The following is a 115,343-nucleotide window of genomic DNA, read 5'->3' as shown; positions in this document are numbered from 1 at the left end:
TAAGACTAGAAACAAATTAATATTGTAAATTCAAATTTTAAGGGCACTACCCCAACCTTCAAATAAAGAATATATTTATGATTAAAACTAATTATATTTTTTTACCTTTAAAGGAATAGATATAAAATACAAATCTATAGCATAAATAGTAATCAAAATACCTTTACCTTCATCAGCAAACTTTGATTGATGAAACTGTTCTGAAACTTTTCTTTTTCCCCATTTTTTAGGAAACCATTGAAATCCTGAAAACATATAATTAATCTACCTTTTCACTAAAATTTTGATAGTTTATTTCTTAACTCTAACTCTTCAACTGTTTCAAAACCTTTAAAAAATAAACTAGCAATTTGATTATGATTAAAAAATACATTGTATTCTTTAGACAAATTTCCGTGAGGATATGGACAAGACACGTAATCCCACATTCTTTTAACAGAACAATAGAACCATTTGGTAAAAACTTTTCTTTAGATAATTGCGTAATTTCCCGTCCTTCCTTTATCTAAATGTAATTCTATATTCATGATGTTGTTTCTCCCTTCTCTTTTCCATAGTCTTTACTGACTAGAAGAGGACCGCAACCACAATACTTAAAATTCAATAAACCTCTTTAAAAGGTTGTATGTGTTCTACCTCCACCTTCTATATGCTTCCTTAAATAATAATACCTATGGAGTTCCATAATGAAATGAAACAACATAAACGAAAGCATGGAGTATACACACATTAATACAATTGCTACCATCTTTTGTGTTGCAAAACCAAGACTGATATTAGCAATGAGTTGACCCAATCCTACAAAAGCCACTACTCCGAAACCAGAGTTTTTTTTCGATGACTTTGATTTTTTGATTGGTTCCTGAAATTTTTTAATATGATTTTTATAATAATAATTCAAAGCAAAAATATACAAACCAACCGAAAAAATAAAATAGATGGGAGTTTGTAATCCTAACATTCCATATGCAAACTTTTGGGTTATAACTAATAATCCTACTGAACATACAATGCCAAATACCCCACGAAATAGAGTGTATTGTAATTGCCGCTTCCTAGGATTTATAACAATCCATATTGCCCATACATTTAAAAAAGCAACTGGAGGAACTATTATGTACATATATATCGGTTGAACAGGATTCGCAAAAGCAGGCAAAAGCACAAATATATCTGCTATCCCAATCACAAGAGTAATTATAGTCGATCTTATATCATTTACAGCATAAAGAGCCATATAATATTCAAAAACTTTTTTATTAAAATCTGTATTTTTTTTCATGTTAATTAAACCACCCCGCTACTGTTGACCAAGCTTTTTTCGCACCCGTTTTCACCATATCCTTAATACTATTATCTTCACCCTCACCATCTAAATCAACATCTCATTGTACACCTTCTGTGAAATATTATTCCCTACTCGAAAAGGAGATCAACCCACTAATAAGATCTAGGCTTATCAAAAATTTCAAAAAGCCGGAGATTTTGCCAATGTAGAATCTATTGGGACCCACACTATGCGAAAAACCTTCGGCTATTGGTTCTATAAACAAACAAAAAATTTCGCTATGTTGTAAGAAATACTCAATCATAGCACCTCATAAATTACACTAAAATATATTGGTATCAATAAGGAAGAAAAAGATAATATACTAGATAATTTCTATATCTAATCATATATGATCAACATAAAGAAAAATTTGATATACAATCAGATTTAAAAACATTACTTAATAATTCTTTGAATTAAATTGGAGCTGATTCTCTACTTAAAAAACATGATTACTATATATTTCACCAGAATACAGATTCAAAACTATTTAATTAAAGACTAAAAAAGCATCTATCTTTAGATGCCTTTTTCAATCAAAAAACTATTTTTCTTTTTTCCATGATATTCGAAATTCCCCACCATGTTCTTCCGTTTTAATTTTAACCTTATATGTATCATCCTTAGGCACTTTAATATTTTTTTCGCCTTCGCCACTATTAAACTCTAGTATTGTATTATCATTTGAATCCGCAACATAAGCAATTATAGTTCCTTGTTTAGTTTTATCATCAAAAGAAAAAATCCAATTCTCACCTTTTTTAACTTTCCTATCTTGAGTTGCAGATCCAGTAAATTTTCTATAATCTCCAGATATACTACCTGATACACTATCTGAAGAACCATGAACTTTACCACCAACAATAGTTCCCTCTCTTGTAAAACAACCACTAAGAATTACTAAACACAAAACAAATAAAATTGTATTTTTAAAAATTTTCACTATCATTTTCACTATCATTACCCCTTCTATTCCCAATAAAATTTTCACCATTAAACTTATAAAAATAACTATAATAAAAAATTATATCCATTAAGATATATATATTTTATTATAGTTATAAATTTCAAATTATTATTTCAAATCTTCACGCAACTTAATTTCATCCTCATTTATGTAACCAGTAAAAATAACTTCTGATATGTATTTATGGTTAAAAAACATATTATATTCAGTTGAAACATTTCCAATAGGATAATAACAAGCCACATAATCCCAAGTTTCCTTAGTTTTTGAATCTTCCTGTTTTCTACCATATATCATCAAAGGTTGCTCCCATGTTTTAAATTTCACAACCGAACCTATTGGAAGTAGTTCTAACTCTAAATTTTGTACCATCTTAGTTTCCCCTTCTTAAAATAACCTTTTTTATAAGGAAATAAGTGATAGAAAACAACAAACAAGTACCAATTGTACCAAAACTGCAACCGAAATGTTACCTGCTAATGTTTCATTTGGATCCAATGCATTAGGTAAAATTGTACCAAAAATTGCAATACAAGCTAATATAATCATAAAATATTTAAATTGTTTCACTTTTTTATTCATACTACTTATCTCCTTTATTCCTTAACATTAACTTCTAAACCAAATCCCCATAAACCTACATCAGGACCAAATGGTGCATGGAATTTGAATCCACTTTTTCCAGCTTCAAAAGATCAACCGAGTGTTCCAAGCGATGCTGATCCCCCAGTTTGTAACTTTTTATCCATAAATGGAATAGGAATTTTTATAGCACTCTCATATTTTACTAGAGTAGCTTCAGCTCCTATATGTAAATTTCCATTTTCCACATGAGCACCTAACTCTGCAGTAGCAAGAGCTACTTTAGCCTCAGCTCCTATTCCAAATCCTTTAATATTCTCTTGTTCTATTCCAGCTTGGACTACTGTAAAACCAACCATTTGGTAATAGTTTCATTGATACTTTTGCCTCCTAAATATTAAATAAATTTTGCGAATTATAAATCTACTGTTTTTTCTTATTGTCTATACGTTTATAGATATACTCTACTGTAAAGTATGCAATAACATTGCAAATTAGCAGCAAACCTATAAATAAAAGTTTATCTTCTAACCGTATAGTAGACGAAGCCCCAATTAACAACATAAACATAATACATACAGTAAAAGTCAGGATTCTATTTATTGTACGCATATCTTAATTACTCCAGTCTTATATTAATTCCGTTTTTTTGTAAATTTATCATAAAATTTCTCTTGCGCCCACCGTCCGAATTTTAAAAAACATATTAAACCTGCTCCCAAAAGAATGAGAACGATAGTTCCTAATAATTTTTCCCACCAATTGTTGAATGGAGTAATCATTAACCCTATAATAGATACGAATATTACGACATAAACTAAAATATATAATGGTTTATACGATGGTGTTTTCATATCATTTTTTCTCCTCAGGTTTTTCAAATTTAAAACTACTTCCCATAGTAAACCCCTCTAAAACAGGAACTGTTATACCAGTTTCTTTTCCAACGCTACCTTTCAAACCTATTGCACCCAATCACAAATCACCTTTAATTTTCAGGTCTGCATCTCCAATAATTGGTAACCAATCTAGAAAATGTAGCATACTTACTTCTACTTCATACTTAAGTGTAGAAGCTTCCGATGCTGCCTTTAAGGAATAATCGTCAATACCTGCTATAACTTCTAATGAGCAAAATATATATTGGTTAATTTCACCAAACGCATTGTAATATATTATTCCGAACTTTTAAACACTTTATCTTTCTATTGAATATTCTACTTTTACTTGCTTTACAAGATTTTATGCAAAAAAGACCACCAAAAGGCAGTCTCAAAACTCAATCCTATTCCCCATCCCGCACTCCACCGCTTTCTCATACAAATACTTCGCAGCGATAATATCTACTACTGCCAAACCAACTGATTTGAAAATAGTAATCTCTTCATCATTTTCGCGTCCAGCTTTTTCCCTGCTTATAACTTGTCCAAGTTCGGCATGGAGATTGCTAGTTTTATCAGAATTTGAAGGTCACCTGTTTCTAAATCACATTCAATTAAGCAATCCTACAAATGCCTCTTCTTCCTCATCTATAAAACCTACAAATATAATTTCTTCAATAGCATCATGATTAAATACAAATGTATAATCAGGATCAATATATCCTTCTGGATAAAAACAGCCTATGTAGTCATACATAACCGGTTCTTCAACCATAAGTAGTTGTTTTCTCCCGTAAATTACAACCTTTTTTGTCCCTCCTTTTAACAGAACAATAGAGCCATTTGGTAACAGCTTTTCTTTAGAAAATTGCATAATTCTCCGCCCTTTCTTATACGGCTGATATATTTTTCAAAGATTATTTAAATAGAGCAGAATCTCACTTGCACCATCCTGTCGTTTTCGATTAAGTATTATTTATCCCTATCACCCAAAATAGAAAAAAGATATCTCTGCTATCTAAATGTAATTCCACATTCATGAGATTAACTCTCCCTCCTATTTTTTCTATCCTTTAACCAACTATAAGAAGAATGCGATTATATACTTGAAATGCAACAAATCCTCTTTAAAATCCTATACGTATTTTCCCTCCATCTTCTATATGCTTCCGTAAATAATAATACTTATGGAGTTCTATAATCATATAAAACAAAACAAACGAAATCACTGTGCATGCACACATAAATACAATTGCCCCCATCTGTTGTGTTGCAATGCTAAGAATTATATTAGCAATTAACTGCCCCGATCCCGCTGCAATAGCTGCTACTTTTACACCACCAGTTCCTTTCGATGATTTTGATTTTTTTCTTGGTTCCTGAAGTTTTTCAATATGATTTTTATAAAAATGATACAAAGCAAAACCATACAAACCAAATGAAAGAATAAAATAGATGGGAGTTTGTAATTGTAACACTTCATAAGCATATTTTTGAGTTATAACCAATAATCCGACTGAACATATGATGCCATATACTCCTCGAAATAGAGTGTATTGTAATTGTCGTTTCCGAGGATTGATAGCAATCCATATCGCCCACAAATTTAAAAAAATAACTGGAGGAGTTACTATATATACATAAAGTAATCGAAAAGGATTCGCAAACGCAGGCAAAAGAACGAACACGTCTGCCCCCAAGAGGACAAGACCAATTACGTGGACTCTTATTTCATTTACAGGATAAAGAGCCATATAATGTGCAAAAGCTTTCTTATTAAAATCTAGACTTTTTTTCATATTAATTAAACCACCCCGCTACTGTTGACCAAGCTTTTTTCGAACCCGTTTTCACCATATCCTTAATACTGTCATCTTCACCATCACCATCTAAATCAACATCCCATTTCACACCTTCTGTGAAATATGTTAGTCCTACTGAAAAAGCAAATCCAGCTGCGGCAACCGCCAGAACTGGTGCTGCTGGGAGGGCCATAACTGTAAGAGCCGTTGCCCCTACGGTTACTGCTCCTCCTACAACAACATTACCAATAATATCTCCTGCGATTTTATCACTTGATTCATTATTTTTGATATTCTCACTTGTATCCGTATATGAGTCTATAGCCACACTAAACCATCCAAGCTTATCCTTTAAAGCTAATTTAGACGCACTTAGCACACTTCCATTTTTTATAAGAGCATCTATTTCTTTTATCGTCTTGCTAGCATTTCCATTTGTCATTTTTGCCGCGACATCATCTACATAATAAATCTTATAATCCCTATACTTTCCATTAATTTTTTTATTGCCCTTAAAACCGGAATATTCTCTTACAAGGACGCGTTGTGCTCTTCTGTCCAAATCGTATGTTACCTTATAACCATTAATTACTTTATTAGCCTTTTCTATTACTGCCGCTGCACCTGTAAGTGTTCCGAATATATTCCCCGGTCCATCCAATGGTGCATTCCAACTGAATCCAGTCATACCTAAAAACGACTCTTTTTTGTCTACTTCACCAGATTCAGAATCCTTATTTAACCTTTCAACTTCACGAACTTTATCTTCTGTAATTTTTTGAATAGGCCCCGTCCAATCCATATTCAATCCTTGTGTACTAAATGTACCGCTGACAACACTAAACCCTTTTCCACTTTGAACTTCTGCAAGACCTGCAGCAATGCTAGTTGCTAATTGAAGTGCTGTACTATAATTATTACTAGAGGTCTGATTGAATTGATACAAATGATCCAGCTTTTCTTGCAGTTTTTGCCTCATAACAATAAAAAGATTTACCATGGCATCCATACCCGGCATTGGCATAGCTTGATTGACAGCTTCCATACTTGTTTTCATTCGGTCAATTTCTCGAATTTGTTCTAACACTTCTTGTTCAATAACATCTGCCTGAGCTACCTGTGATTGAAATTGACTTGGAAAGGCATTGTTTTGTCGGATTAGCTCTTCACATAAGTAAATAATTCCTTGCGCTAAAGGACGAAAGGTTTGTACAAAAAATGCTTTTGCACTGCTATATGTTTGCCCTTGTAACACAGTATCAGTTGCAAAAGCGTCAATCGACTGAATGGCTTGTTCCATACCTTGAATGGTAGCAGTACATACAGCATTCATGCTTTGAGTTTGGCTTTGTACTTCTCCTAAATACATATTTAAACTCATGCATTGACCTCCCTTGCTAATTGTTGTTGTTGATAGGAAAGGTCGTTTTCTAAATTACTAAGGTCTCGTCTTTCTTTAAGCAACGTTTCTTTTTTGTTTTCCAATTCAAATGTGACTTTTCTTTCAATATGTTGTGCATCTTGATATGTATTCATAAAAAACTGAGACATTTCTCTATCACCATGCCAAGTTCCTAAAATTCGATCAAACAAACGACGATTTCGACTTCTACATTCATAAAAATCTGCTTCCGCTTGTTCTTGAGCTTGAATCGCAGATTGATTTCGGTCCTGTTCTTCAAATACACTTCGTAACTTTAGATTTAACTCTTTAATTTGATTTTCAATATCCCGATCCATCTTTTTCCTCCTACTATTTTACTTTACGTAGGTTGTCACATTAGCGAAAAGTGCTGTGAAGTTCGTTATCCATTCTCTCAAATTCATTAGATACTGAATGAATATTATCAACCGCTTGTTGAAAGGCAGCGGAAAATTGTTTCGTCAAGTCTAAAACTTGCTGATTCGCTTCTTGTGCTTTGAAGTTAACAGATAATGTTGTACGCGTCGCCTTTGTTATGGAACGACTGGTTGCACTTTGAATCCTATCAGAGGCTGATCCCATTTTCGTAGCAATTTGCGTTGCTGTTTGTAAATTACTTTGAAATTGTCCCATTCTTTCAAACCCTTTCTATAAGTTTTCCAAACGCATCAAAGAAATCTCATTAAATATATATCCCTATCAATATCACTCGCTAGGCATGCAATCAAATGAGCCATACAATATAAGCTGTATGGCTCATTTGAAATGCTTGTTATATAGAGTATGACAATTTTTATTTCAAACCGAAATTACGTGATAATTCTTCATCATGAGAAGCAACAGCCTCTGCAGTTTTATTAAGCTGCGTATTAATTTCTTGTAATAGCTGTGCGAAGTTTTGTACCTTTGGCTTTAATTGATTGAACTGTTGGTCAAAACCTTCAAAAGCACGTCCTTCCCATTCGCCTCTTAATTCATTTTGTAAGTTTTGTAGTTGACTTAAAATGTCCTCAATTTGATTTGCACCTTGTCCATATCGAGCTGCTTTCGATTTAAGCTCCTCTGGTGACATACGAATTTGTCCAGCCATTTTCATTTCCCCTTTAATACATAATGAGCAAAATATACATTGGTTAATTTTACTAAATACATTATAAAGCATTATTCTGAACTTTTAAACGTTTTATCTTTCTATTGAATATTAGAATATGAATATTCAATTCTAATCATTAAATATTCTACTTTTTCTTGCTTTACAAGATTTTATGCAAAAAAGACCACCAAAAGGTAGTCCCTCATAACGAAATTCTGTGTTAACTTATAACAAAAAAAGAGGAGCCATCTCCTCTTAATAAATAAACACTACTTAATTTGTTCCTTATACTCATGGTTAACAAGTACATACCATTTTCCTGTATCAAATTTTTCTTTATTAATCACGTAAACTTTACTTTCTCTCATTACCTCCCCTGGTTTTAATCCCTTAGTAAGAGTAGAGGTCTCGCCTTTTTCAACCGCATAACTACTAGCTGCCAACACATCACTTTGGTAAGCATTATCATTTTCATCCACTAAATCCACTGATGGTAAAACGGCTAATTTCATCGGTTCGTTTGTGATATTTTTCCCTTCTGCTTCTACAACAATAAAGACATGTCCATCTTCAGGTTTTTGGAATCCTATACTTTCTTTACCAACCTTATCTCTTTCTACAACTCTTTTTACAGTTACATCAAATTTAGGTGTATGAAAATCCTTGTTTACAGCATACTCTTTTTCTTTTATTTTTGATTTCTCTTTTGTTTGTTCTGTATTTTTCTGCTTTGTATTCTCTTTCGTTTTCGCCTCATCAGTTGTTTGCACTTTCTTTTCTTCTTGTTTAGAATTGGTTTCTTTAGATTCTGAAGAAGTTTTGTCGGATGTATTGTCGCAACCAGATAAATTGAATACTAAAGCGCCACCTAAAATACATGTAGTAAATTTTTTCAACATCTCTTTTTATCCCCCAATAACACGATATGTAAATTCCTTACTTATCATAGCAAAAAATACCATCTTAAATTGTTGCATCTTGTCGAATGATTAAGAATAATCCAGTTACTCCACGTCCTCTTTTATTATAAAGTTAAATATAAGTCTATATTGGGGTAGCATCAACATAGACTTATATGCTCTATAAAACCTGCTATAATAGGTTTTTACACCCTTAGCGTACAATTTTTCACTTTCGGTAATGTGACCATTTGAAGGATAATTGAAATATTAAGACCAACTGATAGAGGTGTTTGCGTGGAATTATTTGAGTATTATAAAAAAAGAGGGAAGTTTAAGTGTTTAATTGGAACTGGACTTTTTCTTTATGGATTAATTGGTATGTATAATACTTGGGGTAACATTAATTGGGGACCAGTAATCTTAATTATTATAGCTTCTCTTGTATTTTTTAGTATTGGATTTTGGCAATTAAGAAAAGGAAATTTACTAGAAAAAAATATAGTTAAAAATGATTTAACATTTTGGGATATTGATACTTATGTTTTGTTAGAATTACCCGGCAATAATAAACATTTAGGTTTATATACTCCTGATGGAAGATATGTAGCAGGAACAAAGATGATTTCTTCAACATTACCTATTTTAAAAAATAAAGAAGTTTTTGGATTGGAAGCAAGTGATGGAGAAATTCTCGCATATTTTCAAAGTGAAGTTGAAAATTATGATTGGGCTATTTATGATTCGAATTATAATTGTGTAGGTATGTTTAAAGAAAATATGATACAAGGATTTGGAATGGTACGTGGTTCTTTGATGAATGAAAAAGAGATAAAAATTTCTGAGATAGAAGTGGAATTTGATTTTTTCGAAACGTCTTTTCATACAATGGATGATCGTATATTAATAAACTGCAAGAGGGGATATATGCCTTTAGAATGGAATGAAAGATTTGGCTTAAATGTACCTATTATTAAATTAGGTAATAATATTTCTAATGCTGAAAAGATATTTGGTTTAGGTATTCTTATTTATATTTTAGAAACAATTAAAGTAAGAAAAAGTAGGATTTTTAATGATTAGAATTAAATATTTACATTATAAAATTTATTGAATCTTTTATTAGGGATTACATCGCTGAAAGTAAAATATTGTATACTTCGGAATTACTTTACGTTCACTTCTTGAAATTGATGAGCATTTGTTATGCCAGAACCAACTGGAAATGGAAACGGCAAGCGATTATACTCCGCTTGCCGTTTTTTCATAGCTTCGTATGTATTTGAATCCCTTTCGCTTTCTCTTCTTCACCCTTCACGCGTACAATTAAATCATATGAGCCGGGTTTTGGCGCTTCAAAAGAAAGCAAACCCTCTTTTTGAGAAGTAACTTCTTCTTCATAAATGACCTTATCATCTTTTTTGACTTGCAATAAAATCGTACCTTCTTCAACTGCTGCCTCATAAGGAATTTCCACATTTCCTTTTTCAGCTTTAAGCGTTTGTACATCGTAATACCCCTGCAAAGAACCAATTGTTAAAGTCGTTTCGCCATTTTTTTGAACCTTTGTGACTTTTGTTGCTGTATTACATGCGCTTAACAATACAACAAGAGTGAAAATGAGAAATGAGCGAAGTAATTTCATAGAGAGTCCCCTTCCTTTAAATATATTAAGGATAAAATATACAATCTAACATATCATTACAATTATAGTTAAAAAATAAGGGAAATTATATGACAAGAGATGCAAATACAAACAATCACTGACCATTAATCTACAACCAACCCCACACCCCCGCACACAAAAAAAGCACCAGGTCCCCCCAATGCTTTTCCTCAAATCTAAAATAAATGACAAGCCACCTTATGCCCTTTCGCAATCTCGACCATCTTCGGTACTTCCTGCGCGCATTTTTCAGTGGCGAATTTGCAGCGCGTTCTGAATTTGCAGCCGGATGGTGAATTGAGCGGGCTTGGAACTTCACCCTCTAGGATGATTCGTTCTTTTCCTGCGTTTGTTGGGTCTGGTTCTGGCATGGATGAGAGTAGTGCTTGTGTGTATGGATGTGCCGGTTTTGTGTATAGGTCTTCGCTGTCGGCAATTTCTACTATGTTTCCTAAGTACATGACTCCGATTCGGTCTGATATATGTCTTACCATAGATAGGTCATGTGCGATGAATAAGTATGTGACGCCTGTTTCTTCTTGGATGTCTTGCAGCATGTTTACGACTTGTGCTTGAACTGAGACGTCGAGTGCTGAGATTGGTTCGTCACATAGGATGAAGTCCGGTTTTACAGATAGTGCGCGCGCGATGCTAATTCGCTGTCTTTGGCCTCCGCTAAATTCGTGCGGGTAGCGATATAGGTGTTCTTCTTTTAGGCCAACTTTTTTGAGTAGGTCTAGAATGATTTCTTTTCTTTCTTCGGCTGTGTAAGAGCCGTGAATGTTCATCGGTTCGCTAATAATTTGGAACACGTTCATTGCCGGGTTTAATGACGCGTATGGATCTTGGAAAATGATTTGCATTCGTTTTCGATATTCTTTTAGTTCACTTTCCTTTAAGCTTGCGATATCTTTTCCATCGAATAAAACGTTGCCTGAAGTAACATCGTGTAAACGAATGATACTTCTTCCTGTCGTTGATTTTCCGCAGCCAGATTCTCCTACTAATCCGAATGTTTCACCCTTTTTAATTGTGAAGCTAAGGTCATCGACTGCTTTTAATTGCTCCGTTTTTCTGCCGAATAGTCCTTTTTTAATAGGAAAATACTTTTTTAAGTTCCGAACTTCAATTAAGTTTTCTTCACTCATGGGAATCACCTACTTTTTCATCGTTTAGCCAGCACATAGAGCGTCTTTCGTTTCCGATTTCAAAATATGGCGGACGTTCTTTTTCACAAATGTCCATCTTATGCGGACAACGCTCTGCGAATGGGCAACCTTTCGGCGGATGTAGTAAGTTTGGCGTTACACCTTGAATTGGCGCGAGTCTTTCTTTTACGCCGTTCGATATTTTCGGCAAGGAGTTTAATAGCCCTTTCGTATATGGATGATTCGGCGATTGGAATATATCAAGTACAGGTCCTTCTTCCATAATAAGCCCGCCGTACATAACGATGACACGTGTACAGTTTTGCGCGACAATTCCTAAGTCGTGCGTAATAAGAAGTAACGCCATATTCGTTTCGTTCTTTAAGTTTTTCATTAAATCTAGTATTTGTGCTTGTATCGTTACATCAAGTGCTGTCGTCGGTTCGTCCGCAATGAGAAGGTCTGGATTACAAGACATCGCCATTGCGATCATAACTCGCTGCTTCATACCGCCGCTTAGTTCATGCGGATATTGTTTTACCCTTTCTTCTGGTGAAGAAAGACCGACTTGTTTTAACAAGTTGATCGCGATCTGCTCTGCTTCTTTCTTTTTCACTTTTTGATGTCGTATAATTACTTCCGTCATTTGCTTCCCAATTTTCACGACTGGATTTAGCGCCGACATTGGATCTTGAGAGATAAGTGAAATTTGATTTCCTCGAATAGAACGCAATTCTTTTTCAGATTTAGAAAGGATGTTTTCATTATGAAAAAGAATCTCTCCTTCTTTCACTTTCCCTGGCGACGTAACGAGAGACATAACGGACTTTGCCATTACACTCTTTCCGCTTCCAGACTCCCCAACGATACCGACTACTTCTCCTTTATTTAAGCAGAATGTAACGCCGCGAACTGCTTCAACTTCGCCACTTTCTATGAAAAAAGAAGTCTTTAAATTTTTCACTTCTAGTAGTTTTTCAGACACGTTTCTCACTCCTTTCACTTAACACGTTAGTTTTCATGTCCAGCTCCTTTTGGCGCGAAAGCTTTCTTAAGCGCTTCACCAATTACGTTAAAACTAAGTACCGTTAAAAGGATAAGAAATCCTGGGAAGAGTGTTAAATACCAAGCTTCACCAATATATCCTTGCGCATTGTTTAGCATGCTGCCCCAAGAAGAATCTGGTTCTCTAATACCTAATCCTAAGAAGCTAAGTGATGATTCCATTAAAATCGATGTCGCAATAGTTAATGTCGCGGCGATTATAATGGTTGATAAAATGTTAGGAATGATATGTCTTACAATTATCATGAGTGATTTTTGTCCTGATACTTTTGCGTATAAAACGTACTCTCGCTCTTTTACAGATAACGTTTCTGCCCTTACGATACGCGCAGTGTCCATCCACGTTAGTAATCCAATAATAAGAACTAACGTCGTAATTCCTGGTTTTAAATACGCATTTAATAGTAGCATTAAAAAGAATGATGGAATTGACATAAGTACTTCAACAACTCGCATTAAAAAGTTGTCTAACTTTCCGCCAAAATATCCGCTAATTGTTCCAACTGCAGTGCCGATTGTAATAGAAACAACCATCGCAAGGAAACCGACCGCAAGTGAAACGCGTCCGCCATATAACGCCCTCGTTAAGTAATCCCTTCCATAATCATCCGTTCCGAAAGGATGACTTAAACTCGGTTCTTGTAAACGATCTGGAATCGACATTTTACTAGGATCGTATGGCGATACGAATGCAAAAATTGATGCGATCGTTAAAACCGAAAGTATAATAACTCCCATTACTACAAACTTATTTTTTGTAAAACTACTTTTTATCGTTTGAAATCTCCTATTATTCATTCCAAATCACCCCCTCATGCGAATGCGCGGATCTACTACGCCATATAAAATATCAGCAATTAAGTTACCGAGAATTAACATGAATGATGATAGTAATGTAATTGCCATGATAATCGGATAATCAAATCTAAAAATAGCATTTACCCCCAGTGAACCAAGTCCTGGCCATGAGAATACTGTTTCCGTAATAAACGCTCCGCCTACTAAACTTGGAATCGATAATCCGAAAATTGTAATGATCGGTATTAATACATTTCGAAGTACGTGATTAAATAACACTGTTTTCTTTGAAGCGCCGTACGCATATTGAATTTGTACATATTCTTCTTCTAATTGCTGAATCGTACTTGAACGAATATATCTCATATAAACAGATACGTTTTGGAACGCTAGCACCATGCAAGGTAAAATGCCGTGTTGCACAATATCCCAGACAGAATCTTTACCTACGGTGCGCATACCCATACTCGGAAGTAGGTTCAATTTTAAAGAGAATAAGTAGACTAATAGTAGTGCAAACCAGAAAACCGGCATAGAAATACCAACGTATGAAATAAAGTTTATAATGCGGTCAAAGTATGAATTCTTTTTCACACCTGTAAATAATCCAAGTGGTATTGCGATTACGAATGAGACGAGTAAAGATGATCCCATTAACCCAATTGTTGCAGGTAATCTTTCTGTGATAAGCTCCAAAACAGGACGATGATTTTGAAGCGAGTAACCAAAGTTTCCTGTTAAAATGTTTTTTAACCATAAAAAATACTGCACGTAAATGGGTTGATCTAGTCCTAAACTTTTGCGAATACGCTCCACGTCAATTGGACTCATATTCGGCGTGACAAAGTTTCGAACCGGATCCCCTGGCGCTAATTTTATTAATAGAAAAGAAATAATAGAAATAACAAATAAAAGTGGAATTGCATTTAAAAGCCTCTTTGCAATTACTTTATACACAAACTTCCCCCCTCAGGATAAAGCGAAACTTTAATCAACCTGCACCAATTAGGCTTTAATGGACAATCCGACGACTCCCGCCCTACTTCCTCGCATTCATCGAGTTTTGAGGCGGGAGTCTTACTGCCCGTTGAAGCGGGATAAAGAAGCTGATTTCCACCAGCTTCTTTACTGTTTCTTATTTCACTTCATAAATCTTAGATAGATCTTCAAACATTGTGACAGGAATTGCTTTCGCTTCTTTTAATCCATCAAACTTTTTATCTACTGCAATAACTGCTTTCGGATAAGCGATTGGTAGATAAGGTACGTCTTCTCTAGCTGTCTCTTGAATTTTATGGTATAGCTCTGCGCGTTTTGTTTTATCAGTTTCAACTGCAGCTTCTTCCCATAGCTTATCGAAGTCAGCATTTTTATAACGTGCATAATTGTATTCTGCATTACTTAAGAATAAGCTCTTATATGAATCTGGCTCAGGTCCCATAATGTAACCACCAAATGTAATGTCATATTCTTTATTCTCTTTATCTAAGCCTTTTTCGCTTGCCGCACTAGCATCTAATGCATTTAGTTCAACTTGTAAGCCAACTTCTTGTAATTTTTGTTGTGTATATAACGCTAAGCTTTCCATAATTTTATTATTCGTTACATACATAACTCGTACTTTTTCTTTATCTTTCACGCCAGCTTTTGCTAATAAATCTTTCGCTTCTTTTTTATCATACTTATAGTCTTTAATATCTTTCGCATAATACATAGCATCTGGCGTTAAGATTGAATTTGCTGGTTCTGCAAATTCACCTGAAACGAACGCTGAGTTAATCATTTCTTTCTTATCTAACGCATGCGCAATTGCTTGGCGCACTTCTTTTTTCTTCATCAAATCTGTATTCATGTTATAAGATAAGTAGAATAATCTACCTTCAGGGAATGTCACCATTGAGAAGTTCCCAGTGCTATCTAATTTCTTAAAGTCTTGCGGCTCAATCATCTTCATGTTGATTTGACCATTTTGCAGTGAAACATTTGCTGTATTACGGTCTTTTACAACGCGGTATACGATAGAGTCTAATTTAGCTTTACCACCTACATAATCATCGAATCGATCTAATGCAACGTACTCATCTGATTTATACTCTTTAAACTTAAACGGACCTGATCCAACAGGCTGTAAGTTTTTCGTACTCTTCGCTAAATCTGCTTCCCCTTCAAATACATGTTTCGGAATTGGGAAGAAATCATTCATTACACCTTCGAAAGATGCACTTACTTGCGGTAAAACAAATTGAGTCGTTAACTCATCTACTTTTTTCACCTCAAGCGGTTTTCCTTTAAAAATAAAGTTTTCACGACTTGAGCTATTTTGCTTCTCATCTAAAATAGATTGGAATGTAAATGCTATATCGTCTGATGTAATTTTCTTACCATCATGCCATTTTAAATTATCTTTTAATTTCAACGTCCACGTTAATTGATCTTCTGAAGGCGTAAAGCTCTCAGCAAGAACAAACTTTTTCTTACCGTCTTCCATGTGATATAGCGGCGCATATAAAGCTTGCTGCACAGTTAATGACACACGATCGTTCGCATAAAGCGGATTCATCGTATCTGGATTATCGCTAACACCAATCGTTAACGCCCCTCCATCTTTCGGATTCCCTGACTTACTAGTGCCCGCTTGCTTCGAAGAATCTTTTTCCCCAGAACAAGCCGCTAATGCAATAAATAGTATTAGGACAAATGGTAATGCAAATAACTTCCGTTTCATCTTTCGGTCCCCCTCGAACTGTTTATACCCATAAGAAAACTCGGAATTAATCCCGAGTTTTCTTATAAGTTTTAAATTACCACTACCAGTATGTATTGTCAAACTTTTTCGCAAAGGTAGAAAGTTTGAAATCTATTAATAGAAACAAATACCTCCCACAAAAAAAGACCACCAAAAGGCAGCCTCAAAATTCAATCCTATTCCCTATCCCACGCTCCACCGCTTTCTCATACAAATACTTCGCAACGATAATATCTACTACGGCCAAGCCAACTGATTTGAAAATAGTAATCTCTTCCTCATTCTCTCTACCAGCTTTTTCACCGCTTATAATTTGACCAAGTTCGGCGTGTATGTCGCTAGCTTTAAATAAACCTTCTTTTATTGGCACTTGAAGATCGCCCGTTTCTTCTAATGCTGCTTCTTTTGATTCGACTACTACTTTGTTTGCGTTCGCGATGGCGTGAGATGGTAGTTCTTGCATGCTCGGTCTGAATGAACCGACGGCGTTTATGTGGACACCTTTTTGTAGTTTTTCTGAGAAGACTGGTGTAGATGCATTTGTTGTTGTGACGATGATATCTGCTTCGCTTATCGCTTCATTTGGATTTCTATAAACGTAAGCAGGTTTGCCGAATGTCGTTTGTATATGTTGCACGAATGCATACGCTTTTTCTTCCGTTCGATTGTATAAAATGACCTTTTCGATATTTCTAACCGCGAATACTGCTTCTGCAATTCCTTTCGCCTGTTCACCGGTTCCAATAATACATAAAGTTTTTGCGTTATGACGAGCTAAATATTTTGTTGCTACTCCTGATAAGGCACCTGTTCGGATCATCGTTAAGTACGATCCTTCTAAAAGTGCGAGTGGTTCTCCCGTTTGAAAGTCTGATAGCATTACAATCCCGTTTATCGTTTTCTTTCCTATCTTTTTGTTCTGCGGGGCGACTGTTACTACTTTTAAGCCGAGTGCCTCAAGTCCTTCCGCTACTGAAGGCATAATTAATGCCGTATTTTGTTCGCTTGCAAATGGTAATGAAGTACGTATTGGTGTGATCGTTCTTTCTGCGGAAAATTCTTGTAAAGCAAGCGCCGCGTATGCAATGACTTCGTTCATATTTACTAAGTTTCTTTGTTCGTTTGCGCTTATGACTAGCATATCTTTCCACCTCCTCCTTCTATCCTAACAAAAATCCCCGATTCAAATCATCTCTCGGATCTAATACAAACTGATGAAATCCTGTAATAAATGCCTGCCCGGTTACTTTCGGAACGATTGCTTCATATTGAGCTACCTCTGTTACAGATAATACTTCTCCCACAAAATGACCATCTGTGATACATTCGTGGATAAAAGTTTCTCCCTTTTGTAAGGCACCTTTTTCAAAAAGAGTTGCGAGTCTCGCAGAAGTTCCTGTGCCGCAAGGAGAACGATCTACTTGCCCGTCAGCAAAGATTGTTACATTTCGTAAAGTAGCATCTTTTTCTTTCGGTTCATCTGAGAAAATAACACCGTATATTCCTTTTAAACCTTCTTCCAATGGATGTTTTACTTCCATTTGACTTTCAATATCATGTTTAATTTTTCCGCCCCACGTTTGAATAGCAGGTAAGTCTTTGAAATCGACTTTCAAACCAAATTCTTTACTATCCACTACAGCATAAAAGGCTCCACCAAACGCGATATCTACTTGAAATTCATAGTTATCTATTTTGATAGGAACGTCTTTTTTATATACAAACGAAGGAACATTTTCAAATGATACTGACTCTACTTCACTCCCGTTAAACTTTGCGTACGCAATAACTTCCCCGGCAGGGCTATCAATAATGAATTTTTGCTTTTCACCAGTCACTTCAAACATACCTGTTTCAATTCCTACTGTAATAACAGCAATAATGCCGTGGCCGCACATCGTACTCCAGCCTTCATTGTGCATAAATAAAACACCAAAATCAGCGTGAGCACTTGCAGGCGGTGTAACGATACAACCATACATCCCGTGATGCCCTCTCGGTTCATACATAAGAATTTCACGAAGGTGATCCAAATGTTCCATACAGTATGCGCGTCTTTCTAGTTGCGTTTCTCCCTTTATCTCTGGCACGCCGCCCGTAATAATTCGAAGCGGTTCCCCAGCTACGTGCGCATCAATAGTTGTGTATATTTTGCTAACCTTCATTTCTATCTCTCCCCTATATATTAATACTATTTTCATTGCAAGTATCATGCCAACGGATAGAGTATAAAGTGAAACTTTAATCAGTAGGGAGTTTGTCCATCCCCGACTGATTATTAGCCCACACCAATCGGGCTTTTACGTGCAGCCCGATCCCCACCTAATTTCTTTGCTTTCGCTGAATTTTGAGGCGAGGGTCTTACTGCCCGGCGAATAGCGGAATAAATCTGTATACATTTTTCAAAAAAACATACACTACTGTCTACTTTTTTATACAGTAAACAGTTGGTGACTATTAGCCTCCAATTTAGCCCCACACTCACCAAACCTCAAAACAAAAAAATCCCCCGAAAACCCTGGGGGATCCATCAAACCCTCACCGCCACCACATCCGGCACTTGCTTAGCAATTTCCTCACCAATCTTTATACTTGCCGTTGCAGCTGGAGATGGTGCATTACAAATATGTAGAGAATTGATGCCAGGAATAATGCAAAAGTCATCAACCATATTTCCGTTTGATAAAATAGCTTGTGCCCTTACCCCTGCATGTGTTGGCACGATATCTTTCTCTGTTAGTTCTGGTATGAGGCGCTGTAAGCTTTTTAAAAATGATTGTTTACTAAATGAGCGCACCATCTCTTTTATGCCTTCTTTCATATTTGGCATCGCCATTTTCCAAAAGCCTGTGTATGTCATTGTTTCCATGAAGTCTTTCATATTAAAGTCCGTTTTCGTATAACCTTCGCGCTTGAAGCTTACTACTGCGTTTGGTCCTGCATGTACGTCTCCGTTTATCATTCTTGTAAAATGAACACCTAAAAACGGGAATTCTGGGTTTGGAACTGGATAAATTAAATGTTTTACAAGATGGCGTTTTTCTGGGACAAGTTCGTAATATTCACCACGAAACGGAACAATTTTCATATCAGTTAATATACCTGTCTTTTTCGCAATGCGATCACTATGCAAGCCAGCGCAGTTAATGAGAAATTTCGTTTTAAATGTGCCTTTGTTTGTCTCAATTGTTACAGCATCTTTTTTCTCAGTAATACGCTCTGCGGTTGTTCCTAAGTGTACTTCACCGCCGCTTTCTTGAATTAAGCGAGCAAATGCATAACTGACTCCTTTATAATCAGCAATCCCGCAAGAAGGAACACGGATGGCCCCTAGTCCCTTTACATGAGGTTCAATTTCAGCTAATTCTTCCTTATCTATTTTTGAAATGTGTAAATCGTTTTGTAAGCCTCTCTCATATAAGTTATGTAAAAGAGGAAGTTCTTCTCTTTCTGTAGCGACAATTACTTTTCCGCACATGTCATAAGCGATGTCATTTTCTTTACAAAATTGAACCATAGCTGCATTTCCTTCTTTGGCAAACTTCGCTTTATAACTCCCTGGTTTATAATAAATGCCAGAATGAATTACTCCGCTATTATGTCCAGTTTGATGGTGTGCAAGTTCCTTTTCTTTTTCAATGATCGCGACTTTCGCACGAGGGAATTTTTTCGTTAAAGCCATTCCAGTTGATAGACCAACAATTCCTCCGCCAATAATTATAAAGTCATACACTCTAATTCCCCCTTAATCGTATAAAGTGAAACTTTAATCAGTGGGGTTTCGTCCATCCCCACTGATTATTAGTCTTCACCAATCGGGCGTTTACAGGCAGTTAATCTTCCACCTAACTTCTTTGCTTCAGCCGAATTTTAAGGTGGGAGTTTTACTGCCCGGCAAATAGCGGGATAAAAGGCAGGTCTATTCAAAAGACCTGCCGTACATATTATTTAGAAAAACAACCGCGCTGACGCATGAGTTCTCTATATAAATCTTTATTCTTCTCAAATGCAGCTCTTCCGTGCATCCAAAATAAATTGTTTAAAAGAACTAAGTCACCAACTGGTAATTTTAATGCATGTGTTGCCTGTGAGTTTTCAACTGAATAGGATAAGTCTTTCAAATAGTTTGCTTGTTCCATATTATCTGGATAAGCGAACTGATCAATAAAGCAAATACATGGTGCGTTATTTATATCAAAAAACGTTTCACGATAGACGATTTCTTGCGCATTTTTACTTGGTGGTGCTTTATACGTAATTTTAACAGATGCGAGTGAATGGTTTCTAAATTTTTGAAGATCTTCCCAATCGTCTAAATGTAGTAAACGAGATTCTCCTCCTACTGCATTTTGCTCTTCCATTTTCATCATAAGAAGCCAATCTGTCGGTTCATCAACGAATGTACCGTCCGTATGAAGTGTAAACAATCGGTACGCTTGACGAAGGTAAGAATCACTACTATCCGTATCTTTCACATTAAATCTTGCATAATACGTTCCTGTCATTGCATCGAAGTTTGGTGCCCCAATTAAATGTGTTATTGCTGTTGCAAATTTCACGTAATCTGCTGGATCTGCCGTTTCACCTTGCACCCCAATTGTAAATCCGCCCGTTTCACGGTCATGAATAATGCCGCGAATGTTATCCATAAATGATTGCCCAAAAATCTTTCTCATTCCATCAGCAACATTAAACCGTGAATACGGAATGTATTGTAATGACTGCTCTGAATGCTCTTTTACCTCTTCAAAAAACTGCTTAAGCAATTGCTGATTTAACATAATATGATATAAACGTTTATGCTCCGGATGAGGAATAATTTCATAACCCTCATATTTTTTTGCAAACTTCATCTTCGTACTTTGTTCTGTAATAATCGACATTTCAATTCCTCCCTAAATGAAATATGAAGAACGTATTGACGCTTTTTACAGACAGTTATCCTTATCTTCTTATGCCGAGATTTGGTCTTACTGCCCTAACAGCAAAAAGCCAGTCATACGCACCACGACAGAAAATCGTAGAAACGTACAACTGGCTTATCATTACGAGTGTCTTTAATCTCTTAAAGTACAATAATAATAGACAGTTCATATGAAAACATGTGTAAACAGGAAAACAAGATCGAATTTAGAGAAGGCTAATTTCTCGAATGGATCTTATTAATTAAATAATAATTCTAAATATTCTAACTGTCAATTCGTTTTTTATTATTTCCTCGACATACTTTACACATTTTATAAATCCCCTTTTTTCGCTTCTTGTTTTACAACTTGAATTTCTTTTCACGTATTCATCTTACTTACTCCCAAATAAAATAAGCCAGTCGCATCTCTTTAAAGGAAATACAACTGGCTCTCATTTATCGTCATAAACTAGACATTGATTATAAATTTGTTTCCTCGTACTCTTCCACAGGCTTTTCATCATTTAAATAACTTACATATTGGCGATGCAAATCTTTGACCGCACTGACGATAGCATTTTGCGCTTTTCCTTGATAATGATCTGTAATATCTTGCACAATTTCTTCAATACCATCTCGTAAACTATGTCCTCTTAAAATTTGGGCGACGAAGCCTCTCCCGTGCTCTGTTGCAAGCGTACATGACGCTTCAATAATGACATGATATTTATGATCTGCTTCAATTGTAATTGTTAACGTTTCGTACATACTGCGAACCGCCATCCCTTTCGGAAGTCTCGAATGTCCAGCCATGAAAAAAGTTCCTTTGCGCATATTTCACCCTCCGTTACTATGTTAAAAGCCAGAAAAGCATCGTATACAGCTGCATTGAATTTTATTTACTCCCCTTATCCTTCTAGCTCGTACTCCTGCTAAAGAAGCTCAAGTGGAAAGAAGTTACTCTCTTCATTTTCAAATATAAATCCGGGCTTACAGCGAGGCTACTCACTGCCATCCGATACTAAATTAATCATAATGTAAATAAACTGAATATTCAATATTAATTTGATAAGAAAGTTCCAAATCCCCACAACATATACTGTTCAAAAGAAAAAAGGAAGTGGTCTCATGTATTACGGAACAAAAGGCTGGTACGTAGCTGAACTTAAAAAATTAGGTGTCCGCTATCATGAAGGACGAAAACTAGAAAGTTACCGCGGACACGTATTGCGCAATTTATTAATCGCACAACAAGAGAAAACGAAAGAAGAGGAATCTAACATCGATTGATTCTCGAAATATATTAGCGGTTCAACATGGTATATTGACTTATCGACAAATCATTCCCCCATTCCACCAACCAATCACACATTCATACAAACCAAAAAGGCCACCCTAATGAAGTGCACCCCAATTGTTAGACACATAATTAACAATTGGAGGTGCATTTTTTATGGCTAAATTTTCTTCAAAAGATAAAATACAAGCAGTAAAACGATATCTAGAAGGTACGGAAGGCGGAAAAACCATTGCTAATTCTATAGGGGTTCATCCTAGAGAACTTTATCAATGGATTAAACGGTTTGAATTTTCAGGGGAAAAGGCGTTTGAAAAACGCTATACAACTTACTCTCTCGAGTATAAACTAGATGTAATTCATTATATGAATGAAAATGGGACATCTCTGAGAGAAACAGCTGCTTTTTTTAATATTCCTTCTTGCGAAACACTCCGAAAATGGAAAGTAGCATATGAAACAGAAGGATTAGATGCCCTAAAATCAAAGAAAAAGGGGCGTCTAACCATGGCCAAAGAAAAAGCTAAGCTACAACATTTAAAACAAAACGAAGTATCTCTTGAAGGTTCTATAGAAGCGCTACAAGCAGAGAATGAACGTCTGCGTATGGAAAATGACTATTTAAAAAAGTTGAATGCCTTAGTTCAAAAGAAGAAAACATCACAGACCAAGACAAAGCGCAATTGATTTATGAATTAAGGCATAAATACAAGGTCGTTGACCTTGTGAAAGTCGCTAATATCGCTCGTAGTACGTACTATTACTGGATGAAACAAGCGAAACGTCCAGATAAATATAAGAAAGTTAAAGAATTAATTAAAGAGATCTTTAGTGAGAATTTTGGGAGGTATGGTTATCGTCGTATTACATTGGAATTACGTAATCGAGGCCATGCATTAAATCATAAAACCGTTCGACGTTTAATGAATATCCTGGGATTAAAATGTCTTGTTCGATTAAAAAAATATCGTTCATATAAAGGGACTGTCGGGAAATTCGCTCCTAATATTTTAAAACGTAATTTTCACGCATCAAAACCAAATGAAAAATGGGTAACAGATGTGACGGAGTTCCACTTACATGGTAAAAAACTATATCTATCACCCATTTTAGACTTATATAACGGAGAAATTATAGCTTACAATATAGAACATAGACCTGCCTATTCCCTTGTTTCTAAAATGTTGAATAAGGCGTTTCAACGTTTGAATGATAAGGAAACTCCTATTTTACACTCGGATCAAGGTTGGCATTATCAAATGCGACAATATCATCAGTCGCTTAAAAAACATAACGTTATCCAAAGTATGTCCCGTAAGGGAAATTGCTTAGATAATGCAGTCATGGAAAATTTCTTTGGCTTATTAAAGTCTGAATTACTTTATCTTAAAGAGTTTGAAAGTATGGAACAATTTAAGCAAGAACTAGAAACTTATATTCATTACTACAATCACAAAAGAATTAAAACAAAACTAAAAGGATTGTCCCCTGTGCAATACAGAGTTCAATCCTTAGTAGCTGCTTAATATATTTGTCTAATTTTTTGGGTTCAGTTCATAACGGGTGACCTTTTTTTATTCACAAACAAGAATTTGTCTAGAAAATGATCCTTTTCTTGTGATGCAGCGGTCTGTAATTTCAAATCCCGCTTCATGAATCATGTCGTCCATTGTTTCCATCGTGACAACGACTACTTTTTTTGCGATACGGCGCGCACTTGAAAGAATCGAGAGTTGATCTTCTGGTGTTGCGTGCGTAAATAGGTCGTATGGCATATCGATAATTGCGACGTCGTAGTTCTCAGTAATTTCTTCAATTGGGCCTTTTGTTACTGTTCCTTCAAACCCGAAATGTGCGATGTTTTTTCTCGTTCCAAGAACTACAAGTGGATTTATATCTCTACCAACGATGTTAATCCCCATAGAAAGTGCTTCTACTACTACTGTTCCAATGCCACAGCACGGGTCAATTGCTCGTACTCCATCTGGGTTTGGTACAGCGATATTTGCGACAGCTCTAGCAACACGTGTGCTCAGTGATGTCGAATAGCTATGCGGTTTTTTTATGTGATGATACCAAACTGGATCACTTTCTACATAGTGCCCGAAGTACCAACGTCCTCCAAGAGGAACAATCCCGAATACGCGCTCTGGATTACGAACGTCTGCTTCTCCTTCAATATGCATACCGAGGTCTCGTTCAATAAGGCGTCTTTCCCCATATTCAATTTTATTTTCTTTACCAAGATCATTGATTTTAACGAAGATAACTTTGAATGTCGCTCCTGCTAAATCAATTTGTTCCACTTGTTCTAAAATGCTTTCTAAGTCGTCCCCTTCATACATAACCTCAACGCGCTCTTTAATAAACGGACTTCTACTCGGAGCAATCTTGACTTCACTTTTCAAAATATTAACGTGAGACTCCATCCCAAAGAACGAGCGCATTTCCAAGTAACATAAAGCACGCTCCTCTTCGCGAAACGCATACGTATATATACATGCAGGTGTTTTACTATGATTACTCAATCTATTATCATCCTTTATCGTTTAAAATTGTTATGATCACAATTACTCGAATATTTTTGTATATAAAATTAAATGATATCATATGCCGGAAATAAAGAGAAACCTTTCTAAATCCTTTCGCAAATAAAAGAGACTGCCTATTGGCAATCTCTTTATTTTTAATAACAAAAAGAAGATACATTCTGAGCTTGTTCTTCCTAGTAATCTAGCATACCATCATAAGTTGCTTCTCCTAATGTATCATTTGAAATTGTCCTGAACATATACATTCCCTTCCTCCAAAGGAAGCTTTTTCTGATTAACCCGTTTCGCTTTTCCCGTTTCAAGATCGATTTGGAAAGTCGAAAAATACCACATTCCTTCTCCATTATCATAATTCCCAATAAGAAACTTCCCTTTATCTAAAGCTTTAAAACAAGTTCCTGTAATACCAAAATCATCTTCATCGATTTTCACTTCGAGCACTTTCCCTTTATGAATGTAAAAAGCTTTCACTGTTGAAAAATTAGAAGACTCACGTTGCAGTGCTACGAAAAAATCTGGTGTACCTTTACTTACAAATCCATTTTTTCTAGACGTATTAAATACAAACTCTCCAATTTTCGCCTCTTGCAAATATAATGTCGCGCTTGTAGATTGTAAGGCAAGCTGATATTCACCTTTATATATTTGATCCCCTTCTTGTGCACCAACCCAAGGTTCTTTTTGCGTTTCATGTTGTTCATTATTCGAAAAAACATGCAAAGTATACGCTTCTCCCTCAGTAGAATTCATTAAAACAGTGTAGCGACTTTGCACTTGTGGATTTATTTGTGACCCTTGTATTTTTCTACTCTCTTTTTTATTCCCCTGGGTATCCTCTACCTTCGTCACTACTTTTTCATCTGAACCTTCTTGAGCACATCCACTTAACATTAAACTTACGACGATACTCCCCATCAATAATTTCTTCATCTTGCCCCCCTAAATGAAAAGCTGATTAAAAATAATATTTTTAATCAGCCCACTTTATTTTCTATGAAATTAGTCTTCAATTAAATTAGACATTACATACGCATATACTAATGATTCTGTATGTGCAATGGAACTCTCATGCGTACGTTCAAAAGCGTGAGAAGAATCAATACCGGCTCCAATTAATGCATGTTTTACATCAAATCCAGCGTGAATCGCAGCTGATGCGTCAGATCCGTAGTACGGGTAAATATCTACTTTATATTCAATATTGTTCGCTTTCGCAAGCTCAACTAAATGTTTACGTAATGCATAATGGTATGGGCCACTAGAATCTTTTGCGCAAATAGATACTGTATATTCATCAGATGTTTGTCCATCACCTAACGCTCCCATATCAACTGCTAAATATTCAACAGTTTCTTCTGGAATGTTAGAGTTTCCACCGTATCCAATCTCTTCATTATTAGAAATTAAGAAATGAGTTGTATATGGTAATGTTACGTTTTCGTCTTGTAATCTCTTAATTAATTTTAATAGAATTGCTACGCTTACTTTATCATCTAAATGACGTGATTTTATGTATCCACTGTCTGTAATTTGAACACGCGGATCGAATGAAACGAAGTCTCCTACTTCAATTCCTAATTCGCGTACTTCATCAGCTGAAAAGACACGCTCATCAATACGAACCTCAATATTTTTCTCATCGCGTTTCGCTTCACCTGCATCTTTATATACGTGTACAGATGTTTGATGCATTAAAATCGTTCCTGTATACGCCTTACCGCTTGACGTTTCAATTTCGCAATATTCCCCTTCTACAGAGTTCCAGCGAAATCCGCCAATCATAGATAAACGAAGACGACCGTCAGATTTAATTTCTTTTACCATCGCACCTAACGTATCAACATGAGCAGTTAATAAACGATGTTGATCATCATTTTTCCCTTTTACCGTTAAAATAAGAGCGCCTTTATTATTACGCTTCGTCTCTACGTTCCACTCACTCACATAGTTTTCAATGAAATTAATAATTTTCGCCGTATTTCCAGATGGACTCGGAATAGAGACAAGCTCCTTAATGAGTTCCATCGTTTCTTTCGTATGATGTGCCATTGTCGTTTCCTCCTCATTTTCTCTATTATTCAGTATACAAAATTTGCTATGAAACCTCTACTTATATGGTCTAATTTTCTAAATTATAGTGAAATTCTCTTTAGTATGTAAAAAGGAGCTGCAAAATATGAATATATCAAAAAAATATATACACATTGCACTCATTTGGTTTTTAGCATCATTACTTTGTTTACAAGTTTCTTATGCCGTTCATACTACTACTTCTATTACAATCGGCTGGGGATTAACGGCTATCTTCTTCATTATTAGCTTCATTGCAGCAAAAAAGCATAGCGTTAGTGAGTAACGCTATGCTTTTCCTATAAAACTATTCTTCTGAAACATCTAATAAATAAATCCCTCTTTCAAATCCACCGTGCTCTTCTTTTTTTTTCTTACGAAGGCGTTCTACGTCTTCAATTGTTGCTCCTTCTGCACGCGCTAATGACATAATCACTTCCAGTGCATCCGCAAGAGAATCTAACGCATGTTCACGCTCTTTCATAGAAGCAAATTCACGAACTTCTTCCGTTCCAATTTTCGCTAAAGCTTGTATGTATGCTTGGCCTGTTAATTTTTGTGCTGTATATGTTTTTCCAGACATTAATATTTTCTCTGGAACACGGTCTCTTACTAACTTGTTATAAGTTGACATCATTCATCCTCCTATGTTCAATAACACCCGAGCTCTGCTTTATAGAAAAACCACTCTTTTTTCACACACGCACTTAACATATCAATTCCTGATCCGTGCGCCCTTACATGCGGAAAGAAATAGTGCTCTGATTTTTCTTCTTCATTACCATATAAAGTTTGGTACTCATCTGGAATCGCTTCTTTTTTCACATCTTTTTCTTTCGTCACCCCGCCAGAAAACGCAACACTTGGATGCCCTTCAAAAAATAATGCAGTTCGTACAGCCATAGATGGTGTACTGTGCAAAGCATAATATACAAACAAAATTATACCGGTAATACCTATAATTTTTTTCATGTATGACTCCTAAAAAAAAAGTGCTAACACAATTATACTAAAATGTGTTAGCACTTTCTCCCTTTTATCCCGAATTAACGGGCTAATAATCAGTAGGAAGTGAACAAAACCCCCTCACTAATTAAAGTTTTACTTTATTCCCCTTTAAATGCTGGTAGACGTTTTTCTAAAAACGCAGCAATGCCTTCTTTATGGTCAGCTGTTTGTCTCATCGCATATTGACCGCGTTTTTCAAGCTGAAGCGTCTGTTCTAAATTAGAGCGATTGACTTCACATAAAATTTGCTTCGTTTGAATCATCGCCTTAATCGGCTTTTGTGACCATTCATTAATTTTTTGTTTCACAGCCGTTTGGAAGTTCTCGCTGATTACTTCATCAATTAAGCCGATATCTAACGCTTCTGTTGCTGATAATTTCTTGCCTTCCCAAATAATTTGCTTCGTCATATTTTCACCGACGCGCTTTTGTAGGAAGAAATGACCGCCACCATCTGGAATTAAAGCGATTCCAATAAAGTTCATCGCAATAACTGACGATATATCTGCCATCACATAATCAGCAGTTAATGCAATACTTAATCCAAGACCAGCAGTTGGTCCATGAATTGCACTAATCACAAGCTTCGGCATCGTATATAAAGTTACAACGACTTCAGAAATGGTATTCATAATACCGTCAAACTTGCTTTCATCATTACTTGAAAGCATCGATTTAATATCCCCACCCGCAGAAAAACCACGACCGTTCCCGCATAGCACAACAATATGCGCAGAACTCTCCGCTACTTCTTTCAACTTTTGTAATAGCTCTTTTAACGTTGGCTCATCTAATGCATTTAACACTTCTGGGCGATTGACCATCACCGTTGCTACGCTTCCTTCATATTTCACAACCACAGATTCTGTTTTACTCGTTACTTCCATCATATACCCCTCTTTTCTATATAAAGATTATACTTATATAATTATAGAAAACAGGTAAAAAATCCTTCTTTTTTCTTAATTTTCTGTCTAACAATCTCGCAATTTGTATATATCCTGTATAAAACATACCATTTCGTTAAAAAATATAGCAATCAAAGTCGTTTTATCCATACCTTTCATCTATCTATCATTACAATGAAATAATGTCTTCTTGCATGTACTGCTTAAAAACAAATATTGAAATTCATTCGCCTTACTATAAAGTGAAGGCTTTTACGGTCCGCAGGGCTTCCACCTAACTTCTTTGCTCCAGCTGAATTTTGAGGTGGGAGTTTTACTGCGCGGTAAATAGCCCGATAAAAAGGTATTTATCCCCTCACTCGGGTGCTGAAATAAAAGAATGAAGAAATGGAGGAACATATGGTTAATAAGTTGAAACAGACGGATAACTACTTCCCACATTTCCTACTGCTATTCATTGTATTTCAACCAATTTTAGATTTACTAACATCTTTTTCAATCTATGTATTACACATGAGCGCAACAGTCGGAATCGTAGTCCGTTTCGCCTTTATGCTTCTTGCATCAGGGTATCTACTTCTTCATCACAAACAACAAGGTGCGAAAAAATACATTCTCTACTTATGCTTACTTGGAACTGTACTCACAATCGGCCTTGTTAATAATTTAATGGTCAAATCTCTAGTTTCTTTCGGAGAAGAAGTGAAATTCATTTTAAAAAGTGTATATCCAATGGTACTACTGTTTGGGTATATTATCGCTCTTAAAGAGTTAAAAAATAACGAATATGCGTTTCATAAAATCATTATCTATTTCTTATATGCAACGTTAATTTTGAGTATCTCAATTATTGTGGCAATGTTGACTAGTACAGATTTCCCAAGTTATCCGAACTCAAAGATCGGTTCAAGGGGATGGTTCTTTGCTGGAAATGAGTTAAGTTCCATTTTCGCCATTACGTTCCCCATCGTTGTCTTGTACTCAATTCATAAAACAACTTCTTTCTCGAAAATCTATTACTGGATTCCAACTGTACTTGCGATGTATGCAAGCATTATGATTGGAACGAAAGTAGGCTATGGTGCCATTGTTATTACACTTGGTATCGCTCTTTTTTTCTTATTCATTGAATATATTATTCATCGTAAAAAAGAAGGAAAAGGATTCACATATCTTGTAAATACAATTGTTGTTGCTATCGTATTAGGAGGTATACTCATACTTACACCATATACTCCTATCGCCAAAAACATGAGCATCCATTTACAAATATATAAATATAAAAATCCAGTACAAGAAGGAGAGGTAACGAAAGAAGAACGTGAGCAGGGTGAACTAACAGACTCTGAAATGAAGAGTTTAATTTACAGTGATCGTGACAAGTTTTTAAACGTATACAAACAATACTATAAAGACGCACCACTATCTCAAAAACTATTTGGAATGGGCTACGCTGGTAACTATACAACTACACCTAAATTAGTCGAAATGGATTTCTACGACCTATTCTTTGCGTTCGGCATTGTTGGATTCCTTATGTATTTGCTGCCGCTTCTTTATTTCGGTATTAAAATATTCATTCGCATCATCACTAACTTCAAGAAACTATTAAATGTAAAACATATGCTACTAGCTAACACACTCGTCTTATCGCTCGGCATCGGCTTTATGTCTGGTCACGTATTAACAGCACCAGCCGTAAGTATTTTCTTCGTTGTTATACTTGCTTATATGATTGTTGACTTGGGAATTGAATAACAAAAAGAAGGTACTCTGAAAAGTCCGTTATACTGGATTTTCGAGCACCTTCTTTTTATTTCATTCGTGTTTTACATACTCTAAATTTTCTTTTGCGATATTTTTATTATACCGTCTAAACACCTAAAAACTTCAATTTCTCTTTCTGTTCGTCGTTCGCCATTACTACAATTGTTTTTTCAATACTTGGATGTACTTGTTCAAGCGTTACACTCGCTCCAGCTTTATTTGACTGCTCAACAAAATTTAATAATGCCATCGCTCCTGACACATCCATATAGCGCACATCTTTCATACGTAAAACAATCGGTGACTTCACATCTTGTAAAGTAGTAAAAATACGATCTACTGATAAGAAAGAGAGCGGTCCTTGAATCGTATACGTTGCTTCTCTTTCTTTTACAATCGAAGTTTTACGTTCTTTACATTTCACAATGTATAGGATGAAGGAAAGAATAATCCCGAATGCAACAGCGATCATTAAATCAAACTTCACTGTAACGATCATCGTTACGAGCATAACAATAACATCACCTTTTGGCGCTACATGCATTTTCTTCATGCTTTCCCAATCGAACATTCCAATACCCGTTAAAATTAAAATACCTGATAATACAGCAAGTGGAATGTATTGTACGACTGAACCGAGTCCCATAATGAAAATAAACAATATAACACTATGCATACTTGCCGAAAGCGCCGTTTTACCGCCACTTCTTATATTAACGATAGATCGTACAGTCGCCCCTGCACCTGCTAATCCGCCGAACAATCCGCTCATCATATTACCGATACCTTGTCCGACAAGTTCTTTATTACTTTTATGACGTGTACCTGTCACATTATCCATTACGACTGACGTTAATAAAGAGTCAATCGAACCTAATAAAGCAATACTAAGCGCTGGTAAAATAAGTTCTGCTAATCCTGTTCCACTTAAAGATGGAATATGAAGCGTAGGCATCGCTTCTGGAATCGTTCCAATCTTTTCAATTACTTTATTTAGTGAAAGATTTCCGATAATCGGTACCTTCACTGTAAGCCCTTCTAACAATGAAGAAAATAAAGGCAACAACGCAGTCACACCGACTAACGCAACTAAACTAGATGGAATGGCCTTAATCCATTTTCCAGAAACAATCATTACAATGATCGTTAATACTACGAGCAGAAAACTATTTTGCACGTGTTTTATTTCACCTAAAATAATAATCAGTGCAATACCGTTCATAAATCCTGAAACGACAGGATACGGAATATATCGAACGTAAGAGCCTAGCTTACATACCCCGAATAAAATTTGAAAAAGTCCCGCCATCATAAATGCTATAAAACTCGCCTCTAACCCGTGCGTCGCAATAACTCCTGTCGCGATAACCGTAATCGGTCCAGTTGGCCCAGTAACCTGACCAGGTGTACCACCAAATAACGCTGCGAATAAACCTGCAAAAATGGCACCATACAATCCGACCAGTGCTCCTTCAGACGTTCCCGTTGCCGCAATACCAAACGCAATGGCAAGTGGCAACGCAACAATCGCAACCGTAAATCCTGCTAAACATTCCTTTGCAATTTTTTGAAACATAAAATAACCACCTTCATATAAAGTCCACGTTCCATTGTACACCTAAAAAGATTTATTCGTTAGCGTACTTTTTACAGTCTCGTGAAGTAAACGTATTCAATGAAAAGTTTCCCCCTTACCTTTGGAAACAATTGCAACTATGCTATAATGAACAAATTAAATCTTTTACTATATACTTGGAGGCACTATGCTAACTTTTGAAGAAAAATTATCGATCATTGAATCTTTCCCTGAATTAGAAAGAAAGAACGTATCATTAAAACGCGTAAACTTTCACTTTGAAGAAAGTCGTTTAGATAAAAAGAACGTTGTATATCATTTACACCCAAATGGAAACGGATTTGTATATGCAAGCGGTATTAAAGGTTACAAAACGGACGATAAAGGTATGATTAACATCCGTGAATTTTCAGCGGAAGAATTACGTTCAGTAATTGAGCAATCAATTGAACTATTATCACAAGAAGAAGTAGTAATCCCTGCAGAACCTGCGAAAGAAGAAGAATGGCATAACGAAGATGGTCATATTCTTACTCTTATATCAGAGGATGACATGTGGAACGTTTATGCTGGCGTAAACTTAGACGGTACATTCAACTCTTATCCAGAAGCAGCGGAATACCTTGATGAAGAAGGTTTTTCACGTAAATAATACACTTCTTGCTACTCATGATAATCCCGTAAATTACGGGATTATCATTTATCAAAATGTCAAATTTTCACTATCCTCTATAAAGATTTGAATTTGACAGCTATAAGACTCCGTATTAAAAATATCATTAACTAGCTCCACTTCAATAAAACTTTCCACTTCTATATGATTTTCTTTTATATATTTAATCATAGTATTTCTACGTTCCTCTTCATTTTCTTTACTATACGATAAAGTTGCATACTTCCCACTTGGTAACATTTTTATATTCTTATCATCTTCCATATGTACATAATCTTTTACCTTATGAAAAACATACTTCGGTTCTACATCCCACTTTTCATTTACGTTGTATAAAATCCCCATTTCCATTGACATTTTCCCTTCATAATCGTCAATGACTTTCTCTAAATCAGAATAATACAGTAACTCCTGCAAACTCCCCACTTCTTTACAAGGCGCTACAATTACATGACGCTGTTCAAAAAACGTAATAGATATTCCATCATCCTTTAATATATCCTGTGAACTCCCTACTTTCTCATTTAAACAATCAATCGTTTCGATTACTTCTCTCATTTTTTTTATATTTTCTTCTGCCTCATCCCTCTTCAATTGTAAAAACTGTAATAATTTATCTGTATTACAATCCTTAAAAATCTCTTGAAGCTCTACTATACTAGTGTTCAACTCTCTACAGCTTTTTATAATATCTATGTGAATAAATTGATCTATAGAATAATATCTATATCCCGTTGATTCATCAATATGTTTCGGGATAAGAATCCCCATCTTATGATAGTACCTTAATGCTTTTATCGTTATATCCTTTATTTTTGCAACTTCTCCAATAGAAAATAATTTTTTCATTTAAATCTCTTCCCTTATGTTTTTTCTCTAACAACCATTGACTCTCTCCTTAGAGGAGACCTTACCATTTATAATAAGATATTTACATTAATAAAGGGAGTATACAATTATGAATACAGTAAAATATAGAAACCTTGTTAAAGAAGACTATGAGCCTATTAAACATTTAATCGGTGAGGCATTTGGATTTAATGAATTTATTACTGATAAAAAATTTTTAAATTCAATATTAAACTTCTATCTACACAGTTGCATTTTAGGAAGTTCCTTTAGCAAGGTAGCTGAAAAAGATAATAAAATTATCGGTGTCATTTTAGGCGATTCCGAAAAAGATAAAAATCGTTTAAAGAGATTTCATAATAGTTTTAGCCTTTCCTATAACACGCTAAAACTATTCATGACGAATAAAGAGAATAGAGAGTTTTTAAAATCATTTATACAAGTTAAAAAAACATATAAGGAACTAATTCAAGGAAAAGAAGATCAGTTTCAAGGTTGTATACAATTATTCATCGTATCTGAAGAATCTAGAGGACTTGGTGTTGGGAAATCATTAATGAACTACTTATTCCAATATATGACAGACGAAGATGTTACATCTTTATATTTATATACAGACAATAACTGTAACTATGGATTTTATGACAAACAAAACTTTAAGCGTATTAAGGAACAAACTGTTCATTTCGAACCAAAAGAAGAAGAATTTAATGTATTTTTATACCGCTATGATTTTAGCTCATAGTAACATTTACACTTCGATGCTCTTTGCTAATTAGCAAAGAGCTATATTCAGTATGATTATTCACTTCAACATCTCACCTCTTCTGTATGAAGCGAGTCGTTATGAAAGAATCATACGATCCTCCAACCAAACTCTTCTACTACTATTGTTTCCATTCGATTAGTGCGAAAAAGAGGAAATTATGTAACAACATCAATTTAAAAAGGAGAGTACAACATGGAATGGATTTATGAATTGTTCCAACAATACGGGTATTATGTCGTACTCGTCGGATTGCTTTTAGAATATATCGCTCTTCCGTTTCCAGGAGAGCCGACATTAGCCTATGCAGGGTTTTTATCACATCAAGGCGATTTAAGTTTACCCATTTTAATTTTTTTATCTTTTATTGGGACAAGTGTAGGTATGACATTTCAATACTTCTTAGGAAATAAACTTGGCATGCCATTTATTCAGAAATACGGCAAATATGTATTCTTAACAGAACGAAAAATTAAGTTAACGCAAACGTGGTTCGATAAATACGGGTATTTTCTAATCTTCATTGCTTTTTTCATTCCAGGTGTACGCCACTTTACAGGGTACTTTGCAGGAATTATCAACTTACCATTTCGCCGCTTTGCGCTGACAATTTATTCAGGCGCCCTATTTTGGGTATCATTCTTCTTAATCGGTGGTTACTGGTTAGGGGAAAACTTAGAAGATATATTCATGGTACTTGGTCAAAACATTTGGAAAATCCTCTTCGGTATTATTGTCATTACGCTAATCATACGATTTCGCAAAAAAATAAAACATGTGTTTATAAAAATCTGAATTAGAACGAACCGCATGTTATTAAAATCTTTCAACCATAAGTATTATCCAGCTTAACTGCGTACACAAATAAAAAAACGGAGACCTATTCGCCTCCGTTTTTTTATTACATAAATCTTGCTCTCAAACTAAACCTTAGGTCAAGCACATTAATTTTTTTGACGTCTAAACATCATCGCTCCCAAAATATACTAAATGACCACTCTATTCATACGGTCATCTGATGACCTAATCTATTTTCTTTTTAAACATTTATTATCCAACATTACCTTCTTACAACTTTATTCCTCGCACACTAAAATTATTATTTTTATATATGAAAAATACATCTCCATATCCCAACAAACCTTTATTTAAAACCGAATTTCATACATTTAAAATTAAAAATACCACCCGAAAAAGATTTTTATATAATAATAAAATGGATTACAAATAGAAGATACATACTATCTTTCTAATCATTTTCAAGAAAAATGAGGCTATCTTTTCTTGTTAAAAAGATAGCCTCATTTGTATAGACGACCGTTCTATCGCCTACTTTTTCGCACCTTTCAGTGACTCTCTCAGCACAAATTTCTGTAGTTTCCCACTCGCATTACGAGGAAGTTCATCCACAAATAAATAATGACGTGGGCGTTTATAATCTGCTAATTCATCACTTTCTTTACAATACTTTTCTAAATCAGCTTCTGTGATCGCTTCATCTTTCTTTACAATAACGGCTACAACACGTTCTCCCCATAATTCATCAGGTTCACCAAGCACTGCAACATCTAATATACCAGGGTGACTATGGAGGTAATCTTCAATTTCACGAGGATAAATATTTACACCACCGCTAATTACCATATCATCCACGCGATCTGCAACGAATAAATAGCCATCTTTATCAAAGTAACCTAAGTCACCTGAATGATACCATCCTTTATACAGCGATTTTGTGTTTGCTTCTTCACGGTTATGATAGCCAGCCATCATAGTCGGACCGCGCAAAATAATTTCTCCCACTTCATAAGGAGGTAATACATCATCTGGCTCTGCAGGTGCATCTTCGTTCGGCTTTACAATACGAATTTCATGGCTAAAACATGGCGTCCCTGCTGAACCAGCTTTCGTAATTTGATCCTCTTCCACGAGAAACGCAACAACTGGCCCCATTTCTGTCATTCCGTATATTTGGACGAGATCAATATAAAGACGTTCTTTACATTCCTTCACTAAAGCCGGTGCCATTGCTGCTCCGCCATATATACCAATTTTCATCGAAGTTAAATCATATTGGGATAAATCTTTTTGCAGCAACATATTCCACATCGTCGGTGCTGCAAAGAACGTTGTAATCTTCTCTTCTTGAATCGTATGTAATACTGTTTCAGTATCAAAGTGATGCAAAATAACATTCTTTCCGCCAACTTGAATGCGCGGTATAATCCCAGCATTCAACTCACCACAATGATATAAAGGTGCTACTACAAGCCCGACACTATCCCTGTTATATTTTAAGAAATACGTACAAATCATACTATGCTCAGTCATTTCACGATGACGATGCAATACGCCTTTCGGATGCCCTGTCGTACCGCTCGTATAAAGCATAGAGCAATAATCCATTTCATCAATTTCGATATCTACTTTCTCAGAAGATGCTGCATTTACTTTTTCATGGTAGGAGCTTGCATAGGAAGGTTTATCGTCTTCTACATACCAAAAGGATGTATTTGGAAAATCTCTTTCAATCATAGCAACAGTTGACTCAACTGCTTTTTCAAAGACAACTACTTTCGAGGATGCGTCCTGAAGAATATAAGATACTTCTTTCGCTTTTAAGCGGAAATTAATTGGATTAAAGATTGCACCAATTTTTGCACAAGCTAAGTAAACGTTTACAAATTCACGACAGTTATATAAGTAAACAGATACACAATCTCCCTTTCTTACTCCCTCTTCTAATAGAGCGTGCGCCGTTTTATTTATTTGTTCATCCCACTGTTTATACGTCCAGCGAATATTTTTTTCTGGTTCCACTAACGCCTCTTTATTCGGATACTTACCAACAGATAAATCAAAAATTCTCCCTATCGTCATGTACATGCCAACAATTTCCCCCTTTTCTCTTTCATAAATCTATCATTTCGTCTATAAGTAGACATTGTCCTCTATAAAATTGACTAATTTTTCTGATTATTATCGACATAGTTTTACAAATGAAGGTATGTTTTGATTCACTTCTCAGTAAATAAAATTATATCGGCGGTTTTTTGAATATATCGACCGCAACTTGAAATATATCAGCGATTTTTAAAATATATCGACCGCAACTCAATATATATCAGCGATTTTTCGCATATATCGACTTACCGACAAAAACTGACAAAATAAAACGAAACTTTAATCGGGTTTTTACAGGCAGCCTTCCCCCCGCAAATAGCCGGATAAAAAAGAGACTGTTCCAAATCGGAACAGTCCTCTTATGCTTACACAAACAGCTCTTCTAAAATTTTCAGTTTATCTTCTGTATATTTTACAAAGCCATCGTTATATGATTTTGGATCTTTCGGATTCGCGAAATGCGTAATTGCGCCCGTCTTCGGATGAACAAACTTACTTGAAGCACCACAGCCAAGCCCGATAATCGATTGTACTTCTTCCATTATGACAATGTTGTAAATACTTTCTTGCGTAGGCATTGCATAACCAACGTTCTCTAAGTTACCTAAAATATTCTTTTGACGATATAGGTAATATGGTACGTAATTATGCTTTTGCGTCCACTCTTCTGCTTCGTGCATCATCGCTGTAATTTCTTCACGACCTGCTACTTTATATTTACGTTTGTTTTGTGTCATTTCAGAAGCACGTTTAAATGATAACGTATGAACTGTTAATGATTCTGGCATTAACTTTTCTGTTTCATCTAACGTATGCTTGAAGATATCTAACCCTTCACCAGGAAGACCAATAATTAAGTCCATATTAATATTGTTCATTCCCATTTCACGAGCTAAATGATACTTCTCAATTGTTTCTTCTACAGTATGATGACGTCCAATTGCTTTTAGTGTCTCTTGATGGTATGACTGCGGATTAATACTAATACGGTCAATGTTCCATTTATTTAACACTTCTAGTTTTGCTGGCGTAATTGTATCTGGGCGACCTGCCTCAACTGTTACTTCACGCACATTTTTCACATCTGGGAATGCTTCATACATTTCTTCATACAGCATATCCATCTCTTCTGCTGTAATACTTGTTGGTGTACCGCCGCCGTAATAAATTGTCGTAACTGTCACACCTTTTTCTTTTAAAAACTTACCAATTTCACGAACTTCATAATGTAGACCACCTAAGAACGAATCAACAGATCCTTGGCGTCCGTTAATTGCGTAAGCTGGGAATGTACAGTATGCACATTTCGTCGGACAGAATGGAATACCGATATAAATACTTACTTCCTCTTTCAAACGGTATAAATCCGGAACAACTGCTAATTGACAATCAACAATACGCTGAAGAAGTTCAATTTTCTCTTCATGAATTAAATAGCTTTCACGAAGTTCTTGATGTGCTTCTTCTTTTGACATACCACTTTGAAGCATTTTATGAAGAAGTTTCGTCGGACGTACTCCCGTTAAAATACCCCAGCTTTGTTCAAGACCTGTTAACTGCTGAAGAACAGAAAGATATACATAAGAAACAACATGTTTCACTTGCTTCATACGCTCTTTTTCATCTGTAAAAGCAGATAAATCTTTCGCGAATGTTTCTTCATACACATTTCCAGTAGCAACATCTGTTAAGCGAGCTGATGCTTTCACATTCTCTTCAATGTGTATATCAACGATAAGATTTGCTTCCTCTTGTTCAAATCCAATCGTACTATCTTCAAAAAATAAGCCGCCAATATTTTGTAGCGGACGTAAAAAACGATCATCTTGTAACGTTTTAATTGAAATTAACAACATTATCACCTTTTCATTTGCAAACTCTCTTTAGTTTACTTGAAGGGCGTTTGCAGGTCAATACAGAAGGTTTTACCTTATTCCTTCTATTAATAACTTAAAGGCATAAGAGATAACATTTCTCTTATGCCTTTTATACATCTATTAACTATTTTTAGTCATAAATCTTAAACGTATTCCTAATAACACAAGAACAAAACCAACGAATGGGAGATAGTTCATATCATGTCCTGTGGCTGGAAGTTGTTGATTATTAGAAGAACCTTCCCCTTTTTCGGGTAAGTTAGGCTTCTCTGTTCCTTCACCTGGTGTTTCTGTTCCTCCACCTGGTGTCTCTGTTCCTCCACCTGGTGTTTCTGTTCCTCCACCTGGTGTTTCCGTTCCTTCACCTGGTGTTTCTGTTCCTCCACCTGGTGTCTCTGTTCCTCCACCTGGTGTTTCTGTTCCTCCACCTGGTGTTTCTGTTCCTCCACCTGGTGTTTCTGTTCCTCCACCTGGTGTTTCTGTTCCTCCACCTGGCTCTTTTTGATTTGTAATTTGAAGTTTTATAACTTCAATTTTTTGATTAGAAATCGTAAACTTAATTTCCTTATTAGATAAAGTGTATCCTTCTGGAGCCTGTACTTCTTTTAAAATGTAATCTCCTGCTTCAAGTTTCTTGGAAGTTGCTTTACCATTTTTATCTGTTGTTAATGTGTCTATTTTCGTTCCGTCTTTCAAAATTTCAAAAACTGCGCCTGCTAATGTTTTATTTGTATCATTCGCATCTACCTTTGTAATTTCTACTTGACCTGTTACTTTTTCTTTCACTTTTTCATTCAATACTTCTTGTTTTACTACTTCATTTGCTACAATGTTTACTTCTACTGTCATTTCCAGCGCTTTATAACCTTCTGGCGCTTTCGTTTCCTCTAACGTGTATTTTCCTGGCACTACGTTTTCGAATTTCACAACACCATCTTTATCTGTTGTTTTCGCCTCTCCAACTACTTGACCAGATTCATTCTTTAATTTAAATTCTGCGCCCGCTAGAACTTTTCCACTCTCTGCATCCTTTTTGATTACTTGTAAGCTTCCTAGTTCTTTCGCATTTTCTACTTGTACTTGTACTACTTTATTTGCTTCTACAACGACTTCGATTTCTTCTTTTAGCAATTTATATCCTTGTGGTGCTTTCGTTTCTTTCAATGTGTATTTTCCTGGTTCTAATTTTTGAGAGATTACTTTACCTGTTGTATCTGTTCGTAATGTCTCTACTTTTTTACCGTCTTTATACACTTCGAATTCTGCGTCTGATAATAGTTTCTCTTTATCATTTGCATCCACTTTTACAATTTCAAATTGACCAAGGCTCTTACTATTCGTTACTTTTACATCAATAACTTTTTCACCGTCAACTGTTACATGAATTACTTGTTTTGTTAACTCATAACCTTCTGGCGCTTTTGTTTCTTCTAACGTATATTCCCCCGGCACTAGTCCGTCTACTTTTACAGTTCCAGACTCATCTGTTGTAATTCCTTCTTTTACAACATTTCCTTTCACATCTTTCAATGTAAATTGTGCGCCTGCTAAACGTTTCGTTTGATCTTTATCATCCATTTTAATAATTTGTAGAGAACCTAAGATTTTTTCGTTTTCTGCCTCTACTTTTACTACTTCTTTCTCGTTTTGAATTGTTACTTTCCATTCTTTATTAGAAAGTTTATAGCCCGTTGGTGCTTTCGTCTCTTTCACTGTGTATTCACCTAATGGTAATTTCGGTGACATCACTTTTCCACTCTCATCTGTTTTCAGTTCCGCTACCTTTTTACCATCTTTATACACTTCGAATTCTGCACCTGATAATACTTTCGTTTTATCATTCGCATCTACTTTCACAATTTCGAATTGACCTGTTACTTTTTCATTCGTAACTTCTTGTTTTACTACTTCATTTGCTACGATGTTGACTTCTACTGTCACTTCCAGCGCTTTATAACTTTCTGGCGCTTTCGTTTCTTCTAACGTGTATTTTCCTGGCACTACGTTTTCGAACTTCACTACGCCATCTTTATCTGTTGTTTTCGTTTCTCCAACTACTTGACCACTTTCGTTTTTCAGTATAAATTCTGCGCCTGCTAGAACTTTTCCACTCTCTGCATCCTTTTTGATTATTTGTAAGCTTCCTAGTTCTTTCGCGTTTTCCACTTGTACTTGTACTACTTTATTTACTTCCACAACGACTTCAATTTCTTCTTTTAACAACTTATATCCTTGTGGTGCTTTCGTTTCTTTTAATGTGTACTTCCCTGGTTCTAATTTCTGAGAAATCACTTTACCTGTTTTATCTGTTCGTAACGTATCTACTTTCTTACCGTCTTTATACACTTCAAATTCTGCGTCTGATAATAGTTTCTCTTTATCATTTGCATCTACTTTCACGATTTCGAATTGACCTGTTACTTTTTCAGGGATTTTTTTATTCAACACATCTACAGTAATTACTTTATTAGCCTCTACATTTACAGGAACTGAACTAGATGATAGTTCATATCCTTTCGGGGCTTCTACCTCTTTTAATATATATGTTCCAACTGGAAGTTGTTTTGATAAAGCTTCACCTTTACTGTCTGTAATAATTGTTTCGACAACTTTCCCATCTTTATCGATAACATCAAATTTTGCGTCTTTTAAAACAATGTTTTCATCGTTTTCATCAACTTTTTTAATTTGTAAATTTCCTTTTTCAGCTGCTGGCTTATTCCACTTTGGCCAGTTAAATTTAAAGTTATGAACCTCAAATCCATCTCTTTGGTGTAATCCTCCAACATAGGCTTGTCCATTAATAGAACCACCTTTTGTCTCTACAACTGCATTAGGTGCAAACACACTACCTACTACACCATAACCTTTAGTTGTTATCTTTGTAGCATTAGGAAACACCCAAATTACCTTACTAGCTAACTCAGTAAAAGATGAATTAGGGTCGTATGCTTGAGATGTATTAATTAAGTCTGTTGCCATCCCAGTATTTCTTGTATCATACAAAATTGCACCGCCACCAAAACTCACTTCTTCTGCATCTGAATAAATAACAATGAAGTCTTTATTCTCTACATTTGGAAGATAAACGTCTTTTACATCAAATGTTTTCTTTCCCGTTTGGCCTGAAGAGACATAAATATTAGGGTTGTTTACATCTTCACCGATTCCAAAGCTCATATTAAGTGTTGGCTTATCAGTGTGTAATTGGCCCGCATCCCCGATTACACCATCAACGTCTTTTCTAAATTCTTTAAACTTAGCATCAATCTCCGCTTGCTCTTTATAAGAGATACGGTCATATGACGTTTTCATTGCGCCATCTGGGTCACCGTCTTTTGTCATGGCCACTGTTCCATCTTGAATAATTACTTGTCCTGCTCCCGCTTTCGTAAATTGACCGCCTAGTAATAATGATGGATATCCTTCATCTACCCAAGTTGCTCCAGCTAAGTTATTTGCTCCAGTTGCAGCCGCTACGACTGTATAACTTGATGCGTTCATATTTTTCTGAACAGCCATCGCACCTTCAATATCCGCACTCGTTGCACTATGATCTCCAAAAATGATGGCGTTGTAATAAGATACATCACCTAAACCTTTTAATTCTGTTGTAGCTGCCTCTGCTTTAAATGGTAAATGGATTAAAAAATTCATACATATTAGTAATACAACTATTAAACTACTACTTAACTTTTTAATTTTTTGATTAAATGATTTCCTCAAGAAATTCATTCCCCCTTTTAAACTTCCTAAAATCATAAAAAGAAACACATTTCATATGTGCCAGATCTTACTCACATTAACTTAAAATAATCCATTTAAATAAAACAAAGAAACGCTACAACTAATTAATAAAATTACTACAATTCATTTTTGAAATAATACGTGAACTACACTATCATGCGGAAATGTTTTACATACGGGAGCCCAATAAAATTTATCTGAAGAATATTTCATGTGGTGTAACTATTTTGGGAACATCATCCACTTTACATTAGTTTTCTAAAGGATTCAAGTGAATTGTATAGATTTCATACACAATTCACAACCTAAAACGCTTTCATTCCTTTTAGTAAGTTCAACAAAAAAACGTAGCCACAAAGCTACGTTTTTCTTTCATCGTTTCGGTGTATTTTTATGGTTTTTCAAAAACGGAAGTGGGAATTGCTTACGGAAATGCTCTTTAATCATATACTCTACACCGTTCTCACTATTTGAACGTGTAATCCAATCTGCCGCTTGCTTTAACTCTACAGGCGCATTCCCCATCGCTACCCCGAGTCCAACGTTTTCAATGACCTCTAAATCTTCCATGCTATCCCCAATCGCAACCATTTCATTTAGCGAAATATTTAAATGCTCTCCAAGCAACTGTAATCCGCGTAACTTTGATACATTTTGCGGCAAAATTTCTATTCGTTTTGCGTCACATTCAACATACTCTATATCTTGGAATGCTTTTCTTAGCGTAATTAGCCCTCTTTCCTTTTCACCTTTACTATGGAAAACAACATCAATTTTTGGTGCCGCTACCGGATGATCACGAAGCGCATCGCCTAACGAATCTACAAATTGAACTGGATAAAATAACGGATCTGCGCTTGATAATACAGTACGCGCAATTAAGTTTGGTGTATTTCTCTCCCGGTTTCCGATTGAAAACCGCTCATGAGAAATGCGTACATTACAATCAAAGTGCTCTAACACTTGCACAATGTTAAAAGTCTTCTCTTCAGATAATCTTCTTTGAACGTAAGGCTTATCTAACGTTGCTGAAACGAAAGCACCACCGTGTGTCACTAATATAGAATCTAATTTTAACGCCTTTGCTACTTTATGAGCGGATTGAAAATTACGGCTCGTAAATAATGTAACGTATACATCTTTTCTTTTCACAAATTCAATTGTTTCTCGTAATCCTTTTGCGATTTTTCCGTTATTGTATAGTAGTGTCCCATCTATATTAAGAGCTAGTAAGCGATAAATCATGTCGCACTCCCCCTCTTCGCTGTTGTACTCTATCCATAATTTATGAAATAAATGTAGCAAATAGAACGAGTTAGAATTACTACTGAAAATTTGGTTTACTATATACATATACACTCAGTAAAGGAGATAGTACAATGCAGGCACCACCTTCTTTTTACGAAGGCGACACGTTAGAAGTCGCAAAGAAATTACTCGGCCAAAAACTCGTTCATATTGTAGACGGAATAAAACGAAGCGGCATCATTGTAGAAGTAGAAGCATATAAAGGCCCAGATGATAAGGCCGCACATAGTTATGGCGGCAGACGAACGGATCGTACAGAAGTCATGTTTGGCGCACCGGGGCATGCTTACGTATATTTAATTTACGGTATGTATCATTGTTTTAACGTCATTACAGCGCCAGTTGGCACCCCGCAAGGCGTTCTCATTCGAGCGCTTGAGCCTGTAGATGGGATTGAGGAAATAAAACTAGCGCGCTACAACAAAACCGACATTACGAAAGCACAGTACAAAAATTTAACAAACGGTCCTGGCAAACTATGCCGTGCACTTGGAATCACTTTAGAAGAACGCGGCGTATCATTACAAAGTGATACGTTATATATTGAACTCGTTCCAGAAGAAGAACATATGTCATCACAATATAAAATAACAGCAGGACCTCGTATTAATATCGACTATGCAGAAGAAGCTGTGCATTATCCGTGGCGGTTTTATTATGAGGGGCATCGGTTTGTTTCAAAGAAATAAGCGATATCAACGATTTTTCAAATATATCTATCGTAACTTACAATATATCAACGATTTTTCGAATATATCTATCGTAACTTACAATATATCAACGGTTCGACAAGAAATATCGATTTATCGACAAATAATAACATTACGAATAAAAGAAGACTGTTCCAAAATGGAACAGTCTTTCCCTCTTACTCTGCACCTTCCGCAGTCGCAATATCATTTTCTAAGTTTTCTCTTGATAATTCAGCCGCCATAAAGTCAGCTGTTTCTGGAAGTGCTAAATGCATATGAGCTTTTTGACAAATTTGGATCGTACAGTTTTCAACAACATAGTCGAAAACATGTCCGCCCCCGCGAATTTCATCATCAATATAATGTAAGTGGAACCCAGCTACACCAATGCCTTGCGCGTAATCTGGTGTCCAAAATCCAGCTAGCGTACCTTCTGTATGTTTAAATGAAAAGATCGGCTGTGATTTCGTCACTTCAACGAGCGGTGTATACGGTTTTTCTTGTCTCGGAACGGTTCTCGTTCTTACTTCACGGAATGTACCGTCCATTCGAATAGCGTAGAATAAGTTTTTACTCGGCATTAATTCATGTAATAACGCTTCAACTTCTTCACGATTCATCGGACGCTCTACCGTATAACTCATTTCTTTTTCAAAAAACGTTACAGTCGCAAATGGCGTTGTTTCTTCTGGCTCTACTTTTTCTGCTGAACCGTCTGAACGTAAATGATAAAATCCATTATCAAATGCAATCATTTCACCATCTAATTGATCAAATGTGCCGATGCCAAAATCACCATGTTCTTTTAGTTCCTCAAAGCTAATCACACCATCATATATACCATCTAATAGCGCAAGCATTGTAGATGTTTGATATACTTCATTACTCGTTTTCGTTTTTTTTGCATCAATATCAATTAATTGCGCAACAGTCATCTCAACCATGCCTCCATTAGTTTAATTGGTTTGGTAATAGTTTTTCACTTAGTTTAATGTTGTCACGGTAGTCAATTGGAATATCAATAATGACAGGACCTTCTGCTTCTAATGCTTCTCTCAATACACCTTCTAATTCGTCTGGTGTATTGACACGAAGACCTATGGCTCCGAAACTTTCTGCATATTTCACAAGATCAACATCGCCAAACTCTGTAGCTGATGTTCTACCGTATTTCATCATTTGTTGGAACGCAACCATATCATATGTACCGTCTCTCCAAACGAGATGTACAACCGGTGCATTTAAACGTACCGCTGTTTCTAACTCCATCGAAGAGAATAAGAAACCACCATCACCTGACACGGAAACAACTTTTTTTCCCGGTTCAACTAAAGTAGCGGCAATTGCCCAAGGTAGTGCAACACCTAACGTTTGCATACCGTTACTAAATAATAGTCTACGTGGTTCATAAGAACGGAAACATCTCGCCATCCAAATAGAATGGGAACCGATGTCACACGTAACAGTTGTATCGTCACTAATTAAAGAACGAAGTGTGCGAATGACTTGAAGCGGATGCGTAACACCTTCAGAAGCGCGGTTTGGAACTTCTGCTTGCTCTGATAACTTCGCGCGTAATCGTTCTAACACTGCTTCTGATTCCGTGCTTAATACAAGTTTCGGTAATTTTTCTGCAATGCTATTTACAGTTAAAGCGATATCGCCAATTAATTCACGCTCTGGTTGGTAATCATGATCGATATCTGCTTGATGGTCATCAAGATGAATGATCGTTCTGTCCCCAAGTTTATTCCAAAATTTCGGATCGTACTCAATTGGATCATAACCGATAGAAATAACGAGATCCGCTTCTTCTAGTAAAATATCACCTGGTTGATTACGGAATAATCCAACGCGGCCGAAGAAATGATCTTCTAACTCACGTGAAATTGCACCAGCTGCTTGATACGTTTCAACGACAGGAAGTTCTGTATCAGCAATTAATTCACGAACAGCTTTCGTCACTTCATTTGTGCTCGCTCTCATACCGAGTAAAATAACTGGTAATTTCGCTGATTTTATTTTTTCTACTACATATGTAATATCATGTGTGGGAGCGATTCCAAGCTGTGGCTTAGAAAGCGCACCGATAGACTCTACAATCGTTTCCGCAGTCATAACATCTTGCGGAAGACTTACTAAAGTTGCTCCCGGATTTGTGGAGGTAGCACTTCGAAATGCATTTGATAGTGCTTCTGGTACGTTATCCGGATGCTCTACTTCTACGCTATATTTTGTGATTGGTTCGAATAGTGCAGCATTATCCATAGATTGATGGGTACGTTTTAATCGATCCGTACGTGGAACTGCACCAGCTAAAGCAACAACGGGATCACTCTCCGCATTCGCAGTAACAAGACCTGTCGCTAAATTTGATGTCCCTGGTCCTGAAGTCACAAGACACACACCCGGTTTCCCTGTTAATCTACCAATAGCAGCTGCCATAAATGCTGCGTTTTGTTCATGACGACAAACGATTAACTCTGGTCCTCTTTCTTGCAATACATCAAATACAGAGTCAATCTTCGCTCCTGGAATACCGAAAACATGTGTAACACCTTGTTTAATTAAACAATCAACAACAAGATCTGCTCCTTTTGTTTTTGTCTTCACGTCGTTTGCTTTTACACCTGTACTCATCAAACTAATCATCCCTTTATTTCATAATGTGTGTAATAAAGATTTTAATTTCACCTAGTTAATTAACGTGGTGAAGTATCATGTATCATTATATTACAAATGCATTATTTTTCCAACAATATGAATTTGACAGTATTTTGACAACCCTTAAAGAATACGCTTACAATTAATTTGTTTTTTAAAATAACATTTACTTTTAAACTTAATTCCCTAAACAAAAAAGACGCCCCATAAAGGAGCGTCTTCCACTATTACGCTTGTTGCGCGCTATATAATTCTTCAAGTGGCTTCATGATAATTTTGTTAACGTCACCGATTACAACGTTTAGGCGTTGCTCAGTTTCCATTAATTTTGTAATTTTAGCATCTTGTTGAATGCGAGCTACAACTTCTTGTGCTTGTTGGTTGTCTTCTTCAGTGATTTCTTGGCCTTGCATCATTTTTTGTTGTAGGCTAAGTTGCATCGTACGGAACTCTTCAAATAAGTTCTTTGAAGCTGCATCTCCTTGTACTGCCGCATAGCTCTCTTTTAAAGTTTTGAAGTCTTCGTTTTCAGCGATTGCTTTTTGTAATTCATATGCTACATCATGAATGTTTTTTGTCATTTTATTTTTCCTCCTTTAGAAGGCTAGCGCTTTTCGCTCACACTGCCTTTTAAGTGCATTTACATACGCACCTCTTCTTACCATATCAAACTATGCAAGAGATGTGAAGAAATTTCACTCTTATTTCTATGTACTTATCTTTACTACCTAAGGAACAACAGTAACAACCCTTGCACGAGTCCAATCATTCCGCCTAATAAGGCACCTAAATACGTAATCATTTTCAGCTCATTTTTTGTAATGGACAGAACTAAATCTTCTAGTCTCTCTGTTGAAAACGTAGACACTTCTTGCTGGACAATTTCCGCAAGATGTAGATTATTTAGTATGGTCTCTACATTTTCTGTCCCCCACTTCAAGCCTTTCGTTACTGCACTTGGAACCACTTTTTCAATGATTGTTTCTCGAACTGGCGCACACACTTGCTGTACAGATTGGTTTAAAAACTTACTCACTGTTTCCTCAACTTTAACTGCAGACAATATGGAGCTTACAATCATTTCTTTTTCTACAAACGTTTCTAATTCTTTTACATCTCTTCCCTTTAACTTTTCCCACTCTTTTTGCAGTACATTAGTTAAAAGCTTTTCCGTACCATCTTGACCTAAAAATTTAATTACTTCTGGCTGCACACGATCCACTACACTTACATTCCCTAGAAACATCCCGACTAAGTTAAGTAATGTTCCACGAGAAGCAAAGAAATCATCAATCATTTTTGAAAGGCGCGCTTTCCCTTCTTCACTTTCAAAAAATTCAATTCCTCGCTCTAAAATAAAAGCCGAGACATTTGGAATGGCATTCTCTATTTTTTCATGTACAGAATGAGGTAAAGCTTGTTCCCATGTATATGTATAGTACTCCGCTAAAAATTCCTGAACTTTTTTTGTAATCACATGCTCGATTTTCCCGGTCGCCTCTTCTTCTACATGTGCTACATTCCATTTTTCTAACATATGTCGCAGTGATTGTTCATTCGTAATGACTTTATCCACTTCCACTTGCACCCAGTGAATTAAACTTTTTTGAAACTCTTCATTTGTTAGCTTTTTTCCGATTCCTTCTGGCGTTAACAAATGCTCGACTACCATTTTCCCTAATTGAACAGCAAGCTCATCACGTCGCTTCGGAATTAATCCAGGTGTAAATGGCAATTGAAACTTTCCAATATAAATAGGACGATGGGGACGAAATAACATTTTTATCGCTAAGTGGTTCGTATATCCTCCAATAATCGCTCCGAGCCCTGTCGTCGTTAACATATTCAACCATATATTCATTACAATCAACCTTTCGCTTCTCCAAAACTATAGCATATCATCATACGGACAAAAGTATAATGGTATAAAAAAGTATTTGCAATATATAGCTTCGCCTATTATGCCAACACTTTGTTAGTAAAGGAGTGATTTCGTTGGTTCTCGGTATTTTAACTTCCCGGCCTCATTATGAGCAAACTTATTACACCGAAATCGCCAAACGCGCTCGGCTTTATCATAATGTCGTTGCCCAGTTTACACCATTTTGTATTGATCCTAAAACAGACCTTGTTTCTGGTCTTATTTATGATACAGATACAGGAAAATGGAAAGAGCAAACATTCCCTATGCCTTCTTATATATACGATCGTTCTTCTTTTAACGAGGATACAGACTTTGAAAAAGCTAAATCAATTATTCATTCATTACACAACCGTCCTTCCACTACCTTTTTAAATAACACACTTATTGACTTAAGCGAACTACATGATTTATTTCTTACTAATAAAAAATTATCTCCTTATATACCAAAATTTGAAATAGCAACGATACAAAACATTTTCAAACTTTTATTAAAAACAAAAGATATTATTATACGTCCTACTCATACACATTCCAATGAAAGTCTGTACCGGATCGCTTATAAAAATAAAACGTTTCATATCGATACAATACATGACGCATATCATAATTCTACTCCAATCAAACGGACAGATGAGTTTATATCTTGGTACACATCTAACATACAATCAACACGTTATATCACCCATACGATGCTACAACCACCGAATCAACTAACGTATCCACTCCACATTCGAACCATTTTGCAAAAAAATAAAGAACAAAAATGGAACGTTATCGGTCAATTTATACAAAAAAGCTCATTTCCGAACCAATTTTTACTTTCCGTAACGGATGATTCCTCGCTGCATTCATTATCAAAAATTAAATATGTACTATCTAATACCGGTGTGCAACTATTACAAGACGCTTTACACGACATTATAAATGAAGTGTTTCAAACATTAGATCAATCTTATTCTTCTTTATTCGAACTAGAACTTTCCACAATTATGGATCAAAAAGGGGCGATTTGGCTTATGTATGTCAACACGATTCCCCCTTACGAACGTTACATTCATCATAATGATTCGTTAGCTGAAAAGATCTTTCACGGACCACTAAAATTTAGCCGCTTTACACCATAACGAAAGGAGGGAATCCCATTTTGAAAGAGCACATATATACATTAAACATTTCAGATGAGCATCCAAATAGTATTACTTTACCTTACATTTTTTCTATTACACCACCTATTACATCCCTTTCCTTCGGCAGACGCCATGTTGCAAGTGAAGAGGTAAAAATTCATTATTCCTTTACTCGTGAAATTATGATTGGAAAACGAATTGCAGAAAAACTTTTACTCCCTCATTCCACTACCATTCATGCCTTTACACAAAATGAAACAATTATTTTCGGACCATTAGTCGGTATTTTCACAACTGGTTTTAACGATGACTCACCTATTCCTTTAGGAAACCGTTCCACATCTCTCAGTGAGTTACTAACACCACCATTTACATTACGACCGTTCGTATTCGTTTTTGGCGTTCAACATATAAACTGGGAAGAAGAAACGATTGATGGGTATTTCTTTCAAGAAGGAAAATGGCTAAAGAAAAAAGTTCCTTTGCCAAATGTCATTTACGATCGACTACCAAATCGTAAAGCAGAAAATTATAAACCAATCGTTAGAGCAAAAAGGAAATTAGAACATGACTATAACATTCCATGGTTTAACCCAGGATTTTTTAATAAATGGGACGTTCATCAACTTCTCATGAAGGACGATTCAATTGTGCCTTTATTACCAAACACAGAGACATTTCAGCACTTCGAACAAGTAGAACGGTTTCTTGGCACATATAAATCAATTTACATGAAACCGATACACGGTAGCTTCGGAAGAAATATTCATCAACTATTTTATTCTCAAACAGAGAATTGCTACTACTGTCGTTATCGCGAAAATGAAGAGAATAAACTAAGAAAGTATCAATCATTAGAAACACTTCTGAACCACGTATTAAAAGGACATGATTTAAAGAAGTTTATCGTACAGCAAGGTATTTCTTTACTTCGCTTCGACGGGCAACCTGTTGATTTTCGCATTCATACAAATAAAAACCATTTCGGTAATTGGGTCGTCAGTGCCATCGTCGCCAAAATTGCTGGCAAAGGTAGCTTAACTACACATGTAAATAGCGGTGGTGATACAAAATTACTACAAGAACTTTTTCCAGATTCAACGAAACAAGTTCAAATTGAAAATAAATTAAAACAAACAGCCTTGCAAATAAGTTACGCGCTCGATGGGCAAGTAACTGGGAACATTGGAGAAATCGGTTTTGATATTGGTTTAGACATGCAGGAAAATCCGTGGCTATTTGAAGCAAACTCAAAACCTGGGCGAACTGTATTCCAAGATGAAAAGTTAAAAGAACAAAGTGAACTGACGCGCCAATTATTTTACGAATATGCTATCTACTTAACTGAACATTCTTTGCGCGATGCAAAAGAAAAAATGTCCCAAATGAAATTAGGGACTTCATCAAACACCGAAAATATCCCTTCTCCCATGATTCACTCACAAATACGAAAACAAAAACTTCCACCTCATTCATAAGGTGGAAGTTTTCTATTTACACAAGTTTTACTACAACCTCCGTTTCCACGTTACATACTCCGCAATAAAAAATATGATTGCAATATTCTTGTGAATGATTATGTGTTAATCCATCTACCTCACTTAATAATTCCTGATCCATATACGCACTATAATCGTCTATGTAATCAACAGTTTTCCCATAATCTTGGAGTATACCTTGGCAATTTTGACAAGAATATGTTTGTGATTCTAATGCGTTACAAAGCGGGCAAATCCCCATCATGATTCCTCCATACATTATCGTTTAACATCATTTAAAGACTTTCTTTTTAGGTTGAAGAAAGCATCTAGCCATGAGTAGATACGGTCAGTTCCTTCCCTTTCCATGCCCCATCCTTAGTTAAACTAGAAATGAGAAGTTAATGCCTTTTTAGTTTTTATATTACTAAGCTGCAATTGTAATGTATCTCACTTTCATAAACGATTAATAAAAAGCTAATTATTAGCCCTAACATAGCCGGATTCAAAGAGAACACCATATTTAATATCGTTCTTAGTTTAGCCTTCTTTCTTAAAAATACAACGATTACTCTTATTTCATAATTTACGAAATCACTACATTTTTTTTACAAAATTTACAAATTATTATTTTGTATATCTTTCTAGGTAACATCCATACTATGAGTACAAACTTAATTACCGATGGATTAGCGCCAAACGGGGCGATAATATCTGGTTCAAATCCAGCTAGTCCAACCAAAAAAATTTTTATAACTCTAAGGAGGATATATTCCTATGGCAAACCAAAATTCTTCAAATCAATTAGTAGTACCAGGAGCAACAGCTGCAATCGATCAAATGAAGTACGAAATCGCTCAAGAATTTGGTGTACAATTAGGAGCAGATTCTACGGCTCGTGCTAACGGTTCTGTTGGTGGAGAAATCACAAAACGCCTAGTTGCAATGGCTGAGCAAAGCCTTGGCGGATTCCAAAAATAAATATATATGGCAAAAAGGTCTCAAGGCATATGCCTTGAGACCTTTCTTAATTATTGAAGCATTTGTAAAAACTTCTTCGTGCGTTCTTCTTTTGGATTTGTAAATACATCTTCTGGTGTACCTTGTTCGACAACGACACCGCCATCCATAAAAATAACGCGATTCGCAATTTGATGAGCAAAACGCATCTCATGCGTTACAATAACCATCGTCATGCCTTCTTTAGCAAGTTCTTTCATTACCTTTAGAACTTCTTGAACGAGTTCAGGATCAAGTGCTGACGTCGGTTCATCAAATAGTAACACTTCCGGCTCCATCGCAAGCGCGCGAGCAATTCCAACGCGCTGTTGTTGTCCGCCTGATAATTGGAACGGATATAAATCCACTTTATCTGCTAAACCAACTTTTTCAAGGAAGTAGTTTGCTTTTTTCTTCGCTTCTTCTTTCCCCATCTTTTTCACTGTAACGAGCCCTTCCATTACATTTTGAATGGCTGTTAAATGCGGGAATAAGTTATGATGTTGGAACACCATTCCTGTTTGTGTACGAAGATTTACAATATCTTTCTTCGATACTTTTCGAGCGAAATCAAGCTCTTTATTGCCGATACGAATGCTACCAGCGTTCGGTGTTTCTAGAACGTTTAGGCAACGTAGAAACGTCGTTTTACCAGATCCAGAAGGTCCGATAATAACAACAACTTCACCCTTCTCAACTGATAGATCTATATGCTTTAGTACGGTATTATCTCCGAAACTTTTTTGTAAGTGCTGAATTGAAATCATAAAAACAAAAACTCCTTTTGTAAAAGGATTATTTTAATGTGTAGCGTTCTGAACGCTTTTCTAACATCTGTTGTACGATTGATAATAAGAAACAAATAACCCAATAAATAAGACCTGCTTCAAAATAAACAATTAAAAACTCATAGTTCATTGCCGCAATTTCCTGCGCTTTTCGGAACATTTCTGTTACTAAAATTAACGATGCTAATGAAGTATCCTTCACTAAGCTAATAAATGTATTCGAAAGCGGCGGAATTGATACGCGCGTTGCTTGCGGTAAAATAACACGTTTTAATGCTTGTGGATATGTCATCCCAATTGTATAAGCTGCTTCCCACTGTCCTTTCGGAATTGAAAGGATAGAAGCACGAATAATTTCAGATGCATACGCACCAACATTTAATGAAAATCCAATAACTGCTGCTGTATACGGCTCAACTTCAATATTAAGAGTTGGAAGACCATAGAAAATAATAAATAACTGTACAAGAAGTGGCGTTCCGCGAATGATAGATACATAGATACGAGCAATCCATTGTAAAATACGACTACCTGAAATACGCGCGAGCGCTGTTAACGTCGCCAGTATAATTCCGATAATGAATGTAATAAGCGTTAATGGAATTGTCGTAAAGACAGCTTCCTTCAGCATAGGCATGAAGGAAGACTGCATAATATCTATCCAAGTAGACAATCGATCTGAAACCAATGCACTACTTAGATACATTTTCACCGAACCATTTTTTCGCTATTTTGTCGTACGTACCATCTTTTTTCATATCTTCTAACGCTTTATCAACTTCTTGTACAAGCTTATCGCTACCTTTACGGAATAAGAATCCACTTTGTGAAGCTTCTTTTTCTGTATCTACAATTTTAATTTTTGCATCTTTTTTCGTTTCTAAGTAGTTTAATACTGATAACTTATCATTAATTGTGAAATCAACACGGCCAGTGTTTAACAATTCTGCCGCTTGGCTAAAGCCTTCTACGTTAGTAATTTCCGCACCATTTTTCTTAGCAATATCTGCATAGTTACTTGTTAAAGATTGCGCTGCTTTTAACCCTTTTACATCAGCAAATGTAGCAGGTTTATCTTTATCTTTTGCAATAACTAATACTGCTGAAGATGAAACGTATGGTTTAGAGAAATCATATTTCTTTTGACGATCTTCACGAATACCAACTTCGTTCGCAACCATATCGAAACGCTTCGCATCTAAACCAGCAAGTAAGCTATCCCATTGTGTTTCTTTAAATACAGGTTTTACACCTAAACGTTTTGCAACTTCTTCTGCTAATTCAACGTCAAATCCAGTTAATTTATTGCTTGAATCGTGGAACGTAAATGGTGGGTATGTACCTTCTGTACCAATTACAAGTTCACCGCTTTGTTTAATCTTTTGTAATGCGTCTTGACTAGCTGTATCTTTTTTCTCTTCTTTACCGCAGCCGGCTACAATCCCGATCGCTAATGTAGTTACTGCAAGCACTGAAAATAATTTTTTCATGATGGTAATCCTCCAAGTATTCTGATAGGAATTTAAAAACTATATTGATTGTATGCAATCTTGAACAATTTTTCAATGAAAATGTTCTTATTTAGTTTATCCTTTTTCTTCATAATCAAACAAAATGGAAAAATAACGCTACATACAAAAAATAAGTAACATTTTTTAATATAGCATTAATTGTAGGAAAGGTAAAATAATACTTCTTATTATGTACCTTTATCGCCGACATTTTGCCAACAAAAAAGAACTTGCGACAATCGCAAGTTCTTCCCCGCATTAAGCGCTCTGGTTTCCTTCCATTTGCGTTTTGTACATATCGTAATAACGCCCACGCTTTTTCATCAATTCATCATGAGAGCCTTTTTCTAAGATTGTTCCTCTATCGAGTACAATAATTTGATCCGCACTTTTAATTGTTGAAAGACGGTGAGCAATAATAAACGTCGTTCTCCCTTTTTTCACAACTTCTAGCGCTTGTTGAATCATTGCCTCTGTCTCTGTATCAATACTAGATGTTGCTTCATCTAAAATTAAAATGGCTGGATCAAAAGCGAGTGCCCTAGCAAACGATATAAGCTGGCGTTCTCCGGTTGAAAGTGTACTTCCTTTCTCCGTAATTTCTTCGTTTATATTGTTCGCAAACCTTTCCGCACCCACATCACGTAATGCTTTTACGATGCGATCTTTTGAAATTTTTTCGTTCTCTAAGCTTACATTGGAAGCGACCGTCCCGCTAAATAAAAACGGATCTTGTAATACGATTCCCATATGCTCACGAGTTGCTTGTTTCGGCATTTCTTTTACATCGTGACCGTCAATCGTAAGCTTCCCTTTTTCAAACTCATAAAATTGAAAGAGTACATTCATAATGGAACTTTTTCCTGATCCAGTATGACCGACAAGTGCTACTGTCTCGCCTTGTTTCGCTTCAAAAGAAATATTTTTTAGCACTTCATCTTTTCCATTATAAGAAAACGAAACATTATCAAACTTCACATTTCCTTGTAAGCGAGGCATGCGCTCTTCTTCCACTGCCTCTCCCTTTTCCTCTAGCAATTCGAAGACACGCTCTGATGCAACGCGCGATTGTTCTAAGTTAGCAAGCTGATTTACCATATTTGTAATTGGTGAGAACAATCTCGTTAAATAATCGACGAACGCATACAGTATCCCTAGAGAAATGATGCCTGAAGCACTTAATGAAGCTCCCCCGAAATACCAAATCACACCTGTGAAAGCGATATTTCGTAATACAGACACTAAGTTATGCGAAGTTGCTGCATTTAAATTTAAAATTTTATTTTGATACTTAAAATAATCGCCATTTAATTCTTCAAACTCTTTTTTCGTTTCACGCTCTTGACGGAACGTTTGAATAATTGGCATCCCTTGAATCGATTCATTCACTGTACCGTTAATATCGGATAAACGTGAACGCATTTTATGATTGTATACAGATGCATACTTTCTATATAAAATCGCCCAAACAATTAAAATCGGGATAATTAATAAACAGAACGACGCAAGTTTCACATCGAGTAAAAATAGCGCTGCAAATATCCCGATAATATAAATGAAACTAGAGACGAATGTCGCAAGCACTGTTACGTATAAATCTCGAATCGCCTCTGTATCATTCGTTACACGCGAAACGATTTTCCCTGCTGGTAAATGATCAAAATATCTAATCGGTAACGTTTGAATATGAGAGAAGACGTCTTCCCTCATAATTTGAATAATTTTGTTTGCTGCCTTCTGTAAGAAAAACTGCTTTCCATATGCAAATAATGACACAATTACTAATAGAGCAAAATAGCCTCCACCAAGTAACAGTAGGGGGTTTATTTCTGGCTTATAAAACGCAAACACTTCTTCCTTCGTTAATGCTTTCGCTTTATACACTTGCACCGCCTTACCATTTTGAATGGTAATCATATCCCCTTTCACAGAACGTGTTCCTTCAATATTCACTTTATTTGGTACAAAGTAATATTGAAAACCGACTTGCATCACGCGTACTTCTTTTCCTTTTTTCTCACCTTGTTCAAAGCGATCACTTCGCTTATAATAGGCGCCATTATATGCAACAGCATCTTCACTCTTTTCTATCTCATACCAAGATTTTTCTATCGCGACGATATGATCGTCAATCATCGTTTTAGCGACGAACGGACCGGCAAGCTCAGCGATAACAAAAATAAATAACATCGCCATCGCTGCAAAAATCGTCCCTTTTACTTTCATCGCATATTGAAACAATCGTTTTGAAACACTCATATTTTCACCCCACTATCCGCACTCTCATTTTCACCTTGTTGTCTTTCAAACTGCTCAGCATACCAGCCTCCGTTTCGAAGTAACTGGTCATGCGTGCCTTCTTCCATTACTTCGCCGTCATCCATAACGAGAATCCAATCTGCATGTTGTACGGCAGATAAACGGTGCGTCGTAATAATCGTCGTCTTTCCGCTTCTTTCCGTTCTTATATTTTCAATGATCGCCGCTTCCGTACGAGCATCGACAGCTGATAACGAATCGTCCAAAATTAATATTTCTGGATTTTGAATAACCGCTCTCGCAATCGAAATCCTTTGCTTTTGCCCTCCTGATAACGAAACACCTTTCTCTCCAACGAGCGTTTCTAATCCTTCTGGTAAAAACTCTAAGTCTTTTGTAAACGCAGCAATTTCAATGGCTTTCTCGAGCTCTTCTTCAGTCGCTTCCCTGTTTCCGAATAAAATATTTTCCCTCGCTGTTTTTGAGAATAAAATGTGCTCCTGAGGTACATATCCAATCCACCCGAGTACATTATCACTCGTCATTTTATCTAATGTCACATCAGAAACTGCAATATCCCCTTCTCCAAGCGGATATTGACGAAGAAGCTGACGTACAAGCGTCGTTTTTCCGCTTCCTGTTTTTCCGACAACCCCTAGCGTTTCTCCTTGTTTTAATGTAAAAGAAACCTTTTTTAAATTTTCTTCAGATGATGAAGGATAGGAAAAAGAAACTTCATCAAACTGAATATAATCAGGCTCGTGTACAAGCTTTGGATTTTTCGGATTCTTTACATCTGGTTCATATGCTAACGTTTCATTCACACGATCTAACGAAGCATTTCCTCTTTGCATAACATTAATTAATTCGCCAATTGCAAACATCGGCCAAATCATCATCCCTAAATACACGTTAAAGGAAACGAGTTCGCCAAGTGTCACCTTTGATTGAAATACAAGGTATGCACCGTACACTAAACCAATTAAATAACTAAGACCGACAAGCATTTTCACAGTTGGTTGGAATAACGCATCGATTCTTGCTACCTTCATATTCTTTTCGTAGACGTCATCTCCTAAATGATGAAATCTTTCCTGATCTGCGTTCTCTTGTACGTATGCACGAATCACGCGCACGCCAGCAATTGATTCAAGTACTTTATCATTCATATCACCGAACGCATCTTGCGCAACTGTAAACCTTTCATGCAATTTCTTTCCATATATATTCATCGCATATGCCATAATTGGCAGCGGTATAAGGGCCGCTAATGTAAGCTCCCAACTTATTGTAAATCCCATCATAAAAACGATTGTAAGCATATATAAACTAGAATCTACAAGCGTTAATATACCAAAACCAGCTGTCATAGCGATTGCTTTTAAATCGTTTGTTGCTCTCGCCATTAAATCGCCAGTACGATTTTTTTGATAAAACGTCGGTGTCATCTTGAGTAAATGCCCCATAAATTTCGAGCGCATCGTCTTCTCAAGTACGAACGCACCTCCAAACAATTGATGCTGCCAAACAAAAGTAAGGCCATATCCAACTATCGTAACTCCTATTAAAATAAGAATAGACTCCATAATTGCTGCATTCGTTAACGTTCCTGTTTTTATATTATCAATCGTAACCCCTAGTACTTTTGGGGGAATGACTTCAACTATATTTACAATTAAAAGCGCACCAATTGCGATACTATATCTCTTCCAATGCTCTTTAAAAAACCATCTTAACTTTAGTAATACTGAAAACAATGTAACCTCTCCCTTCTCGTTTTCGTTCCACTCTCATTTCTTTATCCGCTATCCAAACCAATCACATTTACATTTCGTAACCCATACAATCTCATCACATTTTTCCACCTTCCAAATTTCAGTTTTATAGTAACCATACAAAGTATGGAAACAAGCAAATTGGACAAAAAAAAGCATACCGTCGCTTGACGATATGCACAAAAATGCATAAAAGCGTACGTTACGATATACGCAACGTACGCTTTTTATAAGACAAAAATGCCCTATATATCCGTACGGGTTGCGTAATGATATGAATGTTTTCCGTTATTTAACAGAGCTAAGCCCATTACATTTACGATTACAATCATTACGCACACCCCTTTCATTTATTTTTCATTTATTTTCCATTTATAATCTTATAACTTCTTTGAGTATTCTGTCAATTATTTTTTTTGCAAATTGAAGAAAATAGATACCAATCACGATAAAATGAAGAGGATTTATGACGAGATAAAACAGTTTGAAATAAGGGAATCTTCTGTAAGAAAGGGCATACAAAATAAAAAAAGAATAAGAAATCGTTTTCACAAACATTTCATTTGAAAAATATTATCAAACCCCCTACAATCACCTTATACTCACTCTTACAAGTTGCTATTTTAGGAGGACTAATCATGACAACTAGCAATACGTACAAATTTTATTTAAACGGAGAATGGAGAGAAAGCTCTTCAGGACAAACAATCGACATTCCATCTCCATACTTACACGAAGTAATTGGTCAAGTACAAGCAATTACTCGCGGAGAAGTAGATGAAGCAATTGCATCTGCAAAAGAAGCTCAAAAATCATGGGCTGAAGCTTCTCTACAAGATCGCGCAAAATATTTATATAAATGGGCTGATGAGCTCGTAAATATGCAAGATGAAATTGCCGATATTATTATGAAAGAAGTCGGTAAAGGATATAAAGATGCGAAGAAAGAAGTTGTTCGTACAGCTGATTTCATTCGTTACACAATTGAAGAAGCTCTACATATGCACGGAGAAAGCATGATGGGCGATAGCTTCCCTGGCGGAACAAAATCAAAACTTGCGATTATCCAACGTGCACCACTTGGTGTTGTATTAGCAATCGCACCGTTTAACTACCCAGTAAACTTATCTGCTGCAAAACTTGCACCAGCATTAATTATGGGTAACGCTGTTATTTTCAAACCAGCAACTCAAGGTGCAATTAGTGGTATTAAAATGGTTGAAGCACTTCATAAAGCTGGCCTTCCAAAAGGTCTTGTAAACGTAGCGACAGGACGCGGTTCTGTAATTGGTGACTACTTAGTAGAACACGAAGGCATCAATATGGTATCGTTCACAGGTGGTACAAACACAGGTAAACATTTAGCGAAAAAAGCTGCAATGATTCCACTTGTATTAGAACTTGGTGGTAAAGACCCTGGTATCGTTCGTGAAGATGCTGACTTACAAGATGCTGCAAACCATATCGTAAGCGGTGCATTCTCTTACTCTGGTCAACGTTGTACAGCTATTAAACGTGTACTTGTACACGAAAACGTAGCGGACGAGCTTGTTGGCTTATTAAAAGCGCAAGTAGCTGAGCTATCAGTTGGATCTCCAGAACAAGACAGCACAATCGTTCCATTAATTGACGATAAATCTGCTGACTTCGTTCAAGGCTTAGTTGACGACGCTGTAGAAAAAGGTGCTACGATCGTTATCGGTAACAAACGTGAGCGTAACTTAATTTACCCAACATTAATCGACCACGTAACTGAAGAAATGAAAGTTGCTTGGGAAGAGCCATTCGGCCCAATCCTTCCAATCATCCGCGTTTCTTCAGATGAGCAAGCAATTGAAATTGCTAACAAATCAGAGTTCGGCTTACAAGCAAGTGTCTTCACAAAAGACATTAACAAAGCATTTGCAATTGCTAACAAAATCGAAACTGGTTCTGTTCAAATTAACGGACGCACAGAGCGCGGCCCTGACCACTTCCCATTCATCGGTGTAAAAGGTTCAGGTATGGGCGCACAAGGTATTCGTAAGAGCCTTGAGTCTATGACACGTGAAAAAGTAACTGTATTGAACTTAGTTTAATCTTATATAGAAGCTGATCTAGTTTTAGATCAGCTTCTTTTTATATGGATACTTCCAAAAAACGGGCATTTAGTTTTGCTTTCGATTTGGTTTTCCAAATCGAACTAAAACATGCCATAATAATTTTAATTCCTGAAGCACTTCTTCATAAGTTCCACGATCACTCCAAGATAATGGATTGCGTTTCAAATCCACTACAGCAGAACCAATTATATTTGCATCGATACAATGATTCTGTGCAATGCGCCTTGCTAAAGATGGCATTTTTGAACCTCTAAAATCCATTGGAACTTCGTCTATCGCAAGTACAAAACCCATGTGCCAATACAAATCAATAGCATACTTCAGGCAAATTTCTTCTAAAGTTCTTCCTACATCCGTACCCTTAAATGAAGGATCTACAACAAGCGCCTCCACGTCTTCTTTAAGAGAAATATCTCCATGAACTTGTGCTTCAATATAATGGTTAAGATTACGGGCTGACTCTTTGTTTATTAAATCTATCAACGGCCTTTCCAGATTAGCCAGTAAATGATTAACTAATCTTGTTGGAGTCAAATTCTCCTCACCAATTGCACACTCTCTTACGAATGCCTCTTCCAAAAGAGCAGCTAAAATCATATCAAACTCTTCATAAGTCCCCTTTTCTTTTGGATCTTGATGCGAATCTAAATACGTATATGTAGAGCGATAAGAAACTTTGGGAGATAAGAGAAAATAACAGGACCCAAAACGCGGAGCAGGCCCATCTGGATGTAACATTAAATTTAGCGCTCCATACTTTGGCCGTTGATTATTCGTTACACCCTCAAGCTGATATGCCCCTCCAAATATTCTCTTTTCCCAAAGGTCACGTTCACCACCAGGATAAGCAGATACGCTTCCGTTAGATAGCAATGTTTCAAACTGACTTTTATATATTCCTTGCTCAAACAGTGCTTCAGCAATACTTTTCATATTCGAATCTAGTCTGTCTGGATGAAAGTGTAAAGCAATCCTCGCGTTTGATTTTAAATTAACGACAGCTTCTTCAAACATTTCATCTGTAATATTAGACATATTAAGTATATGATTAATTGTTGCTTTAGCCCCACGTTTTTCGTTCTCTGCATATTTTGAAATATACTCTAAAGCAAATAATTGAGACCTTGATAATTCCATAATCAAACCTCTCCTTTAATTGAAATGACCTTAATCCTTTCAATTAAAAGCTTGTTCTTTCCTTCTTATGCAACTAACCTAATTTATTAAACCGAACGTAATTTCATAATTCCTAATTATACACACGCGCATTTTTTATAGGTAAATGTACACATTCTACAGAAATTTCATATCCTAGCCAACGCTCAGCAATATGTTCAAATGATAAAATAGAGCCTGTTGTAAAAAATCGATGCTTCGGATTCAAATTGTCAGACAGGATTCCTTTGTGCTGTAAAATTGTGCTTAATTCTATCGCTGTTTCTTCTGCAGAACTAATAATCGTTACATCTTCTCCCAGTTCCTTTTTTATATAGGACTCTAACAGTGGATAATGCGTACACCCAAGAATTAACGTATCTATATCTTCTTTCGTTAATGGCAGTAAAGCTTGTTTCACTTGCTGCGTTACATATGCTGTATCTTCTAATTGATTTTCTACAACTGTAGCTAAAGTCGGGCACGCGTGACTATGCACTTCCAAATATGTATCAAGCTCGTGTAATGCTTTTTCGTACATATTAGACTGTATCGTACCTACAGTTCCAATTACTCCGATTACCCCTTTCTTTGTCACTTTAATTGCCGCTCTTGCCCCCGGATGTATAACGCCAATAACCGGAATAGACAGTGCTTCTTGCAGCGCAGTCAATGCAGCAGTATTACATGCTACCACTAGCGCTTTTAACGGAAACTGTTTGAGGAACTCAACCATTTCAAATACGAAAGATTGTACCTCTTCTACACTTCTTGGCCCATACGGACAACGCTCATTATCACCAATATAATAAATGCTCTCTTTAGGCAATTGTCTTATAATTTCACTCGCAACTGTTAATCCCCCAACTCCCGAATCTAGCACACCTATTACTGAATGTTTATGACATACAGACATATACTTCATCCCCTTCTCAATCTTCTAGCGTCAATAACATTTATTATATTATGAAAATTCAATATTACATAATAATCCCTCTCTCTTTTAATCACAAACTCTTCTCTATAATCTGATTATTACTATATCCATTGACGTATAAAAATACATTTGTTACTCTTAAATACGTTAATTTAATATTTAAATCCTCATTCGTATCTCGGTGAGGTAGAGGTTGCAGTCATTAAGAGTATCATTTCAGGAGATGTAGTGGCATTGATGAAGAAATGGGAAAGGAATGATTGCCGAAGTAAGTCGTGTCCACCATGCACACTTGCTGGGTCTGCATTTAATAAGTGCAGAACTGTCACAAACGTTTCGTTTGTGGAGAGCTATCGAGAGGTATGTCGTGGGTTTCTTATAAGATAGAAAGCATGTAGCGGCAGATTACGTGCTTTTTTTGTTTTGTTTGGGACTTCTCTTCTCTAATCGGAAGACATACATATCTCCTCGCTTGACTTGGTTATACTAACTTTGGAGGTATTTTCTATGCAACAAAAAAAATGGGGCTTTTGGGTACTAACAGCTTTCGTTGTCGGTAATATGGTTGGCGCTGGGATTTTCATGGTGCCAAGTACGTTGGCACAAACAGCAAGCCCTCTCGGTGTCACTTTAGCTTGGTTAACAACAGGGTTTGGTGTTTTAATGCTAGCTCTTGTTTTCGGTAATTTAGCAATTCGTCGTCCTGATTTAACGACAGGACCACAAAGTCATGCATATGCTTTATTCTCAACACCAAAAAAGAAAAAAATGGCTGGTTTCAGTATGGTATGGGGATATTGGGTTGCAAACTGGGCAAGTAACGTTGCCATTATTACATCTTTCGCGGGATATTTATCACTCTTCTTCCCAATTATGAAAGATACACGACTACTATTTTCAATCGGTTCGTTTAACATAGAAGTCGGAAAACTAATTACATTTACGATTTGTTCCATCTTACTTTGGGGAACTCATATTATATTAACTAATGGTGTAAGCGGAGCTGGAAAGCTAAACTTCTTAGCAACAACAACGAAAGTGACTGGATTCCTTTTATTTATCGTCGTTACGTTATTTGCATTCGAAGCTTCTAAGTTTGGACAATGGTACACACCGATGATCGATAAATCAGGTGTATCACACGGTCTTCTTTCACAAGTAAATTTAGCCGCTCTTACAACGCTTTGGGCGTTTATCGGAATTGAATCAGCCGTTCTTTTATCAAACCGGGCTGTTTCTCCAAAAACGGTAAAACGGGCAACAGTTGCGGGATTACTTATTACAGTTGCAATTTACTTAGGAATTACAATTTTAACAATGGGTGTCCTTCACGTTGATACATTACAAGCTTCTGAACGTCCGTTAGCAGATGCACTAAATGCTGCAATGGGTCATGGTGGCGGGAAACTGATGGCATTACTTGCTCTTACTTCCCTATTCGGTTCTATCTTAGGCTGGATTTTATTAAGCTCAGAAGTACCGTATCAAGCAGCAAAAGAAGGTTTCTTCCCTTCCTTCTTCACAAAAACAAATAAAAAAGGAAGTCCAATTTACTCATTACGATTAACAAACATTATGTCGCAAGTATTCTTATTCTCAACATTATCAGGAACTATTGCGGAAGCTTATACATTCGTTATTACCGTATCAACACTGGCCTACCTCATTCCATATCTCGTTTCACCGATCTTCCAGTTAAAATTAGTCGCAACTGGTGAAACATATAAAAATGAAATGCGGGCAAGAATTACAGATGGTATAGTCGCAGTGATCGCACTTTGCTACGCACTATGGGTTATAAAAACCGGTGCATCCGATATAAAAACGTTCCTTCTCGGAATTGGTTTATTCGTAATTGGATTTGCTTTCTATCCATTAATGAATCGTGATCAGAAAAAAAATAACGAAAAGAAAAACGGGCAAGTTGCATAACGCAATTTGCTCGTTTTTTCTTTTGTAAAACATATATAATAGAACAAAGAGGTGAAAAACATGTCAATTGAATCACTATGGAGCAGTCGCTTCCAACAACATATACAAAATATCATTACATACTTTGCACGTATGATTAACGGTTTATTATATAGCTTTATCTTTATTTCATGCGTTGGTGCATACTACTATGCTCAGTTTCTAAAAGCATCTCCTTCTAAAGGAATATCTTTACTACTCATCACGATTGTACTTACATTCATTATAACGAGATGCCCGATCCGTACATTTATTCAAAAACCTGATGCTGTCTATTTGCTTGCATTAGAAGAGAAACTAACATCTTATTTTAAAAAATCTCTTCTATATAATTACATCATTCAGATTTTCCCATTATTATTTACGTTCCTTATTCTCGTTCCGCTTGCTATGCAATCATTACAATTAACTGTACCGTTCTTATGTACAATCTTTATCGTTTTAATGATTACGAAAGCTTGGAACCTGTACATATATTGGATGTGGCGTGATAGCCATGAAAAAAACATATGGTTCATTATTCGTATTGCTTGTAACGTCCTAATCATTTACATGCTATTTTACTCGGCACATGTTCTCATATTAGGCGGATTGCTCTTACTACTTGCTTTCCTACTTCTATATACGAAAAAACAACCTACAAAACGAATACCGTGGGATTACATAATCGAGCAAGAAGAAAAAATGGATGTTCGCTTTTATCAATTTGCTAGCATCTTTACTGATGTTCCGCAACTTAATAAGCAAGTAAACAAAAGAAAATGGCTTACAAATTGGATTGAACCTTTATTACATAAAAAACGAGCAACTTTCTTCTATTTACATACACTAGCATTTTTACGCGGGAATGATTATTTCGGTATATATATTCGCTTAGGGCTGATTGGTGCCTTCGCCTTATATTTTATACCAAACACATACGTAAAAGGCGCTATCGCATATATCGTCCTATATATGATTTCTATGCAGCTTCGTTCCCTCTGGAAATATTTTTCGGGAAATATTATTGTAGCATTGTATCCGATTGATACTGAAAAACGAATGAATCAATTTCTTCGCTTAATCTTTATATTACTAAGCATTCAACTCATTGTATTTTCGAGTGTTATACTCATTGCTACAGGTCAATTACTACATACCTTGATTATTATGATAATCGGGGTAATCTGGATTAAATTTATTATTGTACCAAAAACGAAGCAACGTGTTTCTTCGTTTTAACGAAAAGAATTATCTTAAAAGCCAAGGAGAAAATAAATTATCTCCTTGGCTTTTTTATTTTTCTTCCTCAAACAACCGATATTTTATGATTTTTACATACAAAAACGATAATACATGTTTACGTCCTAATAAAAAGGGTATTTATTAAATTAACAGGGCAAAGGAACTGGAGGGAATGAAAAAACATGAATTAAAGTTTCACTTTATAAAAGGCATTGCTCAAGGATGATTCTGGAACCGATACTATAATATAAGGAGCTGACTGCAATGAGTAAAAAAATTGCTATTTTAATAACGGATTATTTCGAGGATACAGAATATACAGAGCCAGTAGAAGCTTTTAAGCAAAAGGGATATGAATTAACAACTATTGAAATGGAAAAAGGTAAAACGGTACACGGTAAGCAAAGAAAAAGTGAAGTCGTAATTGATAAAAGTATTGATGATGTTTCTCCAGAGAACTTTGATGCCCTCTTCATACCAGGCGGATTTTCCCCAGATATACTTCGTGCAGATGAACGTTTTGTTCACTTTAGCAAAACATTTATGGATGCGGAAAAACCCGTTTTCGCTATTTGTCACGGACCTCAGCTACTCATCACTGCACAAACACTTGAAGGACGCGATGTGACTGGATATAAATCCATTGAGGTCGATTTGAAAAATGCTGGCGGAAACTTTCATGATAAAGAAGTAGTCGTATGCCAAAATCAGCTAGTCACAAGTAGACAACCGGAAGATATCCCCGCTTTTATTGAAGAATCGTTGCGTATATTAGGATAGCTACTTTGGTTAACCTCTTTTATTTGTATGAAAAACAAAATGTAATCAGTGGGGGATTTATTTCATCCCCCACTGATTATTAGTTCACACTAATCGCGTGTTTATGGGCAACCCGACTCCCACAAATACACCTCTTATCTCACTCTAAAATTCCCAATCACTATTCATAGGCAGTTCTCATATAGTGAAAATGACTATATAATTCCTATCCATAAGTTAAATCATGATTTTACACATATATAAATACAAAAGATGGGAGCCTAACTATGAACAATACTCCACCTTCAACGCCCCCAAATCCAACGGAAACGAATAATAATGAAGTGAGCTTACAAACGTTACGCGTCATTGGGCTTATTGTACTGATTAGTGGCTACATATTAGTAGCACTTTCTGAAGTAGGAACGTTAAAAAATCTTTTACTACAGCCGAATACCACTCCAAATTTAGCTGAAGTTGATCCGTTTTAAAAATGGTATAAAAAGCGCTCCTCATTATAACTGGTTCGCTTTTTATATCGTTTCACTTTATCCGATCTGAGAAACCTTCCCTTCATCTTGATATTTCTCTTTCCCTATCGCCTTCATAAATAATAAAATACTGCTCATACCAACAATAAAGTACAGAGCACTCATGCCCCAAGATGCAATAAATGAACCTAACATAACACCTAATGCCCCGTTCATTTTCGCCATTTGAAAGACCATCCCGTTAATCGCCATATAAGAACCTCTTGCCTCATCCGGCACCATATCTGCCATAATAGATTGACGCACTGGCACATACATCATCTCGCCTACCGTTTGGAAAAGCCCTGCAATTAATAAAATCCATAAACTATTGCTCGTTCCGAGTATTGTAAATCCAATTGTATAAATGAATAAACCTACATATAAGATTTTCAAATCGTTGAAGCTTTTCAGCATTTTAATAAGGAGTGCCGAACATAACACAACTAAAATTGTATTCTCTGCTGAAATCCAGCTCATCATTCGAATACCTGTTAAATCAAACGTCACACCATTCCTAAAGAAAAAGTGCACCGTTTCAAATTCCTGCTGCAAACGTACTCCTAAATAATTATTAACCTGAAACTCTAAAGATAATGTACATATACTTGCTGCACAAAAAATTAAAAACGCTCTATCTTTTATTACGACTTTATAACTATCCGCCATATCTTTTAATACATTTTTCTTCTCCACCGTTTTTCGTGCTACATACACTTCTTCCATATATAGAGCCATCACATATAAAGTAATAACTGCAATAACTGTTAATCCAATAAACAATTGTAATCTATAGTTTTCAAACAATAGTCCTCCAAATATCGCTCCAATTGCAATGGATAAATTAATCGCCCAGTAGTTAATGCTGTACATCACTTTTCGATTTTCCGGTGTACTCACATCAATTAACATCGCCTCTGTCGCAGGATTCATAAGACCAGACCCTAAACTATTCACTAACATAAAGATAAATGTTAGCCACGGTGAATCTACATAATCTGAATTTGCAATCCCCATACAAGCGATTGAAATGACTTGTATACTTTGACCGATAATCATTACTTTTTTACGACCAAGTCGATCCCCAACATATCCACCGTATAAACCAATTACTAATGAAGCTATTACATTAATAAGTAGTAACGCACCAGCAATTGCACTACCTAATTTTATTGAAAAATAAATCGCCATAAATGGAAAAATCATCGTGGATACAGTACGTGTTAAAAACGAAGTTATAATTCTAATTTTTATATTTCGATGCATACTCCAAAACCCCATTGTTTCCCCCTCCTTATGCTTACTTATTTTACTTTGAAAAAAAGGAAGAAAAAGGTTAGAATATTCTAAAGAGTTTCCCCTTTTATGATAGAAGGAAGTGTATATATGAAAATTATGGACTATTACATTAGACTAAGACTACATGCACAAGATCAACAATATATGCGAAATAGCTTACAAGAATTAGCAGATGTTTTATATTGCAGTACGAAAAACGTAAAAATTTTATTAAAGAAAATGAGCGAGGAGCAATTAATTAACTGGACTCCAGGGCGAGGCCGCGGGAATAAAACGGAAATTCTATTTATACATAATTTCGTAGAAGCGATTGAGTCCTATACAGATGAACTGTTAGCGCAAGAAAAATTAAAAGATATCTTTCTTCTTTTAAAAGAACCCCTACCCCTTGCCCTTCAAAAAAAGCTAGAAAATAAACTACATCATCATTTTGGATACAAACCTTCAAATGATATGTACGACATATTAAAGATTCCTATATCGAGAAAGATATTTCCATTAGATCCGGCTTTTGTGGCTGTAACTACAGAGAGCCATCTTACGAGTCAAATTTTTGATACGTTAGTCGTTTATAACGATGTTACTGAAAAAATGGAACCACACATTGCGCATACGTGGGAATTAAGTGAAGACGGGCTTACGTGGACTTTTTATTTACGAAAGGATGTATATTTTCATAACGAAACAGTTTTAACTTCTAAAGATGTACGATTTTCATTTGAAAGACTAAAAGAAATTTACTCTCCTTTCGAATGGTTAACAGAAGAAATTGTTCAAATTGAAACGCCATCACCACTGCAAATTCGATTTCATTTAGCAAAACCAAATTTATTTTTCTTACACTATGTAAGTTCCATACAACTAGCAATTTTACCGCGTGATGTGAGTATCCAAAATCATCATTACATAGGTACTGGACCTTTCAAACTTGCTTATTACTCTGAAGATAATATCGTGCTCGAAGCGTTCACTCATTATTTTAAAGAGCGCGCGTTATTAGATTGTATTGAATTTTGGGGTATTCCTGATCATGTACAAATCGATGCTGACTATGAACTACCAAATGAAGAAGAAAATGAAACGCATGATATACAAATAGAAGAAATAGGTTGTATTTATGCTGGCTTCAACTTTACAAAACCTGGTCCTCATCATGACATGTACTTTCGAAAGGCTTGGAGAGAACTATATGATGTTGAAACGATAATTCGTAGCATAGAAGGTAGACGAACAATTGCTGCATCAAGCTTTTTCCCTGAAAGAAGTCGCCAAGTTCCTAATAGGTCCTACTCTTTAGAAAAAGCGAAAGAGTATTTAAAAAAGAGTACCTATAATGGAGAAACGGTACATATTTATTTCTTCGCATTTAAAGACAGTGCAAATGACGCACATTTCCTAAAAGAACGTTGCGAACAATTAGGAATACGCGTAGAACTTCACCCATTTCTCGTTTCAGATTATATGGATTGTTCTATCGATAAACATGCCGATATTATTTTCATGGGAGAAGTGTTTGCTGCTGATCATGAACTCGCATTCTTAAATGTGTTTAAAAATAAAAGTTGCTTCGTAAACCGGTTCATGGACCCGCACTATGAAAAACAAATTAACTGTTTGCTAGATACATTTTTATTAGAAGGAAATAAGGAGAAGCGCTACGAGCTCATGTATGAAATCGAAGAATTTTTACAAACAGAACACATCATTTTATTTAACTATCACGTTTTAAAAAGAAAAACATATCCTTCTCCTTTAAAAAACGTAACGATTGATTCATTCGGTTGGGCAAATTTTGCAAAGTTATGGATACAGCCATCCATGTCTTAAAATGTGAGTCATTATAAAAGGAGAGGAACTATGAAACACAACCTAGAAAAAAGACTTTCCTATCTATACACAGGTGAGTTATTTTCAGTCATTACTTTTATCTTCACAAGTTACTTACTTAATTATGCTTATCCTACATTACATTTATATTCCCTATATTCTTTTTGGGTCTCATTTCTTCTTTTAGAGTTTATCTTATTACAAGGAGTAATTTACTGGTACGTAAAGTGGAAACGACTAAGAAAAGAGAAAACATCTGTTACGCCCATTAGGATGATTCAATATTTAAAAATACTTAAAAAGATAAATATAGCATTAATTATCACGGGATTTATTACGTTTACTATTGATTTTGTAATTTGGTATCCCCACTTACCTTTAGGTGGGCTATCATTCACCCTATTTATTTATATTTTTGCATTACTTGAGTACATTAACTATTACCATACTCAGCTTTCATACGATAACATCTCTGATATGAAACATTTAATCAAATCAAAAAAACTAAAGCAGTCCTGTATAAGTAAAGATTTTCAACGTATTTCATAAAAGAGAAGGTACTACATCCTTAGTAGTACCTTCTTCACAATACAAACTATTATTGAATTACTCCATCCAAGTGATTTTTCAAGTTCAATAAATATTGCTCAATATTCGGATTCTTCACCACATCATAACAAGCAAAGCTCTTTAACGGACTCATGCCAAGAAACTTTTGTACGCGATGTAAGTGACTAAGCGCTGACTCTAAACTTTCTCCTTCAAAAAACTTCGTCTTATCTCCAAATGCTTTTTCAGGTGCATTCCAAGTTGTAGAAAACATATATTGCTTCTCTTTTAGTAAACCACCTGTTCCATATTCATCAGCACCTTTAAAGAACAAACCGTATTCATACACTTCATCCATATATGTTTTAAATAGTCCCGGTACACTAAACCAATAAATTGGTGTTTGATAAATCACAACATCCGCCCATAAAAACTTCTCTTGCTCTTCTTTAATACTATAGCCATCTTGAATCGTTGTTGTTTTCACATGATGATTCTCGCTTAATACCGTTACCATATAATCTACTAACGTTCTATTTAATCGTCCTTCTTTCGTACCGTATTTCTCATGTCCATTTATAATAAAAATATTTTTCATCGCTTTTCTCTCCCCTATATGATCTACTCTTCAGCTATTAAGCCCAGTTGCTGCTTTAGCGTAAGATTATCTTCTAAATGCCAATCTTCCGTTATCATTCCGTCTTTCACATGCAAAATATCAATTGCAAAAAAATTGATTTTTTTATCATTATGCGTTCCTGTAAAAGAAAGACGAGCTGTTACTTTATCACCAACGACTAATAAATCTTCAATCTCGCAGTGTATATTAGGAACGACTTTACGAAAATTTTGCGCCGCAAATTTTAGTCCTTCAGTGCCTTGTGGTCGCCCTTTCGGTAATGTATTATCAAAGAAATTTTCCGTAACAGTCTGCGGAATAAGATTCTCTTTACCTGTATCCCAAAATGCGTAAAAACGCTGCGCTGCATGAACCATTTCTGTCGCTTCCTTTTTACTTAATGAAGAATCAATTGTCATTGCTTTTGGCTTTGGCATTTCTTTTAATAACTGAATTTCAGTTTTTTCTTCCACGCCGCATGCTACAAGTACAATACAAACAACAAACAAACTAAGGAACATAAACAATTTTTTCATACTCATGGAAATCACCTCCTCTTCATCTAAACCCTTTTTATTTCATATTGCTATTGTATATGCACTAACTTCCTTTATGGAAGTAGTGATATTTTTTTCATATAGTTACCAAAAGTATAGTTTTGTGATACTATAAAGCAAATTCATTCAAAAAATTTTTATGGAGGCTAGTTCCATGAACAATATAGATTCAGTTGTATTAACGAAAGGTTTACCTGGCATACCTTGTCCTATCGCTAAAACGCTTGACGTAATCAGTACAAAATGGACGTTTTTAATCATTCGTGACCTTCTTATTGAAGGAACTTTACGTTTTAGTGATTTACAAAAATCAATGGACGGCATTAGCCCAAAAACATTATCGCTTCGCCTAAAAGAATTGGAAGCACAAGGGATTATAACGCGAAAAGTATATCCAGAAGTTCCGCCCCGCGTAGAGTACACTTTAACGGATAAAGGAAAGCAATTAGAGGGGATTTTTATTGAATTAAAGCGGTTTGGATTAAGTTTATAAACGAAAAGCCCCTTACCATACAAATAGTAAGAGGCTTTTCATTATTCACTACATTACTTCGCAAAACTTTCAGCTAGCTGTTTCTCTCTCCACATAAATGTAATGCCGAGACCAACGATTAAAACAACTCCTGAAAATGCATATGGATAATGAATATTCATATCAAATAATATTCCGCCCATAGCAGGTCCTGCGATATTTCCTAAACTCGTATACGTTGAGTTCATACCAGCAACAAATCCTTGCTCTTTTCCAGCTGCTTTTGATAAAAACGTCGTTAAAGCCGGACGAAGTAAATCAAATGCTAAGAAAATGAAGCAAGTAACGAGAAGTACAATCCAATAATTAAAGACTACAGTGGATACAAACGCTAACACTGCACCTACAATTAAACATATTTGAATTAACACTTTTTCACCAAACATGTCAACTAATTTTCCAAACATAAATACTTGCACAACTACCCCAAAGATTGAACTAATTGTAATAATTGCAGCAATATCTTTCGGCGTGAAACCAAATTTATGATCAGAAAACAGACTAAACACAGTTTCATATGCTGATAATCCAAATGCGAGTACAAATACGATAATAAATGCGATTGCATACATTGGATGTAATGATTTCTTTAAATCGCCAATAAAGCTTGATTCTTTCGTATTAGAAGAAATTTCTGCTAGCTCTTCTTTCGTTAACGGTTCTTTTAAAATAAAGATAGAGATTACACATGCTATAAAGGCAATCACTGCTGCCACAAAGAACGGCACACGTATTCCGTATTCTGCAATAAACCCGCCGATTCCAGGCCCTATAATAAATCCAGTGCTAATAGCTGCTGAAAGATAACCCATCGCCTTTGGTCGTTCCTGAATCGATGTAATATCCGCAACATATGCTGTAACTCCTGGCATAATAAACGCAGCACTAATTCCGCCTAACACCCTCGCTACATAAAGCATCCACACATCTTTTCCTAATCCAAAAAGAAGCTCTGAAACACCAAAAATAAATAATCCAATGATTATCATTTTCTTCCTACCGTAAAGATCGACCCAACGACCTGTAATTGGTGAAGTTATGAGCTGAGCCATTGCAAACACTGCAACGAGATAGCCCATCGTCTTTCCTGTTAAATTCATATCATTCATAAAGGACGGCATAACCGGAATGATTAACCCAATCCCTAAAAAAGCGATAAATATATTGCTTAAAAGAATGACCAATACCATCTTTTGTTCTTTTATCGGTTTCTTCACTTTTTAACACCTCTTCCCGCAAGTTCCTCTCAAAAAATAATGCCCAAGAAGCTTTTTCTTTATCCTACTATTTTGGGGCTAATAATGAGTGGAGATACCCCACTCATTAAAGTTTCACTTTATCTTTCCACACATACATAAATACAGGGTGAATGACTATCATTCAGTTTTTCGTAGAAATGAACCTACCTTCTTAAGATAGGTTCACCTAACTGTTTTGTCCCCATTAATGCGGGCTAATAATCAGCAGGGAATGCCCTACCAACTAAAGTTTCCCTTTATTTCTTTATATGTAGTGCATGTATTAAAAAATCTAGTACTTCTGCCTTTTGAAGCTCCACTTGCTCATCATCTTTATGATCGTATAAATAAACTTGTTCCGCTGCTGATTCAACAAGAGCGATAAATAACTTGGCTGTTCGCTCTGCGTGAACCGAGTCACGAATTTCACCAGCTTCTTTTGCCTCGCTTAAAAATTCGCTTAGCCACATATAAAGAGGCTCATACACAGCTTCCCATTCTTTTATATGTTCAGTAGATGCAAGGCCCGCATACATTAATGCTTGTATTTCACGATATTCAGCTATAAAGTTAAATACTGCATCTATTACTTGCTCAACTTTACTTGAAAAAGATGCATCGTTCTGTACTTTTTCTTTCACTGCAAGTATCATCTTCTCAACCATCACTTCTGCTATTGCAGGCATAACAGATAGCTTAGAAGGAAAATATAAATAGAAAGTTCCTTGTGCAATGCCAGCCAATTTCACGATATCAGAAATCTTCGTTTTTTCAACGCCCTTTTCCTGAAACACTTCAATAGCTGCATAGACAATTTTTTCTTTTTTATTCATCATCTAAACCCTTTCACACTCATATTGAATGACTGTCACTCATTTTATAAAATAACTAGCTGTACTGTCAATCATCATGTACTTTCATAATAAAAATCTCCCAACAGATCGTTAGGAGATTTAGCTTTACTATCCTTTTCTTATGAAAGGGCCTTTAATCCCGTAACTCCACATACGATAAGAGCTACGCTAATCAAACGTGCCTTACTTTTTGATTCACCAAACAGAAACATATTTAATAAAACTGCGCCTGCTGTTCCAATACCAATCCAAACCGCATAAGCCACACTTACTTGTAAGAACAAGAAAGAAGTGTATAAGAATGCGAAGGACGTTGCAAATCCACCTATATAAATCGCTCCATTTGCTAACGTCTTATCTTTACTATACATTTTAAGTCCTATCACACCGACTATTTCACTAATTGCGGCACAAAATACGAAAAACCAACCCATTTTTAAGCAGCTCCTTTCACAATTTCTTCCGCGGTTTCTTCTTTATTATCAGCCAGTTTTAAACCGATAACACCCGCTACGACCATCACGATAAAGAATAGTTTCCCTACACTGAAACTGCCGCCGAAAAGGAATACATCCATTAGGAAAGTACCTACCGTACCAGCTCCGGCAAACACAGCATATACAGTCCCTGTTGCAAGATGTTCGCACGCTTTAGAAAGAAAATGAAAATCAACAGCAATAACTCCTACAATAACAACCCAATGCCACCAAGTATGGGCTGTATTAAAACCGAACACCCAAAATATTTCAAAGATACATGTTAATATCACATATAACCAAGCTTTATTTTTCATATCTCTCACCTTCTATTATTATATGACTGACCGTCAGTCATTTTTAATTTAAAAAATATAATCTCACGCAAACTACTATTTTAAAAAAAACAATATCAGCCTCATTTATCCTTATATTTGTTCAGTTATTAAAAATTACTTATCTACACCCTTTCATAATAAATGACTGAATGTCATTCATAAATTATTTTACACGAATAATTTATAAAATGTCAATACCAACATTCCATAAACAATTTAACTACTTGTAATACTTTACATTTTTAGAAACCGTAAATTGCTTAACTTGATGGCAACAATGTCTCTTCCTCCATCAATCAACTTAATAAAAATCGGTACTCATTATTGTTAAAAATGTTATTCTTTCTTTATTAATAGGGGGCTAGCGTAAAAAAGACACCCTCACAGGTGTCCTTTTCATTATGGAAATCTCTTAAAATACATTTCTATTTAAAAACCTTTTGTTACATCATAATACCGTTATGTTTGAACGTATACCATTTTCCATTAATTAAATGTTTTCCAACTGCCATGTCACCGCTAGACTGTAAATAATACCAATTTTTATTTTCTTGTAACCAACCTGTTTTCATTGGGCCATCTTCAAAGTAATACCATTTCCCTTTATTGCTAAACCAACCTTGTTCACTTGCACCAGATTGATCATTAAAGTAATACCATCCTTCTTCTAGCTGTTTCCATCCTGTTAGCATTGAGCCATCTTCATTAAAGTACCAAACCGTACCGCCTTCAGCTAGTTTCCCTTTTCGCATAGCACCAGTGTCATCAAAAACATAACGCTTTCCGTTTTCTTCTAACCAGCCTTCGTTCCAGTTATTTTCTGTGCTTTTCATTGATCCATCTGTATTTAAGTAATACCATACGTTATTATTTTTTAACCAGCCTGTTTGCATGACACCAGATGCATCAAAATAATACCATTTCCCTTTCACTTGTGCCCAACCTGTTGCCATAGCGCCATCTGCATTATAGTAAAACCATTTCCCTGTATAAGGCCCACTTTTAATCTCTTGCCAACCTGTAACCATAGTTCCATCTGCATTAAAAGTGTATGTTTTTCCTCCTATAGTCCTACGGCCATCAGACATGTAACCATCTTTGTCAAAGTGATACCATGAACCATTGATTTTTTTCCAATCTTTAGCCATAGAGCCATCTTCGTTAAAATAATGCCAAACTCGAACTTTCTTCCATCCTATTTGCATTGAACCATCTTCATTAAAATAATATGTTTTTCCTTGAATATTTTTCATATATGTAGCCATCATGCCTGTTTCATCAAAGTGATACCATTTTCCATTAATATTTTTCCAACCTATAGCCAAAGAACCATCTTCATTATAGTACAACCAGTATCCCGTCCCTTGAAACCAACCACGTTTTTCTTGAACTTGCTCAATTGTATCCGCTTTCTTTTGAGAAACTACATTTTCTTCTGCATGAGACACTGCTGGTATGATAAACATTGAAGACATTAAAATCGGCAAAATAACTTTCTTCATTTTCCAAATCCCCCAATTAATGAATATTTTTAGTTTTTATTTCCACAAACAGAATTGTATTACGTTAGTTAAATATAGTCAACAGTTTTTGTAATGTAATTGTAATATTTTTTATATATTAGAAACATATGAGTTTTTAATGTAATTATAATTACATAATCGTTATAATTAATCATCCATTTTTTCAAGTAATTCATTCGTTCCAAATATCAAAAAGATAAAAAGTATGGATTTCATAGTAGTCAAAACTTTGAGCGTATACATGAACTTTTTAATACTGTTATAATTTTAGTTAACACAATAGTCTTTGAAATTTTTAATCTAGTTTAATAAAATCAATATTCCGTCAATAATATTGATAATACGATACTTTCTCCACTCCCCCTTGGAGAGATCCCTTGAATGGAGCAGTTAGCTTTTGCTAGCTGCTCTTTTTATTTGTCCGCACACTATGATGAAATACTCATAGATCAAATCCATTTTTCATCACGTAACAGGAAACAGCGTATTTTTTAATCTATGTATTTTTCAACGAGTCTTTGTATGCAATGATTTTATTTTCAAGCATCTTCTCTGTAACTTCTAAGTTTTCTCTTTGAATCTGAATAGATTTCCTATGATCTTCTAGGAGCTGCAAACGAGCTTCAGTTGTATGCTCCCCTTCTAAATATAATCTAGCGTATTCTCTTATTTTCGCTATTGGCATTTGCGTTTGTTTTAACTTCATTACAAACTGCAACCACTTTATATGTGATTCTTCATACAGTCGATTTCCATTTGTATCGCGATTTGCAATTAGTATGTTCTCTTTTTCATAATAACGTAATGTATGTGTGCTCACTCCTAATAATGTAGCTACCTCGCTAATTGTGTACATACTCATACTCCCTCCGCATGCCATTTGCCCTCATATATTTTGCGTTCTTATCAAATTTATAAAAAACATTTGACTTAGAGTATACTCTAACAAATACAATCTAACCATAAATGAATTTGAACTTAGGGGGATTTTATATGAAATATACTGTTATTACTGGTGCTAGTTCTGGAATTGGCTATGAATCGGCTTTAGCCTTTGCATCTCGTGGAAAAAATATAATACTTGTAGCTCGAAGAAAAGAAGAATTAGATGGATTAAAATTGAAAATTAACGAAATGTATCCGGAGTTAGATGTTGTCATTCGAAGAACTGATTTATCCGTCACGGAAAATGTTTATAAACTTTATGAAAGTCTCCAAAGTTTCCAGATTGAAACGTGGATTAACAACGCAGGTTTTGGTAATTTTGCCTCAATTGCTGAACAAAATTTAAATAAAATAGAAACGATGTTGCATGTAAATATAGAAGCACTAACAATACTCTCTTCCCTTTTCGTTCGAGATTATTCAATGATTGATGGAACACAGCTTATTAACGTTTCATCAGGCGGTGGATATACGATTGTCGCTAATGCTGTTACGTATTGCGCTACGAAATTCTATGTAAGTGCATTTACAGAAGGATTATCTCACGAACTGAAAGAACAAGGTGCAAAATTACAAGCAAAAGTTTTAGCTCCTGGTGCAACTGAAACAGAGTTCGCGAAACGATCATTTGATGTTGATGAATTCCAATACGATAATGTTGTACCAAAATTCCACACTGCAAAACAAATGGCACAATTTATGCTCGACCTTTATGATAGTGATAAAGTTATAGGGCTTGTCGATGGTTCTACTTATAACTATGAGCTTAAAAATCCCATTTTTAATTTTGCAGTAAGAAAAACAAATTCAAATTCTTAACAACATCTCATTTCTGCCTAAAATATAGATACCCACTATTTCTTAAATAATAGTGGGCTTTTTTCTCTCTAAACATTTCACCCAACATACCTAATCATCGCCACTTCATCGCAATAATCAACTTTTGGACAATGCCTGCAATCAATCCACACTTTCTCTGGCAACACTTCCTTATTCACAAAATCAAACCCGCACTTTTGAAAAAATTCCGTTTCATATGTTAAAGAAATTACCCTGTTCACTTTTATCTTTGCTGCCTCATTCATAACATGATTCACTAACATACGCCCTATCCCTTTCCCTGCATATGTATGCGAAACTACTAAAGATCGTACTTCTGCAAGATCCTCTCCTAACACATGTAAGCCAGCAACTCCAACGACTTCCTCTCCTTCTTTCATAACATATAAACATTGCAAATATTGATAGAGAGACAAAAGAGAACGCGGTAAAACAACCCCCTCTTTTGCATAAACTTCAATGAGACTATAAATTTCTTTCACATCACTCGTAACCGCATTACAGATTTTCATATTATATCCCCTTGCCCCAATATTAATATTTATAAACTTAAATGAATTTTGATACATAATTTTATATAATAATACATCTCTCTTTTCTCCTCGTCAATCACTTTATACAAACAAAAAACCAAGCAATCTAATCGATGCTCGGTTCCTCATTTCGTATCGGCAATACCGTCGAATATTTAATTTCACGCAGTGCTAAACTTGTCTGTATCCGTGTAATACCAAGCTTGTTCAACTTTCTAATAAACTGCTCCAGTTCTTTACGATCACGATTTGCAACTTTTAATAAATAATCATATTCCCCTGTTAAACAATGACATTCTAACACTTCAGGCATCGATTCTAATTCTCGTTCTAGCACTTCAAGCTTTTCATACTGATGAATATTTGTGCTCATAAAAATGAAGCATAGTAAATCAAAACCGAGCTTTTCTTGATTTAAAATTGCTACTTGCTTATCAATAAAACCTTCTCCATCTAACCTTTTTATTCTTGCATGCATCGCAGCTGGAGATAAATTAACACGGCGTGCAAGTTCTGCATTACTTACTTGTGATTCTTTCTGCAATATATCTAAAATTTGTACATCCAAATCATCTAACACTTTAATAACAGATGACTCCATTATAATTCCCCCTTTTTTCTTACCGATGATTATTCGAAAAAACATCCCTTAATTCAAACGAAACTGAATATTATTCTTTAAGATACAAACGAAACGAAATGTTTTATTGATTTTTAACCATTATACAAAATAATATATTACACAATAAAGAAAAATGCTAAAATTATTTACAATTCGTATTGATTATAACAAAGGGGATTTTAATATGCCTTATTTTTATGTCTTTTTACTATTATTAACGAGCTTATTATGGGGAGGGAATTTTGTCGTTGGGAAATCTCTCGTCGATCATGCCTCGCCGATGACACTGACGAGTTTAAGATGGATCATTGCGATCGTTTGTTTATTACCTATGGTATGGTTTAAAGAAAAGAAAATCCTGCCACCGCGCGCTGCGATACTACCTTTAATACTGATGGGGATTTCAGGAGTCGCTCTCTTTAACATCTTTCAATTTTTAGCATTAGAAAAAACATCCGCAACGAATGTGGGTCTCATCTCTACATTGAATGCAATTTCAATTGCACTATTTTCGGTATTATTTCTAAAAGAAAAAGTAAATACACTTCAAATATTATCCATGACCCTTTCATTCTTCGGGGTTATCCTCGTTCTATTAAAAGGTGATTTCTCACTTTTATTTTCACTACATTTTAATAGCGGAGATTTATGGATGATTGCGGCAGTTTGTATTTGGGGGATATATTCTGTGTGCAGTAAATGGGCAACAAAAACAACCACACCACTAATGGCGACGTTATATTCTGGTATTTTCGGCATTATTTTATTATTGCCATTTAACATCGGGAACTTCACTGTTTCAAATATAAATACATCATTCATTACATCGCTTTTATATACAGGAATCATTTCAACAGTACTTTGTATGGTATTTTGGAACATTGGTGTACAAAAATTAGGAGCTACAACATCGGGAATTTTTCTAAACTTCAATCCGATTTTCACAGCTATTTTAGCATTCCTTTTCCTAGGAGAAGAATTAACATGGATACAAATTTTAGGTACAATTGTCGTCGTGACAGGATGTTATTTATTTTCTCATTTCAAAACAGTTGCCGTTCAGCCAACTAGAGCTTTACTGCGCAAACATTCTTAATCAAAAAAACATCGCCACCAAAGTGGCGATGTTTTTATTTACCTTTCATTTCTTTCACATACTTCTTTTCTTCTTCTGGCGATAAACGTTCTGTTGCCTTTCCAGTATCACCACCTTGAATTTCCCACAAAAAGTTATGCTCCTCAACCGTTTGTGAAAAATCCCCTTTCTCCCAGCGCTCCAAAGTAGCAAGTAACTTTGATTTATTTTTAAAATTTGTACTGCTTTCTACCGCTTCCTTCGCACTACGAATTTCCTTATTTGTCATTTCAATAAATCCCCATTTTTCAGAGGATTTCACTTTTTGATGTACCATCCTATGCATGGTAGAAATAATTTCATCTTCACTAGCTTGTTGCTTCTCTTCCTTTGCTTTCTTCCCTTGTTGCCCCGTTACATTTTGTGCTTTCAGACTCTTCTCCTCTTCTTCTATATAATTAAGAAGTTTCGTAACACCGAATACAGCTCCTATTGCAATTACAATCATTGTAATTGTCCCTATAATCCATTTTTTCATATTATGTATTCCCCATTCCCCTAATAATCACATAAACAAATGGAATCGCCTGCGCACAGCCGATTCCATTTGTTTCCTTATTATATTTTAAACCTTCATCGCTTCTCGTACAATAAAACTATCCACATATTGCTTAAATTTTATAATTTTCCCATTTTCAAGCTGCCATATATGAACAAATTCTGCTTCAAACAATTTTCCCGTTTCTTTATAAACTCCTGAATAAACACCTTCAGCAATAATTACATCTTTTCCGTTTACTTCATGATACATATTTACACTCGCTTTATAATCATCCCATTCTGATCCTAAACGACTAAATACATTTTCCATTATATCCTCTGTACCTATATACGTTCCGCCGTACGGGAAACCTTTTGCCTCTGTCCATTCTATTTTTTCAGAGAGGGATTCTGCTAAATGTTTTGCATTCGAAGAAGCTGATCCTTCATACGTACTTTGAATAATTTCTAAATTTGATTTAAGCATAGTAATTCCTCCCTCGTTTATTTATTCTTTACACGAGTCGTAACTATTGTAGTTACAACTTGTGTAAAAAAATATGCTAATTCATTTCATTCTTAACTTAGTTATTGTAACTATTATAGTTACAATAACTCTTTAAGTCAACAATTTATAAATAAAATTTACTTCGTTTTCATTACTTTCTCTTTTAAGAAACGATCTACATATCCTTCTGCTTTTACAACGAATAAATACGCACCCATTGATAATAATGCAAGATCTAATTCATATCCTGGATTCTTGCCATCTCCTAATAATCCTGCTGCTCCATTTACCTTTACGATAGCTCCAGCTAAAATAAGAGCGAATAACAATCCTACATATCGAACACCTAAACCGATAATTAATAATATACCACCAACTAATTCAACTGTCGCTATACCATACGCAAGGCCACCTGGTAAACCGATACTTGTAAACCATCCTGCTACGTTATCTATACCTGATTGAAACTTTGCTAAACCGTGTGCAAAGAACGTAACTCCTAACACGATACGAATAATTAAATTCCCAATATATTGATTCATTTTGAACTCTCCTTTTTTGTTTTGTTATGGTGAACATTTATTCACAAGACAAAACAATACGGTATTTCGTTTCATTCGTCAAATGCTTTTTTTAAAGAAAACAAAAAACATTATCCGTTTTACGAATAATGTCTTTTATAAAATAGCGCTAATTCAAGCTTTTACTCAATCGCACAGAAAAAGTTGAAACTTTTTTCCAGCACCAATATAAGGCAATAACAGCACGTCCTCTTCCACAACCATTCCGACAACATTCACCTTCTCATCTGTAGGCAAATCATTTATAACAACTTGCATCTCGCCGGCATATCTACCGTACAATTCATTATCAATTGTAATACTGCCTTTCTTTCTTGCGATTGCCTGCATCGGCTGTAAAATCACTTTATTTCCTTCCCTTGATTCTACTGAGCGAATGACATCACGTGCTGAGTCTAATCTATTTGTATGCACTTGCTCTACTACTTTTAATACTTCATTTTCATTTATAAATGACTCATATCGCAGCGGAATAATCCCTCTACTCGCGCTCGCAATTTCTTGTACACTTTCTAAACTAGCACTTATATCTCCAATCAACACTTTATCGACATCACAATCTTGAACAAGCTCTAAAAACGCTTCAAGCGGGCGCATATTGCGGTGCTTTTCTAACGTTGGTAACCCTTCATATAACGGGCCACGTTTATCCTCATCTCCCGGAATAAATGCCAACGTTTTTATTCCACACGCATGTAAATATTGATTTTGCTTTTTTAAGAAGGACCTTGCTAGTCCTGTTTCTGGACGCGGATAAAAATTATGCCACGCTTCTACATTCTCTACCCGTATATTTTCCGCAAGTAACTCTTCCCAGAGAGATTCTGTAATCGTACTCGCATTTAAAGCTACTTTCATCTTATGAGATACACGCGCAATTTCCTTCGGCGCAATGCCAAAGCCCAATAACACTTCCACATTTTCATACGTTATTCCTAAATGATTTAACGACTTTGGAGATATATCCACCATTAATTCCATTTCATTTTCGAGAGCCTGTTTCCCTAATGTTTGAATTAACTCTTTATACGTATCTGGATCATCTTCCGGAATATGAAGTGATGTAAAAATAGATGAAAATCCGTTTTCCTTCGCTATTTTTAGCCACTCTTTTTGTTTGTCTGCTTGCCCTTTTGAAAGATAAATTGAAACTCCTATCATATGAATCTCCCTTTCTATGAATAGAAAAAGAGAAAGGAATCCCTTTCTCTATATGTTTTCTGCCATTTCTTCTTTAAATCCGAAGAAGTACGTGAAGATAAATCCGAAAGTATATGCAATGACTAAACCTAAGAAATATAGTAAATATTTATTATCAGCAATTAACGGGATTAAAGATAATCCTGATACGCCAATTCCGAGTGAAGCCGTTTTCATAACTGCTTGGAATGCACCACCGACAGCCGCTCCTAAACAAGCAGTGATAAAAGGTTTTCCAAGTGGTAATGTAACCCCGTATAATAACGGCTCACCAATCCCTAAAAACCCAACTGGCAATCCACCTTTAATTACGTTACGAAGTCGTTTATTTTTTGTTTTTACATAAATTGCAATCGCTGCGCCCACTTGACCAGCACCAGCCATTGCGAGTACTGGTAATAAAGGTGTTACGTGCGTTTGATTAATAAATTCCATATGAATCGGTGTTAAACCGTGGTGTAATCCGACCATAACGAGTGGTAAAAACGTTCCGGCTAGCACTGCTCCAGCAAATGCCCCACCAACATTTAAAATTGCGTTAATACCGCTCGTAATACCATCAGATAAAAATCCCGCTGCTGGCTGAATCGCTAACATCGTTACTATACTTACAGCTAATACAGTAATAAGCGGTGTTACAATAATATCTACTGCATTCGGCACTGCTTTTCGTACTCTTCTCTCAACTACTACCATAAGCCACGCTGCAAAAATAACTGCAAACAATCCGCCCCGCCCAGGTACCATTGCCTCACCAAATAATTTCACATTTGCCATCGCCGGATTGAAAATTAAAATACCCGCAATCGCCCCAAGAACTGGTGTCCCGCCAAATTCTTTCGCTGTATTCCAACCGACTAAAATCCCTAAAAATGTAAAGATACCGCCGCCAATAAGTAGTAACATTTGTAGCCATGTAGCATTCGGATCAGCACCGGCGTTTTTCGCAAAGTTAGCAACTCCGTTTATAATCCCTGATGCAACAAGACCAGGTATTAACGGAATAAAAATGTTACCTATTTTTCGTAAAAAGTTCTTCACTGGTGTATTATTTTTCTTCTTCATCTCTGATTTAATCTCTTGACCAATATCTTCAAGATGATGATCTGCAACCTCACCAATTCGTAATCCTGTTAAAACTTCCATTGCAGCTGCTACTTTATTTACAGTTCCTGGACCAACAACAACTTGAAGTGTTTCATCTTCAATGACGCCCATAACGCCTTCAACCTTTTTCAAAAGATCCATATTCACTTTACTTTCATCATGAAGCGTTAACCTCAGTCTCGTCATACAATGAGCAATGCCACGAATATTTTTTATTCCCCCAAGTTGCTCTGAAATTTCTTTGGCCATTCTCTCTTCTTTCTTCATAATAGAATCCCCCTCCCTATTCTTATCGTTTCACTTTATAATGCTTTCTTCACAAAGCCTTTCGCTTCTTTTAGTTTTTCTAGTGCTTCCCCATACTCACACTGTAGTAATACCATAACGATAGCAACTTTCACGTTACGATTTGCTTTTTCGTAATACTTTGCCGCTACTTCATAACTAACTCCTGTTGCTTCCACAATAATTCGTTTTGATCGTTCTACTAACTTTTCATTCGTAGATTGAACATCTACCATTAAGTTTTTATATACTTTTCCTACACCAATCATTGACGCTGTTGAAATCATATTAAGCACTAATTTTTGCGCTGTACCAGCCTTCAAACGTGTTGAGCCTGTTAATATTTCTGCACCTGTCTCCACTTCTACATTGAGTTTTGCATACTTACTTATTTCAGCATTTTTATTACAAGAAATACTCGCCGTATTTGCTCCCACACTATGTGCGTATTTCAATCCGCCAATTACGTAAGGGGTTCTACCACTTGCGGCAATACCAATCACTGTATCCTTCTCGTTTAAGCCAATACTTTTCAAATCTTCTTCTGCTAATTCTTCGCGATCTTCGGCACCTTCCACCGCCTTAGTAAACGCTTTCAATCCACCTGCTATAAATCCTTGCACCATTTTATCATCTGTTCCAAATGTTGGTGGGCATTCAACCGCATCTAGAATACCTAAACGACCACTCGTACCAGCCCCAATATAAATTAATCGGCCCTCTTCTTCAAAAGATTTAATAACAGTCTGTACGACCTTTTCAATGTGTTCTATCTCTTTTTCAACTGCTAACGCAACAGTTCGATCTTCTTCATTCATACTTTGTAACACTTCTTTTATACTCATCTCATCTAGATTCGTCGTTTTCTCATTACGGTGTTCTGTCGATAAATTTTCTAACATATTGCCACCCTCTTCGAAATTATATTTCACACTTTTATTATAACTTTAAGAAACTAAAAATCAATAACTCTTTCTTATTTTATGAAATAAAATTTCACAACATGACATATTTGTGTCAAAGTTAATAAAAAAAGATGAGTCCCCTCATCTTTTCTTCTACTTTAACTTCCGTAACCGCAAAGCCTCTTCTCGCGTCTCCATAAATTGATCCAGCACTTTATTGCCAATTCGATTAAAAGTAATCACATATAAAGCATCAATCATATTCAGTTGCGTCATTCTCGAAGCAATACTCGCAATACGATGATCTTGCTCTACATCCGGCATACAAAGGCGAATGTCCGCTTCTTTATATAAAGGTGATGATTGGTCAAGTTTCGTAATTCCGATAACAGTTGCACCTTGTCTCTTTGCATATTGCGCCATTTCAAGCACATCTTTCGTTCGCCCAGATGTTGAAATCGCCACAAATATATCGCCTTCTTTTAAATTCGTCACAAGCGGCAACATCATATGAAAATCAGATAGCATCATCGCTGTAAATCCGAGCCGTGTAAATTTATACGCCCCATCCATCGCCGGTGTCGCTGACCCACCTACGCCGTAAAATAAAATCTTATCCGCATTTACAATACGATCTGCAGCTTTCTCAAGTTCCTTCTTATCTATCGCCGTAACACTTGCCTCAATTGCAGCTTTATTCACATACGTAACTTTATTAAACAAATCATACGGTCCATCTTCCTTATTCATCACTGAAAAATCGTTAATATTATAATCAGCAATCGTTAATTCACGAACGAGCGCTATCTTAAATGCTTTAAAGCTTCCAATACCGATTGTTTTACAAAAACGTACAACACTCGCCTCACTCGATCCCGCATTTGTAGACACTTCTTTTGTCGTTAAATTTGGAACAATCTCTGCGTTCTCCATTATGTACATGGCAACCTTCTTTTCAGCTGGTGAAAATTGATCCATATTATTTTCAATTTTAAATAGTAATGTTGAAGCTTTCACTATTTAACCTCCACTTCTTACGGTTGCGTATATTCTCTAATATCATTTGTATCATATAGATAAAAACCATCATTACCAGGTGGATGGTGAACAATTACAGTTCAATCCCCTTTTTTATATGACGTTATTTCACCTTCAGATCTCTGTTTTTCCCATCCATGTATCCAAATTGCAAAGTCAGGTACAAAAGCATTGTACTTATAGTCTTTCGGTTTTTCATCTTCTACATAGGAAGAAAAAATAGAAACTGGAAAATATTTCACTTTTGATTCTTTCCATGCGGTAAATGGTATACATAGTGCAATAAGTATGATTACGCCTATAACCTTCCCCTTCGTAATCTTCACACATCCCTCTCCTCGTCCACATCATATACATAGATTTTACCATAATTACAAACCACTCATGCTACATGCCCATTGCTTTTTGAAATAAAAAAAGCTTACCTACGTTAGATAAGCTCTTTCCCTCTATACAAAATACTTCTTTAAAAGTGGCGGTGTAATAATCGTCGTCAATATAACAACAATCACAATCGCTGTGAAATTTTCTTTCGCTAATAAATTCGCCGTCAGTCCGTTTGCTGCGATAATCAGCGCTACTTCTCCGCGTGACACCATCCCTGCACCAATACTAATAGAAGATTGGAGGTTGAATCCTGTCAGTCTTGCTCCTAAACCTGATCCGATTAACTTTGTGAAAATCGCAACGAGCGTCATAATGATAATGAACCAAAGCTGACTCCCGATTCCTTGAAATGTAATTTCCATTCCGATACTTACGAAGAACACTGGTACAAATATCGCATAAGCAATCGGTTCAATTTTATGTTCCACTTCATGCTTATACTCCGTTTGAGAAATGGCAATTCCTGCTGCAAATGCTCCAATAATACCTGCAATTCCCATCATTTCACTGTAATACGAAAAAGAGAAACAAATAATAAGAGCTGCGCTAATTAAAGCTTCTGTTACGCGAAGCGGCACAAGCATTTTCATAATCCAAGGAACGACTTTCCATGCGATAAAAACAATACTTACAAAGAAAACGATTTTCTTTACAATGACAAGTGTTATATTCACATCTTGCGTTCCTAAAAAGCTCATAACAAACGCTAATAAAATAACGACAATTACATCATCAAATACAGCAGCACCTAAAATCGTTGTACTTTCTCTCGTATTCATCTTCCCTAAATCTCTTAGCGTTTGCACTGTAATACTAACCGATGTTGCACAAAGTAATAATCCTAAAAAAATGGCATGAGATTGCATTAATCCAAACAACAGTCCTGTCACATATCCACCGATGAAGGGAAAAATAATTCCACCAGCCGCTACTGCAAACGACGATTTCAAATTCCGATTTAACTCTTCTAAATCTGTTTCAAGTCCCGCCATAAACATAAGTAGCAAAACACCAATTTCACTAAGCTCATCAATAAGTTCTGAACTATTAATAATACCTAGCACCGCAGGACCGATAATAATACCAACAAGTAATTTACCAAGTACAGAAGGCTGACCGAATCTAACGCTAATATCACCAGCTAATTTCGTACAAAGTAAAATGACGACAAGTTCAAAATAAAATAACATAGCATCTTCTCCTACTATATAAAATAAATCTATTTGTTAACCCGCATCCATTTCCGCACATAGTTTCCCCTATTCATCCGCATTTTATTTGTTAAAGTTTTATTTGACAAAATATTCTGAATTATAATAAAGTTAATCCAGAAACTTAAAAAAACTACATACCATAACTGTACCTCCATTTACTTACGTACTCTTTTCTAATGGGCTCATACTATATTCGCAGTTATGGAAATGAAAAACGGGGGGAGAGTCCAAAATGAAGTCATTATTACGAAAAAAAGCGCTCAGTACTGAATCACCAAAGCAACTAGATAGAACATTAACTGCACTCGATTTAACGTTTTTAGGAATCGGCGCCGTAATTGGGACAGGAATCTTTGTATTAACGGGGATTGTTGCAGCAAAACATTCTGGTCCTGGTATTATGCTATCATTTCTTATCGCTGCATTTACTTGTGCTTGTGTAGCCTTTTGTTATGCTGAATTTGCTTCTTCTATACCTGTCTCAGGAAGTGTGTATACTTACGCATATATGACAGTCGGAGAAGTCGTCGCCTTCATCGTCGGATGGTGTTTAATGCTCGAATATTTACTTGCCGTTGCAGCTGTAGCTGTTGGGTGGTCTGGTTATTTACAATCTTTACTACAAGGATTTAACATACACCTTCCCGCCATAATCGCCTCGGCCCCCGGTGTTGGAAAAGGTGGTATCATCGATTTACCAGCTGTCTGTATTTTACTTCTTATTACTGGCCTTTTAAGTTTTGGTATACGTGAAAGTGCACGCATTAATAATATTATGGTTCTTATTAAACTAGCTGTTATCATTGCCTTTATCGTTGCAGGCGCAAAATATGTAAAGCCTGAAAATTGGACACCGTTCATTCCATTCGGATACGACGGTATTATTACTGGAGCTGCCACTGTATTCTTCGCCTTTTTAGGGTTTGATGCAATCGCAACCGCTGCAGAAGAAACGAAAAAACCACAGCGTGATTTACCAATTGGCATTATCGGTTCCCTTCTTATTTGTACTGTTTTATACATGATTGTATCTTTCGTTTTAACAGGCATGGTTCCTTATACACAATTAGATGTTTCTGATCCAGTTGCATTTGCATTGCATTTCGTTGGTGAAGATACAATTGCAGGATTACTCGCTGTTGGTGCGATGACTGGAATGACAACCGTTCTCTTAGTCGTTATGTATGGACAAGTTCGTGTTTCATATGCGATGAGCCGCGACGGTTTACTTCCAAAAGCGTTAGCACGCGTAAATAAAAAAGTGAAGATCCCTTTATTAAATACGTGGATTACTGGCGTTGTTGCTGCTTTATTAGCAGGACTTTTAGACCTACATTTACTCGCGAATTTAGTAAACATCGGTACGTTAACAGCCTTCACATTCGTTTGCTGTGCTGTACTTATTTTACGAAAAACACATCCTGACTTAAAACGCGGATTCCGTACTCCTTTCGTACCTGTACTACCAGTTGTCGCAATCCTTTGCTGTTTATATTTAATGATCAATTTGTCTAAAACGACATGGATTAGCTTTGCAGTTTGGCTTATAGTCGGCTTATGCTTCTATTTCTTCTACTCTAGAAAGCATAGTCATTTAGCTACTGAAAAAACAAATGATGAGACGAAAGAAGCATAATAAAATAGCTCGCCGATGAAACGGCGAGCTATTTTCCTGTTTTATTATGTTTTCTCGTTAACGATTGTAAAATGATGAATATGCCGATGTAAGCTGTAAGCGATGCCCAATTCCCTATTGGTGTAGCGTATTTAAAAACTCCAATACTTACAAGCAATAAGAAAATAATCATCTGATATATAAGCTTCCACTTTTGCATAGCTTCCCTCTTTACTTCGCCTCCTTCTTTTTCTTCCACGCATTTACACTATCAAAGAAGAAATTAATAAATAACGTGCCTAAACCCGCTAATAAGAAAGTCATTAAAAATAGAATCCATATACTTTTATCTTTTAATAAATAATATCCTACAAGGAGCACAACCGCGATCCATACATATTCAAGAATTCTTTTTAGCTTTTTCTGTTCCAAATTATTCGCTCCCTCTTTCTATACTACTTTTAGTATAACAAAAAAGAAGCCTATCATGATAAGCTTCTTTTTCTTCTCTCTTATTTGTTCATGCTTTTTTCAACGAGTGAAATCGCATGCTCTATCGTACGATTCATCGTTTCTACCTGTTCGTCTTTCACTTTCGCATCTTTTAATACAGCTTCTGCAACTGTAATTTTTTGTTGTAATGATTTCACTGAACCGTCCGTTACATTCGCAGCTTGCGCTTTCTGTACTACAACTTTTGCAGATTCAATATTGATTTTTAATTTTTCTTTCGGTGTTTTTGGTTGCTCTTCTGCTACTTTAGATTGTACAAAGGTTACATTAGCTGTTTTTAATTCGTTATACGTTTGAATAATTTGTTCCCCAGTACTTCCGATATTTTCAAACGCTTGCTTTGCAGTGTTATAGCTTTTCTCTAGTTCTTGAAATGCTTCCTTTGAGTATTGACCTGGCTTATCACCAAATTCATATGTACCAGCTAACACTGCTTTTACTTTTCCTAGCTCTTCATATAACGCGTTTACTTGCTCTAACTTCGTACGATTAAAAAACTCATTGTACGCTGCTAATACTTCTGAAGAACTTAATGCTTTACTATATAATTTTGCTAGCGCAATTTGACCATTTAACGGAATGCCACCATTTCCATTGCTATCTGGATCAGCTCCAAATGCAAACGGTACGTTCGGGTGATACACTTTTCCTTGAGCTGGTTGGCTATTTATTTTTTTACCATCTACATAAATTGCTATTTCACTTCCGTTATACGTTCCTGTTAAATGATATGTTTTGTTCGCTTCTAACTGAACGCCAACACGTTTATAACTACCACCAATATGAGCCCACAATTCAACATTTCCACTTCCTGTAGACTCAAAACCAATTCCACCACTCTCTGTATTTTGCAAAATACCTTGTCCACGAATTTCATTCATTGAAAATACAGTTTCTAACGTAAATGCATTTGCTACTTTTTCTTTTTGGGCTGCTGAAAACGGCAGATACCCAAATGTATTTGCTTTCCCGTTTAACTTCATAACATTCTTTTTCAAAGCTTTATCATATTCAATAGTCACATTGCCCTTCACATCACCTTTTGTAACAAATGGTGAATTGTCTTTAAATGTACCATCTGCAAAGTTCACATCGAAAACATCAGCCTTTGGCACTTTTACATTCGGATCGATATTATCTTTTTTCGTAGTAATTTCTGCCGTTAACGGCTGCACACTTTCATTGCCAAACGAATCAATCGCAACTACTTCAAGTGTATATGTTTTCCCGCCATCTAATCCAGCAAGCGTAAACGTAAGGTCTTTCGGCACTGGGTCACGGTAAAACTCTGAGAATGCTAATAACTTATTTTTAATCTCACCTGTTTGTTTATCCTTCGCTTGTACACGATAAGAATGAACAAGAAGGTTGTCCAATGCTTGCGGGAATGTTACTGTTGCTGCGTTTTCTGTTACATTTGATACAGCAAGCTTTGCATCCTTAGCGAAGTATGGCTTTTCTTTATCACGATTTTCTACATGTGTAAATGTTTCTTTCTTTGCTGGCAATTTAATTTTCCAAGGCTCACCCGTCCAAGCATTCGTATGGAAATCACGACGGTTAATCGTTACTTCTTCATCATCTACTTCTACTAATAAACCTTGGCTTAACGTACTAGCTCCTGGCGGGATATTTCCTTGTACTTTACCGCCTTCAACTTCCATATAACTTACAGAAGATGTACCAACAGACGTAAAGTCTTTTTGATGAATTGATCTTGGATCATCTAACGGATAATGAGAATGACCTGAAAACGTAATGACTTGTGGGTATTCTTTTAATACTGCATTAATTTTCGTACTATCTTTCGTTCCCCACTCTTGGCTACCGTATACTGTATCTTTAATATGCTGATGTAAAAATACGAAAATCGGCTTTTCTGGATCATCCTTTTGCGCTTTTGCCATTTCTTCTTTTAACCAGTTAATTTGCTTGTCTGAATAATATCCATGAGTTGTCCCATCTTCCGGAGACATAACAAGGAAGTGATACCCTTTCACCACTTTATGATAATAAATCGATTCCATTCCTGTTTTTTCTAAGAAACGCTTCTGCGCTCCCTCTACAGATAAGCCGTTCCAATAATCATGATTACCGAGAGAATTCATTCGTACCGCATCTTTATTTGCATTTTCATTATACACTTGCATGAAGCGATCATATTGTTGTACCGATCCTGAATCAGTAAAATCTCCTACAATTACAAATGCATCTTGTTTTGGAGCAAGTGTATTAAACTGTTCAATCGCTCTTTTCCAGCGAAACGTATCATCCGTTCCACTGTTTTTAATATGTACATCACTTACAACTGGAAAAACTAACTTCTTCTCACTCTGCATCTTTTCTTGTTTCTTCTCTTCCGCTTTGACTGATGTACTCCATGGAAATGATACAAACGCCAATACAAAAATCATTAATAATCCAATAAGACCTTTTACTTTTCTTAAAGCAATTCTGTCCACGTGAATCCTCCTCATAATAATTGATTCATTACAAGGGCTATTTTATCTAAAGCATATTAATGTCGTTTAAATCACAAATGAATTTTATTAGATTTTTGTAAATATACAGTTAATTATAAATTAAGTCCCACATTCCTCGTGCTATTGTATACAACCACCTTTTGTCTAAAAGATTCTGATCATTCTTTTCCCATGTCTATTCACATATACTCTTTTCTATAACATGAATGATACGTTAAGATGTAAGCCTATTAGACAATCTTAATTTTTAACATTTTCTTCTTTTCTTAACACATCGGCCATGCTTCTACATTTAATAGTAGTAAAAGACAACTTAAAAAGGAGGGGTTGTATTGAAGAATAAAAAAAATATTGGCTGTTTCGCTCCTTTATCTATCATTTGTCCAGACCCTTGTCCACCGCCCCCTCCTCCAAATCCAAGTTGCGAGCTAGTAACAAATGAATTTGCAGGGAATTTCCTCATAACTAATAACACCATTCCCTCTGCCAAAGATGCATTACGATCAATGATACTATGGCAAAGTGATGGGATACTCCTTATATCAGGTACTGTCTCGGTTTACAATAGTACTAGCAGCACTGAAGCAATTACAATTCAAATCGTTGGAGCAGTAACTAATATTTTCACTGTGTTTCCTGGCAATACAATATCTTACACAGGTAAAGGTTTAATATCCGTTAGTATTATTAATATACAAAGTAATTCTTCACTATATTTAGAAGGCAAGTACTGTTGCCAATTTACATGTTGCTTATAGAATACCAATTTCATTACTTCCTCAATAAAAAAAACATACCCTTTACGGTATGCTTTTTTATGAAATCGGATAACGTACTGTAATACAAAACTCTCCTTGACTAACAGTTGTTCCTGTCGTAGTAATTCGAATTGTAGTAAAATATCGTATAGTGAAAGTACCGCTACTTTGCGGTTGAACAGTAATCGTATCAACTACTGTAGCACCTACTAAAAAATCAACAGTAATTGGATTTGCGCCTACATCATATTTCACATAACCCGAACCATACACTTCTTGCGTAATATTATTCGTATATACAATTTGAGTACCAGCACCTGTAATAGACCAGTCTGTACATACTTGATCTTGTACAAGCGTTTTATTAGAACAACAAGACAAACTGGAACTTCTCATTCCCATTTTGATCCTCTTCTATTCTGCTATGAAAGTGGATAACGTGTTGTAATACAAAACTCTCCCTGATACGTTCCAGCAGGTGTTGCCGGTAACACAACTTGTATACTATCAAAGCGGCGATACGTAAAAGCAATACTCGTTCCTGGGTTTAATGTTTGTGTATCAATTGTAGCCCCAGCAGAATCAAGTGCTTCTACAGTGATTGGGCCCGGTCCAACATCATATTTCACAAAGCCAGTACCAATTACATTTTGATTAATATTATTTGTATAGAGAACATTATCAATTGCTGTTACAACTACAGTAGCAGACCACGGACTACACACTTTATCTTGCACATAATTTTTATCTGGACAGCAAGTTAACGCTGACCCTGAGCACTCACAAGACATAGTTGTTTCCCCTCTCTCTTTTATATTCCCTATATGTGTATGTCCTTTAGAGTCTTTTGCCTGTACTATTCATCTATTTTCAAAAATTAATCAAAACTCAATGCTAATAACTAGATAGATTCCGTTTTGTTTCGTTTTTTCATAAATTTATAGATAAAGATACTAGCCACGATAAGAAGAACGCCTCCTAATATCGGTAGCATATATTGTCCAACAATATCCGCTGCTTTTTCCCAATGCGGACCTAATTTCATTCCTACATATATATACAAAGCCGTTAACGGGAACATCGCTACAAATGTATATATGCTAAATTTCCATATGTTCATTTTCGCCATACCACATGGAACGGAAATAAGTGTTCGAACTCCTGGAACGAAGCGTCCAACAAATGCTACAACCGGTCCGTATTTCTCAAAGAAATCATCTGCCTTTTGAATTTGTTCTTCCTTAATGAAGAAGTATTTTCCGTATTTCATTAATAGAGGACGACCACCGTAATAACCGAGTGCATATAACGTTAATGGTCCTGTCGTTCCACCAAGCGTTCCAGCTAATACAGCTAGCCAAAAATTCATATCTCCCTCGTACACCCAATATCCAACCATGGGTAAAACTACTTCTGCTGGAATAAATTCAAACGTTAATGCTAACACAACTCCAAAATAAGAAAACTGCTTTAAAAACTCGATTATATCTAAAATAATTTGCTCCATTCTTTTAACTCCTATCCAATATTTACATTATGCTTTTCTTGTAATTGCACTGGTGCCATTTTTACAATTCGATTCAAAATGAATAACACAATTCCAATATCATCTAAAATACCGATAAACGGCAGGAAGTCTGGAATTAAATCAAGCGGCATCGCCACATAACCAACTAAAAAAGCAACAGATAAAATTTTCTTCTTTATTGAAACCTCTTTTGAAGTGAAAAAGTCAAATAGGAATGGAACAAACTTGCGGACATGAAATACAACTCTTAATCTACTAATAAGTTTTTTCATTTTTTATCTCCTCTCTTTGTATACAAAAAGGCCCCTACCAAATATGGTAAGGGTCCTAAAAAAGACAATAAGGGGCCTGTACCATTGCTGGTAAAGGTCTCACTAACAACGAAACGTTGCCAATAAAGCCGAGGGTTTCTCCCTGTAATGACGACTTTACTGTAATAAGTTACTCCCCTTTATATACACAATTTTATACAATCACATTAAAATATTTTAGAGGGCTTGTCAATACATTTTATGACTCGAACTATCTAGCTTACCCTTGACTAAAAATAAAAAACGTATATGAAATTTCTTACTATCTCATAATAAACATACTTATTTTTTTAAATGAAAGGAGAAATTTCATATGCATACCGTATGGAAAGGTGCACTTTCACTTGGGCTATTAAATATAGGAATCAAACTATATAGTGCCGTAGAAGAAAACGATATAAAGTTTTTAAGTCTCCATAAAGAATGCCTAACACCTATTAAATATAAAAAGTTTGCTCCTGATTGTACGGATGAAGAAATCGATGATAAAGATATTGTAAAAGCCTATGAATATGCACCTCATAAATACATCATTATTGATGAAAAAGAATTAGCTGAGCTGCAAAAAGTTCATGAGCCACGGTCCATTCGTATTATATCTTTTGTCCAAAATAGCGAAATTGATTCTGTTCTCTATGACCGTTCTTATTTTATAGGCCCTACGCCGGGACACGAAAAGTCATATTTATTATTAAAAGAAGCTCTTGAACGTACGAATAAACTTGGTCTTATTCATATTTCTATCAGAAAAAAACAACACTTAGCTATTATCCGTAGCTTTGAAGATGGGCTTATGTTACAAACCATTCATTACCCTAATGAAATTCGCAATATAACAACTACACCTAATTTACCAAGTAACGAAGATCATCCTATTCAAAAACAAGAACTCACCGTGGCAATCAATTTAATTCATCATCTTACAAATCCTTTCGAACAAGAGCTATTTACAGACGAGTATAAAGAAGCTCTTACCGAATTAATCGAAAACAAAATTGAACAACAGGAAAAAACTGAAACAATCTCCCCAGCTCCAAACATCATCAATATTATGGAGACATTACAGGCAAGTATTGAGCAAGCAAAAATAAAAAGAGATAATAAAAAAGAACAAGAGGCCAACTGAAATCGACCTCTTGTTCTTTAAAGTGGATTACATTTTGGCATCTCAAGTCCAGATGATTGTGCTAACTTTAATAAATAATAACATTCCTCTCTTGCCATATGATCTGCCATTCTCGCTGATAACGCACTTAATATTTCATTCGATAACTCCATCTCTTCAACCTCATGGAGAAAATGCGAAAATAATTTTAACTCAAGTGAAACATCTTTTGTAAACTTCTTTAATGCAGGAAAATGATGAAGCTCTGTCCGTAAATACCCCGTCATCTCAACTGCCTTTAAGTAAAATTGTTCAAAGTGCTTCTCGAATTCTTCGCTTTTCTCTTTCAATCTTTTTTCAACAAGATCTAATCCACCAGAAATAGACCCTGCATGACCAGCTGCATCTGTTAACCAAACGAGATGATAATGTAATTCATGAAAAACAGGCGGAATTTCTCCTTTCTTTAAAAATTCTAACACCGTTATATATTCTTCTACTTTGTTTACCATATGATTGATGAAAGTTGGCGTAAAATGAATAGTGATTTTTCCCTCGAGTTGTTTCTGTATAATACTTAATTTAAACATTCGTATTTCCTTTGCGGCTCGTTCTGCCTCTTTTGAGAATGCAATGAGATTGACAGTATGAATTTTATTTAAAAAGCCTGTAAACGTCTCAACAAAATAAGTAGCTTTCTTTATATCTTCCTTCTCCTTTGGAGCTAACGCATCAAGTAAAAATTGCGCATGATCACTAAGTACCTTTAGCCAAAACTTATGCTCAAACAACGCACTTTCTTCGTAATTTCTCTCCATCAAATCGCCTCCCTATGTCCCTTTCTTTCTATCACTTGAACTTTATATCCATCTGGGTCTTGTACTACAATACTCTTCTCACTTTTGTTTTCTGTATATGCAATTTTATAAAACACTAACCTCTTCTTTAAGTTCTCTATGTTAGAAATTGAAAACATTAGAACATCAACCGCATCCGTAACACTCTTCTCACGCCCACCCAAACTACGATTCATTACAAAACTAACTCTCATTGAATCAGCATCATACCAAACCCCTGTTACATCTAATTGGGGTCTTTCTAAACTAGGCTTGATTCCTAAAATCCCTTCATAAAAATACAAAGTTTCCTTTAAGTTTTTCACTTCCAATACAATGAATTGTTTCACAGTCTCCACATTCATTCCCCCCGTACCTATTACTTTTTTATATGTGTCATAAATGCCTATTATGTCTGAATACAATACGTAGTGATGAAGAGTTAAGGAGGTTTATTCATGAATAAATATATGAGATCATTCGTGCCATACCATAGCCCTCAAGATCCTTGTCCTCCTATCGGAAAAAAATATTATTCTACTCCTCCTAATTTATTTTTAGGTTTTCAACCGCCAAATTTACCGCAATTCACACCAAAAGAGGCATTACAAAAAGGGACTTTATGGCCTGTTTTTTATGACTATTATGAAAATCCTTATAAAAAAGGGCGGTGACTACTGACGTGACTCAATCGCTACCAGAAGAATATTATCAACTTTTACTGGAGCTTCAAGAACTAGACTTTGTACTAGTTGAACTAACTCTTTATTTAGATACACATCCAGATGACACTGCTGCGATTAATCAATTTAATGACTTCTCCTATAAACGAAGGGTATTAAAACAAAAGATGGAAGAAAAATACGGACCACTTCAGCAGTTTGGAAATAGTTATTCTAACGCTCCATGGGAATGGAGCAAAGGTCCTTGGCCATGGCAAATATGAAGGAGAGAAAATATGTGGATTTATGAGAAGAAATTACAATACCCGGTTAAAGTAAGCACCTGTAATCCAGCCCTTGCCAAATTATTAGTTGAACAGTACGGTGGTGCTGACGGCGAACTAGCTGCTGCCCTTCGTTACTTAAATCAGCGTTATACTATCCCTGACAAAGTCGTTGGCTTGCTAACCGATATCGGCACCGAAGAATTCGCACACCTAGAAATGATCGCTACAATGATTTATAAATTAACAAAAGATGCAACACCGGAACAAATGAAAGCTGCCGGATTAGACGCACAGTACGCTAATCACGATAGCGCTTTATTTTATCATAATGCAGGTGGTGTTCCTTTTACTGCTACTTATATTCAGGCAAAAGGAGACCCTATCGCAGATTTATACGAAGATATTGCAGCTGAAGAAAAAGCGCGCGCAACATATCAATGGCTCATTAACTTATCCGATGATCCAGATATAAATGACAGCTTACGCTTTTTACGTGAACGAGAAATTGTGCATTCACAACGCTTCCGAGAAGCAGTTGAAATTTTAAAAGAAGAACGTGATAAAAAGATTTTCTTTTAACACACATATCGTAACGATATGTGTGTTTTTTTATATGTAAAGTTAAATCCTTCCTAATTAACATATAAATAGTATATTTATTCAATTTAATGCATTATTTTTTATTTTTTATAAAATTCCCTCTTGCTTTCTAGTCATCAGACCTTTAAAATAATAACAGTTACTCGACAAATTATTTGAATTTTCGACAAAAATACTCATTAGGAGGATTTTCTTTATATGCGTACAACTTTAAAACCAGCGCAAATACTTTCGATTAGTTTACTACTATTCGCAGTTTTCTTCGGTGCTGGTAATATGATTTTCCCGCCCCTTCTCGGTCTTTCTTCCGGAGAGAACATGTGGGTTTCCATTACAGGATTTATTATTACAGACGTCGGTTTATCTTTACTAGCTATCGTCGCTGTTGCCCTTGCCGGTGGTAGTTTTAACACTTTAGCAAGCCGTGTTCATCCAAAATTCGCAGCAGTATTCGCTATCATTATTTATCTTTCAATCGGCCCACTATTTGTTATTCCACGAACTGGATCTGTATCTTACGAAATTGGGATTGCACCACTTTTCCCAGATCAATGGTATTCTATGTTGGCTTTTAGCGCTATTTTCTTTACAGTCGTTTACTTCCTATCATTAAATCCATCCAAATTAGTAGATCATATCGGTAAAATATTAACGCCAATTTTACTTGTAATTATTGCAATTATGGCAACAAAAGCGATTCTTTCACCAGGATCATTCACAGAACCTATCGGTGACTATAAAGACATCCCATTTTTCAAAGGATTTCTTGAAGGGTTTTTAACGTTAGATGCAATTGGGGCGCTCGTATTATCAACAATTGTTGTAAATGCAATTCGCCAAAACGGTATACAAGATAAAAAATCCATCGCAAAATATACAATTATTTGCGGAAGCATTGCTGCCCTTTTCTTAACAATTGTTTATTTCTTACTCGGTTATATCGGGGCTTCAAACGGAAACTTAGGACAATTTGAAAACGGTGGTCAGCTATTAGCTACGATTATGTATCAATTCTTTGGGACAAGCGGTAATGTTTTATTAAGTATCGCAATTATTTTCGCTTGTTTAACGACTGCAATCGGTGTTGTAAGTGCATTCGCAAACTATTTCGCAACAGTGTTAACGAATGTTTCATACAAGAAATTGGTACTATACGTTTGTATATTTAGCTTCATCATTTCAAACTTAGGCTTAAGCTTATTAATTAAAATTACATTACCTGTATTAATTATTTTATATCCAATTACAATCATTTTAATTTTCGTATCATTTATTGATAAATATACGAAACGTAAACCTTCTGTCTATATCGGAGCAATGATTGCTGCATTCCTTATTAGCTGTATTCATGCACTTGATAATGTGGAAATGATTCCAAACTTTATCGCTAATATCGTACACACAATTCCTTTTTATAACTTAGGGATCGGCTGGATTGTTCCGGCAATTATCGGTGGTATAATCGGATACTTTATTCCGCAAACAGAAGCTGAAGGTGAAGTTTCTACGAAATAAAAAAAGAAGCAAGCATTGATTATGCTTGCTTCTTCTTTATTTTCACATCGTATGTTTAAAAGTAAATAACTCTTCTTTTGACTGCACAACAGATTGTTCTTCTTCTACAACTGGCTTCTTTATCTCTCCGCCTAACCTTACTTTTAACATCGCCTCTTCTATACTTTTTACAATCATATTTCCTGAAAAAATAGTAAGCCCGAAAAATGTAATTGGGACGAGAGGAATCCATGGATGCACTGTTAATGACCTAAAATAGACTCCTATTAACCCTGACCATTCATGTGTGTAAGAGTCTATTTCTTTTATCCCTATCGGTCCACCAAACTGGACTGTCCCACCAAAAAACACCTCAAGTAACCCTAAATGAAGTAAAATAGTCAAGGTTTGAGTAAACTGCTGAAGAAATACGAGTATAAACGTCATATTGAGATGCGGAAAAAGGTGCTTTATAACAATATGTCTTCTTGATCCACCTAATATGCGCGCAGCATCAATAAATTCTTCCGTTTGTAATTTACGAACTTCCTTCGCCACATAAAGTGCAATAACTGGCATCACAAGCAGTACAAGTAATACAACTTGGAACGAAGCCCTTTCAAAAAAAGTTGTTGTTTCCTCTCCACTTCCAAATCTATTCACAGCTTGAAGAAAGAAATACGCAATCATAACTGTCGGAATAACTGTGAAACTATCAAAAAAAGCCTCAATCTTTGAAAAGCCTCTTTTTATATATGTTCCGAGTATAACACCGAAAAACACACCTATTACCATTCTAAGTGCCGCAATTAAAATAGATATACCAATCGTCCACTTCGCGCCTTCAATGACTAAATGTAAAAGGTCATATCCTTTCAAATCTGTCCCGAGTAAAAATTGTAGTGAAGGTGAAAACGGTGGCACTTCTGGATTTCCATCCGCATCATATTGCAGTGTAACTTTTTTAATCTGTCCATCATTCCATATCGTATTTCCGATGCTCAAAAGAACTAATAGGAGAAGAAACCCAATGCTTATCCAAAATCTTTTATCGCGTTTTATATACGTCCACATATTATAATCTCTCCTTCATCGCAGCTGGAATGAGATAATGAAACAATTTAAATATAATAAAAATCGGAATATAAATAAGCAGCACACTAACGATGAAAACCTCAACCCTAATACCCTCATACGATTTCAAAAACATAAAAATACCACTCGTATTAAAAATCCATTCTATAATATATAAATTAGATAACATAAAAAAAACATTCGTTTTCGCAAAGAAAAGTGTACTAAGCAACACATTTCGTAAAATATGACGATTTAAAATATGAAAGCGATTCAGCCCTTTCGCTTTAGCAAATAGTACATAATCTTTTTCTAGCTCATTTTCAAAACGAAGCACTAACATTTTTACAAACATAATCGTTGTCGGTATACTCAAACATAATATTGGCAATCCTCTAATCGACTCGCCTCCAATTGACGCAATTTGAAAAGGTAAAAAACCTGTTTGTTTAAAAAACCATATAACCAAAATTTGTGATACTAAAATAAGAAGAATATCTGGAATGGATTCTAGGAAGATAAGAAATGATTTAATTCGATGTTGTATACGCGGTGAACTACTCATAATCATATAAACGATACAAAATGCTACAAATAATGAAATGAAAAAAGCGGCCAAAAAAATAACAATCGTTTCTTTATAATGGACAAACAACTGTGGGAATAAAAATTTATCTCTCACATATTGCAAATTGGAGAGATCCATTAAGTTCAAAAATACTTCTTTTAAACTCTTTATGTACTCTGATACATGCAGCTCAAATCCATAAAATAATTTCGGCAGTGCTCCTAAACAAATAATCCCCAAAATCGAAATAATAAATTGAATCGTCATTTCCATCCCATTCAAAAATACTTTTTTGACCATTTTTCCCCTTCTCTCTCTATGATTTACCCTTTAATTTTATTCTTAATTTTCTGAATTGTAAATATTCAAACATAAAAAATCACTAGGTTATGATCCTAGTGATTCTTTATGTACATGTTTTTCTCTTTTCGCAAACGGCATATACACAATAAAACATCCAATAAGCGCTGCGAGTTCTAATGAAATAATATAGTAAGGATGCGGTCCTAACATATCGAGTAATGAGGCAGTTTCTGGCTTATGAGCTAAAAACATATAATTTCCACCCGTTTTGTAATTCACAAACGAAACAATTGGAATCAATATGTTTAAAAATATCATTGTGCGTTTAATAGATTGTACTGTCGGACGATACCCTTCTACCCAGGTCATAAAGAGCGGTGCCCAAATGAGCAATACATGCGCAATGAAATATTCAATGAAACGAAAATGCGGAAAAGCATACTGCAAGTTTGGCGTTAAAATGGCTTGTGATGCACCGATAATTCCTGTGAAAAACACAATCTCATATATGCGATAACTTTTCGTTACAATCATAATTGACGCTAATAATAAACTAATCGTACATAACTCAAATGGTAATGAAGTGCCTAGGTCAAAAATCCCGGCTTTCCATTCCCACATATGAAGCCCAATTTCACTTCCTATAAATAGAAATGCAATCGCATATCTAACCGTTATATTCCACTCAATTTGACGTAATACATCTTGGTATTGATATAGAAAAACGATCCCCACCAACATAATAAATAATATAATGGCATGTTGCCTTGAGTATGGAATAAATAGCTTTAATGGATGCGCACTAAAATAAGCTTCCATCTTCCTTCCTCCTCTCCTTCCTACAATATTATTGTAGGAAAGAAACAACGAGTCAATTCATTTGCTTAAGCTAGGACAACCTCTACCTTACATTTACATATTCATACCTTACAAAACTGTAAGGTTATTGTAAGCTAAAACGATTTGTCAGATTCTTCACCTCTTCTATACTTAATGTAGATACTAAAACGAACGAAAAGGTGATAAATAGATGAAGAAGAAAAATAAAGTGTTAATTACTAGTGTAGTAGCAATCGGAATTGCAGCTGGATCATACTTTGCATTTGCTGGTGGTGGTGGTGGTTCAGATGTTGCAATGGCATATAGCAGTTATAAAGTAACAGAAAAACAAATCGAAAACGCGCAAAAATTTGGCGGTGAAGTTATTCCAAACGGAATTGAAACTATTTCATTTGATCCAACAAAAGGCACGTATGAATTAGCGGTTAAAAAAGGCGATGAAGTGAAAAAAGGGCAGCTTCTGTTTAAATATAATGACCCTACTGCTAAACAAGGTGTAACGGAAGCAGAAATGCAAAAGAAAATCGCACAAAAAGAAGTAACATTGTTCCAAAAACAAATTGATGCAGCGAAACAAAAATTACAAAAAGATAAAAATGCAGGTCTTCCTCAGGAAGCATTAAAAGCATCGGAAGTCGAAGTGCAACAATTAGAATCACAACTTGAAATGAAAAAGTTTGAAGTTGAAAAATCTGATGAAATGATTAAAGCAGCAAAAGAGAAAGTAAACACTCTTTCTGTAACAAGTCCTGTTGATGGTGTAATTGATGATATCGTGAAAACTGCTGATGAAAAAACAGGTATGAGTGGCATTACTCTTCGTCATGCTGGTCAATTTAAAGTAAAAGGTCAACTTTCTGAATATGAGCTTGCTAGTATGAAAGTTGGGCAAGAAGTAACTGTTTCATCAAAAACGGTCGCTGGTAAGACTTGGACAGGAAAAGTAACGGAAATTGGTTCTACACCATTAAAGAGCATGGACGAAAATAAAACTGTTTCTAACTATCAATTCACTGTCACATTAGATAATAGTGAAGAATTACAAAACGGCTTCCACGTTTACGTAACAAGTAAATCTGGCGAAGCAACTGGTACAATTGTTCCGAAAAGCAGCATCGTGAAAAAAGGTGACAAAAATGTTGTCTTCGTTGTAAAAGATGGTAAAGCGAAAGAACAAGCGATTACTGTTGAATTCGAGACAGATAGCGAAGCAAAAGTTTCTGGAGTGAAAAAAGGAGAACAAATTATCTCTAAACCTGAAAAAGACTTAAAAGATGGTATGGAGGTTGTCGCCCAGTGATTAACTTAAAAGGCATCACGAAATCCTTCCAAAATGGTGCAGAGTCCGTTCAAATATTACACGGAATTGACGTAACACTAAACCAAGGAGAATTCACTTCTATAATGGGACCTTCTGGTTCTGGTAAATCAACTTTAATGAACATTATCGGTTGCTTAGATAAACCAACGACAGGTGCGTATGAATTAGCGGGACAAAATATTTCAAACATGTCTGAAACCGAACTTGCACGCGTTCGTAATAAAGAGATCGGGTTTGTATTTCAAAACTTCATGTTATTACCGAGACTTACAGCACTTCAAAATGTAGAACTACCTCTTATTTACGCTGGAGTCGATAAAAAAGAAAGACGTGAACGCTCATTAGCCGCTTTAACAAAAGTTGGTTTAGCGGATCGAGCTACTCACTTACCGAACGAATTATCCGGTGGTCAAAAGCAGCGTGTTGCCGTTGCCCGTGCAATTGTAAATAACCCAAAATTCATTTTAGCTGATGAACCAACGGGTGCACTTGATACGAAAACGAGTACACAAATTATGGACCTCTTTTACGAATTAAACAAACAAGGCTCAACAATCATTATGATTACCCATGATCGTGAAATCGGGGAAGCTGCAGCACGTCAAATTGTAATTCGTGACGGAAATATCGTCCAAGATTGGAGAGGTTAATTTTGAACACGAGTGAAAATATACGCATGGCCCTTTCCTCTATCTTTGCTCATAAAATGCGTTCTATATTAACAATGCTAGGTATTATTATTGGTATTAGCGCCATTATTACTATCATTTCAATGGGTGATGGTACAAATGCAAAGTTTAAAAAAGAGTTAGGCCAAGGAAAAGATACAGAAGTAACGATTTACTACAACAACCCTGATTACGGAACTGATAGTGCCAAAATTACAGCTGATATGTTAAAACGTCTTCAAACTGTGCCAGGCGTTAAAGATGTGTATCCAGATGTAAGTATGAAAGTAAAAGCATCTTCTGGTTCAAAAGATGTCTCTCTTGATTTAAGAGGTGGAACAGGCGCCTTCATGACAGATGCAAAAATAAAATTAGTTCACGGTCGTGAATTAAATGATAGTGAATTAAAGCAAGCGATTCATGCTGTTATTTTAAATGAAGAAGCTTTCAATAAATTATTTAACGGCTGGGAATCAAATTTATACACTGATATAAAAGGAAAGCCATATAAAGTAGTCGGTGTGTATGAAACGAAAAACGATTTCGGAATGGCTATGTCAGAAGGTTATACATCACTTGAAAACGCTCCTGTAATCTCAGGAGTAACTGAGTATGACTCTGTAAGATTAATATTAACTTCACCAGCAGAACGTAAAAGTGTAGAAAAACAAGCCGCTTCTGTTTTAAACGATATGAAAGCTCCTAAATTTGAGCATAAATTTGAAGCTCAAGATATGGGTGAATTTACAAAGCAACTAGATGAATCAATCGGTATGATGAAAATGGTATTCGGTGGTATCGCTGCTATTTCATTACTTGTTGGTGGTATCGGTGTAATGAACATCATGCTTGTATCTGTAACAGAACGTACACGTGAGATCGGTATTCGTAAAGCACTTGGTGCAACACGCGGTAAAGTATTAACGCAATTCTTAATCGAATCTTGTATTTTAACAGGACTAGGTGGTTTTATCGGATTCATGCTCGGTATCTTCTTCGCTTGGATCGTCTCAATCTTTGCCGGATGGCCACTTGTTATCTCAAAAGAACTTGGACTTCTTTCAGTAGGTATTTCAATGCTAATCGGTATTGCATTCGGACTACTACCAGCTAACAAAGCTGCAAAACTTGATCCAATTGAATGTTTACGATATGAGTAAATAAAAAACGTAGGAGTGTACACTCCTACGTTTTTTATTTACCTATCAAATTGTGTTTCTTCTATTATATATGTTTCACGTTACAACTATCTTTCTAATACTCTTCATTCTTTATAGATACTCGGGCTATTATCGAATCCTATTATTGCAAAAATAATATGTAATAGACAAAATACAAGGCGTAATTTTTTCCATGCATCGACTTATTTTGTAACAATTCTATCGATATTTCATTAAATTTCACCTCATTTATATATTTCCACAGCCAAAAATATTATTATTTTATAACTAAATTTTCGTTTCGACAGTAAAACACACCATTTTTGTAATACTACAGAAAACAATTATAAATATTAATGTAATATTATTAACGTTATAGAAATTGAAATACCACTCATTTTATGTTTCACACGCTCTAATCCTCCAAAAAACAATAAGGAAGCGCTATCAGGTTATTTATGGAATTATTACAGAATATTAATGCCCCGTTACGAAAGCTTTGTAATTTTATGTTTTTCGCAAATAAGAAAATAATGGTTGCTATAATGAGGTCAACGAAAACAAATGCAATGGAGGCTATTATGAAAAAATTTATGGGTATAGCAACAGCAGCGGTTTTTGGTCTTGGGATTTTCACAACATCTGCTAAAGCAGAAACAATCGTAACGACTGACGTACTAAACGTACGAGAAAACCCAACTACTGAATCAAAAGTTGTAGGAAAATTATTAGATGGATATAAAGTAAATGTTTTACATACAGAAAACGGATGGTCAAAAGTTAAATTGAATAGCGGTAAAGAAGCTTTCATAAGCGCTGACTATACGAAAGATACTTACTACGTAACAGCAAACGTATTAAACGTACGTGCTGGAGCAAACACAGACTCAGAAATTCTTGGTAAGTTGAAACAAGATGATGTAATCGAAACAACACACGAAGTGCAAAATGACTGGATTCAATTTGAATATAACGGAAAAACAGCTTATGTTCATGTTCCATACTTAACAGGTAAAGCACCAGTTAAGGTTCAACCAGCAGTTAAAGTTGAAAAAGCAATTAAAGTTCAAGACACAGCTAAAGTTCGTGAAGCAGTTAAAGCTGGTGAAGTAGCTGAAACTCAAGCAAAAGCTAAAGCAGAGGAAGCAACTAAAGCTCGTGAAGTAGCTGAAGCTCAAGCAGAAGTTAAAGCTCAGGAAGCAGCTAAAGCTCGTGAAGAAGCTAAGGCTCAAGCAGAAGCTAAAGCTCAGGCAGATGCTGAAGCTCAAGCAGAAGCTAAAGCAGAGGCAGCAGCTAAAGCTCGTGAAGAAGCTAAAGCTCAGGCAGCAGCTGAAGTTCAAGCAGAAGCTAAAGCAGAGGCAGCGGCTAAGGCTCGTGAAGAAGCTAAAGCTCAGGCAGCAGCTGAAGCTCGTGAAGCGGCTAAAGCTCAAGAGGCAGCTAAAGCTCGTGAAGCGGCTAAAGTTCAAAAACCAGCTACACAACAACCTGTTGCAAAAGAAACTGAAACAAGCACACCATCATCTTCTCGTGAGTTAAGAGTTGTAGCAACAGCTTACACAGCAGATCCACTTGAAAATGGTTATAAAGCAGGCGACCAAGTAAAATCAGCTTTAGGTCACAACTTAACAGCAAATCCAAACATGAAACTAATTGCAGTTGATCCAAGTGTCATTCCATTAGGTTCAAAAGTATGGGTTGAAGGTTACGGAGTAGCAATCGCTGGTGATACTGGTGGAGCTATTAAAGGAAATAAAATCGACGTTTTAATGCCCGATAAAGGCACTTCAAGTAACTGGGGACGTAAAACAGTTACAGTGAAAATTTTAAACTAATTACTATAAAAAAAGAGTCAGTCTCATTGTTGAGGCTGACTCTTTTTTTTACTCTATTAAACTACTGAAAAATGTCACAGTAAATGAAATTATATCAACGATTTTTCAAATATATCTATCGTAACCTACAATATATCAACGATTTTTCGAATATATCTATCGTAACTTATAATATATCAACGATTCGACAAGAAATATCGATTTATCGACAAATTTTTACATTAAAAGCACTTTACTATTAAAAAGGCGTTCCAAAATTTAGAACGCCCCCTATCTTCCCTATTCCACACAAGTAAACTGCGTCCAAGCTCCTACATAATCTAGTAAGAATAACTCCTCTTCCGCAATTGTACCGACGATATTTTTTCGTTCATCTATCGGCATCTCTTTCAAGATGATTTGCAGTTCACCTTTGTACTTTCCGAATGAGTTATTACCAATTACAACTTGCCCTCTTTCCTGTAGCACACTTTCGCGCACCGGGAAGTCATAGTCTTTGTACTTTTTACGCACTTCTGTAGAACGTACCATATATTCTGTTATGTCGCCGCGTCTTACGTGTAATTCTTGCAGCGTCGCTTTCCTCTCTACTTCCGTCGCTTCATCTACAAATTGTACTTTCAGCTGCAGCATGTAACGATTTAAGTTTCCTAATTTCTCTAACTCTTCTTCACTCGCATAAGCATTTCCGATAATGACATCATCAATTAGCCCTGTTGCCCATAAATGCTTCGCTTGTACTTCAATTGGTAAATTACGATGCTCTTCTAACGTACATAAACCGTCGTTAATATCCCATGGACCGATGTTTGCGGCATTTGATGTAATAAAGGCTGCACTGCGAATACCGTGCTTTTTAAAACGTTCACTACATCGAATGAAATAATCGTACGGAAGACCAGTAAACTTTTGTGGATAAAAATTATGGCAACCGATTAAAGCTGATTTATTCGCTTGATGCGAAAGAATATTTTCTAAGTACGCAATATCGTTACTTACATTTAACTCAATTTTTAAACCGTACGGATTATTCGTCATTTTCGCTTCCGTTAATCCGTCAAAACCTACATCTAAACGAATACCGTCTGCGCCTAATTCTGCGAAAAATGATAGATCGCTATAACTAATACCAAGCTGATCAAACACAGCCGGAGCTACATCTAAAATAACTTCCATATTGTTATCTTTTGCGTGATTAATAATCTCTTTAAATTCAGCTACAATTTCTTCTTTTGGACGATTCACAGATAACAAACAAGTAAATATTCTTGAAAAACCGTGTCGTGCCGCTGCGGAAATATAAGCCATATCTTTTTCTTTCGTTGAATGCTCTGGATAAAGTGAAATTCCTAATTTACGCTCCATGCTTTTGCATCTCCTTCACACGTTGTATTAATGCCATGCTCGTAAATCTATATTTTGCAGATAAACATGTTGCACATAAAATTGTCGGTACAATAATTACGTACGGTGAGTGTAGACCTAACATTACATATGCACCCATTGAACAACCGATAAACAAAACTGATACGAGTAGTAAAACTAATAAAGATTTACTTTGTACCCATTTCGAATAATGAGCAATGCATTGTCCGATCACAAATGTAATTAAGATGATAATTGCTCCGAGCATTCTGTTTTCTCCTCTCCTGCTATTTGTTGTTTCTCATACATTTTGAAGAATGGATAGTAAATAATAAATGAGATTACAAAGTTAATAATTACAAGTACGCCAGCCATAATTGTCCAGTCCGTACTAATCACTGCTGCAATTGGCGCTAACATCGTAAATGGCAACTTCGCCATCATAAGTGGAATCATACCTGAAACAACTGCGAAATATGATACTGTCGTTGTAACTAACGGTGTAATAACGAACGGAATAATTAAGATTGGGTTCATTACAATCGGTGCCCCGAAAATAATTGGCTCGTTAATATTGAATAAACCTGGCACGAATGATAATCTACCTAACTCTTTTAAAAACTTAGATTTAGAGAACATAAACATAATGACTAAAGCTAACGTTGAACCCGACCCACCAATCCATACGAACCATTGAATAAATTGCTCTGTAAATAAGTTTGGTAACTGATGTGCATTTCCTGTAGCTGTGAACACTTCCATATTTTCAAGAATTGCTGAATCCCACATCGGACGAATGATTGGTCCTAAAATCGCTGGGCCATGAATACCGAATGACCAGAAGAACACGATTAAAAATACTGTTAATAAACCGCCGAATAAATTGTTTCCTACTAATACTGACTTTAATGGTGCGATTAAATATGTGATCGTTGTATTTACATCAAATTTTAAACCGTAACGAATACCCCAGAATAAAAGAATAACTACTAGAGTTGGAATTAATGCTGCAAACGAGTTTGCAACTGCTGGAGGTACACTTTCTGGTAATTTAATCGAAATATTATGCTTAATCATAAAATGATAAATTTCTACTGCAATTAATGCAGTAACAATTGCGCCGAATAAAGACGTGGCACTTAATGTTCCTACTGAAATGTATCTACCCGCATCAATAACACCTGGTACAGCTTTCGTAATTTGAATTGGTTCAACTGATGCTAATAAAAAGGCGAGTACAGAGAGTAACCCTGCGCTTAATTGATTGAGCTGATAAAAATTAGCGAGCGAAGCCCCTACCCCAAAAGCTGCGTATAATGCCATTAAGCCTACTGTAAATCGGAATGGAATATCTAAAATATGACGAAACGGTGCAATCCACTCCATATATGCATCAATTGGTAAGTTTAAAAAGATAACGAAAAATGATCCGACGATCGTTAATGGTAATGTAGAAATAACCCCGTTTCGAATTGCTAATAAATGTCGCTGTCCTGCAATCTTTTGCGTTGTTGGCATAATCTTCTGTTCCATAAAACTCATAAACCCATTCATCAATAGCCCTCCCTTTGTTCAATATAACCAAAAGTTATAACATTATAATGTTTATGTTTAAAAAAATATAATTACGCTAAAACTAATTCTTCTGCCTGCTTAAGTACTTTCAAACCGTCACACATGCCATAATCTCGTTGGTTTATAATAGCAACTGGTATATCGTATGACTTTGCAAGAAACGCTACGGCCGGAAATAAATATTTCACTTGCGGACCAATTAAAACGGCATCTGCTTCCTTAATTTCAAGCTTCACAAGTTCTGAATCAACTGCCTTAATTTTATAATCCTTCCCTTGTTTCTTCGCCTCTTCTTGCATTTTTCTTACAACCATACTCGTTGACATACCTGCAGCACAACATAATAAAATATACATATTATACTGTCACTTTCTCTTCCACACGTTTATGAAGAGCGATAAATTCTTCAGCAAGTTCTTTCACTGTAATTGCATTCATTAAATGATCTTGTGCATGTACTAACAGTAAACTTATTTCTGCATGATTTCCTCTTGCTTCCTCTTGAATTAAATCCGTCTGAATACGATGAGCTGCTGAAATTTCTTCACTAGCAAGTTCCATCTTTTCACTCGCATTCTCAAAATCTCCTTGTCTTGCAAAAGCGATTGCTTCAAGCGCCGCGCTTCTCGCGTTGCCACCATGTAAAATTAACGCAAATGGAGTTTGCATATCAGTCATTTTAACTTCCCCCAAGCTTTGTTTTTCTATATGTTCACCTTATTATGAAAACGCATACAATTAAACATAAAAAACTTCCGTTATGTAACGGAAGTTTTTATATACTTTTTCAATACGATAATAAAATCTCTTGAAAACCTTCAATTAATTCAGCCTGAGTTAATTTCTCTATCGTATTCTGATTAGACATAATATCATATAAAAAATCATAAAGCCGTTGCAAATCTTCATTATTATTGCGCTTCACACTAAATAAAATAATCAATTGTACTTTTTTATCTCCCCAATCAACAGCCTTATCAAGTGTACAAAACATCAAAAATGTTTCCTCACTTAATAACTGCATCGGATGCGGAATCGCCACTAAATTCCCAACCGCTGTCGGAGATGTATTTTCTCTTTCCATAACAGAAGCATAAAAATTTTCTGGCACATAGTTTTTCTCAGCGGCTTTCTCACATAAAAATTGAATAACTTCTTCTTTCGTAGAAGCACTACGATTTAAAAAGATTAAATCTTCTTTTATATATTGCTGCACACTATTATTCACATGCGTAAACAATTGCTGACCAATCGATTTAATCTCTTTATCATCAAATATTGAATTCACCTTTATAACTGGTACAGGCAAACCACTCGGTATATGAATCGTACTAATAATACAATCTATTTTATCTTTATAAAGGTCTTCTACTTTCAATTGATAATAACCTGTAATACCTACAATCTCTAATTTATCTCGAAATTGTGATAAAATTTTATATTTTAATAGTTGTGCACTCCCTTGACCAGTCGCACAAACTAGTAAACATCTTTTCTTTTGATTCTGCTCCTGCAAACGGCTCATCGCTCCGCCGAAATGAATAGCAATATAACCAATTTCACTTTCCGGAATCGTTTCACCCGTATATTCACCAATTATATCTCCAACGAGAACCGCAATTTCAAAAGCATACGGATAATTCTTTTTCACTTCTGCCAAAAGAGGATTTCTCGTATTTAACTTATACTTCAAACGATTTAATAACGTTTTTAAATGAACACCAAATCCAAATAATAATTCTTCATCATAATAAAAAATAAGATTCCGTTCTTCCGCTACTTTAAAAAGAATATGTTGCATAAATGCATATATATCTTTTCCTAATAGCTCTTCTACATTTTCATAGCGATCTCTCGCTGTAACAGCAGTACTTAACAAATGCACCGTCACATATAATACTTCTTCTTCTGGAAATAAAAGTTTTAACTCTTTCTCTAAATCTCCTAAAATCAGTAGTTTTTCCCCTTTATATTCTCTCTATTTCTTTAATGTAAATCCGAATTTATCCCAAGCATGTAAATAATCTAGTAAGAAAATCTCTTCTTCTATAATTCGACCAACTACATTTGTTTTTCCTGTATTCACCATATCTTTTAATGCAATTTGTAATTCACCTTTATACTGGCCATATTGCTCATTATCAATTAAAAGATCGCCACGCTTAATTTCACGCGTATTATGAGGTTTAAACTCTTCTTTTTTATATTTCACACGACTTTGTGTAGAACGAATCATATATTCAGATACATCCCCGCGATAAAAATGAGGTTCTTCTAATACGATAATTCTTTCTAAATTTGTCGTTGTATCGTATAGTTCTATATCAAATGTTTGTTTCTCTTTATTTAA

At 35.7% G+C, this 115,343-nt stretch carries 118 protein-coding genes, 6 pseudogenes and 1 riboswitch (1 of these 125 cut by a window edge); of the genes and pseudogenes, 34 read left to right on the top strand and 90 right to left on the bottom strand.

Going from position 1 to position 115,343, the window contains the following annotated elements; translation table 11 throughout:
* Nucleotides 1-87 precede the first annotated feature (87 nt).
* The 3 genes and pseudogenes from MHH42_RS04695 to MHH42_RS04685 form a co-directional block, all read right to left on the bottom strand.
* Nucleotides 88-255, bottom strand: coding sequence for a hypothetical protein (locus MHH42_RS04695; RefSeq protein WP_000490950.1), 168 nt, complete (start codon nt 253-255; stop codon nt 88-90).
* Between the two features lie 20 nt (nt 256-275).
* Nucleotides 276-431: pseudogene (locus tag MHH42_RS04690) on the bottom strand (DUF4176 domain-containing protein); the annotation flags it as partial.
* 182 nt (nt 432-613) lie between these two features.
* Nucleotides 614-1,282 (bottom strand): hypothetical protein, encoded by a 669-nt coding sequence (locus MHH42_RS04685; RefSeq protein WP_141402700.1) that lies wholly within the window; start codon nt 1,280-1,282, stop codon nt 614-616.
* A 127-nt stretch (nt 1,283-1,409) separates the two neighbouring features.
* On the opposite strand from MHH42_RS04685, the pseudogene MHH42_RS04680 reads away from it, so the two are divergent.
* A pseudogene (locus tag MHH42_RS04680) lies at nt 1,410-1,673 on the top strand (tyrosine-type recombinase/integrase); the annotation flags it as partial.
* Nucleotides 1,674-1,874: 201 nt separating this feature from the next.
* Here MHH42_RS04680 and MHH42_RS04675 read toward each other — a convergent pair.
* From MHH42_RS04675 to MHH42_RS04615, 13 genes and pseudogenes are all read right to left on the bottom strand, one after another.
* Nucleotides 1,875-2,324 (bottom strand): hypothetical protein, encoded by a 450-nt coding sequence (locus MHH42_RS04675; RefSeq protein ID WP_340892949.1) that lies wholly within the window; start codon nt 2,322-2,324, stop codon nt 1,875-1,877.
* A gap of 81 nt (nt 2,325-2,405) precedes the next feature.
* Nucleotides 2,406-2,669, bottom strand: coding sequence for a DUF4176 domain-containing protein (locus tag MHH42_RS04670; RefSeq protein WP_340892948.1), 264 nt, complete (start codon nt 2,667-2,669; stop codon nt 2,406-2,408).
* A gap of 1 nt (nt 2,670) precedes the next feature.
* Nucleotides 2,671-2,879 (bottom strand): annotated as a pseudogene (locus MHH42_RS04665) (hypothetical protein).
* 113 nt (nt 2,880-2,992) lie between these two features.
* Nucleotides 2,993-3,238 carry a hypothetical protein gene (locus tag MHH42_RS04660; protein ID WP_002176016.1) on the bottom strand — a complete coding sequence of 82 codons (246 nt, stop codon included), beginning with the start codon at nt 3,236-3,238 and terminating at the stop codon, nt 2,993-2,995.
* Between the two features lie 276 nt (nt 3,239-3,514).
* Nucleotides 3,515-3,733, bottom strand: a complete 219-nt coding sequence (locus MHH42_RS04655; RefSeq protein WP_340892947.1) for a hypothetical protein — start codon at nt 3,731-3,733, stop codon at nt 3,515-3,517.
* A 418-nt stretch (nt 3,734-4,151) separates the two neighbouring features.
* Nucleotides 4,152-4,334 (bottom strand): annotated as a pseudogene (locus MHH42_RS04650) (ornithine cyclodeaminase family protein); the annotation flags it as partial.
* 36 nt (nt 4,335-4,370) lie between these two features.
* On the bottom strand, nt 4,371-4,634 hold the full coding sequence (locus MHH42_RS04645) for a DUF4176 domain-containing protein (protein WP_001160636.1): 264 nt from the start codon (nt 4,632-4,634) through the stop codon (nt 4,371-4,373).
* A 253-nt stretch (nt 4,635-4,887) separates the two neighbouring features.
* Nucleotides 4,888-5,559 (bottom strand): hypothetical protein, encoded by a 672-nt coding sequence (locus MHH42_RS04640; protein WP_097854596.1) that lies wholly within the window; start codon nt 5,557-5,559, stop codon nt 4,888-4,890.
* Between the two features lies 1 nt (nt 5,560).
* The gene (locus MHH42_RS04635; protein WP_340892946.1) at nt 5,561-6,943 is read right to left on the bottom strand and encodes a T7SS effector LXG polymorphic toxin; all 1,383 of its coding nucleotides are present in this window, start codon (nt 6,941-6,943) and stop codon (nt 5,561-5,563) included.
* Nucleotides 6,940-7,302 carry a DUF3958 family protein gene (locus tag MHH42_RS04630; protein WP_262736854.1) on the bottom strand — a complete coding sequence of 121 codons (363 nt, stop codon included), beginning with the start codon at nt 7,300-7,302 and terminating at the stop codon, nt 6,940-6,942. Before MHH42_RS04630 ends, MHH42_RS04635 begins: the two co-directional genes overlap by 4 nt.
* A gap of 40 nt (nt 7,303-7,342) precedes the next feature.
* Nucleotides 7,343-7,618 (bottom strand): TIGR04197 family type VII secretion effector, encoded by a 276-nt coding sequence (locus tag MHH42_RS04625; RefSeq protein ID WP_262736856.1) that lies wholly within the window; start codon nt 7,616-7,618, stop codon nt 7,343-7,345.
* 160 nt (nt 7,619-7,778) lie between these two features.
* Nucleotides 7,779-8,075 carry a WXG100 family type VII secretion target gene (locus tag MHH42_RS04620; RefSeq protein WP_000918593.1) on the bottom strand — a complete coding sequence of 99 codons (297 nt, stop codon included), beginning with the start codon at nt 8,073-8,075 and terminating at the stop codon, nt 7,779-7,781.
* A gap of 272 nt (nt 8,076-8,347) precedes the next feature.
* Nucleotides 8,348-8,977: a DUF4352 domain-containing protein gene (locus tag MHH42_RS04615; protein WP_262736857.1), complete on the bottom strand. Its 630-nt coding sequence runs from the start codon at nt 8,975-8,977 to the stop codon at nt 8,348-8,350.
* A gap of 297 nt (nt 8,978-9,274) precedes the next feature.
* On the opposite strand from MHH42_RS04615, the gene MHH42_RS04610 reads away from it, so the two are divergent.
* Nucleotides 9,275-10,060, top strand: coding sequence for a hypothetical protein (locus MHH42_RS04610; RefSeq protein ID WP_016107920.1), 786 nt, complete (start codon nt 9,275-9,277; stop codon nt 10,058-10,060).
* Between the two features lie 181 nt (nt 10,061-10,241).
* On the opposite strand, the gene MHH42_RS04605 is transcribed toward MHH42_RS04610, so the two are convergent.
* The 11 genes from MHH42_RS04605 to MHH42_RS04555 all read right to left on the bottom strand — a co-directional run bounded on the left by MHH42_RS04605 (nt 10,242) and on the right by MHH42_RS04555 (nt 22,140).
* Nucleotides 10,242-10,622: a BA_1872 family lipoprotein gene (locus MHH42_RS04605; protein WP_000771851.1), complete on the bottom strand. Its 381-nt coding sequence runs from the start codon at nt 10,620-10,622 to the stop codon at nt 10,242-10,244.
* A 197-nt stretch (nt 10,623-10,819) separates the two neighbouring features.
* A complete protein-coding gene (locus tag MHH42_RS04600) occupies nt 10,820-11,791 on the bottom strand; it encodes an ABC transporter ATP-binding protein (RefSeq protein WP_141522470.1) in 972 nt (323 codons plus the stop codon).
* Nucleotides 11,784-12,776 carry an ABC transporter ATP-binding protein gene (locus tag MHH42_RS04595; RefSeq protein ID WP_070172782.1) on the bottom strand — a complete coding sequence of 331 codons (993 nt, stop codon included), beginning with the start codon at nt 12,774-12,776 and terminating at the stop codon, nt 11,784-11,786. Before MHH42_RS04595 ends, MHH42_RS04600 begins: the two co-directional genes overlap by 8 nt.
* 26 nt (nt 12,777-12,802) lie before the next feature.
* Nucleotides 12,803-13,654 (bottom strand): ABC transporter permease, encoded by an 852-nt coding sequence (locus MHH42_RS04590; RefSeq protein WP_001065314.1) that lies wholly within the window; start codon nt 13,652-13,654, stop codon nt 12,803-12,805.
* Between the two features lie 6 nt (nt 13,655-13,660).
* Nucleotides 13,661-14,611: an ABC transporter permease gene (locus tag MHH42_RS04585; RefSeq protein ID WP_000278784.1), complete on the bottom strand. Its 951-nt coding sequence runs from the start codon at nt 14,609-14,611 to the stop codon at nt 13,661-13,663.
* Between the two features lie 178 nt (nt 14,612-14,789).
* The gene (locus MHH42_RS04580) at nt 14,790-16,379 is read right to left on the bottom strand and encodes an ABC transporter substrate-binding protein (RefSeq protein WP_070172781.1); all 1,590 of its coding nucleotides are present in this window, start codon (nt 16,377-16,379) and stop codon (nt 14,790-14,792) included.
* 184 nt (nt 16,380-16,563) lie between these two features.
* Nucleotides 16,564-17,541 carry an ornithine cyclodeaminase family protein gene (locus tag MHH42_RS04575; protein WP_016107914.1) on the bottom strand — a complete coding sequence of 326 codons (978 nt, stop codon included), beginning with the start codon at nt 17,539-17,541 and terminating at the stop codon, nt 16,564-16,566.
* 19 nt (nt 17,542-17,560) lie between these two features.
* Nucleotides 17,561-18,613, bottom strand: coding sequence for a proline racemase family protein (locus tag MHH42_RS04570; protein WP_002038054.1), 1,053 nt, complete (start codon nt 18,611-18,613; stop codon nt 17,561-17,563).
* A 317-nt stretch (nt 18,614-18,930) separates the two neighbouring features.
* Nucleotides 18,931-20,133, bottom strand: coding sequence for an L-2-hydroxyglutarate oxidase (gene lhgO, locus MHH42_RS04565; RefSeq protein WP_000271848.1), 1,203 nt, complete (start codon nt 20,131-20,133; stop codon nt 18,931-18,933).
* A gap of 211 nt (nt 20,134-20,344) precedes the next feature.
* A complete protein-coding gene (gene glaH, locus MHH42_RS04560; RefSeq protein ID WP_070172780.1) occupies nt 20,345-21,283 on the bottom strand; it encodes a glutarate dioxygenase GlaH in 939 nt (312 codons plus the stop codon).
* Between the two features lie 503 nt (nt 21,284-21,786).
* Nucleotides 21,787-22,140, bottom strand: a complete 354-nt coding sequence (locus MHH42_RS04555) for a DUF3870 domain-containing protein (protein ID WP_001225458.1) — start codon at nt 22,138-22,140, stop codon at nt 21,787-21,789.
* Nucleotides 22,141-22,365: 225 nt separating this feature from the next.
* Between MHH42_RS04555 and MHH42_RS04550 the strand changes: the two genes are divergently transcribed.
* Both MHH42_RS04550 and MHH42_RS04545 read left to right on the top strand, forming a co-directional pair.
* Nucleotides 22,366-22,596, top strand: coding sequence for a YflJ family protein (locus MHH42_RS04550; RefSeq protein ID WP_101557945.1), 231 nt, complete (start codon nt 22,366-22,368; stop codon nt 22,594-22,596).
* A 163-nt stretch (nt 22,597-22,759) separates the two neighbouring features.
* Nucleotides 22,760-24,129 (top strand): IS3-like element ISBth167 family transposase gene (locus MHH42_RS04545; protein WP_087949097.1). Its coding sequence is split into 2 segments (ribosomal slippage): nt 22,760-23,225 and nt 23,225-24,129, totalling 1,371 coding nucleotides; the frame shifts between segments, so codons are not numbered across the junction.
* Nucleotides 24,130-24,177: 48 nt separating this feature from the next.
* On the opposite strand, the gene MHH42_RS04540 is transcribed toward MHH42_RS04545, so the two are convergent.
* From MHH42_RS04540 to MHH42_RS04530, 3 genes are all read right to left on the bottom strand, one after another.
* Entirely contained in the window at nt 24,178-25,131 is a 954-nt protein-coding gene (locus MHH42_RS04540) for a TRM11 family SAM-dependent methyltransferase (RefSeq protein ID WP_000064982.1), read from the bottom strand.
* A gap of 240 nt (nt 25,132-25,371) precedes the next feature.
* Entirely contained in the window at nt 25,372-26,085 is a 714-nt protein-coding gene (locus MHH42_RS04535) for a hypothetical protein (RefSeq protein ID WP_340892941.1), read from the bottom strand.
* 69 nt (nt 26,086-26,154) lie between these two features.
* Nucleotides 26,155-27,204: a M42 family metallopeptidase gene (locus MHH42_RS04530; protein WP_000930088.1), complete on the bottom strand. Its 1,050-nt coding sequence runs from the start codon at nt 27,202-27,204 to the stop codon at nt 26,155-26,157.
* A gap of 127 nt (nt 27,205-27,331) precedes the next feature.
* Between MHH42_RS04530 and MHH42_RS04525 the strand changes: the two genes are divergently transcribed.
* Nucleotides 27,332-27,511: a hypothetical protein gene (locus tag MHH42_RS04525; RefSeq protein ID WP_001027088.1), complete on the top strand. Its 180-nt coding sequence runs from the start codon at nt 27,332-27,334 to the stop codon at nt 27,509-27,511.
* Between the two features lie 21 nt (nt 27,512-27,532).
* On the opposite strand, the gene MHH42_RS04520 is transcribed toward MHH42_RS04525, so the two are convergent.
* From MHH42_RS04520 to MHH42_RS04510, 3 genes are all read right to left on the bottom strand, one after another.
* The gene (locus MHH42_RS04520) at nt 27,533-27,859 is read right to left on the bottom strand and encodes a nucleoside triphosphate pyrophosphohydrolase (protein ID WP_052943765.1); all 327 of its coding nucleotides are present in this window, start codon (nt 27,857-27,859) and stop codon (nt 27,533-27,535) included.
* A 17-nt stretch (nt 27,860-27,876) separates the two neighbouring features.
* Entirely contained in the window at nt 27,877-28,197 is a 321-nt protein-coding gene (locus MHH42_RS04515; protein WP_000720136.1) for a hypothetical protein, read from the bottom strand.
* Between the two features lie 134 nt (nt 28,198-28,331).
* Nucleotides 28,332-29,120, bottom strand: coding sequence for an enoyl-CoA hydratase (locus MHH42_RS04510; RefSeq protein ID WP_000454189.1), 789 nt, complete (start codon nt 29,118-29,120; stop codon nt 28,332-28,334).
* 420 nt (nt 29,121-29,540) lie between these two features.
* Between MHH42_RS04510 and MHH42_RS04505 the strand changes: the two genes are divergently transcribed.
* The gene (locus tag MHH42_RS04505; protein WP_340892937.1) at nt 29,541-30,899 is read left to right on the top strand and encodes an O-antigen ligase family protein; all 1,359 of its coding nucleotides are present in this window, start codon (nt 29,541-29,543) and stop codon (nt 30,897-30,899) included.
* Between the two features lie 115 nt (nt 30,900-31,014).
* Here MHH42_RS04505 and MHH42_RS04500 read toward each other — a convergent pair whose 3' ends face one another.
* Nucleotides 31,015-32,484: a SulP family inorganic anion transporter gene (locus tag MHH42_RS04500; RefSeq protein ID WP_000486660.1), complete on the bottom strand. Its 1,470-nt coding sequence runs from the start codon at nt 32,482-32,484 to the stop codon at nt 31,015-31,017.
* A 187-nt stretch (nt 32,485-32,671) separates the two neighbouring features.
* Here MHH42_RS04500 and MHH42_RS04495 point away from each other — a divergent pair, with 187 nt between their 5' ends.
* Nucleotides 32,672-33,136 carry a hypothetical protein gene (locus MHH42_RS04495; RefSeq protein ID WP_000955010.1) on the top strand — a complete coding sequence of 155 codons (465 nt, stop codon included), beginning with the start codon at nt 32,672-32,674 and terminating at the stop codon, nt 33,134-33,136.
* A gap of 51 nt (nt 33,137-33,187) precedes the next feature.
* Here the strand turns inward: MHH42_RS04495 and MHH42_RS04490 are convergent, their stop codons facing one another.
* The gene (locus MHH42_RS04490) at nt 33,188-34,006 is read right to left on the bottom strand and encodes a MerR family transcriptional regulator (RefSeq protein WP_000732820.1); all 819 of its coding nucleotides are present in this window, start codon (nt 34,004-34,006) and stop codon (nt 33,188-33,190) included.
* A gap of 109 nt (nt 34,007-34,115) precedes the next feature.
* On the opposite strand from MHH42_RS04490, the gene MHH42_RS04485 reads away from it, so the two are divergent.
* Nucleotides 34,116-34,751, top strand: coding sequence for a GNAT family N-acetyltransferase (locus MHH42_RS04485; protein ID WP_001098951.1), 636 nt, complete (start codon nt 34,116-34,118; stop codon nt 34,749-34,751).
* 216 nt (nt 34,752-34,967) lie between these two features.
* Complete coding sequence (locus MHH42_RS04480) at nt 34,968-35,567, top strand: DedA family protein (protein ID WP_000454873.1); 600 nt, start codon at nt 34,968-34,970, stop codon at nt 35,565-35,567.
* A gap of 534 nt (nt 35,568-36,101) precedes the next feature.
* Here the strand turns inward: MHH42_RS04480 and MHH42_RS04475 are convergent.
* From MHH42_RS04475 to MHH42_RS04460, 4 genes are all read right to left on the bottom strand, one after another.
* The gene (locus MHH42_RS04475) at nt 36,102-37,658 is read right to left on the bottom strand and encodes a fatty acid--CoA ligase (RefSeq protein ID WP_000281985.1); all 1,557 of its coding nucleotides are present in this window, start codon (nt 37,656-37,658) and stop codon (nt 36,102-36,104) included.
* Nucleotides 37,659-38,041: 383 nt separating this feature from the next.
* Entirely contained in the window at nt 38,042-39,532 is a 1,491-nt protein-coding gene (locus MHH42_RS04470; protein ID WP_002007015.1) for a coproporphyrinogen III oxidase, read from the bottom strand.
* Nucleotides 39,533-39,673: 141 nt separating this feature from the next.
* The gene (locus tag MHH42_RS04465; RefSeq protein WP_340892935.1) at nt 39,674-43,315 is read right to left on the bottom strand and encodes a SpaA isopeptide-forming pilin-related protein; all 3,642 of its coding nucleotides are present in this window, start codon (nt 43,313-43,315) and stop codon (nt 39,674-39,676) included.
* Nucleotides 43,316-43,672: 357 nt separating this feature from the next.
* Nucleotides 43,673-44,545 (bottom strand): Cof-type HAD-IIB family hydrolase, encoded by an 873-nt coding sequence (locus MHH42_RS04460; RefSeq protein WP_000640432.1) that lies wholly within the window; start codon nt 44,543-44,545, stop codon nt 43,673-43,675.
* Between the two features lie 134 nt (nt 44,546-44,679).
* Here MHH42_RS04460 and MHH42_RS04455 point away from each other — a divergent pair, with 134 nt between their 5' ends.
* Entirely contained in the window at nt 44,680-45,297 is a 618-nt protein-coding gene (locus tag MHH42_RS04455) for a DNA-3-methyladenine glycosylase (RefSeq protein WP_001148791.1), read from the top strand.
* Nucleotides 45,298-45,476: 179 nt separating this feature from the next.
* Here the strand turns inward: MHH42_RS04455 and alsD are convergent, their stop codons facing one another.
* The 4 genes from alsD to MHH42_RS04435 form a co-directional block, all read right to left on the bottom strand.
* Nucleotides 45,477-46,235 carry an alpha-acetolactate decarboxylase gene (gene alsD, locus MHH42_RS04450; RefSeq protein WP_016107902.1) on the bottom strand — a complete coding sequence of 253 codons (759 nt, stop codon included), beginning with the start codon at nt 46,233-46,235 and terminating at the stop codon, nt 45,477-45,479.
* A 16-nt stretch (nt 46,236-46,251) separates the two neighbouring features.
* Complete coding sequence (gene alsS, locus MHH42_RS04445) at nt 46,252-47,940, bottom strand: acetolactate synthase AlsS (RefSeq protein ID WP_016107901.1); 1,689 nt, start codon at nt 47,938-47,940, stop codon at nt 46,252-46,254.
* Nucleotides 47,941-48,191: 251 nt separating this feature from the next.
* Nucleotides 48,192-48,545, bottom strand: a complete 354-nt coding sequence (locus tag MHH42_RS04440; RefSeq protein WP_000164615.1) for a YlbF/YmcA family competence regulator — start codon at nt 48,543-48,545, stop codon at nt 48,192-48,194.
* A gap of 143 nt (nt 48,546-48,688) precedes the next feature.
* Entirely contained in the window at nt 48,689-49,825 is a 1,137-nt protein-coding gene (locus tag MHH42_RS04435; RefSeq protein WP_023441161.1) for a DUF445 domain-containing protein, read from the bottom strand.
* Between the two features lie 134 nt (nt 49,826-49,959).
* Here MHH42_RS04435 and MHH42_RS04430 point away from each other — a divergent pair, with 134 nt between their 5' ends.
* Nucleotides 49,960-51,012 (top strand): YheC/YheD family endospore coat-associated protein, encoded by a 1,053-nt coding sequence (locus MHH42_RS04430; RefSeq protein ID WP_340892933.1) that lies wholly within the window; start codon nt 49,960-49,962, stop codon nt 51,010-51,012.
* A 20-nt stretch (nt 51,013-51,032) separates the two neighbouring features.
* The gene (locus MHH42_RS04425; protein ID WP_016107900.1) at nt 51,033-52,493 is read left to right on the top strand and encodes a YheC/YheD family endospore coat-associated protein; all 1,461 of its coding nucleotides are present in this window, start codon (nt 51,033-51,035) and stop codon (nt 52,491-52,493) included.
* A 16-nt stretch (nt 52,494-52,509) separates the two neighbouring features.
* Here MHH42_RS04425 and MHH42_RS04420 read toward each other — a convergent pair whose 3' ends face one another.
* On the bottom strand, nt 52,510-52,755 hold the full coding sequence (locus MHH42_RS04420) for a hypothetical protein (protein ID WP_000510465.1): 246 nt from the start codon (nt 52,753-52,755) through the stop codon (nt 52,510-52,512).
* A gap of 515 nt (nt 52,756-53,270) precedes the next feature.
* Here MHH42_RS04420 and sasP point away from each other — a divergent pair.
* Nucleotides 53,271-53,474: a small acid-soluble spore protein, SasP family gene (sasP, locus tag MHH42_RS04415; protein WP_000013339.1), complete on the top strand. Its 204-nt coding sequence runs from the start codon at nt 53,271-53,273 to the stop codon at nt 53,472-53,474.
* Nucleotides 53,475-53,524: 50 nt separating this feature from the next.
* On the opposite strand, the gene MHH42_RS04410 is transcribed toward sasP, so the two are convergent.
* The 5 genes from MHH42_RS04410 to MHH42_RS04390 form a co-directional block, all read right to left on the bottom strand.
* Nucleotides 53,525-54,259 carry an amino acid ABC transporter ATP-binding protein gene (locus MHH42_RS04410; RefSeq protein ID WP_016107899.1) on the bottom strand — a complete coding sequence of 245 codons (735 nt, stop codon included), beginning with the start codon at nt 54,257-54,259 and terminating at the stop codon, nt 53,525-53,527.
* A 28-nt stretch (nt 54,260-54,287) separates the two neighbouring features.
* Nucleotides 54,288-54,986 (bottom strand): amino acid ABC transporter permease, encoded by a 699-nt coding sequence (locus tag MHH42_RS04405; protein WP_000281495.1) that lies wholly within the window; start codon nt 54,984-54,986, stop codon nt 54,288-54,290.
* The gene (locus MHH42_RS04400; protein ID WP_000732848.1) at nt 54,973-55,770 is read right to left on the bottom strand and encodes an amino acid ABC transporter substrate-binding protein; all 798 of its coding nucleotides are present in this window, start codon (nt 55,768-55,770) and stop codon (nt 54,973-54,975) included. The genes MHH42_RS04405 and MHH42_RS04400 overlap by 14 nt, the downstream gene beginning before the upstream one ends.
* 279 nt (nt 55,771-56,049) lie before the next feature.
* Nucleotides 56,050-58,050: an ABC transporter ATP-binding protein gene (locus MHH42_RS04395; RefSeq protein WP_016107898.1), complete on the bottom strand. Its 2,001-nt coding sequence runs from the start codon at nt 58,048-58,050 to the stop codon at nt 56,050-56,052.
* Nucleotides 58,047-59,807 (bottom strand): ABC transporter ATP-binding protein, encoded by a 1,761-nt coding sequence (locus MHH42_RS04390; protein WP_000493208.1) that lies wholly within the window; start codon nt 59,805-59,807, stop codon nt 58,047-58,049. Before MHH42_RS04390 ends, MHH42_RS04395 begins: the two co-directional genes overlap by 4 nt.
* Before the next feature lie 656 nt (nt 59,808-60,463).
* On the opposite strand from MHH42_RS04390, the gene gapN reads away from it, so the two are divergent.
* The gene (gene gapN / locus MHH42_RS04385; protein WP_016107897.1) at nt 60,464-61,903 is read left to right on the top strand and encodes an NADP-dependent glyceraldehyde-3-phosphate dehydrogenase; all 1,440 of its coding nucleotides are present in this window, start codon (nt 60,464-60,466) and stop codon (nt 61,901-61,903) included.
* A 69-nt stretch (nt 61,904-61,972) separates the two neighbouring features.
* Here gapN and MHH42_RS04380 read toward each other — a convergent pair whose 3' ends face one another.
* Both MHH42_RS04380 and racE read right to left on the bottom strand, forming a co-directional pair.
* Entirely contained in the window at nt 61,973-63,064 is a 1,092-nt protein-coding gene (locus tag MHH42_RS04380; RefSeq protein ID WP_070172772.1) for a DUF3626 domain-containing protein, read from the bottom strand.
* Between the two features lie 112 nt (nt 63,065-63,176).
* The gene (racE, locus tag MHH42_RS04375; protein WP_340892930.1) at nt 63,177-63,998 is read right to left on the bottom strand and encodes a glutamate racemase; all 822 of its coding nucleotides are present in this window, start codon (nt 63,996-63,998) and stop codon (nt 63,177-63,179) included.
* A 200-nt stretch (nt 63,999-64,198) separates the two neighbouring features.
* A riboswitch (Lysine riboswitch) is annotated at nt 64,199-64,380 on the top strand.
* Between the two features lie 146 nt (nt 64,381-64,526).
* Here racE and MHH42_RS04370 point away from each other — a divergent pair.
* From MHH42_RS04370 to MHH42_RS04355, 4 genes are all read left to right on the top strand, one after another.
* Nucleotides 64,527-65,951: an amino acid permease gene (locus MHH42_RS04370; protein WP_001186296.1), complete on the top strand. Its 1,425-nt coding sequence runs from the start codon at nt 64,527-64,529 to the stop codon at nt 65,949-65,951.
* Nucleotides 65,952-66,011: 60 nt separating this feature from the next.
* On the top strand, nt 66,012-67,211 hold the full coding sequence (locus tag MHH42_RS04365) for an ABC transporter permease (protein WP_070172770.1): 1,200 nt from the start codon (nt 66,012-66,014) through the stop codon (nt 67,209-67,211).
* A 267-nt stretch (nt 67,212-67,478) separates the two neighbouring features.
* Complete coding sequence (locus MHH42_RS04360) at nt 67,479-67,994, top strand: type 1 glutamine amidotransferase domain-containing protein (RefSeq protein ID WP_000037539.1); 516 nt, start codon at nt 67,479-67,481, stop codon at nt 67,992-67,994.
* Nucleotides 67,995-68,260: 266 nt separating this feature from the next.
* Nucleotides 68,261-68,464, top strand: a complete 204-nt coding sequence (locus MHH42_RS04355) for a hypothetical protein (RefSeq protein WP_001066489.1) — start codon at nt 68,261-68,263, stop codon at nt 68,462-68,464.
* A 57-nt stretch (nt 68,465-68,521) separates the two neighbouring features.
* Here the strand turns inward: MHH42_RS04355 and MHH42_RS04350 are convergent, their stop codons facing one another.
* Nucleotides 68,522-69,784 carry an MDR family MFS transporter gene (locus MHH42_RS04350; protein WP_016107893.1) on the bottom strand — a complete coding sequence of 421 codons (1,263 nt, stop codon included), beginning with the start codon at nt 69,782-69,784 and terminating at the stop codon, nt 68,522-68,524.
* An 84-nt stretch (nt 69,785-69,868) separates the two neighbouring features.
* On the opposite strand from MHH42_RS04350, the gene MHH42_RS04345 reads away from it, so the two are divergent.
* A complete protein-coding gene (locus tag MHH42_RS04345) occupies nt 69,869-71,629 on the top strand; it encodes an SgrR family transcriptional regulator (RefSeq protein WP_141490665.1) in 1,761 nt (586 codons plus the stop codon).
* A 30-nt stretch (nt 71,630-71,659) separates the two neighbouring features.
* On the top strand, nt 71,660-72,178 hold the full coding sequence (locus tag MHH42_RS04340) for a general stress protein (RefSeq protein WP_097895469.1): 519 nt from the start codon (nt 71,660-71,662) through the stop codon (nt 72,176-72,178).
* A 49-nt stretch (nt 72,179-72,227) separates the two neighbouring features.
* Here MHH42_RS04340 and MHH42_RS04335 read toward each other — a convergent pair whose 3' ends face one another.
* Both MHH42_RS04335 and MHH42_RS04330 read right to left on the bottom strand, forming a co-directional pair.
* On the bottom strand, nt 72,228-72,776 hold the full coding sequence (locus MHH42_RS04335) for an NAD(P)H-dependent oxidoreductase (protein ID WP_000789204.1): 549 nt from the start codon (nt 72,774-72,776) through the stop codon (nt 72,228-72,230).
* Nucleotides 72,777-72,799: 23 nt separating this feature from the next.
* The gene (locus MHH42_RS04330; RefSeq protein ID WP_016107890.1) at nt 72,800-73,339 is read right to left on the bottom strand and encodes an ester cyclase; all 540 of its coding nucleotides are present in this window, start codon (nt 73,337-73,339) and stop codon (nt 72,800-72,802) included.
* A 169-nt stretch (nt 73,340-73,508) separates the two neighbouring features.
* Between MHH42_RS04330 and MHH42_RS04325 the strand changes: the two genes are divergently transcribed.
* Nucleotides 73,509-73,847 (top strand): winged helix-turn-helix transcriptional regulator, encoded by a 339-nt coding sequence (locus MHH42_RS04325; protein WP_001059478.1) that lies wholly within the window; start codon nt 73,509-73,511, stop codon nt 73,845-73,847.
* A gap of 53 nt (nt 73,848-73,900) precedes the next feature.
* On the opposite strand, the gene MHH42_RS04320 is transcribed toward MHH42_RS04325, so the two are convergent.
* The 6 genes from MHH42_RS04320 to MHH42_RS04295 all read right to left on the bottom strand — a co-directional run bounded on the left by MHH42_RS04320 (nt 73,901) and on the right by MHH42_RS04295 (nt 79,171).
* The gene (locus tag MHH42_RS04320; RefSeq protein WP_070172768.1) at nt 73,901-75,103 is read right to left on the bottom strand and encodes an MFS transporter; all 1,203 of its coding nucleotides are present in this window, start codon (nt 75,101-75,103) and stop codon (nt 73,901-73,903) included.
* A gap of 278 nt (nt 75,104-75,381) precedes the next feature.
* The gene (locus MHH42_RS04315) at nt 75,382-75,960 is read right to left on the bottom strand and encodes a TetR family transcriptional regulator (protein WP_002038002.1); all 579 of its coding nucleotides are present in this window, start codon (nt 75,958-75,960) and stop codon (nt 75,382-75,384) included.
* Nucleotides 75,961-76,097: 137 nt separating this feature from the next.
* Nucleotides 76,098-76,412: a DMT family transporter gene (locus MHH42_RS04310; RefSeq protein ID WP_000539672.1), complete on the bottom strand. Its 315-nt coding sequence runs from the start codon at nt 76,410-76,412 to the stop codon at nt 76,098-76,100.
* 2 nt (nt 76,413-76,414) lie between these two features.
* Nucleotides 76,415-76,771 carry a DMT family transporter gene (locus MHH42_RS04305; RefSeq protein ID WP_000790623.1) on the bottom strand — a complete coding sequence of 119 codons (357 nt, stop codon included), beginning with the start codon at nt 76,769-76,771 and terminating at the stop codon, nt 76,415-76,417.
* 464 nt (nt 76,772-77,235) lie between these two features.
* Nucleotides 77,236-78,294, bottom strand: a complete 1,059-nt coding sequence (locus MHH42_RS04300) for a glucan-binding protein (RefSeq protein WP_000755815.1) — start codon at nt 78,292-78,294, stop codon at nt 77,236-77,238.
* Between the two features lie 517 nt (nt 78,295-78,811).
* Nucleotides 78,812-79,171, bottom strand: a complete 360-nt coding sequence (locus MHH42_RS04295; RefSeq protein WP_000288079.1) for a MerR family transcriptional regulator — start codon at nt 79,169-79,171, stop codon at nt 78,812-78,814.
* Between the two features lie 137 nt (nt 79,172-79,308).
* On the opposite strand from MHH42_RS04295, the gene MHH42_RS04290 reads away from it, so the two are divergent.
* Nucleotides 79,309-80,079 (top strand): SDR family NAD(P)-dependent oxidoreductase, encoded by a 771-nt coding sequence (locus MHH42_RS04290; protein ID WP_070172767.1) that lies wholly within the window; start codon nt 79,309-79,311, stop codon nt 80,077-80,079.
* A gap of 77 nt (nt 80,080-80,156) precedes the next feature.
* Here the strand turns inward: MHH42_RS04290 and MHH42_RS04285 are convergent, their stop codons facing one another.
* Together MHH42_RS04285 and MHH42_RS04280 are read right to left on the bottom strand one after the other, a co-directional pair.
* Complete coding sequence (locus tag MHH42_RS04285) at nt 80,157-80,612, bottom strand: N-acetyltransferase (protein ID WP_000686679.1); 456 nt, start codon at nt 80,610-80,612, stop codon at nt 80,157-80,159.
* A 127-nt stretch (nt 80,613-80,739) separates the two neighbouring features.
* Nucleotides 80,740-81,234, bottom strand: a complete 495-nt coding sequence (locus MHH42_RS04280) for an Lrp/AsnC family transcriptional regulator (RefSeq protein ID WP_000446110.1) — start codon at nt 81,232-81,234, stop codon at nt 80,740-80,742.
* A gap of 205 nt (nt 81,235-81,439) precedes the next feature.
* Between MHH42_RS04280 and MHH42_RS04275 the strand changes: the two genes are divergently transcribed.
* Nucleotides 81,440-82,351, top strand: coding sequence for a DMT family transporter (locus tag MHH42_RS04275; RefSeq protein ID WP_001146259.1), 912 nt, complete (start codon nt 81,440-81,442; stop codon nt 82,349-82,351).
* A gap of 34 nt (nt 82,352-82,385) precedes the next feature.
* Here the strand turns inward: MHH42_RS04275 and MHH42_RS04270 are convergent, their stop codons facing one another.
* The 9 genes and pseudogenes from MHH42_RS04270 to MHH42_RS04230 form a co-directional block, all read right to left on the bottom strand.
* The gene (locus MHH42_RS04270; RefSeq protein ID WP_000758760.1) at nt 82,386-82,868 is read right to left on the bottom strand and encodes a PRK06770 family protein; all 483 of its coding nucleotides are present in this window, start codon (nt 82,866-82,868) and stop codon (nt 82,386-82,388) included.
* 87 nt (nt 82,869-82,955) lie between these two features.
* The gene (locus tag MHH42_RS04265; RefSeq protein WP_000920284.1) at nt 82,956-83,357 is read right to left on the bottom strand and encodes a nuclear transport factor 2 family protein; all 402 of its coding nucleotides are present in this window, start codon (nt 83,355-83,357) and stop codon (nt 82,956-82,958) included.
* Nucleotides 83,358-83,515: 158 nt separating this feature from the next.
* Nucleotides 83,516-83,920: a DoxX family protein gene (locus tag MHH42_RS04260; protein ID WP_001077742.1), complete on the bottom strand. Its 405-nt coding sequence runs from the start codon at nt 83,918-83,920 to the stop codon at nt 83,516-83,518.
* A gap of 165 nt (nt 83,921-84,085) precedes the next feature.
* Nucleotides 84,086-85,120 carry a DUF871 domain-containing protein gene (locus MHH42_RS04255; protein WP_340892928.1) on the bottom strand — a complete coding sequence of 345 codons (1,035 nt, stop codon included), beginning with the start codon at nt 85,118-85,120 and terminating at the stop codon, nt 84,086-84,088.
* A 48-nt stretch (nt 85,121-85,168) separates the two neighbouring features.
* Nucleotides 85,169-86,533 (bottom strand): PTS transporter subunit EIIC, encoded by a 1,365-nt coding sequence (locus MHH42_RS04250; RefSeq protein WP_070172765.1) that lies wholly within the window; start codon nt 86,531-86,533, stop codon nt 85,169-85,171.
* Nucleotides 86,534-86,568: 35 nt separating this feature from the next.
* A complete protein-coding gene (gene murQ / locus MHH42_RS04245; RefSeq protein ID WP_070172764.1) occupies nt 86,569-87,453 on the bottom strand; it encodes an N-acetylmuramic acid 6-phosphate etherase in 885 nt (294 codons plus the stop codon).
* A gap of 156 nt (nt 87,454-87,609) precedes the next feature.
* Nucleotides 87,610-88,473 (bottom strand): MurR/RpiR family transcriptional regulator, encoded by an 864-nt coding sequence (locus MHH42_RS04240; RefSeq protein WP_000648150.1) that lies wholly within the window; start codon nt 88,471-88,473, stop codon nt 87,610-87,612.
* Nucleotides 88,474-88,490: 17 nt separating this feature from the next.
* A pseudogene (locus tag MHH42_RS04235) lies at nt 88,491-88,820 on the bottom strand (outer surface protein).
* Between the two features lie 123 nt (nt 88,821-88,943).
* Nucleotides 88,944-90,071, bottom strand: coding sequence for a cation:proton antiporter (locus MHH42_RS04230; RefSeq protein ID WP_340892927.1), 1,128 nt, complete (start codon nt 90,069-90,071; stop codon nt 88,944-88,946).
* Between the two features lie 256 nt (nt 90,072-90,327).
* Here MHH42_RS04230 and MHH42_RS04225 point away from each other — a divergent pair, with 256 nt between their 5' ends.
* Nucleotides 90,328-91,731, top strand: a complete 1,404-nt coding sequence (locus MHH42_RS04225) for an amino acid permease (protein WP_000838706.1) — start codon at nt 90,328-90,330, stop codon at nt 91,729-91,731.
* 28 nt (nt 91,732-91,759) lie between these two features.
* Here MHH42_RS04225 and MHH42_RS04220 read toward each other — a convergent pair whose 3' ends face one another.
* The 3 genes from MHH42_RS04220 to MHH42_RS04210 form a co-directional block, all read right to left on the bottom strand.
* A complete protein-coding gene (locus MHH42_RS04220) occupies nt 91,760-91,930 on the bottom strand; it encodes an RpiR family transcriptional regulator (RefSeq protein ID WP_340892926.1) in 171 nt (56 codons plus the stop codon).
* An 11-nt stretch (nt 91,931-91,941) separates the two neighbouring features.
* Complete coding sequence (locus MHH42_RS04215) at nt 91,942-92,142, bottom strand: hypothetical protein (protein ID WP_070172763.1); 201 nt, start codon at nt 92,140-92,142, stop codon at nt 91,942-91,944.
* An 80-nt stretch (nt 92,143-92,222) separates the two neighbouring features.
* Nucleotides 92,223-94,685 carry a LamG-like jellyroll fold domain-containing protein gene (locus tag MHH42_RS04210; RefSeq protein WP_070172762.1) on the bottom strand — a complete coding sequence of 821 codons (2,463 nt, stop codon included), beginning with the start codon at nt 94,683-94,685 and terminating at the stop codon, nt 92,223-92,225.
* A 353-nt stretch (nt 94,686-95,038) separates the two neighbouring features.
* Here MHH42_RS04210 and MHH42_RS04205 point away from each other — a divergent pair, with 353 nt between their 5' ends.
* Nucleotides 95,039-95,464, top strand: a complete 426-nt coding sequence (locus MHH42_RS04205; RefSeq protein ID WP_070172761.1) for an S-Ena type endospore appendage — start codon at nt 95,039-95,041, stop codon at nt 95,462-95,464.
* A gap of 57 nt (nt 95,465-95,521) precedes the next feature.
* Here MHH42_RS04205 and MHH42_RS04200 read toward each other — a convergent pair whose 3' ends face one another.
* The 4 genes from MHH42_RS04200 to MHH42_RS04185 all read right to left on the bottom strand — a co-directional run bounded on the left by MHH42_RS04200 (nt 95,522) and on the right by MHH42_RS04185 (nt 97,264).
* Complete coding sequence (locus tag MHH42_RS04200) at nt 95,522-95,866, bottom strand: DUF3992 domain-containing protein (RefSeq protein ID WP_000525817.1); 345 nt, start codon at nt 95,864-95,866, stop codon at nt 95,522-95,524.
* 20 nt (nt 95,867-95,886) lie between these two features.
* On the bottom strand, nt 95,887-96,255 hold the full coding sequence (locus MHH42_RS04195; protein ID WP_070172760.1) for a DUF3992 domain-containing protein: 369 nt from the start codon (nt 96,253-96,255) through the stop codon (nt 95,887-95,889).
* Between the two features lie 110 nt (nt 96,256-96,365).
* Nucleotides 96,366-96,971 carry a DedA family protein gene (locus MHH42_RS04190; protein WP_070172759.1) on the bottom strand — a complete coding sequence of 202 codons (606 nt, stop codon included), beginning with the start codon at nt 96,969-96,971 and terminating at the stop codon, nt 96,366-96,368.
* Nucleotides 96,972-96,982: 11 nt separating this feature from the next.
* Entirely contained in the window at nt 96,983-97,264 is a 282-nt protein-coding gene (locus MHH42_RS04185) for a YkvA family protein (RefSeq protein ID WP_000733839.1), read from the bottom strand.
* A 352-nt stretch (nt 97,265-97,616) separates the two neighbouring features.
* Between MHH42_RS04185 and ku the strand changes: the two genes are divergently transcribed.
* On the top strand, nt 97,617-98,429 hold the full coding sequence (gene ku / locus MHH42_RS04180) for a non-homologous end joining protein Ku (RefSeq protein WP_340892924.1): 813 nt from the start codon (nt 97,617-97,619) through the stop codon (nt 98,427-98,429).
* A gap of 17 nt (nt 98,430-98,446) precedes the next feature.
* Here ku and MHH42_RS04175 read toward each other — a convergent pair whose 3' ends face one another.
* Nucleotides 98,447-99,226: a DUF2935 domain-containing protein gene (locus MHH42_RS04175; RefSeq protein ID WP_340892923.1), complete on the bottom strand. Its 780-nt coding sequence runs from the start codon at nt 99,224-99,226 to the stop codon at nt 98,447-98,449.
* On the bottom strand, nt 99,226-99,609 hold the full coding sequence (locus tag MHH42_RS04170; protein ID WP_340892922.1) for a VOC family protein: 384 nt from the start codon (nt 99,607-99,609) through the stop codon (nt 99,226-99,228). Before MHH42_RS04170 ends, MHH42_RS04175 begins: the two co-directional genes overlap by 1 nt.
* A gap of 93 nt (nt 99,610-99,702) precedes the next feature.
* On the opposite strand from MHH42_RS04170, the gene MHH42_RS04165 reads away from it, so the two are divergent.
* From MHH42_RS04165 to brnQ2, 4 genes are all read left to right on the top strand, one after another.
* Nucleotides 99,703-99,918 (top strand): spore coat associated protein CotJA, encoded by a 216-nt coding sequence (locus tag MHH42_RS04165; protein WP_001046260.1) that lies wholly within the window; start codon nt 99,703-99,705, stop codon nt 99,916-99,918.
* A gap of 8 nt (nt 99,919-99,926) precedes the next feature.
* Nucleotides 99,927-100,190 carry a spore coat protein CotJB gene (locus MHH42_RS04160; RefSeq protein WP_000194492.1) on the top strand — a complete coding sequence of 88 codons (264 nt, stop codon included), beginning with the start codon at nt 99,927-99,929 and terminating at the stop codon, nt 100,188-100,190.
* A 12-nt stretch (nt 100,191-100,202) separates the two neighbouring features.
* Nucleotides 100,203-100,772, top strand: a complete 570-nt coding sequence (gene cotJC / locus MHH42_RS04155) for a spore coat protein CotJC (RefSeq protein WP_000265285.1) — start codon at nt 100,203-100,205, stop codon at nt 100,770-100,772.
* 219 nt (nt 100,773-100,991) lie between these two features.
* Nucleotides 100,992-102,308, top strand: coding sequence for a branched-chain amino acid transport system II carrier protein BrnQ2 (brnQ2, locus tag MHH42_RS04150; RefSeq protein WP_001260922.1), 1,317 nt, complete (start codon nt 100,992-100,994; stop codon nt 102,306-102,308).
* 42 nt (nt 102,309-102,350) lie between these two features.
* Here brnQ2 and MHH42_RS04145 read toward each other — a convergent pair whose 3' ends face one another.
* The 3 genes from MHH42_RS04145 to MHH42_RS04135 all read right to left on the bottom strand — a co-directional run bounded on the left by MHH42_RS04145 (nt 102,351) and on the right by MHH42_RS04135 (nt 105,051).
* Entirely contained in the window at nt 102,351-103,361 is a 1,011-nt protein-coding gene (locus MHH42_RS04145; protein ID WP_000269942.1) for an ABC transporter permease subunit, read from the bottom strand.
* Between the two features lies 1 nt (nt 103,362).
* Nucleotides 103,363-104,229 (bottom strand): ABC transporter permease subunit, encoded by an 867-nt coding sequence (locus MHH42_RS04140; protein WP_070189557.1) that lies wholly within the window; start codon nt 104,227-104,229, stop codon nt 103,363-103,365.
* An 87-nt stretch (nt 104,230-104,316) separates the two neighbouring features.
* Nucleotides 104,317-105,051, bottom strand: coding sequence for a YwaF family protein (locus MHH42_RS04135; RefSeq protein ID WP_070189556.1), 735 nt, complete (start codon nt 105,049-105,051; stop codon nt 104,317-104,319).
* A gap of 211 nt (nt 105,052-105,262) precedes the next feature.
* On the opposite strand from MHH42_RS04135, the gene MHH42_RS04130 reads away from it, so the two are divergent.
* The 4 genes from MHH42_RS04130 (at nt 105,263) to entC (ending at nt 110,053) form a co-directional block, all read left to right on the top strand.
* Nucleotides 105,263-106,372: an efflux RND transporter periplasmic adaptor subunit gene (locus MHH42_RS04130; RefSeq protein ID WP_070172755.1), complete on the top strand. Its 1,110-nt coding sequence runs from the start codon at nt 105,263-105,265 to the stop codon at nt 106,370-106,372.
* Nucleotides 106,369-107,043: an ABC transporter ATP-binding protein gene (locus MHH42_RS04125; protein WP_000609098.1), complete on the top strand. Its 675-nt coding sequence runs from the start codon at nt 106,369-106,371 to the stop codon at nt 107,041-107,043. Before MHH42_RS04130 ends, MHH42_RS04125 begins: the two co-directional genes overlap by 4 nt.
* 26 nt (nt 107,044-107,069) lie before the next feature.
* On the top strand, nt 107,070-108,221 hold the full coding sequence (locus MHH42_RS04120) for an ABC transporter permease (RefSeq protein ID WP_445286056.1): 1,152 nt from the start codon (nt 107,070-107,072) through the stop codon (nt 108,219-108,221).
* A gap of 458 nt (nt 108,222-108,679) precedes the next feature.
* Entirely contained in the window at nt 108,680-110,053 is a 1,374-nt protein-coding gene (gene entC / locus MHH42_RS04115; protein ID WP_141490663.1) for a cell wall-binding protein EntC, read from the top strand.
* Nucleotides 110,054-110,332: 279 nt separating this feature from the next.
* Here the strand turns inward: entC and MHH42_RS04110 are convergent, their stop codons facing one another.
* From MHH42_RS04110 to MHH42_RS04080, 7 genes and pseudogenes are all read right to left on the bottom strand, one after another.
* Complete coding sequence (locus MHH42_RS04110; protein ID WP_070172753.1) at nt 110,333-111,418, bottom strand: DUF871 domain-containing protein; 1,086 nt, start codon at nt 111,416-111,418, stop codon at nt 110,333-110,335.
* Entirely contained in the window at nt 111,408-111,686 is a 279-nt protein-coding gene (locus tag MHH42_RS04105) for a hypothetical protein (protein ID WP_000900039.1), read from the bottom strand. Before MHH42_RS04105 ends, MHH42_RS04110 begins: the two co-directional genes overlap by 11 nt.
* The gene (locus MHH42_RS04100) at nt 111,662-112,972 is read right to left on the bottom strand and encodes a PTS sugar transporter subunit IIC (RefSeq protein WP_001013063.1); all 1,311 of its coding nucleotides are present in this window, start codon (nt 112,970-112,972) and stop codon (nt 111,662-111,664) included. Before MHH42_RS04100 ends, MHH42_RS04105 begins: the two co-directional genes overlap by 25 nt.
* Before the next feature lie 71 nt (nt 112,973-113,043).
* A complete protein-coding gene (locus tag MHH42_RS04095; RefSeq protein WP_000275634.1) occupies nt 113,044-113,349 on the bottom strand; it encodes a PTS sugar transporter subunit IIB in 306 nt (101 codons plus the stop codon).
* 1 nt (nt 113,350) lies between these two features.
* Entirely contained in the window at nt 113,351-113,671 is a 321-nt protein-coding gene (locus MHH42_RS04090) for a PTS lactose/cellobiose transporter subunit IIA (protein ID WP_000131325.1), read from the bottom strand.
* Nucleotides 113,672-113,780: 109 nt separating this feature from the next.
* Nucleotides 113,781-114,944: pseudogene (locus MHH42_RS04085) on the bottom strand (BglG family transcription antiterminator); the annotation flags it as partial.
* A 27-nt stretch (nt 114,945-114,971) separates the two neighbouring features.
* On the bottom strand, nt 114,972-115,343 hold the 3' end of the coding sequence (locus tag MHH42_RS04080; RefSeq protein ID WP_001253372.1) for a DUF871 domain-containing protein. The gene runs 717 nt beyond the window's last position; only the last 372 of its 1,089 coding nucleotides appear in the window; the start codon falls outside the window, past its right edge — the gene reads right to left on this strand; its stop codon occupies nt 114,972-114,974.

Source organism: Bacillus sp. FSL L8-0099 (genome assembly GCF_038006385.1).
Taxonomy (GTDB): domain Bacteria; phylum Bacillota; class Bacilli; order Bacillales; family Bacillaceae_G; genus Bacillus_A; species Bacillus_A toyonensis.
This window is presented reverse-complemented; position numbering and strand designations above follow the sequence as displayed.

What these genes read in the sequence shown, in the direction of transcription:
- MHH42_RS04295 (WP_000288079.1), bottom strand. Translation starts at nt 79,171, where the DNA reads ATGTACACAATTAGCGAGGTAGCTACATTATTAGGAGTGAGCACACAT.
- racE (WP_340892930.1), bottom strand. Translation starts at nt 63,998, where the DNA reads ATGTCTGTATGTCATAAACATTCAGTAATAGGTGTGCTAGATTCGGGA.
- MHH42_RS04655 (WP_340892947.1), bottom strand. Translation starts at nt 3,733, where the DNA reads ATGAAAACACCATCGTATAAACCATTATATATTTTAGTTTATGTCGTA.
- MHH42_RS04645 (WP_001160636.1), bottom strand. Translation starts at nt 4,634, where the DNA reads ATGCAATTTTCTAAAGAAAAGCTGTTACCAAATGGCTCTATTGTTCTG.
- MHH42_RS04325 (WP_001059478.1), top strand. Translation starts at nt 73,509, where the DNA reads ATGAACAATATAGATTCAGTTGTATTAACGAAAGGTTTACCTGGCATA.
- MHH42_RS04620 (WP_000918593.1), bottom strand. Translation starts at nt 8,075, where the DNA reads ATGGCTGGACAAATTCGTATGTCACCAGAGGAGCTTAAATCGAAAGCA.
- MHH42_RS04140 (WP_070189557.1), bottom strand. Translation starts at nt 104,229, where the DNA reads ATGGTCAAAAAAGTATTTTTGAATGGGATGGAAATGACGATTCAATTT.
- brnQ2 (WP_001260922.1), top strand. Translation starts at nt 100,992, where the DNA reads ATGCGTACAACTTTAAAACCAGCGCAAATACTTTCGATTAGTTTACTA.
- MHH42_RS04170 (WP_340892922.1), bottom strand. Translation starts at nt 99,609, where the DNA reads ATGAATGTGGAGACTGTGAAACAATTCATTGTATTGGAAGTGAAAAAC.
- MHH42_RS04635 (WP_340892946.1), bottom strand. Translation starts at nt 6,943, where the DNA reads ATGAGTTTAAATATGTATTTAGGAGAAGTACAAAGCCAAACTCAAAGC.
- MHH42_RS04510 (WP_000454189.1), bottom strand. Translation starts at nt 29,120, where the DNA reads ATGGAAGTAACGAGTAAAACAGAATCTGTGGTTGTGAAATATGAAGGA.
- MHH42_RS04520 (WP_052943765.1), bottom strand. Translation starts at nt 27,859, where the DNA reads ATGTCAACTTATAACAAGTTAGTAAGAGACCGTGTTCCAGAGAAAATA.
- MHH42_RS04225 (WP_000838706.1), top strand. Translation starts at nt 90,328, where the DNA reads ATGAAGTCATTATTACGAAAAAAAGCGCTCAGTACTGAATCACCAAAG.
- MHH42_RS04360 (WP_000037539.1), top strand. Translation starts at nt 67,479, where the DNA reads ATGAGTAAAAAAATTGCTATTTTAATAACGGATTATTTCGAGGATACA.
- MHH42_RS04290 (WP_070172767.1), top strand. Translation starts at nt 79,309, where the DNA reads ATGAAATATACTGTTATTACTGGTGCTAGTTCTGGAATTGGCTATGAA.
- MHH42_RS04380 (WP_070172772.1), bottom strand. Translation starts at nt 63,064, where the DNA reads ATGGAATTATCAAGGTCTCAATTATTTGCTTTAGAGTATATTTCAAAA.
- MHH42_RS04470 (WP_002007015.1), bottom strand. Translation starts at nt 39,532, where the DNA reads ATGTTGTTAATTTCAATTAAAACGTTACAAGATGATCGTTTTTTACGT.
- MHH42_RS04255 (WP_340892928.1), bottom strand. Translation starts at nt 85,120, where the DNA reads ATGATAGGAGTTTCAATTTATCTTTCAAAAGGGCAAGCAGACAAACAA.
- MHH42_RS04265 (WP_000920284.1), bottom strand. Translation starts at nt 83,357, where the DNA reads ATGCTTAAATCAAATTTAGAAATTATTCAAAGTACGTATGAAGGATCA.
- MHH42_RS04250 (WP_070172765.1), bottom strand. Translation starts at nt 86,533, where the DNA reads ATGAAGAAAGAAGAGAGAATGGCCAAAGAAATTTCAGAGCAACTTGGG.
- MHH42_RS04270 (WP_000758760.1), bottom strand. Translation starts at nt 82,868, where the DNA reads ATGAAAAAATGGATTATAGGGACAATTACAATGATTGTAATTGCAATA.
- MHH42_RS04640 (WP_097854596.1), bottom strand. Translation starts at nt 5,559, where the DNA reads ATGAAAAAAAGTCTAGATTTTAATAAGAAAGCTTTTGCACATTATATG.
- MHH42_RS04420 (WP_000510465.1), bottom strand. Translation starts at nt 52,755, where the DNA reads ATGGGGATTTGCCCGCTTTGTAACGCATTAGAATCACAAACATATTCT.
- MHH42_RS04485 (WP_001098951.1), top strand. Translation starts at nt 34,116, where the DNA reads ATGAATACAGTAAAATATAGAAACCTTGTTAAAGAAGACTATGAGCCT.
- MHH42_RS04475 (WP_000281985.1), bottom strand. Translation starts at nt 37,658, where the DNA reads ATGTACATGACGATAGGGAGAATTTTTGATTTATCTGTTGGTAAGTAT.
- gapN (WP_016107897.1), top strand. Translation starts at nt 60,464, where the DNA reads ATGACAACTAGCAATACGTACAAATTTTATTTAAACGGAGAATGGAGA.
- MHH42_RS04315 (WP_002038002.1), bottom strand. Translation starts at nt 75,960, where the DNA reads ATGATGAATAAAAAAGAAAAAATTGTCTATGCAGCTATTGAAGTGTTT.
- MHH42_RS04675 (WP_340892949.1), bottom strand. Translation starts at nt 2,324, where the DNA reads ATGGTGAAAATTTTATTGGGAATAGAAGGGGTAATGATAGTGAAAATG.
- MHH42_RS04530 (WP_000930088.1), bottom strand. Translation starts at nt 27,204, where the DNA reads ATGGCACATCATACGAAAGAAACGATGGAACTCATTAAGGAGCTTGTC.
- MHH42_RS04630 (WP_262736854.1), bottom strand. Translation starts at nt 7,302, where the DNA reads ATGGATCGGGATATTGAAAATCAAATTAAAGAGTTAAATCTAAAGTTA.
- MHH42_RS04400 (WP_000732848.1), bottom strand. Translation starts at nt 55,770, where the DNA reads ATGAAAAAATTATTTTCAGTGCTTGCAGTAACTACATTAGCGATCGGG.
- MHH42_RS04130 (WP_070172755.1), top strand. Translation starts at nt 105,263, where the DNA reads ATGAAGAAGAAAAATAAAGTGTTAATTACTAGTGTAGTAGCAATCGGA.
- MHH42_RS04330 (WP_016107890.1), bottom strand. Translation starts at nt 73,339, where the DNA reads ATGAGTATGAAAAAATTGTTTATGTTCCTTAGTTTGTTTGTTGTTTGT.
- MHH42_RS04590 (WP_001065314.1), bottom strand. Translation starts at nt 13,654, where the DNA reads ATGAATAATAGGAGATTTCAAACGATAAAAAGTAGTTTTACAAAAAAT.
- MHH42_RS04120 (WP_445286056.1), top strand. Translation starts at nt 107,070, where the DNA reads ATGGCCCTTTCCTCTATCTTTGCTCATAAAATGCGTTCTATATTAACA.
- MHH42_RS04500 (WP_000486660.1), bottom strand. Translation starts at nt 32,484, where the DNA reads ATGTTTCAAAAAATTGCAAAGGAATGTTTAGCAGGATTTACGGTTGCG.
- MHH42_RS04555 (WP_001225458.1), bottom strand. Translation starts at nt 22,140, where the DNA reads ATGCGCAAAGGAACTTTTTTCATGGCTGGACATTCGAGACTTCCGAAA.
- MHH42_RS04335 (WP_000789204.1), bottom strand. Translation starts at nt 72,776, where the DNA reads ATGAAAAATATTTTTATTATAAATGGACATGAGAAATACGGTACGAAA.
- MHH42_RS04490 (WP_000732820.1), bottom strand. Translation starts at nt 34,006, where the DNA reads ATGAAAAAATTATTTTCTATTGGAGAAGTTGCAAAAATAAAGGATATA.
- MHH42_RS04440 (WP_000164615.1), bottom strand. Translation starts at nt 48,545, where the DNA reads ATGACAAAAAACATTCATGATGTAGCATATGAATTACAAAAAGCAATC.
- sasP (WP_000013339.1), top strand. Translation starts at nt 53,271, where the DNA reads ATGGCAAACCAAAATTCTTCAAATCAATTAGTAGTACCAGGAGCAACA.
- MHH42_RS04580 (WP_070172781.1), bottom strand. Translation starts at nt 16,379, where the DNA reads ATGAAACGGAAGTTATTTGCATTACCATTTGTCCTAATACTATTTATT.
- MHH42_RS04175 (WP_340892923.1), bottom strand. Translation starts at nt 99,226, where the DNA reads ATGGAGAGAAATTACGAAGAAAGTGCGTTGTTTGAGCATAAGTTTTGG.
- MHH42_RS04190 (WP_070172759.1), bottom strand. Translation starts at nt 96,971, where the DNA reads ATGGAGCAAATTATTTTAGATATAATCGAGTTTTTAAAGCAGTTTTCT.
- MHH42_RS04515 (WP_000720136.1), bottom strand. Translation starts at nt 28,197, where the DNA reads ATGAAAAAAATTATAGGTATTACCGGTATAATTTTGTTTGTATATTAT.
- MHH42_RS04305 (WP_000790623.1), bottom strand. Translation starts at nt 76,771, where the DNA reads ATGAAAAATAAAGCTTGGTTATATGTGATATTAACATGTATCTTTGAA.
- MHH42_RS04365 (WP_070172770.1), top strand. Translation starts at nt 66,012, where the DNA reads ATGTCAATTGAATCACTATGGAGCAGTCGCTTCCAACAACATATACAA.
- glaH (WP_070172780.1), bottom strand. Translation starts at nt 21,283, where the DNA reads ATGTCGATTATTACAGAACAAAGTACGAAGATGAAGTTTGCAAAAAAA.
- ku (WP_340892924.1), top strand. Translation starts at nt 97,617, where the DNA reads ATGCATACCGTATGGAAAGGTGCACTTTCACTTGGGCTATTAAATATA.
- MHH42_RS04110 (WP_070172753.1), bottom strand. Translation starts at nt 111,418, where the DNA reads ATGGAGCGTAAATTAGGAATTTCACTTTATCCAGAGCATTCAACGAAA.
- MHH42_RS04455 (WP_001148791.1), top strand. Translation starts at nt 44,680, where the DNA reads ATGCAGGCACCACCTTCTTTTTACGAAGGCGACACGTTAGAAGTCGCA.
- MHH42_RS04615 (WP_262736857.1), bottom strand. Translation starts at nt 8,977, where the DNA reads ATGTTGAAAAAATTTACTACATGTATTTTAGGTGGCGCTTTAGTATTC.
- MHH42_RS04660 (WP_002176016.1), bottom strand. Translation starts at nt 3,238, where the DNA reads ATGGTTGGTTTTACAGTAGTCCAAGCTGGAATAGAACAAGAGAATATT.
- MHH42_RS04145 (WP_000269942.1), bottom strand. Translation starts at nt 103,361, where the DNA reads ATGTGGACGTATATAAAACGCGATAAAAGATTTTGGATAAGCATTGGG.
- MHH42_RS04410 (WP_016107899.1), bottom strand. Translation starts at nt 54,259, where the DNA reads ATGATTTCAATTCAGCACTTACAAAAAAGTTTCGGAGATAATACCGTA.
- entC (WP_141490663.1), top strand. Translation starts at nt 108,680, where the DNA reads ATGGAATTATTACAGAATATTAATGCCCCGTTACGAAAGCTTTGTAAT.
- MHH42_RS04505 (WP_340892937.1), top strand. Translation starts at nt 29,541, where the DNA reads ATGGTTAATAAGTTGAAACAGACGGATAACTACTTCCCACATTTCCTA.
- MHH42_RS04370 (WP_001186296.1), top strand. Translation starts at nt 64,527, where the DNA reads ATGCAACAAAAAAAATGGGGCTTTTGGGTACTAACAGCTTTCGTTGTC.
- cotJC (WP_000265285.1), top strand. Translation starts at nt 100,203, where the DNA reads ATGTGGATTTATGAGAAGAAATTACAATACCCGGTTAAAGTAAGCACC.
- MHH42_RS04495 (WP_000955010.1), top strand. Translation starts at nt 32,672, where the DNA reads ATGCTAACTTTTGAAGAAAAATTATCGATCATTGAATCTTTCCCTGAA.
- MHH42_RS04570 (WP_002038054.1), bottom strand. Translation starts at nt 18,613, where the DNA reads ATGATACTTGCAATGAAAATAGTATTAATATATAGGGGAGAGATAGAA.
- alsS (WP_016107901.1), bottom strand. Translation starts at nt 47,940, where the DNA reads ATGAGTACAGGTGTAAAAGCAAACGACGTGAAGACAAAAACAAAAGGA.
- MHH42_RS04575 (WP_016107914.1), bottom strand. Translation starts at nt 17,541, where the DNA reads ATGCTAGTCATAAGCGCAAACGAACAAAGAAACTTAGTAAATATGAAC.
- MHH42_RS04685 (WP_141402700.1), bottom strand. Translation starts at nt 1,282, where the DNA reads ATGAAAAAAAATACAGATTTTAATAAAAAAGTTTTTGAATATTATATG.
- MHH42_RS04195 (WP_070172760.1), bottom strand. Translation starts at nt 96,255, where the DNA reads ATGTCTTGTGAGTGCTCAGGGTCAGCGTTAACTTGCTGTCCAGATAAA.
- MHH42_RS04345 (WP_141490665.1), top strand. Translation starts at nt 69,869, where the DNA reads ATGATAGAAGGAAGTGTATATATGAAAATTATGGACTATTACATTAGA.
- MHH42_RS04695 (WP_000490950.1), bottom strand. Translation starts at nt 255, where the DNA reads ATGTTTTCAGGATTTCAATGGTTTCCTAAAAAATGGGGAAAAAGAAAA.
- MHH42_RS04435 (WP_023441161.1), bottom strand. Translation starts at nt 49,825, where the DNA reads ATGAATATATGGTTGAATATGTTAACGACGACAGGGCTCGGAGCGATT.
- MHH42_RS04670 (WP_340892948.1), bottom strand. Translation starts at nt 2,669, where the DNA reads ATGGTACAAAATTTAGAGTTAGAACTACTTCCAATAGGTTCGGTTGTG.
- MHH42_RS04605 (WP_000771851.1), bottom strand. Translation starts at nt 10,622, where the DNA reads ATGAAATTACTTCGCTCATTTCTCATTTTCACTCTTGTTGTATTGTTA.
- MHH42_RS04395 (WP_016107898.1), bottom strand. Translation starts at nt 58,050, where the DNA reads ATGAGTGTTTCAAAACGATTGTTTCAATATGCGATGAAAGTAAAAGGG.
- MHH42_RS04300 (WP_000755815.1), bottom strand. Translation starts at nt 78,294, where the DNA reads ATGAAGAAAGTTATTTTGCCGATTTTAATGTCTTCAATGTTTATCATA.
- MHH42_RS04090 (WP_000131325.1), bottom strand. Translation starts at nt 113,671, where the DNA reads ATGACTGATATGCAAACTCCATTTGCGTTAATTTTACATGGTGGCAAC.
- MHH42_RS04600 (WP_141522470.1), bottom strand. Translation starts at nt 11,791, where the DNA reads ATGAGTGAAGAAAACTTAATTGAAGTTCGGAACTTAAAAAAGTATTTT.
- MHH42_RS04285 (WP_000686679.1), bottom strand. Translation starts at nt 80,612, where the DNA reads ATGAAAATCTGTAATGCGGTTACGAGTGATGTGAAAGAAATTTATAGT.
- MHH42_RS04095 (WP_000275634.1), bottom strand. Translation starts at nt 113,349, where the DNA reads ATGTATATTTTATTATGTTGTGCTGCAGGTATGTCAACGAGTATGGTT.
- MHH42_RS04275 (WP_001146259.1), top strand. Translation starts at nt 81,440, where the DNA reads ATGCCTTATTTTTATGTCTTTTTACTATTATTAACGAGCTTATTATGG.
- MHH42_RS04185 (WP_000733839.1), bottom strand. Translation starts at nt 97,264, where the DNA reads ATGAAAAAACTTATTAGTAGATTAAGAGTTGTATTTCATGTCCGCAAG.
- MHH42_RS04480 (WP_000454873.1), top strand. Translation starts at nt 34,968, where the DNA reads ATGGAATGGATTTATGAATTGTTCCAACAATACGGGTATTATGTCGTA.
- MHH42_RS04310 (WP_000539672.1), bottom strand. Translation starts at nt 76,412, where the DNA reads ATGGGTTGGTTTTTCGTATTTTGTGCCGCAATTAGTGAAATAGTCGGT.
- MHH42_RS04340 (WP_097895469.1), top strand. Translation starts at nt 71,660, where the DNA reads ATGAAACACAACCTAGAAAAAAGACTTTCCTATCTATACACAGGTGAG.
- MHH42_RS04220 (WP_340892926.1), bottom strand. Translation starts at nt 91,930, where the DNA reads ATGCAAAAGTGGAAGCTTATATATCAGATGATTATTTTCTTATTGCTT.
- MHH42_RS04135 (WP_070189556.1), bottom strand. Translation starts at nt 105,051, where the DNA reads ATGGAAGCTTATTTTAGTGCGCATCCATTAAAGCTATTTATTCCATAC.
- MHH42_RS04405 (WP_000281495.1), bottom strand. Translation starts at nt 54,986, where the DNA reads ATGTATCTAAGTAGTGCATTGGTTTCAGATCGATTGTCTACTTGGATA.
- MHH42_RS04100 (WP_001013063.1), bottom strand. Translation starts at nt 112,972, where the DNA reads ATGAATGGGTTTATGAGTTTTATGGAACAGAAGATTATGCCAACAACG.
- MHH42_RS04350 (WP_016107893.1), bottom strand. Translation starts at nt 69,784, where the DNA reads ATGGGGTTTTGGAGTATGCATCGAAATATAAAAATTAGAATTATAACT.
- MHH42_RS04230 (WP_340892927.1), bottom strand. Translation starts at nt 90,071, where the DNA reads ATGTTATTTTATTTTGAACTTGTCGTCATTTTACTTTGTACGAAATTA.
- MHH42_RS04465 (WP_340892935.1), bottom strand. Translation starts at nt 43,315, where the DNA reads ATGATTTTAGGAAGTTTAAAAGGGGGAATGAATTTCTTGAGGAAATCA.
- MHH42_RS04355 (WP_001066489.1), top strand. Translation starts at nt 68,261, where the DNA reads ATGAACAATACTCCACCTTCAACGCCCCCAAATCCAACGGAAACGAAT.
- MHH42_RS04260 (WP_001077742.1), bottom strand. Translation starts at nt 83,920, where the DNA reads ATGAATCAATATATTGGGAATTTAATTATTCGTATCGTGTTAGGAGTT.
- MHH42_RS04535 (WP_340892941.1), bottom strand. Translation starts at nt 26,085, where the DNA reads ATGAAGAAATTATTGATGGGGAGTATCGTCGTAAGTTTAATGTTAAGT.
- MHH42_RS04105 (WP_000900039.1), bottom strand. Translation starts at nt 111,686, where the DNA reads ATGCTCGGAGCAATTATCATCTTAATTACATTTGTGATCGGACAATGC.
- murQ (WP_070172764.1), bottom strand. Translation starts at nt 87,453, where the DNA reads ATGTTAGAAAATTTATCGACAGAACACCGTAATGAGAAAACGACGAAT.
- MHH42_RS04525 (WP_001027088.1), top strand. Translation starts at nt 27,332, where the DNA reads ATGAATATATCAAAAAAATATATACACATTGCACTCATTTGGTTTTTA.
- MHH42_RS04280 (WP_000446110.1), bottom strand. Translation starts at nt 81,234, where the DNA reads ATGGAGTCATCTGTTATTAAAGTGTTAGATGATTTGGATGTACAAATT.
- alsD (WP_016107902.1), bottom strand. Translation starts at nt 46,235, where the DNA reads ATGACTGTTGCGCAATTAATTGATATTGATGCAAAAAAAACGAAAACG.
- MHH42_RS04460 (WP_000640432.1), bottom strand. Translation starts at nt 44,545, where the DNA reads ATGATTTATCGCTTACTAGCTCTTAATATAGATGGGACACTACTATAC.
- MHH42_RS04200 (WP_000525817.1), bottom strand. Translation starts at nt 95,866, where the DNA reads ATGGGAATGAGAAGTTCCAGTTTGTCTTGTTGTTCTAATAAAACGCTT.
- MHH42_RS04625 (WP_262736856.1), bottom strand. Translation starts at nt 7,618, where the DNA reads ATGGGACAATTTCAAAGTAATTTACAAACAGCAACGCAAATTGCTACG.
- MHH42_RS04165 (WP_001046260.1), top strand. Translation starts at nt 99,703, where the DNA reads ATGAATAAATATATGAGATCATTCGTGCCATACCATAGCCCTCAAGAT.